Source organism: Kribbella sp. NPDC020701 (genome assembly GCF_055562215.1).
Genome location: NZ_JBVHFT010000015.1, coordinates 167,071 through 268,452, shown reverse-complemented (window position 1 = coordinate 268,452; position 101,382 = coordinate 167,071). Strand labels below are relative to the sequence as shown.

General features: G+C 67.9%; 112 protein-coding genes, 3 tRNA genes, 1 pseudogene and 1 riboswitch. Of the genes and pseudogenes, 71 read left to right on the top strand and 45 right to left on the bottom strand.

Translation table 11 applies throughout. The annotated features are described in order from the left end of the window. The 12 genes from ACZ3HV_RS32260 to ACZ3HV_RS32205 form a co-directional block, all read left to right on the top strand. Positions 1-420, top strand: a 420-nt coding sequence (locus tag ACZ3HV_RS32260) for an ABC transporter ATP-binding protein (RefSeq protein ID WP_465689804.1), incomplete at its 5' end; no start/stop codon positions are given. A 9-nt stretch (positions 421-429) separates the two neighbouring features. Next, positions 430-1,404 (top strand): pyridoxal-phosphate dependent enzyme, encoded by a 975-nt coding sequence (locus ACZ3HV_RS32255; protein WP_465689802.1) that lies wholly within the window; start codon positions 430-432, stop codon positions 1,402-1,404. 164 nt (positions 1,405-1,568) lie between these two features. Further along, positions 1,569-2,369 carry a COG4280 domain-containing protein gene (locus ACZ3HV_RS32250; protein WP_465689800.1) on the top strand — a complete coding sequence of 267 codons (801 nt, stop codon included), beginning with the start codon at positions 1,569-1,571 and terminating at the stop codon, positions 2,367-2,369. Beyond that, positions 2,366-2,584, top strand: coding sequence for a hypothetical protein (locus ACZ3HV_RS32245; protein WP_465689798.1), 219 nt, complete (start codon positions 2,366-2,368; stop codon positions 2,582-2,584). The genes ACZ3HV_RS32250 and ACZ3HV_RS32245 overlap by 4 nt, the downstream gene beginning before the upstream one ends. 211 nt (positions 2,585-2,795) lie before the next feature. Beyond that, positions 2,796-4,247 (top strand): TldD/PmbA family protein, encoded by a 1,452-nt coding sequence (locus tag ACZ3HV_RS32240; protein WP_465689816.1) that lies wholly within the window; start codon positions 2,796-2,798, stop codon positions 4,245-4,247. After that, entirely contained in the window at positions 4,244-5,584 is a 1,341-nt protein-coding gene (locus tag ACZ3HV_RS32235; protein ID WP_465689796.1) for a metallopeptidase TldD-related protein, read from the top strand. The genes ACZ3HV_RS32240 and ACZ3HV_RS32235 overlap by 4 nt, the downstream gene beginning before the upstream one ends. Before the next feature lie 101 nt (positions 5,585-5,685). Further along, complete coding sequence (locus tag ACZ3HV_RS32230) at positions 5,686-6,402, top strand: MBL fold metallo-hydrolase (protein ID WP_465689794.1); 717 nt, start codon at positions 5,686-5,688, stop codon at positions 6,400-6,402. Beyond that, positions 6,399-8,666: an aminotransferase class III-fold pyridoxal phosphate-dependent enzyme gene (locus ACZ3HV_RS32225; protein WP_465689792.1), complete on the top strand. Its 2,268-nt coding sequence runs from the start codon at positions 6,399-6,401 to the stop codon at positions 8,664-8,666. Before ACZ3HV_RS32230 ends, ACZ3HV_RS32225 begins: the two co-directional genes overlap by 4 nt. Positions 8,667-8,680: 14 nt before the next feature. Beyond that, positions 8,681-9,589: a ribonuclease Z gene (locus tag ACZ3HV_RS32220; protein WP_465689790.1), complete on the top strand. Its 909-nt coding sequence runs from the start codon at positions 8,681-8,683 to the stop codon at positions 9,587-9,589. Between the two features lie 104 nt (positions 9,590-9,693). Beyond that, complete coding sequence (locus tag ACZ3HV_RS32215; protein WP_465689788.1) at positions 9,694-10,818, top strand: EfeM/EfeO family lipoprotein; 1,125 nt, start codon at positions 9,694-9,696, stop codon at positions 10,816-10,818. Beyond that, positions 10,815-12,020 (top strand): iron uptake transporter deferrochelatase/peroxidase subunit, encoded by a 1,206-nt coding sequence (gene efeB / locus ACZ3HV_RS32210; RefSeq protein WP_465689786.1) that lies wholly within the window; start codon positions 10,815-10,817, stop codon positions 12,018-12,020. The genes ACZ3HV_RS32215 and efeB overlap by 4 nt, the downstream gene beginning before the upstream one ends. A gap of 20 nt (positions 12,021-12,040) precedes the next feature. Then, a complete protein-coding gene (locus tag ACZ3HV_RS32205; protein WP_465689784.1) occupies positions 12,041-13,651 on the top strand; it encodes a phospholipase C in 1,611 nt (536 codons plus the stop codon). A 3-nt stretch (positions 13,652-13,654) separates the two neighbouring features. Here ACZ3HV_RS32205 and ACZ3HV_RS32200 read toward each other — a convergent pair whose 3' ends face one another. Together ACZ3HV_RS32200 and ACZ3HV_RS32195 are read right to left on the bottom strand one after the other, a co-directional pair. Then, the gene (locus tag ACZ3HV_RS32200) at positions 13,655-14,485 is read right to left on the bottom strand and encodes an alpha/beta fold hydrolase (protein ID WP_465689782.1); all 831 of its coding nucleotides are present in this window, start codon (positions 14,483-14,485) and stop codon (positions 13,655-13,657) included. A 16-nt stretch (positions 14,486-14,501) separates the two neighbouring features. Beyond that, positions 14,502-15,446: a helix-turn-helix transcriptional regulator gene (locus ACZ3HV_RS32195; RefSeq protein WP_465689780.1), complete on the bottom strand. Its 945-nt coding sequence runs from the start codon at positions 15,444-15,446 to the stop codon at positions 14,502-14,504. Positions 15,447-15,508: 62 nt separating this feature from the next. Here ACZ3HV_RS32195 and ACZ3HV_RS32190 point away from each other — a divergent pair, with 62 nt between their 5' ends. After that, entirely contained in the window at positions 15,509-16,651 is a 1,143-nt protein-coding gene (locus ACZ3HV_RS32190) for an epoxide hydrolase family protein (protein WP_465689778.1), read from the top strand. Here ACZ3HV_RS32190 and ACZ3HV_RS32185 read toward each other — a convergent pair. The 3 genes from ACZ3HV_RS32185 to ACZ3HV_RS32175 are packed head-to-tail and all read right to left on the bottom strand — an operon-like array spanning position 16,614 to position 19,018. Continuing rightward, complete coding sequence (locus tag ACZ3HV_RS32185) at positions 16,614-17,261, bottom strand: TetR/AcrR family transcriptional regulator C-terminal domain-containing protein (RefSeq protein ID WP_465689776.1); 648 nt, start codon at positions 17,259-17,261, stop codon at positions 16,614-16,616. The two genes, ACZ3HV_RS32190 and ACZ3HV_RS32185, sit on opposite strands and share 38 nt — an antisense overlap. Continuing rightward, the gene (locus tag ACZ3HV_RS32180) at positions 17,254-18,159 is read right to left on the bottom strand and encodes an alpha/beta fold hydrolase (RefSeq protein ID WP_465689774.1); all 906 of its coding nucleotides are present in this window, start codon (positions 18,157-18,159) and stop codon (positions 17,254-17,256) included. The genes ACZ3HV_RS32185 and ACZ3HV_RS32180 overlap by 8 nt, the downstream gene beginning before the upstream one ends. Positions 18,160-18,187: 28 nt before the next feature. Beyond that, on the bottom strand, positions 18,188-19,018 hold the full coding sequence (locus ACZ3HV_RS32175; RefSeq protein ID WP_465689772.1) for an oxidoreductase: 831 nt from the start codon (positions 19,016-19,018) through the stop codon (positions 18,188-18,190). Positions 19,019-19,113: 95 nt separating this feature from the next. Here ACZ3HV_RS32175 and ACZ3HV_RS32170 point away from each other — a divergent pair, with 95 nt between their 5' ends. Beyond that, a complete protein-coding gene (locus ACZ3HV_RS32170) occupies positions 19,114-19,671 on the top strand; it encodes a TetR family transcriptional regulator (protein WP_465689770.1) in 558 nt (185 codons plus the stop codon). Positions 19,672-19,754: 83 nt separating this feature from the next. Continuing rightward, entirely contained in the window at positions 19,755-21,536 is a 1,782-nt protein-coding gene (locus ACZ3HV_RS32165; RefSeq protein ID WP_465689768.1) for a S1C family serine protease, read from the top strand. 154 nt (positions 21,537-21,690) lie between these two features. On the opposite strand, the gene ACZ3HV_RS32160 is transcribed toward ACZ3HV_RS32165, so the two are convergent. Continuing rightward, complete coding sequence (locus ACZ3HV_RS32160) at positions 21,691-22,533, bottom strand: NAD-dependent epimerase/dehydratase family protein (protein WP_465689766.1); 843 nt, start codon at positions 22,531-22,533, stop codon at positions 21,691-21,693. Between the two features lie 138 nt (positions 22,534-22,671). Here ACZ3HV_RS32160 and ACZ3HV_RS32155 point away from each other — a divergent pair, with 138 nt between their 5' ends. From ACZ3HV_RS32155 to metH, 3 genes are all read left to right on the top strand, one after another. Then, complete coding sequence (locus ACZ3HV_RS32155; RefSeq protein ID WP_465689764.1) at positions 22,672-24,078, top strand: MFS transporter; 1,407 nt, start codon at positions 22,672-22,674, stop codon at positions 24,076-24,078. Beyond that, the gene (locus tag ACZ3HV_RS32150) at positions 24,075-24,608 is read left to right on the top strand and encodes a TetR/AcrR family transcriptional regulator (protein WP_465689762.1); all 534 of its coding nucleotides are present in this window, start codon (positions 24,075-24,077) and stop codon (positions 24,606-24,608) included. The genes ACZ3HV_RS32155 and ACZ3HV_RS32150 overlap by 4 nt, the downstream gene beginning before the upstream one ends. A gap of 82 nt (positions 24,609-24,690) precedes the next feature. Continuing rightward, a riboswitch (S-adenosyl-L-homocysteine riboswitch) is annotated at positions 24,691-24,768 on the top strand. A gap of 23 nt (positions 24,769-24,791) precedes the next feature. Continuing rightward, positions 24,792-28,397, top strand: coding sequence for a methionine synthase (gene metH, locus ACZ3HV_RS32145; RefSeq protein WP_465689761.1), 3,606 nt, complete (start codon positions 24,792-24,794; stop codon positions 28,395-28,397). Here the strand turns inward: metH and ACZ3HV_RS32140 are convergent. Continuing rightward, positions 28,319-28,720 (bottom strand): FAD-dependent monooxygenase, encoded by a 402-nt coding sequence (locus ACZ3HV_RS32140; RefSeq protein WP_465689759.1) that lies wholly within the window; start codon positions 28,718-28,720, stop codon positions 28,319-28,321. The two genes, metH and ACZ3HV_RS32140, sit on opposite strands and share 79 nt — an antisense overlap. A gap of 81 nt (positions 28,721-28,801) precedes the next feature. On the opposite strand from ACZ3HV_RS32140, the gene ACZ3HV_RS32135 reads away from it, so the two are divergent. The 5 genes from ACZ3HV_RS32135 (at position 28,802) to ACZ3HV_RS32115 (ending at position 31,944) form a co-directional block, all read left to right on the top strand. After that, positions 28,802-29,260 (top strand): MarR family winged helix-turn-helix transcriptional regulator, encoded by a 459-nt coding sequence (locus ACZ3HV_RS32135; protein ID WP_465689757.1) that lies wholly within the window; start codon positions 28,802-28,804, stop codon positions 29,258-29,260. Between the two features lie 39 nt (positions 29,261-29,299). Continuing rightward, entirely contained in the window at positions 29,300-30,157 is an 858-nt protein-coding gene (sigJ, locus tag ACZ3HV_RS32130; protein ID WP_465689755.1) for an RNA polymerase sigma factor SigJ, read from the top strand. Between the two features lies 1 nt (position 30,158). Then, complete coding sequence (locus ACZ3HV_RS32125; RefSeq protein WP_465689753.1) at positions 30,159-30,518, top strand: DoxX family protein; 360 nt, start codon at positions 30,159-30,161, stop codon at positions 30,516-30,518. Next, entirely contained in the window at positions 30,515-30,991 is a 477-nt protein-coding gene (locus ACZ3HV_RS32120; protein ID WP_465689751.1) for a GNAT family N-acetyltransferase, read from the top strand. The genes ACZ3HV_RS32125 and ACZ3HV_RS32120 overlap by 4 nt, the downstream gene beginning before the upstream one ends. A 101-nt stretch (positions 30,992-31,092) precedes the next feature. Beyond that, positions 31,093-31,944: an HAD family acid phosphatase gene (locus ACZ3HV_RS32115; protein WP_465689749.1), complete on the top strand. Its 852-nt coding sequence runs from the start codon at positions 31,093-31,095 to the stop codon at positions 31,942-31,944. Between the two features lie 24 nt (positions 31,945-31,968). On the opposite strand, the gene ACZ3HV_RS32110 is transcribed toward ACZ3HV_RS32115, so the two are convergent. Further along, positions 31,969-32,640, bottom strand: coding sequence for a TetR/AcrR family transcriptional regulator (locus ACZ3HV_RS32110; protein ID WP_465689747.1), 672 nt, complete (start codon positions 32,638-32,640; stop codon positions 31,969-31,971). Positions 32,641-32,737: 97 nt separating this feature from the next. Here ACZ3HV_RS32110 and ACZ3HV_RS32105 point away from each other — a divergent pair, with 97 nt between their 5' ends. Then, the gene (locus ACZ3HV_RS32105) at positions 32,738-33,679 is read left to right on the top strand and encodes an SDR family oxidoreductase (protein WP_465689745.1); all 942 of its coding nucleotides are present in this window, start codon (positions 32,738-32,740) and stop codon (positions 33,677-33,679) included. After that, entirely contained in the window at positions 33,676-34,437 is a 762-nt protein-coding gene (locus ACZ3HV_RS32100; protein WP_465689744.1) for a methyltransferase, read from the top strand. Before ACZ3HV_RS32105 ends, ACZ3HV_RS32100 begins: the two co-directional genes overlap by 4 nt. On the opposite strand, the gene ACZ3HV_RS32095 is transcribed toward ACZ3HV_RS32100, so the two are convergent. Beyond that, positions 34,430-34,957: a GNAT family N-acetyltransferase gene (locus ACZ3HV_RS32095; RefSeq protein WP_465689743.1), complete on the bottom strand. Its 528-nt coding sequence runs from the start codon at positions 34,955-34,957 to the stop codon at positions 34,430-34,432. The genes ACZ3HV_RS32100 and ACZ3HV_RS32095 overlap by 8 nt on opposite strands. Positions 34,958-35,017: 60 nt before the next feature. Between ACZ3HV_RS32095 and ACZ3HV_RS32090 the strand changes: the two genes are divergently transcribed. Continuing rightward, positions 35,018-35,314 carry a YciI family protein gene (locus ACZ3HV_RS32090; RefSeq protein WP_465689741.1) on the top strand — a complete coding sequence of 99 codons (297 nt, stop codon included), beginning with the start codon at positions 35,018-35,020 and terminating at the stop codon, positions 35,312-35,314. On the opposite strand, the gene ACZ3HV_RS32085 is transcribed toward ACZ3HV_RS32090, so the two are convergent. Together ACZ3HV_RS32085 and ACZ3HV_RS32080 are read right to left on the bottom strand one after the other, a co-directional pair. Continuing rightward, positions 35,311-35,853, bottom strand: coding sequence for a dihydrofolate reductase family protein (locus tag ACZ3HV_RS32085; protein WP_465689739.1), 543 nt, complete (start codon positions 35,851-35,853; stop codon positions 35,311-35,313). The two genes, ACZ3HV_RS32090 and ACZ3HV_RS32085, sit on opposite strands and share 4 nt — an antisense overlap. Before the next feature lie 61 nt (positions 35,854-35,914). After that, positions 35,915-36,877 (bottom strand): polysaccharide lyase 6 family protein, encoded by a 963-nt coding sequence (locus tag ACZ3HV_RS32080; RefSeq protein ID WP_465689737.1) that lies wholly within the window; start codon positions 36,875-36,877, stop codon positions 35,915-35,917. A gap of 156 nt (positions 36,878-37,033) precedes the next feature. On the opposite strand from ACZ3HV_RS32080, the gene ACZ3HV_RS32075 reads away from it, so the two are divergent. Then, the gene (locus ACZ3HV_RS32075; RefSeq protein WP_465689735.1) at positions 37,034-37,843 is read left to right on the top strand and encodes an SAM-dependent methyltransferase; all 810 of its coding nucleotides are present in this window, start codon (positions 37,034-37,036) and stop codon (positions 37,841-37,843) included. Between the two features lie 163 nt (positions 37,844-38,006). After that, a complete protein-coding gene (locus ACZ3HV_RS32070; RefSeq protein WP_465689733.1) occupies positions 38,007-38,900 on the top strand; it encodes a DUF3800 domain-containing protein in 894 nt (297 codons plus the stop codon). Here ACZ3HV_RS32070 and ACZ3HV_RS32065 read toward each other — a convergent pair. Continuing rightward, the gene (locus ACZ3HV_RS32065) at positions 38,864-39,619 is read right to left on the bottom strand and encodes an SDR family oxidoreductase (protein ID WP_465689731.1); all 756 of its coding nucleotides are present in this window, start codon (positions 39,617-39,619) and stop codon (positions 38,864-38,866) included. The genes ACZ3HV_RS32070 and ACZ3HV_RS32065 overlap by 37 nt on opposite strands. Positions 39,620-39,796: 177 nt before the next feature. Between ACZ3HV_RS32065 and ACZ3HV_RS32060 the strand changes: the two genes are divergently transcribed. The 3 genes from ACZ3HV_RS32060 to ACZ3HV_RS32050 all read left to right on the top strand — a co-directional run bounded on the left by ACZ3HV_RS32060 (position 39,797) and on the right by ACZ3HV_RS32050 (position 41,259). Beyond that, a complete protein-coding gene (locus tag ACZ3HV_RS32060; protein WP_465689729.1) occupies positions 39,797-40,168 on the top strand; it encodes a YciI family protein in 372 nt (123 codons plus the stop codon). 2 nt (positions 40,169-40,170) lie between these two features. Next, entirely contained in the window at positions 40,171-40,548 is a 378-nt protein-coding gene (locus ACZ3HV_RS32055) for a VOC family protein (RefSeq protein ID WP_465689727.1), read from the top strand. A 129-nt stretch (positions 40,549-40,677) separates the two neighbouring features. Continuing rightward, entirely contained in the window at positions 40,678-41,259 is a 582-nt protein-coding gene (locus ACZ3HV_RS32050) for an adenylate kinase (RefSeq protein ID WP_465689725.1), read from the top strand. 16 nt (positions 41,260-41,275) lie between these two features. Here ACZ3HV_RS32050 and ACZ3HV_RS32045 read toward each other — a convergent pair whose 3' ends face one another. After that, positions 41,276-41,908 (bottom strand): hemerythrin domain-containing protein, encoded by a 633-nt coding sequence (locus tag ACZ3HV_RS32045; RefSeq protein ID WP_465689723.1) that lies wholly within the window; start codon positions 41,906-41,908, stop codon positions 41,276-41,278. Positions 41,909-41,958: 50 nt separating this feature from the next. Here ACZ3HV_RS32045 and ACZ3HV_RS32040 point away from each other — a divergent pair, with 50 nt between their 5' ends. Beyond that, the gene (locus tag ACZ3HV_RS32040) at positions 41,959-43,029 is read left to right on the top strand and encodes a lipoate--protein ligase family protein (protein WP_465689721.1); all 1,071 of its coding nucleotides are present in this window, start codon (positions 41,959-41,961) and stop codon (positions 43,027-43,029) included. Here ACZ3HV_RS32040 and ACZ3HV_RS32035 read toward each other — a convergent pair. After that, the gene (locus tag ACZ3HV_RS32035) at positions 43,013-43,828 is read right to left on the bottom strand and encodes a PhzF family phenazine biosynthesis protein (RefSeq protein ID WP_465689719.1); all 816 of its coding nucleotides are present in this window, start codon (positions 43,826-43,828) and stop codon (positions 43,013-43,015) included. The two genes, ACZ3HV_RS32040 and ACZ3HV_RS32035, sit on opposite strands and share 17 nt — an antisense overlap. Positions 43,829-43,844: 16 nt before the next feature. Further along, on the bottom strand, positions 43,845-44,474 hold the full coding sequence (locus ACZ3HV_RS32030; RefSeq protein ID WP_360366945.1) for a dihydrofolate reductase family protein: 630 nt from the start codon (positions 44,472-44,474) through the stop codon (positions 43,845-43,847). 87 nt (positions 44,475-44,561) lie between these two features. On the opposite strand from ACZ3HV_RS32030, the gene ACZ3HV_RS32025 reads away from it, so the two are divergent. Then, on the top strand, positions 44,562-44,951 hold the full coding sequence (locus ACZ3HV_RS32025; protein WP_465689717.1) for a VOC family protein: 390 nt from the start codon (positions 44,562-44,564) through the stop codon (positions 44,949-44,951). 6 nt (positions 44,952-44,957) lie between these two features. On the opposite strand, the gene ACZ3HV_RS32020 is transcribed toward ACZ3HV_RS32025, so the two are convergent. The 8 genes from ACZ3HV_RS32020 to ACZ3HV_RS31985 all read right to left on the bottom strand — a co-directional run bounded on the left by ACZ3HV_RS32020 (position 44,958) and on the right by ACZ3HV_RS31985 (position 52,283). Next, the gene (locus ACZ3HV_RS32020) at positions 44,958-45,587 is read right to left on the bottom strand and encodes a DUF1707 SHOCT-like domain-containing protein (protein WP_465689715.1); all 630 of its coding nucleotides are present in this window, start codon (positions 45,585-45,587) and stop codon (positions 44,958-44,960) included. Continuing rightward, on the bottom strand, positions 45,584-46,270 hold the full coding sequence (locus ACZ3HV_RS32015; RefSeq protein ID WP_465689713.1) for a PadR family transcriptional regulator: 687 nt from the start codon (positions 46,268-46,270) through the stop codon (positions 45,584-45,586). Before ACZ3HV_RS32015 ends, ACZ3HV_RS32020 begins: the two co-directional genes overlap by 4 nt. Before the next feature lie 163 nt (positions 46,271-46,433). Further along, the gene (locus ACZ3HV_RS32010; RefSeq protein ID WP_465689712.1) at positions 46,434-47,399 is read right to left on the bottom strand and encodes an aldo/keto reductase; all 966 of its coding nucleotides are present in this window, start codon (positions 47,397-47,399) and stop codon (positions 46,434-46,436) included. A gap of 79 nt (positions 47,400-47,478) precedes the next feature. Then, complete coding sequence (locus ACZ3HV_RS32005) at positions 47,479-48,201, bottom strand: LmeA family phospholipid-binding protein (protein ID WP_465689710.1); 723 nt, start codon at positions 48,199-48,201, stop codon at positions 47,479-47,481. Between the two features lie 37 nt (positions 48,202-48,238). After that, a complete protein-coding gene (locus tag ACZ3HV_RS32000) occupies positions 48,239-49,138 on the bottom strand; it encodes an NAD-dependent epimerase/dehydratase family protein (protein WP_465689708.1) in 900 nt (299 codons plus the stop codon). 39 nt (positions 49,139-49,177) lie between these two features. After that, on the bottom strand, positions 49,178-49,597 hold the full coding sequence (locus ACZ3HV_RS31995; protein WP_465689706.1) for a hypothetical protein: 420 nt from the start codon (positions 49,595-49,597) through the stop codon (positions 49,178-49,180). Further along, positions 49,597-50,682, bottom strand: a complete 1,086-nt coding sequence (locus ACZ3HV_RS31990) for a flavin-containing monooxygenase (RefSeq protein WP_465689704.1) — start codon at positions 50,680-50,682, stop codon at positions 49,597-49,599. Before ACZ3HV_RS31990 ends, ACZ3HV_RS31995 begins: the two co-directional genes overlap by 1 nt. Continuing rightward, a complete protein-coding gene (locus ACZ3HV_RS31985; RefSeq protein ID WP_465689702.1) occupies positions 50,679-52,283 on the bottom strand; it encodes a multicopper oxidase domain-containing protein in 1,605 nt (534 codons plus the stop codon). Before ACZ3HV_RS31985 ends, ACZ3HV_RS31990 begins: the two co-directional genes overlap by 4 nt. A gap of 292 nt (positions 52,284-52,575) precedes the next feature. On the opposite strand from ACZ3HV_RS31985, the gene ACZ3HV_RS31980 reads away from it, so the two are divergent. Next, complete coding sequence (locus ACZ3HV_RS31980) at positions 52,576-52,731, top strand: hypothetical protein (RefSeq protein ID WP_465689700.1); 156 nt, start codon at positions 52,576-52,578, stop codon at positions 52,729-52,731. A gap of 3 nt (positions 52,732-52,734) precedes the next feature. Here the strand turns inward: ACZ3HV_RS31980 and ACZ3HV_RS31975 are convergent, their stop codons facing one another. Then, complete coding sequence (locus ACZ3HV_RS31975; RefSeq protein WP_465689698.1) at positions 52,735-53,502, bottom strand: CPBP family intramembrane glutamic endopeptidase; 768 nt, start codon at positions 53,500-53,502, stop codon at positions 52,735-52,737. Between the two features lie 188 nt (positions 53,503-53,690). Here ACZ3HV_RS31975 and ACZ3HV_RS31970 point away from each other — a divergent pair, with 188 nt between their 5' ends. From ACZ3HV_RS31970 to ACZ3HV_RS31945, 6 genes are all read left to right on the top strand, one after another. Then, a complete protein-coding gene (locus tag ACZ3HV_RS31970; RefSeq protein WP_465689696.1) occupies positions 53,691-54,860 on the top strand; it encodes a sensor histidine kinase in 1,170 nt (389 codons plus the stop codon). Then, a complete protein-coding gene (locus ACZ3HV_RS31965; protein ID WP_465689695.1) occupies positions 54,857-55,531 on the top strand; it encodes a response regulator in 675 nt (224 codons plus the stop codon). The genes ACZ3HV_RS31970 and ACZ3HV_RS31965 overlap by 4 nt, the downstream gene beginning before the upstream one ends. A 133-nt stretch (positions 55,532-55,664) precedes the next feature. Continuing rightward, positions 55,665-55,961 (top strand): hypothetical protein, encoded by a 297-nt coding sequence (locus ACZ3HV_RS31960; RefSeq protein WP_465689693.1) that lies wholly within the window; start codon positions 55,665-55,667, stop codon positions 55,959-55,961. Positions 55,962-56,033: 72 nt separating this feature from the next. Further along, a complete protein-coding gene (locus ACZ3HV_RS31955; protein ID WP_465689691.1) occupies positions 56,034-57,503 on the top strand; it encodes a DUF2252 domain-containing protein in 1,470 nt (489 codons plus the stop codon). Between the two features lie 52 nt (positions 57,504-57,555). After that, entirely contained in the window at positions 57,556-58,389 is an 834-nt protein-coding gene (locus ACZ3HV_RS31950; RefSeq protein ID WP_465689689.1) for an MIP/aquaporin family protein, read from the top strand. Positions 58,390-58,438: 49 nt separating this feature from the next. Further along, the gene (locus tag ACZ3HV_RS31945) at positions 58,439-59,077 is read left to right on the top strand and encodes a hypothetical protein (protein WP_465689687.1); all 639 of its coding nucleotides are present in this window, start codon (positions 58,439-58,441) and stop codon (positions 59,075-59,077) included. Positions 59,078-59,081: 4 nt separating this feature from the next. Here ACZ3HV_RS31945 and ACZ3HV_RS31940 read toward each other — a convergent pair whose 3' ends face one another. Then, positions 59,082-59,786, bottom strand: a complete 705-nt coding sequence (locus ACZ3HV_RS31940; RefSeq protein ID WP_465689685.1) for a DUF899 family protein — start codon at positions 59,784-59,786, stop codon at positions 59,082-59,084. Positions 59,787-59,920: 134 nt separating this feature from the next. On the opposite strand from ACZ3HV_RS31940, the gene ACZ3HV_RS31935 reads away from it, so the two are divergent. Then, on the top strand, positions 59,921-60,844 hold the full coding sequence (locus tag ACZ3HV_RS31935; protein WP_465689683.1) for an RNA polymerase subunit sigma-70: 924 nt from the start codon (positions 59,921-59,923) through the stop codon (positions 60,842-60,844). 71 nt (positions 60,845-60,915) lie between these two features. Here ACZ3HV_RS31935 and smpB read toward each other — a convergent pair whose 3' ends face one another. Next, positions 60,916-61,395 (bottom strand): SsrA-binding protein SmpB, encoded by a 480-nt coding sequence (gene smpB, locus ACZ3HV_RS31930; protein ID WP_465689681.1) that lies wholly within the window; start codon positions 61,393-61,395, stop codon positions 60,916-60,918. A gap of 386 nt (positions 61,396-61,781) precedes the next feature. Between smpB and ACZ3HV_RS31925 the strand changes: the two genes are divergently transcribed. The 4 genes from ACZ3HV_RS31925 to ACZ3HV_RS31910 all read left to right on the top strand — a co-directional run bounded on the left by ACZ3HV_RS31925 (position 61,782) and on the right by ACZ3HV_RS31910 (position 64,989). Beyond that, entirely contained in the window at positions 61,782-62,210 is a 429-nt protein-coding gene (locus ACZ3HV_RS31925; RefSeq protein WP_465689679.1) for a hypothetical protein, read from the top strand. A 379-nt stretch (positions 62,211-62,589) separates the two neighbouring features. Then, positions 62,590-63,633 (top strand): porin PorA family protein, encoded by a 1,044-nt coding sequence (locus ACZ3HV_RS31920; protein WP_465689677.1) that lies wholly within the window; start codon positions 62,590-62,592, stop codon positions 63,631-63,633. Positions 63,634-63,850: 217 nt separating this feature from the next. Further along, complete coding sequence (locus tag ACZ3HV_RS31915) at positions 63,851-64,354, top strand: helix-turn-helix domain-containing protein (RefSeq protein WP_465689675.1); 504 nt, start codon at positions 63,851-63,853, stop codon at positions 64,352-64,354. Further along, positions 64,330-64,989: a GAP family protein gene (locus ACZ3HV_RS31910; protein WP_465689673.1), complete on the top strand. Its 660-nt coding sequence runs from the start codon at positions 64,330-64,332 to the stop codon at positions 64,987-64,989. The genes ACZ3HV_RS31915 and ACZ3HV_RS31910 overlap by 25 nt, the downstream gene beginning before the upstream one ends. 55 nt (positions 64,990-65,044) lie before the next feature. On the opposite strand, the gene ACZ3HV_RS31905 is transcribed toward ACZ3HV_RS31910, so the two are convergent. After that, entirely contained in the window at positions 65,045-65,509 is a 465-nt protein-coding gene (locus ACZ3HV_RS31905; protein ID WP_465689671.1) for a MarR family winged helix-turn-helix transcriptional regulator, read from the bottom strand. Positions 65,510-65,572: 63 nt separating this feature from the next. Here ACZ3HV_RS31905 and ACZ3HV_RS31900 point away from each other — a divergent pair, with 63 nt between their 5' ends. The 3 genes and pseudogenes from ACZ3HV_RS31900 to ACZ3HV_RS31890 all read left to right on the top strand — a co-directional run bounded on the left by ACZ3HV_RS31900 (position 65,573) and on the right by ACZ3HV_RS31890 (position 66,655). Beyond that, complete coding sequence (locus ACZ3HV_RS31900; protein ID WP_465689669.1) at positions 65,573-65,941, top strand: VOC family protein; 369 nt, start codon at positions 65,573-65,575, stop codon at positions 65,939-65,941. Between the two features lie 60 nt (positions 65,942-66,001). Next, a pseudogene (locus tag ACZ3HV_RS31895) lies at positions 66,002-66,253 on the top strand (ISL3 family transposase); the annotation flags it as partial. A gap of 168 nt (positions 66,254-66,421) precedes the next feature. Beyond that, the gene (locus ACZ3HV_RS31890) at positions 66,422-66,655 is read left to right on the top strand and encodes a hypothetical protein (protein WP_465689668.1); all 234 of its coding nucleotides are present in this window, start codon (positions 66,422-66,424) and stop codon (positions 66,653-66,655) included. Between the two features lie 301 nt (positions 66,656-66,956). Here the strand turns inward: ACZ3HV_RS31890 and ACZ3HV_RS31885 are convergent. Together ACZ3HV_RS31885 and ACZ3HV_RS31880 are read right to left on the bottom strand one after the other, a co-directional pair. Continuing rightward, a tRNA-Arg gene (locus ACZ3HV_RS31885) sits at positions 66,957-67,027 on the bottom strand. Positions 67,028-67,606: 579 nt separating this feature from the next. Continuing rightward, positions 67,607-68,599: a potassium channel family protein gene (locus tag ACZ3HV_RS31880; protein ID WP_465689666.1), complete on the bottom strand. Its 993-nt coding sequence runs from the start codon at positions 68,597-68,599 to the stop codon at positions 67,607-67,609. Positions 68,600-68,757: 158 nt separating this feature from the next. Here ACZ3HV_RS31880 and ACZ3HV_RS31875 point away from each other — a divergent pair, with 158 nt between their 5' ends. Further along, positions 68,758-69,195 (top strand): pyridoxamine 5'-phosphate oxidase family protein, encoded by a 438-nt coding sequence (locus ACZ3HV_RS31875; protein WP_465689664.1) that lies wholly within the window; start codon positions 68,758-68,760, stop codon positions 69,193-69,195. A gap of 208 nt (positions 69,196-69,403) precedes the next feature. On the opposite strand, the gene ACZ3HV_RS31870 is transcribed toward ACZ3HV_RS31875, so the two are convergent. Beyond that, on the bottom strand, positions 69,404-69,991 hold the full coding sequence (locus ACZ3HV_RS31870) for a TetR/AcrR family transcriptional regulator (protein ID WP_465689662.1): 588 nt from the start codon (positions 69,989-69,991) through the stop codon (positions 69,404-69,406). A gap of 185 nt (positions 69,992-70,176) precedes the next feature. Here ACZ3HV_RS31870 and ACZ3HV_RS31865 point away from each other — a divergent pair, with 185 nt between their 5' ends. The 4 genes from ACZ3HV_RS31865 to ACZ3HV_RS31850 all read left to right on the top strand — a co-directional run bounded on the left by ACZ3HV_RS31865 (position 70,177) and on the right by ACZ3HV_RS31850 (position 74,994). Continuing rightward, the gene (locus ACZ3HV_RS31865) at positions 70,177-70,857 is read left to right on the top strand and encodes an NADPH-dependent F420 reductase (protein ID WP_465689660.1); all 681 of its coding nucleotides are present in this window, start codon (positions 70,177-70,179) and stop codon (positions 70,855-70,857) included. A gap of 18 nt (positions 70,858-70,875) precedes the next feature. Next, positions 70,876-71,784, top strand: coding sequence for an SDR family oxidoreductase (locus ACZ3HV_RS31860; protein WP_465689658.1), 909 nt, complete (start codon positions 70,876-70,878; stop codon positions 71,782-71,784). Next, positions 71,781-72,674, top strand: coding sequence for an LLM class F420-dependent oxidoreductase (locus ACZ3HV_RS31855; protein WP_465689656.1), 894 nt, complete (start codon positions 71,781-71,783; stop codon positions 72,672-72,674). The genes ACZ3HV_RS31860 and ACZ3HV_RS31855 overlap by 4 nt, the downstream gene beginning before the upstream one ends. Positions 72,675-73,329: 655 nt before the next feature. Further along, complete coding sequence (locus ACZ3HV_RS31850; RefSeq protein WP_465689654.1) at positions 73,330-74,994, top strand: MFS transporter; 1,665 nt, start codon at positions 73,330-73,332, stop codon at positions 74,992-74,994. 240 nt (positions 74,995-75,234) lie between these two features. Here the strand turns inward: ACZ3HV_RS31850 and ACZ3HV_RS31845 are convergent. From ACZ3HV_RS31845 to ACZ3HV_RS31825, 5 genes are all read right to left on the bottom strand, one after another. Next, positions 75,235-75,307 (bottom strand) — tRNA-Arg (locus tag ACZ3HV_RS31845). A gap of 15 nt (positions 75,308-75,322) precedes the next feature. Continuing rightward, complete coding sequence (locus ACZ3HV_RS31840; RefSeq protein ID WP_465689652.1) at positions 75,323-76,648, bottom strand: chymotrypsin family serine protease; 1,326 nt, start codon at positions 76,646-76,648, stop codon at positions 75,323-75,325. A 93-nt stretch (positions 76,649-76,741) separates the two neighbouring features. Further along, positions 76,742-77,347 (bottom strand): META domain-containing protein, encoded by a 606-nt coding sequence (locus ACZ3HV_RS31835; protein ID WP_360366870.1) that lies wholly within the window; start codon positions 77,345-77,347, stop codon positions 76,742-76,744. Positions 77,348-77,356: 9 nt separating this feature from the next. Then, complete coding sequence (locus ACZ3HV_RS31830; RefSeq protein WP_360366867.1) at positions 77,357-77,839, bottom strand: SigE family RNA polymerase sigma factor; 483 nt, start codon at positions 77,837-77,839, stop codon at positions 77,357-77,359. A 105-nt stretch (positions 77,840-77,944) separates the two neighbouring features. Beyond that, entirely contained in the window at positions 77,945-79,045 is a 1,101-nt protein-coding gene (locus tag ACZ3HV_RS31825; protein WP_465689814.1) for an alpha/beta hydrolase, read from the bottom strand. Positions 79,046-79,344: 299 nt separating this feature from the next. On the opposite strand from ACZ3HV_RS31825, the gene ACZ3HV_RS31820 reads away from it, so the two are divergent. Next, positions 79,345-80,511 carry a hypothetical protein gene (locus ACZ3HV_RS31820; RefSeq protein ID WP_465689650.1) on the top strand — a complete coding sequence of 389 codons (1,167 nt, stop codon included), beginning with the start codon at positions 79,345-79,347 and terminating at the stop codon, positions 80,509-80,511. 112 nt (positions 80,512-80,623) lie between these two features. On the opposite strand, the gene ACZ3HV_RS31815 is transcribed toward ACZ3HV_RS31820, so the two are convergent. Next, positions 80,624-81,229 (bottom strand): hypothetical protein, encoded by a 606-nt coding sequence (locus ACZ3HV_RS31815; RefSeq protein WP_465689648.1) that lies wholly within the window; start codon positions 81,227-81,229, stop codon positions 80,624-80,626. Positions 81,230-81,468: 239 nt separating this feature from the next. On the opposite strand from ACZ3HV_RS31815, the gene ACZ3HV_RS31810 reads away from it, so the two are divergent. Genes ACZ3HV_RS31810 through ACZ3HV_RS31795 form a run of 4 tightly spaced genes read left to right on the top strand, consistent with a single transcriptional unit; the run spans position 81,469 to position 83,138 of the window. Further along, positions 81,469-82,152: a hypothetical protein gene (locus tag ACZ3HV_RS31810; RefSeq protein ID WP_465689646.1), complete on the top strand. Its 684-nt coding sequence runs from the start codon at positions 81,469-81,471 to the stop codon at positions 82,150-82,152. Beyond that, positions 82,149-82,289: a hypothetical protein gene (locus tag ACZ3HV_RS31805; protein WP_355477357.1), complete on the top strand. Its 141-nt coding sequence runs from the start codon at positions 82,149-82,151 to the stop codon at positions 82,287-82,289. Before ACZ3HV_RS31810 ends, ACZ3HV_RS31805 begins: the two co-directional genes overlap by 4 nt. Beyond that, positions 82,286-82,648, top strand: a complete 363-nt coding sequence (locus tag ACZ3HV_RS31800; RefSeq protein ID WP_465689643.1) for a hypothetical protein — start codon at positions 82,286-82,288, stop codon at positions 82,646-82,648. The genes ACZ3HV_RS31805 and ACZ3HV_RS31800 overlap by 4 nt, the downstream gene beginning before the upstream one ends. A 13-nt stretch (positions 82,649-82,661) precedes the next feature. Next, positions 82,662-83,138 (top strand): GNAT family N-acetyltransferase, encoded by a 477-nt coding sequence (locus tag ACZ3HV_RS31795; RefSeq protein WP_465689641.1) that lies wholly within the window; start codon positions 82,662-82,664, stop codon positions 83,136-83,138. Between the two features lie 74 nt (positions 83,139-83,212). On the opposite strand, the gene mscL is transcribed toward ACZ3HV_RS31795, so the two are convergent. The 4 genes from mscL to ACZ3HV_RS31775 all read right to left on the bottom strand — a co-directional run bounded on the left by mscL (position 83,213) and on the right by ACZ3HV_RS31775 (position 85,279). After that, positions 83,213-83,602, bottom strand: a complete 390-nt coding sequence (mscL, locus tag ACZ3HV_RS31790; protein ID WP_465689639.1) for a large conductance mechanosensitive channel protein MscL — start codon at positions 83,600-83,602, stop codon at positions 83,213-83,215. 119 nt (positions 83,603-83,721) lie between these two features. Then, positions 83,722-84,339, bottom strand: coding sequence for a CpaB family protein (locus tag ACZ3HV_RS31785; RefSeq protein WP_465689638.1), 618 nt, complete (start codon positions 84,337-84,339; stop codon positions 83,722-83,724). Between the two features lie 56 nt (positions 84,340-84,395). Then, a complete protein-coding gene (locus ACZ3HV_RS31780; RefSeq protein WP_465689636.1) occupies positions 84,396-84,737 on the bottom strand; it encodes an FmdB family zinc ribbon protein in 342 nt (113 codons plus the stop codon). Between the two features lie 77 nt (positions 84,738-84,814). Further along, the gene (locus tag ACZ3HV_RS31775) at positions 84,815-85,279 is read right to left on the bottom strand and encodes a DUF1203 domain-containing protein (RefSeq protein WP_465689634.1); all 465 of its coding nucleotides are present in this window, start codon (positions 85,277-85,279) and stop codon (positions 84,815-84,817) included. A 79-nt stretch (positions 85,280-85,358) separates the two neighbouring features. Here ACZ3HV_RS31775 and ACZ3HV_RS31770 point away from each other — a divergent pair, with 79 nt between their 5' ends. Then, positions 85,359-87,890, top strand: coding sequence for a penicillin acylase family protein (locus tag ACZ3HV_RS31770; RefSeq protein WP_465689632.1), 2,532 nt, complete (start codon positions 85,359-85,361; stop codon positions 87,888-87,890). On the opposite strand, the gene ACZ3HV_RS31765 is transcribed toward ACZ3HV_RS31770, so the two are convergent. Genes ACZ3HV_RS31765 through ACZ3HV_RS31750 form a run of 4 tightly spaced genes read right to left on the bottom strand, consistent with a single transcriptional unit; the run spans position 87,887 to position 90,258 of the window. Then, positions 87,887-88,804, bottom strand: coding sequence for a serine hydrolase domain-containing protein (locus ACZ3HV_RS31765; RefSeq protein WP_465689630.1), 918 nt, complete (start codon positions 88,802-88,804; stop codon positions 87,887-87,889). The two genes, ACZ3HV_RS31770 and ACZ3HV_RS31765, sit on opposite strands and share 4 nt — an antisense overlap. Further along, positions 88,804-88,935, bottom strand: coding sequence for a hypothetical protein (locus ACZ3HV_RS31760; RefSeq protein ID WP_465689628.1), 132 nt, complete (start codon positions 88,933-88,935; stop codon positions 88,804-88,806). Before ACZ3HV_RS31760 ends, ACZ3HV_RS31765 begins: the two co-directional genes overlap by 1 nt. Continuing rightward, positions 88,935-89,705, bottom strand: coding sequence for a hypothetical protein (locus tag ACZ3HV_RS31755; RefSeq protein WP_465689626.1), 771 nt, complete (start codon positions 89,703-89,705; stop codon positions 88,935-88,937). The genes ACZ3HV_RS31760 and ACZ3HV_RS31755 overlap by 1 nt, the downstream gene beginning before the upstream one ends. Next, positions 89,698-90,258, bottom strand: coding sequence for a 5-formyltetrahydrofolate cyclo-ligase (locus ACZ3HV_RS31750; protein WP_465689625.1), 561 nt, complete (start codon positions 90,256-90,258; stop codon positions 89,698-89,700). The genes ACZ3HV_RS31755 and ACZ3HV_RS31750 overlap by 8 nt, the downstream gene beginning before the upstream one ends. Before the next feature lie 65 nt (positions 90,259-90,323). On the opposite strand from ACZ3HV_RS31750, the gene ACZ3HV_RS31745 reads away from it, so the two are divergent. The 11 genes from ACZ3HV_RS31745 to katG all read left to right on the top strand — a co-directional run bounded on the left by ACZ3HV_RS31745 (position 90,324) and on the right by katG (position 100,261). Next, positions 90,324-91,712: a UTP--glucose-1-phosphate uridylyltransferase gene (locus ACZ3HV_RS31745; protein ID WP_465689623.1), complete on the top strand. Its 1,389-nt coding sequence runs from the start codon at positions 90,324-90,326 to the stop codon at positions 91,710-91,712. Between the two features lie 15 nt (positions 91,713-91,727). Beyond that, the gene (locus ACZ3HV_RS31740) at positions 91,728-92,207 is read left to right on the top strand and encodes a GNAT family N-acetyltransferase (protein ID WP_465689622.1); all 480 of its coding nucleotides are present in this window, start codon (positions 91,728-91,730) and stop codon (positions 92,205-92,207) included. 57 nt (positions 92,208-92,264) lie between these two features. Next, positions 92,265-93,491: a molybdotransferase-like divisome protein Glp gene (gene glp, locus ACZ3HV_RS31735; protein WP_465689620.1), complete on the top strand. Its 1,227-nt coding sequence runs from the start codon at positions 92,265-92,267 to the stop codon at positions 93,489-93,491. Beyond that, positions 93,488-93,991, top strand: coding sequence for a cyclic pyranopterin monophosphate synthase MoaC (gene moaC / locus ACZ3HV_RS31730; protein WP_465689618.1), 504 nt, complete (start codon positions 93,488-93,490; stop codon positions 93,989-93,991). Before glp ends, moaC begins: the two co-directional genes overlap by 4 nt. Continuing rightward, entirely contained in the window at positions 93,988-94,476 is a 489-nt protein-coding gene (locus tag ACZ3HV_RS31725) for a MogA/MoaB family molybdenum cofactor biosynthesis protein (protein WP_465689616.1), read from the top strand. Before moaC ends, ACZ3HV_RS31725 begins: the two co-directional genes overlap by 4 nt. After that, positions 94,476-95,093, top strand: coding sequence for a GNAT family N-acetyltransferase (locus ACZ3HV_RS31720; protein ID WP_465689614.1), 618 nt, complete (start codon positions 94,476-94,478; stop codon positions 95,091-95,093). The genes ACZ3HV_RS31725 and ACZ3HV_RS31720 overlap by 1 nt, the downstream gene beginning before the upstream one ends. Before the next feature lie 98 nt (positions 95,094-95,191). After that, complete coding sequence (gene sepX, locus ACZ3HV_RS31715) at positions 95,192-95,995, top strand: divisome protein SepX/GlpR (RefSeq protein WP_360366805.1); 804 nt, start codon at positions 95,192-95,194, stop codon at positions 95,993-95,995. Between the two features lie 83 nt (positions 95,996-96,078). Then, a tRNA-Ala gene (locus ACZ3HV_RS31710) sits at positions 96,079-96,151 on the top strand. 463 nt (positions 96,152-96,614) lie between these two features. Further along, positions 96,615-97,451 (top strand): helix-turn-helix transcriptional regulator, encoded by an 837-nt coding sequence (locus tag ACZ3HV_RS31705; protein ID WP_465689613.1) that lies wholly within the window; start codon positions 96,615-96,617, stop codon positions 97,449-97,451. Between the two features lie 125 nt (positions 97,452-97,576). After that, positions 97,577-97,993, top strand: a complete 417-nt coding sequence (locus tag ACZ3HV_RS31700; protein WP_465689812.1) for a Fur family transcriptional regulator — start codon at positions 97,577-97,579, stop codon at positions 97,991-97,993. Between the two features lie 36 nt (positions 97,994-98,029). Next, positions 98,030-100,261: a catalase/peroxidase HPI gene (katG, locus tag ACZ3HV_RS31695; protein ID WP_465689611.1), complete on the top strand. Its 2,232-nt coding sequence runs from the start codon at positions 98,030-98,032 to the stop codon at positions 100,259-100,261. Positions 100,262-100,348: 87 nt separating this feature from the next. Here the strand turns inward: katG and ACZ3HV_RS31690 are convergent, their stop codons facing one another. Next, positions 100,349-101,113, bottom strand: coding sequence for a hypothetical protein (locus ACZ3HV_RS31690; protein ID WP_465689609.1), 765 nt, complete (start codon positions 101,111-101,113; stop codon positions 100,349-100,351). Between the two features lie 6 nt (positions 101,114-101,119). On the opposite strand from ACZ3HV_RS31690, the gene ACZ3HV_RS31685 reads away from it, so the two are divergent. Then, positions 101,120-101,371, top strand: a complete 252-nt coding sequence (locus ACZ3HV_RS31685; RefSeq protein ID WP_465689607.1) for a hypothetical protein — start codon at positions 101,120-101,122, stop codon at positions 101,369-101,371. Positions 101,372-101,382: the final 11 nt, after the last annotated feature.

Sequence of the window (101,382 nt, the reverse complement as noted above, 5' to 3'; positions counted from 1 at the left end):
TTGCGCCACCAGCACGTCGATCAGTTGTCCGGCGGCCAGCGGCAGCGGGTCTGGATCGCGTTGTGTCTGGCCCAGGGCACCGACCTGATCCTGCTCGACGAGCCGACGACGTACCTGGACGTGGCCTATCAGCTGGAGGTGCTGGACCTGTTGCACCAGCTGAACCAGGAACAGGGCAAGACCGTCGCGATGGTGCTGCACGACTTCAACATGGCCGCCGAGTACGCCGACCACGTGTTCGTGATGAAGTCTGGCGCCCTGGTCACGCAGGGAACGCCGGAGGACGTGTTCACCTGCGACATCATCCGCGACGTGTTCGGGGTGGAGTCCAAGGTCGTGCCACACCCGGTCAGTGGTAAACCGATGTGTATCCCGCTGCGGGCCGGGCTGCGTGCCCAGCTCTCAGTGGCAACCGGATAGGAGTACTGCATGACGTTGAGCCCCGCGGAAGCCGCCGAGCGGTCGGAACTGGTCGCACCGAAGCTGCGTGAGCACCTGCCGCTGACGCCGCTCGTCCGGTACGGCGCATTCAGTGACGAACTCGGCGCCGAGGTGCTGGTGAAGAGCGAGCACCTGCAGCGCACCGGTTCGTTCAAGGCCCGTGGTTCGATGGCGAAGATCCTCACGCTCACCGACGAGCAGCGCCAGGCCGGGGTGGTGACCGCCTCGACCGGGAACCACGGCCTCGGTGTCGGCAACGCGCTCGCGACGTTGGGCGGGCACGGCATCGTCTACCTGCCGGAGAACGCGTCACCGAGCAAGGTGGCCGCACTGCGCCGGCTCGGCCTGGAGATCCGGGCCGAGGGCAACGATTCCGGCGTCCTCGAGCCGAAGGCGCGGGCGTATGCGGCTGAGTACGACCTGACCTACGTACCGCCGTACAACGACCCGGACATCATCGCCGGGCAGGGCACAGTCGCGGTGGAGATCCTCGAGCAGCTGACCGGCTCGGGGCTCGACGCGGTGGTGGTCGCCGTCGGCGGCGGCGGGCTGATCAGCGGGGTCGCGTCGGTGCTCAAGAAGCACCTGCCCGGGATCCGGGTGTACGGCGCGTCGCCGGTGCGCGACGACGCGATGGCCGCGTCGGTGCGGGCCGGGAAGATCGTCCTGATCGATGCCCAGGAAACGCTCTCCGACGGTACGGCGGGCAGCGTCGAGCCGGGCAGCATCACGTTCGACCTGTGTCGTGAACTGGTCGACGACTGGGTATTGGTGAGTGAGGACGCGATCAGCGCCGCGTTGCGGATGGTGATCGACACCGAACACCAGTTGATCGAAGGATCCGCCGCGATGGCCTTCGCGGCGGCGCGGGCCCGTCGTACGGAACTGGAAGGCAAACGCGTCGCCGTGGTGTCCTGCGGCGGCAACATCTCGTCGAGCACGCTGGCAGCCGCGCTGAGCTGACCCTCCCTGCCGACGCACCCGAGGTGACTCCCTGATCCCCTCGGGTGCTTCGGCATGCCCGGATCCGGCCCCGTCTCACCCACTGCCCGCTCATTGACACCACAAGAACTCTGTAACTATCGTTTCGTGCAGCATATGTTTCATCTGAAAGAGGGAAGTGAGAGATGGACGCGGCAACGTGGGGGCTCATCATCGCGACGTTCGTCGCGTGTTTCGTGGAGATGGTGGAAGCGACCACGATCGTGATGGCGATGGGGTACACCCGGAGCTGGAAGTCGGCGCTGGTCGGCACCTTCGCGGCGCTCGGCGCGCTCGCGGTGGTGACTCTGGCGGCCGGCTACGCGCTGGCGAACTGGCTGCCGGAGTCGGCGCTGCAGCTCGCGATCGGCGGTCTGCTGCTGATCTTCGGTCTGCAGTGGCTCCGTAAGGCGATCCTCAGATCGTCCGGTCGCAAGGCGGTGCACGACGAGGACGCGATCTACAAGGAGGAAGTGGAGGCCGCCAAGGCGGCCGGTCAGAGCAAGAGCGGCCTGGACATGTTCTCCTTCATGGTCTCGTTCAAGGGCGTGTTCCTGGAGGGCATGGAGGTCGTGTTCATCGTGCTGACCTTCGGCCTGAACGCGAACAACATCCCGGCCGCCAGCCTCGGCGCGATCGCCGCCGTGGTGATCGTGCTCGGGATCGCGGTGGCCCTGCGCCGGCCGCTGTCGATGATCAACGAGAACCTGCTCAAGTACGGCGTCGGCCTGCTGCTCGCGTCGTTCGGGACCTACTGGGCGGTCGAGGGCATCGGCATCTTCCGCGACGGCCGGGAGAGCCTCGGCTGGCCGGGTCACGACCTGATGATCCTGGCCCTGATCGCCGCCTGGCTGCTGCTCAGCCGGATCTTCGTCGCCGTGCTGCGCAAGCCGGCCACTCCGGCGCCCGTGGGTGCCGCCGACTTCGCGGTGGAGGTGAAGAAATGAGGTTCCTCAAGTCCTTCGGGCAGTTCTGGTACGACTTCATCATCGGCGACGACTGGAAGATCGCGGTCGCGGTGGTGCTCGCGCTCGTCGTCCTGTACGCCGCGATGACGCTCGACCTGCTCGGTGACACCGGGCTGACCCTGCTGGGCGGCGCGCTGGTCGTCGCCGCGTTCAGCATCAGCCTGGCCATCGACGTCCGGCCGAAGAAGCGCTGAAAACCCAGTCCCTGTTGACGATCGGCCCCGGTTCGCGTCCGCGCGAGGCGGGGCCGATCGCTGTCTGCCCTTCCTGTTCTGTAGCACTCACGACCTCTATTCAGAATCTCGTAGTATCTGCTACGGTGAGACGGAGGCGCCGATCAATCCGTCCCCGAACCGGAGGTCCCACCGTGACTCCCTTCCCACCAGAGCAGGTGAGCGCCCCGTGATGCGCGACACTGCCGAGACCGTGCTGGCCCTGCTGCCCGCGGACGTTCAGTACGGCGACATCCGGGTGGTTCGGCGCACCCACGAGCAGGTCCTGGTCGAGTTCGACGGCCCGGGTGAGGTCGGCTACGACGACTCCCTCGGTCTCGGGCTGCGCGTGCTGATCGGCGGCCACTGGGGTTTCGCCGCCACCCACCGTCTGGACCCGAACGGCCTCGACAGCGTGATCGCGCAAGCGGTCGGCCAGGCTCGCGCCGCTGGTGGCGGCGGCCATGTCGCCCTGGGCGAGCCGGTCACGACGCGGGCGACCTGGTCGTCGCCGCAGCGGATCGACCCCTTCGAGGTTCCGCTGTCCACCAAGCTCGATCTGCTCTCCGCCACCGTGAAGGAGGCGTCGACCGCAGGTCCGCTGGTCCAGCAGATCGAGGCGTCGGTCGACTTCTACCGCGACGAGAAGGTGTTCGCGAACACCGAGGGTGCGCTGATCGAGCAGACGCTGACCGAGAGCGGCGGCGGTCTGATGGTGAACGCCGGCAACGGCGACGACCTGCAGCGCCGGTCGTTCCCGCAGGGCGTCCCGCGACAGATCCGCGGCCAGCGCGGAGACTTCGCGACCGCCGGCTGGGAGCACGTCGAATCGCTCGGCCTGGTGGAGAACGCGGCCCGGGTCGCATCCGAGGCGGTCGCGCTGCTGACCGCGCCGCAGTGCCCCGACGAGATCACCACACTCATTGCCGGCGGCAACCAGTTGGCCATGGTCCTGCACGAGTGCGCCGGCCACCCGATGGAGGCCGACCGGGCGCTCGGGACCGAGGCGAGCCTGGCCGGCGGGACGTACGCGACGCCGGAGCGACGGGGCAACTTCCGCTGGGGTTCGCCGATCGTCTCGGCGTACGCCGACGCCACCATCCCTGGCGGACTCGGCTCGTTCGGGTACGACGACGAGGGTGTGCCGGCCCAGCGCACCCAGTTGATCAAGGACGGCATCTTCCTCGGCTACATGTCCGGCCGCGAGTCGGCGGCGGCGCTCGGCGACCAGCCGACCGGCGCCTCCCGGGCCGACGGCTGGCAGCGGCTGCCGCTGGTGCGGATGACCAACATCTGCCTGGAGCCAGGCGAGTCCTCGCTGGAGGAGATGATCGCGGGTACCAAGCGCGGCATCCTGGTCGACACCAACCGCGGCTTCTCGATCGACGACCAGCGGATGTCGTTCCGCTTCACCACCGAGCTCGGCTGGGAGATCCGCGACGGCAAGCTCGGCCGGCTGCTGAAGAACTGCAGCTACCAGAGCGTCACACCGCAGTTCTGGGCCGGTCTGGACGCGCTGGGTGGTCCGGACGAGTGGAAGGTGCACGGCGTCCCGTCGTGTAACAAGGGTGAGCCGCTGCAGGTGGCTCACGTCGGTCACGGCACCGTGCCGGGACGTTTCCAGAACGTGCAGGTGGGACGATGAGCATCGAGCGGACAGACATCGAGCGCGCGCTGGACATCCTCGGCCCGGGGACCCGGCTGGACGTCCTCGGGGAGAACGCCGAACTGCTCCGGTACGCCGAGTCCGAGATCACCGCCCAGCACAGTGAACGCAGGCTGCGTGTCCGGGTCAAGGTGAACCGCGACGGCCGTACCGCCGGCGGAACTCTGGAGACGCTCGACCCGATCGCCGTACAGGTCCTCGCCGACCGGCTGACCGCGGCCCTCGCCGACCTCCCGGCACCAGCGGATCAGCCGGAAGCGCCCGAGGCCGCCGACACTGGTACGACGCCCGACCTCGAGCAGCTGGTGGTCGAGCCCGCGAAGTCCATCGTGGAGTGCGATCCCGCCGTACGGCACGAGTGGTTCACCACGGTGCGCGACGGCCTCGACCAGTCCGCGCGCCTCGGCGGAGCGATCCGGTACGACGTCCTGGACCGGGTCGTCGCCGACTCGGCCGGCCTGTTCCGTTCCGAGACGTTGACCAAGGCATCGATCCAGGCGATCGCCAAGCAGGACGGGCAGTCCGCGAGCGTCAAGCTGGTGCATCGCGACGCCGACCTGATCCCGATCGGCGACATTCCCGGTCGCCTGCGGGAGGCGTTGCGTCCGCTGCCGGCGCGCGAGCCCTTCCGCGGCACCTGCCGGGTGCTGCTCAAGCCGTCGGCGGTGAACACGCTGATCGCTACCTTCGGCCACTGGGCTCTCGGCGCGCAGCACTACGCGAGCGGCCGGTCGGTGCTGGCCGGCCGGATGGGTCAGCAAGTGGTGAGTGAGAAGCTCACCCTCGTCGACGACGCGACCGACTCCGCCGGGCTGGTCAGCGGTTTCGATGCTGAAGGCAACCTTCGGCGGCGGACTCCGCTGATCGACCGTGGGGTGCTCACCGGCGTGGTCTCCGATCGGCGCCGGGCCGAGCTGACCGGCGGCGTCCCGACCGGTCACGCGGTGCCCGACGGCTGGCGGTTCGGCGGCGACCCGGTGCCGTCGCACCTGCTGCTGGACGCGGGCGACGCCACCGAGGACGAGCTGCTTGCCGAGTGCGGCAGCGGGCTGGTCGTGAACCGGCTCGACTACCTCCGGGTGCTGCACCCGAAGCAGACGCTGGTCACCGGGACCACCCGGGACGCGACCTACTGGGCCGAAGACGGCAAGCTGGTCGCATGGCACCCGCAGCTGCGCTTCACGTTCCGGATGGACGAGGTGCTGAACGCCGTACTGGCGGTCGGTGCGATCCGGGAGATCGGCGATCAGACGTTCATGGACAGCGTGGTCGTCCCGTCGTTGCTGATCGACGCCGGACCGCTCGTCCTCGCCTGAGCCAGCAGCGCCCCGGGCCTTGCGTGCTCATCAACCGGCGCGGGGCGCTGCTGTTCCACTGAGTCGCCCACGGGACACTATCGATCTTCGACGAGGAGCCGATGACACCGACGCTCACCACCCTGCTGAACGGCTATTCGCTGCGCACCGCACAGGGCAGCCCCGCGTTCTGCTCCATCCACCTGGTGGAGAGCGATGCGGGACGCCTGCTGTTCGACTGCGGGCACGCCGGCCGGCGCCGGTGGTTGCTGGAGGCTCTGGCCGCGCGCGGCCTGGAACCGGCCGACATCGGCACGGTCGTGGTGTCGCACGGTCACTGGGACCACATCCAGAACGTCGACTTCTTCCAGGAAGCACGGGTGCTGCTGCACGCCGACGAGCTCCGCAACCTGGCGGACCCGCCAGCCATAGACCTCGGTACGCCGCGGTGGGCCCGGAGGATCCTCGACGACCTGGACGTCCACACGACCGGCGACGGCGACGAGCCGCTGCCCGGTGTGCAGGTGCTGGATCTGCCGGGCCATACTCCGGGATCGATCGGCCTCGCCGTGAGTACCGATGCCGGGACAGCCGTCCTGAGCGCGGACGCCGTGCCCACCGCCGAGGTGCTGCGCGCAGGCGCTGCCTCAGGCCGTCCGTACGACCGGGCCCGGGCGGATGCTTCGGTCAAGCGGGTCGCGCAGCTCGCCGACCTGGTCTACCCAGGGCACGACGCACCGTTGCGGCTCGACGCGAGCGGCGTACCGCAGTACCTCGTCACTCCGGAACCGCTGGCGTTCAGCGGCCGGAGCCGCGTCACCTCGGAACAGGCGTCATGATGCAGACGGGTGGACAGACGGCGAGCATGCTCGAGGATCCGCCGGAGGTCGACGTTCGTACGGCGGCGCAGCTGCTGCGGTCCGAGTACGGTCTCGACGCGGTGGTGACCGAGCTGCGCAGTGAGCGGGACCGGAATTTCCTTGCCGAGGCCGACGGCCGGCGGCTCGTGGTCAAGGTGTCGAACACCGGAGACGACGCGGCTCAGATCGCGATGGAATGCGGCGCGATGGACCACGTCGCCACGGTCGATCCGGACCTGCCGATCCCACGACTGATCCCCAGCACGACCGGCGAACCCGTCACCACGGTCAAAGCCGCGGACGGTCGCACCCATCTGGTGCGGGTGATCACGGTCCTGCCTGGCGAGGTCGCCGACCTGACCGCACTGCCAGGCTGGTTCGCGGCCGACTTCGGCTCGATCAGCGCCCGGTTGACCGTCGCGCTCCAGGGTTTCGGGCACCCGGCGGCGTACCGCAGGCTCGACTGGGACCCGCGCCACGTCGCCGATCTGCGTCCGTACGCCGACCACCTGCCGGACGAACGGCGACGCGCCCCGATGCATCGCCTGCTCGATCGCTTCGCCGGCCTCGACGAAGCCGCCCGCAAGCTCCCGGCGTCCGCGCTGCACGGTGATGTGACGTTGAGCAATCTGCTGTTGCAGGACGACGGGATCACGGGCGTCATCGACTTCGGCGACATGCACCACACCGCTCGTGTCGCCGAGCTCGCGATCAGCCTGACGTCGCTGCTGCGGGAGTCCGACGATCTGTGGGCCGACGCCGGCCGCTTCCTCGACGGCTACCAGCGAGTGCTGCCGCTCGAGCCCGCCGAGGTGGAGCTGATCGGTGAGCTCGTCCTGGCCCGCTCCGCCGCCAGCGTGCTCATCTCGGCGTGGCGCGCGCCGCTCTATCCCGACAACGAGGAGTACCTCACCAGTCTCGTGGTCGGCAGCTGGCGCATCCTCGACGAGCTCGCCGAGCTCGACCGGGCGGAGCTCGCCGGTCGCTTCCACCGCCGCTGCGGCACCTCGCGCGTTGCCACCGCCCCCGACCCGACCTTGCTGGATCGACGGAACTCCGTCCTTGGCGGCGACCTGTCCCCGCTGTTCTACCGTTCACCGTTGCAGGTGGTCCGCGCCCAAGGTCCGTGGGTGTACACGGCCGACGGTCGCCGGTATCTCGATGCCTACAACAACGTTCCCGTGGTCGGGCACGCGCATCCAGCCGTAGTCCAGGCGATCTCGCGGCAGGCCGCCGTACTCAACATCAATTCGCGGTACCTGCACCCTGCCGCGATCGAGCTGGCCGAGCGGCTGACGGCGTCGATGCCCGATGGCCTGGACACCTGCGTCTTCGTCAACTCGGGCAGCGAGGCCAACGACCTGGCCTGGCGGATGGCCCGCGTCGTCACCGGCCGATCCGGTGTCGTGGTCGCGGACCTCGCGTACCACGGTGTCAGTGAGGCCACGGCGGCCTGGTCGACGAACACCTACCCGCCGTCGGCGCGTCCGGCTCATGTGGCCACCTTCGAGGCACCGCGACTCGATGCGGACGGACGGCAGCCGACCGGCGCGGAGGCGGTTCGCCGGGCCCGGTCGGCCGGCGACGAGCTTCGCCGGACCGGTCACGACGTGAACCTGCTCGCGGTCGATTCGGTGTTCAGCAGTGCTGGGATCCTGACCCCGACCGGAGAGTTCATGCGCGGCCTGCAGGACGAGACCCGCGCGCAGGGTGGGCTCTTCCTGGCCGACGAGGTACAGGCGGGCTTCGGGCGGGGTGGGCGGAACCTGTGGCGGTTCCTCGACTTCGGGCTGACACCTGACTTCGTCACGCTCGGGAAGCCGATGGGCAACGGTCATCCGGTCGCCGCGCTGATCACCCGGCGCGAGATTGCCGAGCAGTTCGCGGCCGTCGACGAGTTCTTCAGTACGTTCGCAGGCAACCCGGTGTCCTGTGTCGCCGCGCTGACCGTGCTGGACGTGATCGAGCAGACCGGTCTGGTCGCGCGCTCGGGCGAGGTCGGTGCTCAGTTGCGCGCCGGCTTGGAGTCGCTGGTGCCGGAGTTGCCGGTGCGCGGTCAGGGGCTGATGGTCGGGGTGCAGATGCCGGATGCCGCTGAGTTCGCCGAGCAGTTGCGGGAGAACGGCGTACTGGTCGGGACCACGGGGCCGGGTGGGGGAGTCCTGAAGATCCGCCCGCCGTTGATCTGGACGTCCGCGGAGGTCGAGCAGTTCTTATTCGGGTTCCGGCAAGCGCTGCGTTAGCTACTGTTGGGCGCGTGCGTGAACTGGTTGTGCTGGGCACCGGCAGTCAGGTGCCGTCCCGGGAACGCACGCAGAACGGGTACTTCCTGCGCTGGGACGACGAGGGCTTCCTGTTCGATCCGGGTGAGGGCACCCAGCGGCAGATGCTGTACGCCGGGATCGCGGCCGGTGCGATCACGCGGCTGTGCGTCACGCATTTCCACGGTGACCACTGCCTCGGCGTACCGGGGATCGTGCAGCGGCTGTCGCTGGACGACGTACCGCATCCCGTTCGTGCGCACTACCCGGCGTCCGGGCAGACGTATTTCAGTCGCCTGCGGTACGCAGCGTCCTTCTTCGAGCGTGCCGAGGTGCTGGAGGAGCCGGTCGAGGAGGACGGGTTGCTCTCGGTCGGATCCTTCGGCCAGCTCTGGGCCCGTCGGCTGGAACACCCGATCGAGACCTTCGGCTACCAGTTGATCGAGCCCGACGGCCGCCGGATGCTGCCGGACAAGCTCGCTGCCCTCGGCATCGTTGGGCCGGGCATCGGTCGTCTCCAGCAGGCCGGCGCACTCGAGGTCGACGGCCGGACGGTGCGGATCGAGGACGTCAGCGAACCTCGTCGAGGTCAGCGGTTCGCCTTCGTCATGGATACCCGGCTGTGCGAGAACGTGCTCCGCTTGGCCGATGATGCCGACCTGCTCGTGATCGAGTCCACGTACCTGTCGTCGGAGTCCGAGCTGGCCCGTCGCTTCGGCCACCTCACCGCTCGTCAGGCCGCTCGGGTCGCGGCCGAATGCGGGGTGCGGAAGCTGGTGCTGACGCATTTCTCCCAACGCTATCTGGAGCCTGAGCGCTTCTACGAGGAAGCCGCCGCCGAGTTCTCCGGCGAGGTCGTGGTCGCCTCCGACCTCAGTCGCACGACGGTCCCCTCCCGCCGCTAGACGAACACTGCGTGACGAGTGGGCCAACACTGCCCGACTCCGGTGACCGGCGATTTATATTTCCCACGAATGGAAATTTGGCCGATCATCAGGAGCGACTTCTCGTGCGCAGTCCCCGTCCGCTTCCGGCGGCGATCGCCCTGGTCGGTGTGGCCGCGCTGGTGGCGGTGGCGGTGTGGCGGCCCTGGACGGGCTCCGCTGCAGCGGCCAGCGGCCCGCCCCAGATCACTGTGTCCCGCAGCCAGTGCGGCCAGGGCTGGACCGACCCGAAGAGCGGTCGGCAGACGCTGATCGTGCACAACACCGGCGATGCGGCCGCCGAGGTCGACCTCGTCGAGCTCAGCAGCAACAAGGTGTACGGCGAGGTCGAGGGCCTGGGGCCGAACACGAGCGCGCCGATGGACGTGCAGCTGGGCGCCGGCCGGTACGCGATCCGCTGCCTGATCGAGGACACCGACGCCATCACCGGTCCGAGTGTCACGCTCGGGGGCGACGCCAAGGGTGGCCCGGCCGTGGTGGCCGTCACCAAGAACGACATGTTGCCGCTGGTGAAGCAGTACGAGGCCGCGGTCGCCGCCGGCGTCGCCGGGCTGGCCGTCAGGACCGACAAGCTGCGCAGTGACGTGGACGCCGGCAACCTGGCCGCTGCCCGGGCCGACTGGCTGCCCGCGCACCTGGCGTACAACTCGCTCGGTGCGGCGTACGACGCGTTCGGCGACTTCGCCGACAAGATCGACGGATCCGATGCCGGCTTCCACCCGTTGGAAAGGGGCCTGTGGCAGAACGCGTCCGCCGCCGGCCTGAAGCCGATCGCGGACCAGTTGGCCGCCAACGTCCACAGCTTGCGGGCTGATCTGCCCAACGAGCAGGTGGATCCGAACGATCTCGGGCTGCGCGCCCACGAGATCATGGAGAACGCCCTCCAGTTGGAGCTGACCGGCGAGAACGACCAAGGCAGCGGTACGTCGCTGAACACCGCGCTGGCCAACCTGGACGGTACGGCGAAGGTGCTGGCCATCCTGAACCCGGTGCTCAAGCCCCGCTACCCCGACCTGCCCCAGGTGCAGAAGTGGGAAGCCCGTGTACGCGCGCTGCTGACCGCGTACGAGAACACCCCGGTCGACCGGTTGGACCGGACCACGCGCGAACAGCTCGACGGCGCGGTCGGTGAACTGCTGGAGAAGCTCGCCCCTGTTGCCGCCATCTGCGAAGTCCGGAGAGGTTCATGACCAGCCGTCGATCCTTCCTGCGTGGCGCGCTGGCCGGTGCCGGCGCGGCGGCTGTGACCGGTGCCAGTGCCGCAGCGGTCTCCGGGCTGTCGGCTGATGCGGCGACGACGACCTCTGTGCCGTTTCACGGCGTCCATCAGGCCGGCATCACCACCGATCAACAGAAGCAGGCGATCTTCGCGTCGTTCGACGTGATCGCGGCGGACAAGGGCGAGCTCACCGAGCTGTTCCAGACGCTGACCGAGCGGGCGCGACTGCTCACCACGGGCGGTGCACTGCCGCCGCTGGGTATCACCGCTCCGCCGGCCGATTCCGGCGTACTCGGGCCGGGTATGCCCGGCGACGACCTGACGGTCACCGTCGGCGTCGGAGCATCGCTGTTCGACGACCGGTACGGGCTCAAGGCTCTCAAGCCGGCCAAGCTCAAGCCGATGAAGGAGTTCCCGAACGACAGCCTGGACGAGAGCCAGTGTCACGGGGATCTGAGCCTGCAACTGTGCGCGTCGGAGACCGACACCGTGCTGCACGCGCTGCGGGACATCGCCCGGCACACCCGCGGTGCGATGCAGCTGCGCTGGCGGGTCGACGGCTTCCAGAGCCCGCCACGGCCGTCCGGCACGCAGCGCAACCTGATGGGCTTCAAGGACGGCATCGTCAAGCCGGCGCCGGCCGACCACGACAAGCTTGTGTGGGTGGGACAGGGTAACGGCGAGCCGGCCTGGACCGCGGGCGGCAGCTACCAGGTGCTGCGCCAGATCCGGATGCTGGTCGAGTTCTGGGACCGGGTGCCGGTCGGCGAGCAGGAGAACATGTTCGGCCGGCGGCGGGACTCCGGTGCGCCGCTGGACGGCAACCGCGAGACCGATATCCCCGACTACCCTGCCGATCCGACCGGCAGCGCGATCCCGCTGACCAGCCACATCCGGATGGCCAACCCCCGTACCGCGGGCACCGCGGCCAGCCAGTTCCTGCGCCGCGGCTACAACTACGACAAGGGCACCGACTCGATCGGGGACCTGGACATGGGGCTGCTGTTCTGCTGCTACCAGCAGGACGTCGCCCGGCAGTTCGAGGCCGTGCAGACCCGGCTGATCGACGAGCCCCTCGTCGACTACATCCGGCCGGTCGGCGGCGGCTATTTCTTCGCGCTTCCCGGTGTTCGGGACGGCAACGACCACTTCGGGCGGTCGTTGCTGGCATGAGTAACTCAAGAGGAGAAGGCATGCGTGCAAGACTCCGTGTCGCAGCCACGGCCGCTGTGGCCGCGACTGGACTGTTGCTGGCCGGCTGTAGCAGCGGCGGCGACACCCATCAGGTGACCAACGCCGCCTATTCCTATCGGCCGGCCGACCCGGCCACGCCGATCAAGCATGTGGTGGTGATCTTCGGCGAGAACATCTCGTTCGACCACTACTTCGGCACGTACCCGAACGCCACCAACGAGATCGGCACGCCGTTCACGGCGGACCGGCATACGCCCAAGGTGAACGGGCTGTCCAAGAAGCTGCTGACGAAGAACCCGAACGCCTACGACCCGAAGCGGCTGGCGCCCTCGCAGGCGCTGACCTGCGACCAGAACCATGGCTACGGTCCGGAGCAGAAGGCCGTCAACGGCGGCAAGGACGACAAGTTCGTCGAGAACACCGAGACGGACAAGTGCACCGGCCAGCCGGTGCTGTTCGGCGAGCCGGGCCTGGTGATGGACTACTACGACGGCAACACCGTCACCGCGATGTGGAACTACGCCCAGCACTACGCGCTGAGCGACAACTCGTTCGGCACGGTGTACGGCCCGTCCACCCCGGGTGCGCTGAACCTGATCTCCGGTCAGACCCACGGCGCCCAGGCGATGGACCCGAAGACCGGTCAGCCGACGACCGACGCGTACGCGGTGCAGTCGCCGGACAAGACCGGGATCGGCACCATCACCAACGACCCCGACCCGTTCTACGACGACTGCTCCAACAACAACGGCAAGTCGACGAACAACCTGGCCGCTGTGCATGGCCAGAACATCGGTGACCTGCTGAACCAGAAACACGTCACCTGGGGCTGGTTCCAGGGCGGCTTCAAGCCGACCGGTTCCGCCAACGGCAAGGCAGTCTGCGGCGCCACCCACCCCAACGTCGGCGGCATCGCGGCGCAGGACTACAGCCCGCACCACGAGCCGTTCATGTACTACCAGTCGACGGCGAACCCGAAGCACCTGCCGCCGAGCTCGGTGACGACCATCGGCTACACCGACCAGGCCAACCACCAGTACGACACGTCGGACTTCGACGCGGCGCTGGCGGCGAACAACCTGCCGGCGGTCAGCTTCCTGAAGGCCGGCGAGTACCAGGACGGTCACGCCGGGTACTCCGACCCGCTGGACGAGCAGGCGTTCATCGTCAAGGAGATCAACCAGCTGCAGAAGTCCAAGGAGTGGTCGTCGACCGCGGTCGTCCTGGCCTACGACGACTCCGACGGCTGGTACGACCACGTCACGCCGCCGACCGTCAACGGCTCCAAGGACGCCACGCTGGACCAGTCGGCGCTGTGCGGCAAGGCTCCGGTGTCCGGCGGCTACGCCGACCGGTGCGGCTACGGCCCGCGCCTGCCGCTGCTGGTGGTCTCGCCGTACGCGAAGAGCAATCACGTCGACCACACGCTGACCGACCAGAGCTCGATCCTGAAGTTCATCGAGGACAACTGGCGGACCGGCCAGATCGGCGACCACTCGTTCGACCAGCGCGCCGGCAGCCTGACCGGCATGTTCGACTTCCGGCAGCACCCGAGCAGCAAGAAGCTGATCCTGGACCCGAAGACCGGGGCCGTCGTCAGCAACCACTGACCCTCAGGGATCGCCCTGATCGGCGAGGAAGTCGTCGATCAGGGCGTTCACCTCGGTGGGGGACTCGAGCGCGGCCAGGTGGGCGGACTGTTCCAGTACGACGAACCGCGCGCCGGGGATCGAGTCCGCCATCTCCTCGGTCTCGTCGACTCCGAACGTGGTGTCCTCGGCGCCTGCGACGACCAGGACCGGGGTGCGGATCCTTCGGAAGAGCTCGCGTTGGTCGGGCCGCCGGGGGACCACACTGGTGACGGCGTGCCGCCCGGAGCCGATGTCCACCCGGCCGGCGAGATCGTTGACCGTGGCAACGACCTCCGGCTTCTCGCGTTTGGCGGTCGGCCCGAGGAACGCGTCCCGCACCGGTCCGGTGAGGGGTCCGCGGATCCCGCCGAGGAGCCGCGCCGTCCGCGTGAGTACGCCGTACTCGAGCTTCTGCCGGAGGCCGGCCGGCGAGGCGGTCGCGTTCATCAGTACGGCGATGCCGGTCCGGTCCGGGTGCAGGGCGGCGAACGTGCCGCCGATCATCCCGCCCCAACTGTTGCCGATGACATGCAGTCGCCCGGCCCCGAGGTCGTCGGCGATCGCGAGGATCACGTCGGCGCACTGCTCGAAGGTGAACGGCCCGGTCAATGGTGTGCTGCCACCGTGCCCTGGCGGATCGACGAGCACGACCTGGAAACGATCGATGAAGTGCGCGACCTGCCCGGACCACAGGGTGCCGTCCATCAGCAAGCTCGGCCAGAACAGCATCGCCGGCCCCGAGCCGCCGACCCGCAACCGGATCCGGCCGAGGACTGTCTCGACGTACCGATCCTCCACCCCCGCGAGCAACATGACTGAACGCTACCGCTCAACCCGGCCCGACCGAGGCAGCCAAGCGCGTCGCCAGCGCCTGGACATGGTCGATCAGTTCCGGCGGCGACTGGACCTCGAACGGGTATCCGAGCAACCCGAGGTGGAGGGCGAGTTCGTCGAGCGAGTTGCTTCCGGCCTCGACCAGGGTCGTCGACGCGTCGACCGGAGTCACCGTCGCGACGCTGGCCGCGAAACGATCGGTGAGCTGCTCGGCCGAGGCCTGGACCAGGAAGCGCGCCTGATAGCGGTAGCCGCCGGACGCGATCCCGCGCTCGGTCCGGTCCTGGTCCGGCACCTCGCGGGGAGTGAATCGCGGCCCGGTCGGGATCCGGGGCTCCAGTCGATCCAGCCGGAACGTGCGCCAGTCGTCGCGGTCGAGATCCCAGGCCACCAGGTACCAGCGCCGGCCCATGTGCACGAGTCGATGCGGCTCCGTCGTACGGGTGGTCGCCGTACCGTCGTGGTTGCGGTAGTCGAAGCGCAGGCGCTGGTGATCGCGAGCGGCGGCGGCGACCGCCAGCAGCACGTCCGGCTGCACCGACGGCCCGCCGGCCGGGGTCACGGCGACGTCTTGGAGCAGCTTGACGCGATGCCGCAGCCGGGACGGCAGGACCTGTTCGAGCTTGGTCAGGGCCCGGACCGACGACTCCTCGATGCCGGCCACGCTGCCGGTCGCGGCCGCGCGCAAGCCGATCGCGACCGCCACTGCCTCCTCGTCGTCCAGCAGCAGCGGTGGCAGGGCCGCTCCGGCACCGAGCCGGTAGCCGGCCAGTCCTGGTACGGCGTCGACCGGATAGCCGAGATTGCGCAGCTTCTCGACGTCCCGGCGGACGGTGCGGACTCCGACACCGAGCTCGGCGGCGAGCGCGGCGCCACTCCAGTCTCTCGGCGACTGCAGGAGCGACAGCAGTTTGAGCAGCCTCGCGGACGTTTCCAACATGCTTCTGATTCTGTCACCTGGTTAGGACCGAAGCTGTCCTAACCAGGTGGCAGAGTCGAGACATGATCAAGTCCTTCAGCATCGACATTCCGCAGAGCACCCTCGACGACCTGGCGGCCAAGCTGGCCGGAGCCCGCCTCCCCGCGCCGCTGCCCGGTGACGACTGGGACACCGGCGTACCGGTCTCCTGGTTGACCGAGCTGGTGGACTACTGGCGGACGAAGTACGACTGGCGGGCCGCGGAGGCCGAGCTCAACGCGTATCCGCAGTTCACGACCGAGATCGACGGTCAGCGGATCCACTTCCTGCACGTGAAGTCGCCGGAGCCCGACGCGCTGCCGCTGGTGCTGACGCACGGGTGGCCGGGGTCGATCGTCGAGTTCCTGGATCTGATCGGGCCGCTCACCGACCCGGTCGCGCACGGCGGCGACGCCGCGGACGCGTTCCATCTGGTGATTCCGTCGCTGCCGGGGTTCGGGTTCTCCGGTCCGGTGTCGAAGAGCGGTTGGGGCAGGGAGCGGGTCGGTGAGGTGTGGGCCGTGCTGATGGAGCAGCTCGGCTACGAACGGTACGGCGTGCAAGGTGGTGACATCGGTGGGGCTGTGTCGCCGGCGGTGGCGCGCGCTGCCCGGGACAAGGTCGTCGGGGTCCACACCAACGGCGGGCCTTCGCTGCCGCCGTTCCCGCTGCCGGAGGAGGAGCTGGCGACGCTCACTCCGCTCGAGCAGGACCGGATCGCCCGGATCGGCCGGTTCCTGCAGGAGGAGTTCGGCTACATCTCGATCCAATCGACCAGGCCGCAGACGGTGGCCTACGGACTGGTGGACTCCCCGGTCGGTCAGCTGGCCTGGATCATGGACAAGTTCCGCGCCTGGACGTATCCGCTCGAAACCTTGCCCGAGGCAATCATCAGCAGGGACCGGCTGCTCACCAACGTGATGATCTACTGGCTCACCGGCACCGCGGGCTCAGCGGCGTACGTCGGGTACGCCCAGCAGGCGCCGTGGGGGACCCAGCTCGAGAACTCCGGAGTGCCGACCGCGGTCCTGGCGTTCGCCCACGACGTCTGCATCCGCCGGTACGCCGAGCGGGACAACACGATCACCCGCTGGACCGACGTCGACCACGGCGGCCACTTCGCGGCGCTGGAGGAGCCGGAACTCCTGATCACCGACGTCCGCGAGTTCTTCCGCGAGCTGCGCTGAATCCGTCGAGCATGGCCTGCAGGCCGGGGTGGAAGTGGTCGCCTGGTGTGGCGCCGTCGGCCGCCTCGGCGAGCAGGTTGTAGGCGGGATCGGTGGGCGCCGGCCTGCGGCTGCGGTGCTCGGTGCCGAGGGTGAGGACGGCCATGGTGAGGGCGTGGCCGATGGTGAACTCACGAAGGGATCGGCTGATCCGCAGCGCGCCGGCCGGCGGGAAGCCGTCGGCGGTCAGGGTCTCGATCATGCGGTTGCCGGTGGCAATGGCGGCGGGGGAGCGGACCGGGCGGGAGGCGAACAGCGTGACGGCGTGCGGATGCTCGAGCAGGGTGTCGCGAAGACGTTCGCAGTACGTCGCAGACACCTCCCGCCAACCCTTTGCCCAGGGCAAGGAGTCGGTGTCCAGGCGGTCGAACAGGAGCTCGGCGATGCCGTCGTACAGGTCTTCCTGGTCGGCGTAGTGGCGGTAGGCGGCCATCGGGTCCGCGCCGAGCTCGGCGCCGAGCTTGCGCATCGAGAACTTGGCCAGCCCGATTCGATCGATCAGATCGAGCGCGACCGTGGCGATGTACTCGCGGTTGAGCATGGTCCGCGTCGGCGGGGTGCGATCAGCCATCGATGAAGTCCTCCAACCGGCGGGCGAACTCTGGTGGGTAGCGCTGATAGCCGAGATGACCGCCCGGAAACTCCAGACACGGTATGCCGAGCTCCGCACTCAACTGTCGTGCGGGGCGACTGTAGTACCGGCCTTCGCTGTCCGCACCGACGCCGAACGCCCACCGTACGGGCGTTCGACGCAAGGCGGCGAGGTCCGGTTGGTAGCGGACGAAGGCCGGCATCTCGGACCGCATCAGGATGTCGGCGTTCCCGAACAGCCGGTTCATCTCGTTCTTGGGGGCCAGCCGCTTCGCCAGCCTGACGCCGGCCGCGCCGATCGTGCGGCAGGCTCTTGCGTCGAACAGTTTGGTCGGCTTGTCCATCGTGCCTGCTGCGAACTTCAGCATGGCGGGGAGTGAGCCTTCGCGCTCGGCGATCCGTCCCAGGTCGTCGAAGTACGCCGCACGCTCGGCCGCGTCCGGCAGCACCTGGATGATCGGTGGCTCGTGCACCACGGCGGCGGCGATGCGATCGGCGTGCTCCGTGAGCAGCCCGAGCGTGACGAGCGCGCCGGCGCTGTTCCCGAACACGAACGCCCGCTCGATCCCGGCATCATCCAGCACCGCCACCACATCCCGCCCCTGCGCCACCAGCCCGACGTCAGGCCCGGCCATCACCTGCGTCCCGTCCGGCCGGCCTCGCCCTTCGGGCGCGGCGGGCTGTTGGCCTTTCAAGGTGCTGCGGGAGTTGCCCCGGCGGTCGAAGGTGATGACCGTGAACCGCGGGGCCAACTCCCGCACCAGGTCCCGGTACATCGCGGCGTCTCCGCCTCCACCTGGGACGAGGACGACGGCCGGCCCTTCGCCGGTCCGCTCGACATGCAGCCGGGTCGCTGAGGTGTCTACACTGTAGATCATATCTACAGTGTAGACACAGAATGCCGGATCAGTCGAAGTCGGTCGAGGTGGTGAGGTGGGCCCAGGTCGCGGCTTCTTCGGCGCGGGACTGGGAGGCTCGGTCGGCGTGGGTGAGGGCGTCTTTGCCGAGCAGGAGGCGGAGAGGCGGGTTGTCGAGAGCGACGACGTCGAGGATGGCGCGGGCGGCCTTGGCCGGGTCGCCGGCCTGGGTGCCGTCGGTTTCGAGGCGGTAGCGGTTCATCGCGCCGACGGTCTCGTCGTAGTCGGGGTGCACGGCCGCGATGGTCATCGACGAGCCACCCCAGTCGGTCCGGAACGCTCCCGGCTCGACGATCGTCACCTTCACCCCGAATGGCTTCACCTCGTTGTTCAGCACCTCCGAGAGCCCCTCGACGGCGAACTTCGCGGTCTGGTAGGCACCCATCCCCGGCGTCCCGCCGACCCGGCCACCGATCGACGAGAACTGCAGGAAGTGCCCGGCCCGGTGCTCGCGGAACACCGGGAGCGCGGCCTTGGTGACGTTGACGACGCCGAACAGGTTCGTCTCCAGTTGTGCCCGGAAGTCCGCGTCGGTGGTCTCTTCGATCGGCGGGCTGTTCGCATAGCCGGCGTTGTTCGCGACCACGTCCAGACCGCCGAACGCGTCCAGCGCGGTCTGTACGGCGGCGCGCGCGGCGGCCGCGTCGGTGACGTCGAGGGTGATCGCCCGGATCTGTTCGCCGTACCGCTCGACCAGGTCGTCGAGCTGCTCGGGCTTGCGGGCGGTGGCGACGACCCGGTCCCCGGCAGCCAGGACGGCCTCGGTGAGGGCGCGGCCGAGCCCGCGGGAACTGCCGGTGATCAGCCAGATCTTGCTCATGATCATTCCTAACTAACCAAACGGTTGGATATACCGCTAGTTAACCAACCGGTTGGTTGGAAATCAACTAACCGGTTGGTTGGTACGCTGGGGTCATGCAGCAGCGGAACGCAGATCGGACCAGAACGCGCATCCTCGAGGCCGCCACCGAGGAGTTCGCCGCCCGCGGGATCGCCGGCGCGCGGGTGAGCCGGATCGCCGAGGTGGCCGGCTGTAACAAGGCGATGCTCTATGCGTACTACGGCAACAAGGACGCGCTGTTCGATGCGGTGTTCACGGCGTCCGTTGAGGCGTACCTGGACGAGGTCGGGTTCGATGCCGACGATCTTCCGGCCTATGCCGGGCGGGTGTTCGACTACTTCGAGGCGCATCCGGATCGCCTGCGGTTGTCGATCTGGTACCGGCTCGAGCGGCCGGAGGGCGAGCCGTTGGAGGCGATCCTCGCGGTGAACCAGAGCCGCCTCGATGAGCTGCACCGCAGCCAGCGGCGGCGGGTGGTGCCGCGGCAGTTCACCGCGGTCAGTCTGCTCTCGCTGATCCAGGCGATCGCGACCAGCTGGTCGTCGATGAACCCGGAGTACGGCCTCGATCTGCCGAACGTGATCGTGCGGCGCCGGGCGGTGGTGGTGGCGGTGCAGAAGATTCTCAGCTGATTCATTGGCTGGCCCGATGGAGTTCTCAGCCTCGCGAGCTCTACTCGAAAGCAGAGGGAACTGGGCTGAGGAGGGCAACCGCAATGAACGACGGCACTGGACGGCAGGAAGCTGCACAAGGGCCTACGCAAGAACCGGGACAGAACGCTGCCCCGCAACAAGCAGGTCCGCACCCGCAGAACCTGCGGCAGCCGGTGGGTCCGGGGCAGGCCGGCGCGCAGCAGTCTGGTGCGCAGCCGCAGGCGCCATGGCAAGCGGGAGCTCCGCAGTCCGGCCCCCAGTACGCCGGACCACAGCAGCCGGCCCCCTACACGAGCGGACCGCAGCCGGCGCCGAACCCTGGCGGACCGCAGCAGCCGGCGCCGTACACGAGCGGGCCGCAGCAGTCGGCGCCGTACCAGGGTGCGCCGTACGCCGGACAGCAGGGTGCGGCGTATCACGGTGGGCCGCAGGCGCCGTATTACGGCGGGCAGTTCGGTGGGCAGCCGCCGTACAGTGGGTATCCGCCGCACCCGTTCGGGCCGCCGCCGGCGCCGCGGAAGCGCGGACGGCGGTTGCTGGGTGCGGGAGCGCTCGGGCTCGCCGCAGTGCTCGTGGCCGGATCGCTTGCCTGGGGCATCGACCAGCGCAGTGGCGGGAGTAGCTCGCAGCTCTCCCAGCAGCAGTTCGACGCGGCCTCGGTGGCGGCGAAGGTGTCGCCCGGCCTGGTCGACGTGAACACCGTGCTCGGATACGAAGGCGCGCGGGCGGCGGGTACCGGGATCGTCCTCACCTCCGACGGTGAAGTGCTGACGAACCACCACGTCATCGAAGGTGCGACCTCGATCACCGTGACCGACATCGGCAACGGGAAGACGTACACCGCGGGCGTGGTCGGGTACGACGAGCAGCACGACATCGCCGTACTGAAGCTGAAGGACGCGTCCGGACTCGAGACCGCGAAGACGGGTGACTCCGACGACGTCAAGCTCGGGGACCAGGTGGTCGGGATCGGCAACGCGGGTGGCGTCGGCGGTACGCCGAGCTACGCGGCCGGCAAGGTGACCGGGCTGAACCAGTCGATCACCGCGACCGACGAGAGCGGGCAGGACCCGGAGAACCTCACCGGCCTGATCCAGACCGACGCGAACATCCAGGCCGGCGACTCCGGCGGCCCGCTGGCGAACGCGGCCGGCGAGGTGATCGGCGTCGACACCGCCGGATCCACCGGCAACAACGGCGGCCCCGGTCGTCCGGGCCAGACCGCCGCGACCACCGGCTCCACCGCCACCGCGACCCTGACGGCCTCCGGCGACGGCACCGGCAACGGCGACGGCTTCGGCGACGGCTCCGGGAACGGCAGCGGATTCCCCGGCGACGGCTCCGGCTTCGGCGACGGGTCGGGTAACGGGAACGGCTTCGGCGACGGCTCCGGGAACGGGTCGGGCAACGGCTTCGGCGACGGCTCGGGCAATGGCTCCGGCGAAGGGGACGGCTCCGGAAACGGGAGCGGGACGACGACGGAGGGCTACGCGATCCCGATCAACGAGGCACTCGACATCGCCAAGCAGATCGAGAACGGCAAGGCGTCCGACACCGTGCACATCGGAGCGTCCGCGATGCTCGGCATCTCGGTCGTCACCACAGAAGGCATCAGCGGCGCGGTAGTCGGCGACGTGGTCGCCGACGGCAAGGCGGACGACGCCGGCATCACGGCAGGTGACGTGATCACCTCGTTCGCCGGTCACACCGTTGACTCCCCGGACAGCCTGTCGGCCCTGCTGAACAACCAGCACCCCGGCGACAAGGTAGAGGTCGGCTGGACAGACCAATCCGGCCAGTCCCACAAGGCCGACATCGAGCTGATCACAGGCCCCGTCCGCTGACAACCACCCCAAACCCGGTCCGCCACCTCCAGCGCTACCCCCTCCGCTGAAGCGGACCGAACGATCGGGCCCGACGCTCCTCCCCAAGAGCGCCGGGCCCGATCACCACGTCCAGCCGCAGCCCCAACTCCCCGCCACCCTGCGCGGGTCGGGGTCAGTTGAGGAAGTCGGTGCGCCAGGTTGGGTGGATGGGGGTCCAGCCCAGGTTGGTGCGGGCGTGGGTGTTGGAGGCGCCGCGTGCCCACGGTGTGCGGGTCGCGGCGGGGGTGGGGGACGGTGCGGGGGCTCCGATGGATTCGGTGAATGTTGGGAGCCAGGTGGTGGCGGGGGCTGGGTCGTTGTCGACGATGTTGACTGGGCCGGTCGGCCAGTGGAGGGCGGCTGCGGCGGCGTGGGCTGCGTCTTCGACGTGGAGGAAGCTGGTGATGTCGGGGCCGGTGGGGAGGTTGCCGGTGACGGCGAGGTCGGCCATCAGGCCGCCCTTGGTGTACCAGGTGTTGGGTCCGTAGAGCATGCCGTAGCGGAGGGCTACCCACTCCGGAGCTTCGGCGGTGATGGATTCCAGCTCCGCGACTGCCTCGACTGATGCGCGCCGGCCGCCATTGGCGGCGGACAGGTCGAAGGGTGTGGATTCGATCGCGGGGGTGTCGCCGGGTTCGTAGGCCCAGGCGATGCTTTGCGAGATCACGCGGCGGGCGCCGGCGGCCAATGCGGCGTCGACCAGGTTGCGGGTGCCTTCGCGGCGGATGCGGGTATTGGCGGCGAAGTCGCGCGACGTCAGGTCGGTCAGCTGATGGATGACCACCTCAGGCCGCGCCGCGGCGACCACAGTCCGCAGTGCGGGAGCGTCGTACACATCCGCGACGACGGTCCGCGCGTCTGAACCCACCGCACGCTCCCGGCGGCTGAGGGCGGTCACTTCGTGGCCCTGGGCAACCAAGAGCGGGACGAGCAGCCGGCCGACCACGCCGGACGCGCCGGCGACAAAGATCCTCATGCCATCACCGTAGGGAGCAAACCCACGGCGGCCGTGGTCCAGTTGGTGAGCGGTTTCCTGGGCCACTTCCAGCCGAGGTGAACGGTCGTTTACCCTGAAAGAAAGTAAACAGATGTTCACCGCCGTGAGGAACCCAGCTTGACCGTCCGCCCTGCCGTCCATCCACGCCTGATTCTAGGCGCGCTCGCCTTCTGCGGCGTCCTCGTCTCGATCAGTCAGACCATCGTCGTACCGCTCCTGCCCGAGCTGCCCAAGATCACCAACAGCCCCGCCTCCGACGTCAGCTGGCTGATCACGGTGACGCTGCTCACCGGTGCGGTGTTCACGCCGCTGCTCGGGCGGGCCGGTGACATGTACGGCAAGCGCCGCGTACTGCTGATCGCGTTGTCGTCCATGGTGATCGGCTCGCTGCTCTGCGCCAGCAGTTCCGAGCTGCGGGTGCTGATCGTCGGCCGGGCGTTCCAGGGCGCCGCGATCGCCGTCGTACCGCTCGGCATCAGCATCCTGCGCGACGAGTTGCCCCCGCGCCGGGTGATCCCGTCGATCGCGATCATGAGCTCGACCCTCGGCGTCGGCGCGGCATTCGGGATCCCGGCCGCGACGCTTGTGGTGGAGTACGCGAACTGGCACACGATGTTCTGGATCAACCTCGGCCTCGGCCTGCTCGACATCGTCCTGGTACTGCTGATCGTGCCCGAGTCCGCGGTCCGGACCAGCGGGCGGTTCGACGTTCTCGGCGCGCTCGGGTTGAGTGCGTTCCTGGTCTGCCTGCTGCTCGCCGTCTCCAAGAGCAACACCTGGAGTACGGCGTCCATCGCCGGACTGTCCGTCGTCGCGATCGCGATCATCCCGCTCTGGGTCTGGTACGAACTGCGGACCACCAGCCCACTCGTCGATCTGAGGGTGTCGGTGCGCCCCGCCGTACTCTTCACCAACCTCGGCGCCCTGCTGATCGGGTTCTCGTTCTACGCCAACTCGCTATCGACCGCGCAGCTGGTCCAGGAGCCGACGTGGACCGGGTACGGGCTCGGCGAGTCGATCGTGGTGAGCGGCCTGTGCCTGCTTCCCGGTGGTGTCGCGATGGTCCTACTGTCGCCGGTGTCGGCCCGGATCTCGAACGCGCGCGGGCCGCGGTTCACGCTGGCGATCGCGTCGGTGCTGATGGCCGCCGGGTACGTCGTCCGATTGTTCACCAGCGGCAATGTCGCCGGGATCGTGGCCGGGGCGACCGTGGTGTCGGCCGGAACCGCAGTGGCGTACTCGGCACTCCCGGCCCTGATCATGCATGCTGTGCCGGTGACCGAAACGGCCGCGGCGAACGGCCTCAACACCCTGATGCGCACGATCGGCTCCGCGATCTGCAGCACGATCGTGGCAACGGTGCTGGCCGGAGTCACGATCAACAAGGCCGGTCAGGTCGCGCCAGCGCTGTCGGCGTACCTGATCGTCTTCGTGATCGCCGGCGTCGCCGCCGTGGTCGCGGCCGGTCTGGTGCTGCTGATCCCGGTACGGCGTCCCGCGCCGGTCGAGGTGGGTACGTCGTGACGGACCCGGGCCGGACCGCGATCCTGAGGGCCGCGCGGAAGGCGTTCGCGCGCCAGCCGTACAACGCGGTCACACTGCGCGGGATCGCCGCCGACGCCGGTGTGAGCGCCGCACTGATCGTCAAGCACTTCGGCAACAAGGAATCGCTGTTCGAGCAGGTCGCCGACTTCAGCGACGCCGCCGAGCTCCTGCTGGCCGCGCCGGACCAGGAGCTCGGGCGGCACGCCGTACTCACGCTGGTGAACTACCGCCGCGACAACAACCAGGACCTGCTCGTCCGAGTCATCTTCGCGGCCGGTAGCGGTGACGAACGCGCCTTGATCCGTGAGCATTTTCGCGACCAGGTCATCCGTGCCGTCGCCCTCCGCCTCACCGGCCCGGACGCCGAGCTCCGAGCCGGCCTGATCACCGCCCAACTGCTCGGCCTCGGCGCCGCCATGGCCCTGGACAAAACCGGCCCGATAGCCACCGCGACCCCAGAAGCAATCGCCAACCTCTACGCCCCACCCATCCAAAACCTCATTTACTAGCCCGCTCACGGGTTGGGCAGGGGTCTTAGGATGTGGACAGGGGTGCTTGGTTGAGCGTGTGACGCCGCTAACATGGGGCAACCAGGCCGAGAGGCGCTGCAACGGACCCAGGTCCGCCACGCTCGACCTGGAGCACTGACTGCAAGGGCGCCTCCGGAATCTTTTTTCTGGAGGGGACGGCAGATGAGTGAAACCGCGCTGAGGGAGCTGCTCGATCAGCGAATCGCGGTGCTCGACGGCGCGTGGGGCACGATGCTGCAGGGTGCCAAGCTCAAGCCCGAGGACTTCCTGGGCGACCGCTTCGGCGACCACACCCACGACGTCACCGGTGACCCCGACCTGCTCAACCTGACCCGGCCGGACGTGATTCTCGACGTCCACCGGCAGTACCTCGCGGCCGGCGCCGACATCACCACCACCAACACCTTCACCGCGACGAGCATCGGTCAGGCCGACTACGGCCTGCAGGCGTTCGTGCGGGAGATGAACGTCGCCGGCGCCCGCCTGGCCCGCCAGGCCGCGGACGAGGTCGGCGGCAAGTTCGTGGCCGGTTCGATCGGCCCGCTCAACGTCACGCTGTCACTGTCCCCGCGGGTCGAGGACCCGTCGTACCGGGCGGTGACTTTCGAGCAGGTGCGGGACGCGTACGCCGAGCAGATCTCCGCGCTGGCCGAAGGCGGCGTCGACCTGCTGCTGATCGAGACCATCTTCGACACCCTCAACGCGAAGGCGGCCGTCGCCGCGGCCCGCGAGGTCGCGCCGCACCTGCCGCTGTGGATCTCGGTGACCATCGTCGACCTCAGCGGCCGGACCCTGAGCGGCCAAACGGTCGAGGCGTTCTGGAGCTCGATCGAGCACGCCAAGCCACTCGTCGTCGGCGTCAACTGCTCGCTCGGTGCCGCCGAGATGCGCCCGCACGTGGCCGACCTGGCCCGGTTCGCCGACACGTACGTCGCCTCGCACCCGAACGCCGGCCTCCCGAACGCCTTCGGCGGGTACGACGAAACGCCGGAGCAGACCGCGGGAATGCTCGAGGAATTCGCCGAGTCCGGACTGGTCAACATCGTCGGCGGCTGCTGCGGTACGACGCCGGCCCACATCGCGCGGATCGTCGACGCGGTCAAGGAGCTGACCCCGCGATCCGTCGTACCGGCTGACAACACCACCCGGTTCTCCGGGCTGGAGCCGTTCAAGATCGTGCCGGACACCGGGTTCGTGATGATCGGCGAGCGGACCAACGTGACCGGGTCGGCGCGGTTCCGCCGGCTGATCGAGGGTGACGACCACCAGGCCGCGGTGGACGTGGCACTGGAGCAGGTCCGCGGCGGCGCGAACCTGCTGGACGTGAACATGGACGCCGACCTGCTCGACAGCGAGCAGGCGATGACCACCTTCCTGAACCTGATCGCGACCGAGCCCGAGGTGGCCCGGATCCCGATCATGATCGACAGCTCGAAGTGGTCGGTGCTGGAGACCGGGCTGAAATGCGTGCAGGGCAAGGGCGTGGTCAACTCGATCAGCCTGAAGGAGGGCGAGGAGGAGTTCCTCGAGCGCGCCCGGCGGATCCGCGGCTACGGCGCGGGTGCCGTGGTGATGGCCTTCGACGAGCAGGGCCAGGCCGACACGGTCGAGCGCAAGGTAGCGATCTGCGGCCGGGCCTACGACTTGCTCACGCAGAAGATCGGCTTCCCGCCCGAGGACATTATCTTCGACCCGAACGTGCTGGCCGTCGCCACCGGCATGGCCGAGCACAACGGCTACGCCAAGAACTTCATCGACGCGCTTCCGCTCATCAAGGAACGCTGTCCGGGCGTCCACATCAGCGGCGGCATCTCGAACCTGTCGTTCTCGTTCCGCGGCAACGACATCGTCCGTGAGGCGATGCACTCGGCCTTCCTGTACCACGCGGGCAAGGTCGGCCTGGACATGGGAATCGTCAACGCCGGCCAGCTCGCGGTCTACCAGGACATCCCGGCGGACCTGCTGGAGCTCGTCGAGGACGTGATCTTCGACCGGCGCGACGACGCCACCGACCGCCTGGTCAGCTTCGCCGAGAACGTGAAGGGCAAGGGCACCAAGCGCGAGGTCGACCTGTCCTGGCGTGAAGGCACTGTCGAGGAGCGGCTGTCGCATGCGCTCGTGCACGGCATCGTCGACTACATCGAGGCCGACACCGAGGAGGCCCGGCAGCAGTTGCCGCGGCCGCTCGAGGTGATCGAGGGCCCGCTGATGGACGGGATGAAGATCGTCGGCGACCTGTTCGGCGCCGGCAAGATGTTCCTCCCGCAGGTGGTGAAGAGCGCCCGGGTGATGAAGCGGTCGGTCGCCTACCTGGAACCGTTCATGGAGGCCGAGAAGGAGCAGGCCCGGCTGGAAGGACGCGCCGAAGCGGTCCGCGGCCAGGGCAAGATCGTGATGGCCACGGTCAAGGGCGACGTGCACGACATCGGCAAGAACATCGTCGGCGTCGTGCTCGGCTGCAACAACTACGAGGTGATCGACCTCGGCGTGATGGTGCCGGCGGCAAGGATCCTCGACACGGCCGTTGCCGAGGGCGCCGATGCGATCGGGCTGTCCGGGCTGATCACACCCTCGCTGGACGAGATGGTTGCCGTCGCCTCCGAGATGCAGCGGCGTGGGCTCAAGCTCCCGCTGCTGATCGGCGGCGCGACCACGTCGAAGCAGCACACCGCGGTCCGGATCGCTCCGGCGTACGACCGGACGACGGTGCATGTGCTGGACGCGTCCCGGGTGGTCGGTGTCGTCTCCGACCTGCTCGACGAGGAGCGCGCCGAAGCGCTTGCCAAGAGCAACAGCATCGAGCAGGAGCGGCTGCGCGAGCAGCACGCCAACAAGCAGCGCAGCCCGCTGCTGACGATCGAGCAGGCCCGCGCCAACAAGGAGCCGGTCGAGTACGGCGAACTCCCGGTGCCGGCCTTCACCGGACTGCGCCGTGTTTCTCCGAGCATCGAGACGCTGCGGGCGATGGTCGACTGGCAGTTCCTGTTCCTGGCCTGGGAGCTGAAGGGCAAGTACCCGGCGATCCTCGACCAGCCGGTCGCGCGGGAGCTGTTCGACGACGCGAACACGTTGCTGGACGAGATCATCGCGAACGGCTCGTTCACCGCCGAGGGTGTGTACGGGTTCTGGCCCGCGCACAGTGCGGGCGACGACATCCTGCTGGACGGGCTGGACGTGTCCTTCCCGATGCTGCGGCAGCAGACCGAGAAGCCGGCCGGCCGGCACAACCGCTGCCTGGCCGACTATGTCGCGCCGGCCGGTGATCACCTCGGTGGCTTCGGCGTCGCGATCCACGGTGCCGAGGCGCTGGCCGCGTCGTACGAGGAACGCAACGACGACTATCGGGCGATCATGGTGAAGGCCCTGGCCGACCGGCTGGCGGAGGCCTTCGCCGAGTGGATCCACCTGGAGGCGCGGCGGGGGTGGTTCGAGCCGGACGCCGAACCGGTGCTGGAGGATCTGCACGCGGAGCGGTTCCGCGGGATCCGGCCCGCGCTCGGTTACCCGGCCAGCCCGGATCACACCGAGAAGCAGGAGCTCTTCCACCTCCTGGAGGCGGACAAGCTCGGCCTCGGCCTGACCGAGTCGTTCGCGATGACGCCGGCCGCGGCGGTCAGCGGCCTGATCTTCGCGCACCCCGCGTCCCGCTACTTCAGCGTCGGTCGCGTCGGCCGCGATCAGATCGAGGACTACGCCGTACGGCGTGGCCTGTCGGTCGACGAGGTCGAGCGCTGGCTCCGTCCGAACCTGGCGTACGACCCGGCCTGATACTTCTCGATGGTGTCGAGCGGTCCGCGGGCCGCGACGTAGCCGTCGGGCCGGACCAGCAGTGATTGGTTGCCATCGGCTACCACTGTCCAGTCCGGTCCGCGGTGAACGCCGCCGGGTGCGCGCGTACCGGCGTGGTCGGTCAGGTTGAGGGAGCTGTCCGGGTAGGCGATCGTCAGGCCGGTGGTGAATTCGTCGGTCAGGTTGCGCAGGGCGTGGGAACCGTTGTTGTCCGCCGCCGCTTGCATCATGCCACGGCGGGCGAGGTCACAGGCGAGGGTCAGGCCGGTCGGGCCGGCGCCGACGATGAGGACATCGATCATGGTAGTTACCTAACTTAGGTAGGCTTATGGGGATGCGAGGAACATATACCTAACTTAGGTAACTATTCAAGCGAGGTCTCGATGGAGAACGTGCTGGCCGAACTGCTGCCGCAGCTGACCCGGCTGAGCAACACGCTGGGCCGGGGGCGTTTGTACGAGCGCGCCCGGGCCGGAGCCGGGGTCACGCTGGAGCGGCCGGCGATGACGATCCTGATGATCCTCAACGCGGCCGGCGAACCCCTGCGGATCGGCGAGATCGCGCACCGGATGCAGGTCGAGGGACCACATGTCACCCGGCAGGTCCAGGTGCTCGAGAAGGACGGTTTGGTGGAACGCGTGGTCGACCCGGCCGACGCGCGCGCCCGGTTGATCGCCCTCACCAACCGCGGCCAGGACGCGGTGAGTCAGTACCTGGCCGTCGTCCTCGGCTGGTTCGCCGAGGCCCTGTCCGAGTGGCCCGCCGCCGACCGCCGCGACCTGACGCGTCTCCTCGCCCGCATGGTCGACGACCTCTCCATCCACCTCGCCTCCCTCGACTGATGTCACACTTCCGGGCCCGGACGACTCTTAGCGGGTGTGATGACCAACGATGAGACCGAGGTGTTCCTCGCCCAGCGCGAGTTGCTGTTTTCGATCGTCTACAACATCCTCGGCAGCGTCGCCGACACCGAGGACGTGCTGCAGGAGACCTGGCTGGCGTGGTCCGGACGGTCCGGAGTGGAGAATCCGCGCGCCTATCTGGTCCGGATCGCGGTGAACGCTGCGCTGGCTCGCCGTACGGCGATCAACCGGCGCAAGGAGGAGTACGTCGGGCCGTGGTTGCCCGAGCCCGTGGTCACGCCGGCCGATCCGGCCGAGCGGGCCGAGGCGGTGTCGCTGGCGGTGCTCGTCGTACTCGAGACCCTGACGCCGTTGGAGCGAGCGGTCTTCGTGCTGCACGAGGTGTTCGGGTACGCGCACACCGAGATCGCCGAGATCGTGGATCGCACCCCGGCGGCCGTCCGGCAGTTGGCGCATCGAGCCCGAGAACACGTGCAGGCGCGGCGACCCCGGTTCACTGCGGATCCGCACGTCCGGTTGGAGGTGACCCAGCGGTTCATCGACGCTGTGGTCGGCGGGGATCTGGATGCGTTGATGGAGGTGCTCGCACCGGACGTCACGTTGTGGGCCGACGGTGGCGGCAAGGCCCGAGCGGCCGGCCTTCGACCGATGCTGGGCCGCGACATGATCGCTCCGCTGATCATCGGCGACGGACGGCGGCGGCCGGTCGCGTCACTCGGCGTTCAGTACCGGACGATCAACGGTGATCCGTCGGCGCTGCTGCTGTCGGGTGACACGCCGTTCGCTGTCATCGTGCTGGAGGTCGAGGGCAACCAGGTGACGGGGATCTACGCCGTCACCAACCCGGACAAGCTCGCGCGGCTGGCGGTGGACTGAGATGACCGCTGTCGCCGTTGCCGTTGTCGCCGTGACCGTTGCCTTGAACGCCTTCTCCGGAATCGCGGCCCTCCTGCACTGGCAGGCGATTCTGCCCGGCATGGCGAAGGCCGACGTACCGGAGTCATGGCTGACGTTCCCGATCGGGACGTTGAAGACCGCCGGGGCCGCCGGGCTTCTCGCCGGTTTGATTGCGGGGCTTCCGGTGCTGGTGGCCGCTGCCGCGATCGGGCTGGTGCTGTTCTTCGTGTGCGCCTTGTACACGCATGTGCGAGCCGCGGATTTCACCGCGCAGTTCGGGCTTGCGGTGTTCTTCCTGGTCATGGCGTGTGCCTCGCTGGTGCTTACCCTGACTCCATGACTGTGACCGTGCGCGCCGCCGTACCCGATGACGCTGATGCCGTTGCCGCGATCTGGTACGCCGGGTGGGGGGACGGGCACATCGGGCATGTGCCGGAGGAGTTGGTGGCGATCCGGACCAAGGAGTCGTTCTGGACCCGGGCCGCGGACCGGATCGCCGACACAACGGTCGCGGTCGTCGGCGACGAGGTGGCCGGGTTCGTGATGGTGGTGGGGGATGAGGTCGAGCAGGTGTACGTGTCGCGCGATCATCGTGGATCCGGAGTAGCCGGGACGCTACTCAGTGAAGCCGAGCGGCAGGTGAAAGCCCACGGACACAGGGAAGCGTGGCTCGCGGTCGCCACCGGCAATGCCCGCGCCAGGCGCTTCTACGAGCGCAGTGGCTGGGCCGACGGAGGTGCTTTCGACTACCCGGCCACCGTCGAGACCGGGACGTTGCCGGTGCCGTGCCACCGCTACGTGAAGCAGGTCTGAAACGGAGGATTCCCCTGAAGTTGAGGGTGTGAGCGGGTGTATTGGTGCCGAATGGAGTTAGTTTGCCCTGGCAAGCATCAGCTCGTTTTGGAGAGGTCACCATGGTCATCCGTTCCTGGCGCCGGCCGTCCCGTCGAGTGGTTCTGACCGGCGTCGCCGCTGTCGCGATGGCGTCCGTCGTCGGTGGAGTCGCGTACTCGGCCGGGGCCGCGTCGCCGCAGCCGGCGATTCAGACGTCGACGCCGCGCAGTGAGAAGCAGGTCACCAACATCGACGTCCTGCGTCAGCAGTTGCGCAACTACTACGGCGATCCGCTCGGCAGCGGTACGTTCGCACCGGACAGCAACTACGCCAAGGAAGCGCGCTCGGTCGCCGCCGCGGGCACCCGCTGGATCTCGGCGTCGCATCACACCAAGAAGACCAAGGCGATCCTGCTCGACGTCGACGACACCTCGCTGGCGACCTGGAACTACGAGATCTTCAGCAACTGGGCGTTCAACCCGGCGACCAACGCGGACTTCGTGCTGAACCAGCGGTTCCCCGCCGTACCGGGCATGGTCGACCTGGTGAAGACCGCCGAGCGTGAGGGCTACGCGATCTTCTTCCTGACCGGCCGCGGTGCCGCGCAGGAGCAGGCGACGCTGGGCAACCTGACCGCGGACGGCATCGGTGTCGACGCGGGCTACCCCAAGCCGACCGCCCTGAGCAACGGTGAGGACGGCCTGTTCACCAAGCCGGCCGTCGCCGACTACCCGGACTACCTGAAGCAGGCCTGCGCCGCCGACCCGAACGGCTCGTGTACGACGATCCACTACAAGTCGGCCACGCGCGCGCACATCGAGTCCCTCGGCTACGACATCGTGGCGAACTTCGGCGACCAGTTCTCCGACCTCAAGGGCGGCTTCGCCGACCGCACCTTCAAGCTCCCCAACCCGAACTACTACCTGCCGTAACACCCTCGGGCGCCCCCGCCTCTATTAGGTGAGGCGGGGGAGTGCGCCCTGCAGGAGGAGCCAGAGATTGTCGCGCAGCGCCGGCTCGAACTCCATCTGGACCGTACGGATCAACGGGTCCGCCTCGTACGCGGCGACGATCGCCGGAACGGGATGTGAATGGGTCCAGATCGCGCCGGCGAGCATGCTCGCGGCGGCGATGAAGCGGCCCGCTCCCTCCGCGCCGAGCTCCGGTACGGCGCCGACGACCACCTCGATCATCCGCGCGTACGCGACCGCGGCCGAGCGCTTGAACGTCAGCGCTGTCTCGGTCGAGATGTTCCGCTCCAGCACCGAGGCCTGCGCGCTGATCAGATCGCACAACACCGGCCGCCCGGCCACCGTGCGTACCACAGCCTCCACCAACTGCTCCGCCCGCTCGTCCAGCGGAGTCGTGGCAGGGATGTCCGCCAGCGCGGCCGCAAGTTCTTCTACCCAGCTTGTGATCTCCGTGCTGGAGAGCTCGAGCAGCACAGCCTCGCGGGACTCGAAGTAGTTCAGCACGTTCGACTTCGCCAGGCCGACCCGGCGGCTCAGCTCGTTCAGGCTGAGGTCCGCGACCGGCATCTCGGTCAGCATCGTCGCCGCCGTCGCCAGGATCGCGGTCCGCCGGACCGCCCGCTGCTCCGCGCTCCGCGCGCGCTGGAATGTCGTCACGCTCACATTCTACAGACCGTCGGTCTGTTGTTATCGGACCAGCGGTCTGATAACGTCGATCTCGTAACAGACCACCAGTCTTTTATGAGGAGCGGATATGTACGACGTCCCCGACCAGAGCGGCAAGCTCGTCGTCGTCACCGGCGCCAACAGCGGCACCGGCAAGGAGGCCACCAAGCGCTTGGCCGCTGCCGGCGCGCGGGTGGTGATGGCGGTCCGGACCCCGGCCAAGGGTGAAGCCGCCAAAGCCGAGATCCTGGCCGAGCACCCCGACGCCCGGCTCGAGGTCCGCCGGATCGACCTCGCCGACCTGGCATCGGTCCAGGAGTTCGCCGAGAAGCTCGCCGCCGATGAGTCGCAGCTCGACCTGCTCGTGAACAACGCCGGCGTGATGCACCCGCCGACCCGGATGGCCACCAAGGACGGCTTCGAGCTGCAGTTCGGCTCGAACTTCCTCGGACCGTTCGCGCTGACCGTCCGCCTGCTGCCGCTCGTTCTCGCTGCGCCCGCGCCGCGGATCGCGACGATGGCCAGTGGTGCGGCGAACTTCGGCCGGATCCACTTCGACGACCTGCAGTGGGAACGTCGCTATCGCCGGATGGCGGCGTACTCGCAGTCCAAGCTCGCCAACCTGATGATGAGCAACCACTTGGCCAGGCTGTCCGCCGAGCGCGGTTGGGGCCTGCTGAGCGTTGCCGCACACCCCGGTTTCACCCGCACCAACCTGCAGACCGCCGGTGCGTCGCTCGGCCGGGAGCGGCCCTCGCGCCTCATCCTGCTGAGTGAGCGCTTCAACCCGCTGCCGTCCCAGGGTGTCGAGGTCGGCACCGAGCCGCTCCTGTTCGCCGCGGCCAGCGCGGATGCCCAGCCGGGTGCGTACTACGGCCCGTCCGGCCGGCTCGGCCTGGTCGGCCCGACCAAGCTGGTCACCGCTCCGAAGAACGCCCTGGACCCGGAGTCCAACGCACGGTTGTGGAAGGTCGCGGAGGGGCTGACGGGTGTTTCCCTGCCGTCATCCGGTCCTATCCTGCGCAAATGAATGAGTGGTCGAGCGGGGAGATCTACGAGTCGTACGTCGGCCGCTGGAGCCGGGTGGTCGCCAAGGAGTTCGTCGGCTGGCTGGACCGGCCGACGGGCTTGCGCTGGCTTGATGTCGGCTGCGGTACGGGCGCCCTGACCGGCACGATCCTGCGGACGGCGGACCCGGCGTCGGTGCTCGGGACCGACCCGTCGGCCGGTTTCGTCGAATACGCGCGGGAGTCCGTCCGCGACGAACGGGTGAGCTTCGAGGTTCGCTCGGCCGCCGAGCTCCCCGACGGCCCGTACGACGTGGTCGTCGCCGGGCTGGTGCTCAACTTCATCCCTGAGCGGGTCGAGGCGCTGCGCCGGATGCGGGAGATCGGTTCGACGGTCGCGGTCTACGTGTGGGACTACGCGGACGGCATGCAGTTGATGCGGTACTTCTTCGACGCGATGCTCGAGCTGCGCCCAGAGGATCGCCACCACGACGAGGGCGTCCGCTTCCCGTTCTGTACGGCGGAAGGCCTCGAGGAGCTGTTCCGTGAGGCCGGATTCTCCACGGTCCGCACGCGCGAGATCGTCGTACCCACGGTGTTTTCGTCGTTCGACGACTACTGGCACCCGTTCCTCGGTGGGACCGGCGTGGCGCCGGCCTATCTGCGTTCCCTGGACGAGCCGGACCAGGATGCGCTGCGGGAGGCGGTGCGATCGCGGTTGCCGATCGAGGCGGATGGGTCGATCCGGTTGACCGCGCGGGCGTGGGCGGCGGTCAGCTGAGGTAGTCGCCGCGGAGCAGCCCGAACAGCAGATCGTCGGTCCACTCACCCTTGAACCAGGTGTGCGATCGCCGCAGTCCTTCGCGCTGGAAGCCGACACGCTCGAGCAGCCGGGCCGACGCGGTGTTGCGGGCATCGCACTCGGCCGAGACCCGGTGCAGCTCGCGCTTGACGAAGAGATGATCGAGTAACCCGCGCACGGCCTCGGTCGCGTAGCCCTGGCCTTGGTACTCCGAAGCCAGGGTGAAGCCGAGCTCGGCCTGCTTGAGGTTCTCGTCCAGGTCGAGGCCGAGATCCCCGATCAGTACGCCGTCCAGATCGACGGCGTACTGGAACCAGCCAGGCGCTTCCGGGTCGCCGGTGGCGAACTCGTCGACCTTCCGGATCGCGTCGGACGGCGGCACCGGGGCGTCCCACGACTGGTACCGGGCGACGTCAGGATCCGACCGGTACGCCGCGAACGCCTCGGCGTCGCCATGGGTGAAGCGGCGCAGGGTCAGCCGCTCGGTGCGCACGAACATCGGGCCTTCATGTCAAAACCGCGGCCTCGACTCCGTCTTAGGAGTGAGAGGAGTGCGCCGATGAAATTCCTACTGATCCTGCAGGGTGACGCAGACCCGTGCCTGCGCCGCGACGACTTCGAGCGAGCCGCGTACGACGCCGGCGAACTGGTCGGCGGTGAGGTCCTCGCGCATCCACAACTGGCCGTCCACCTGCCCGATCGGGCAGGACCCGCGCCCATCGACGCCTACTACCTGATCGACGTCGAGACTCATGATCGGGCGCTGGAGCTCGCCCGTCTGCTCCCCGACAGCCGAACTCCGGGCCGATGTGTCGAGATCCGGGCCGTCATGCAGACGACCGCCACGGACTTCTAGCGAGTCACCGTGAACCAGAGGTTGGTCGCCGAGGGGTTCTCGGTGCAGCTGATCCGGTCGAGGCGGACGGTTCGGCCGCCGGGGTGGTCGAAGAGGCGGGTGCCGTCGCCGAGCATGACCGGGGCATAGATCAGCAGGACCTCGTCGAGTTCGCCGGCTTCGATGCACTGCTTGGCGATGCCGGCGCCGATCACGTTGACGTACTTGTCGCCGGCCGCCTCCTTGGCGAGGGCGAGTGCTTTCGGGAACTGGTCGACGTACGTGATCTCGGGCTCGGGTAGGGCCGGAGGGCGGTGGGTGACGACGAACATCGGTCCGCTCCACCCACCGCCGAATGCCTGCCCTTCGCCGGTTTCGCCCTTGTGCGGGTCGTCGCCGTCGTGTGAACGGCGGCCGATCAGCAGTGAACCGATCCGGGGGACCAGTTCGTCGACCTCGGGGTTGGGGCCGAGGTACGGGCGCATCCACTGCATGTCGCCGTCCGGTCCGGTGATGAAACCGTCGACCGACATCGTCACCGAATACAAAACCTTCGCCATCGAGACCTCCAGGGCTCGCTCATCGGGTGTTGGTTGTTGAGACGAGCGAGCCGGAGAAAACTCATCGCGAGGCAGGACCTACGTCTGCCGGGGTGAGGGGGCGGTTGCGGGCAGCAGCCTGGCTGTACTCGTCGGCGCCGACATCGGCTCGGCCGGTGCGGGGCTGGTCGTCGAGGTCGCGGGTCACGGTTGGATAGGTCTTGCCGGCGGCGTTGATCGCAGGACTGCCCGGGGTGAGCCGGCGGATCCCGTCGGAGCCGGTGGCGAGTTTCGGATCCTTGCGGCTGAAGCCCGACGCCGGGATGTTGCCGTCGGCCGCGGCGCCCCAGCACAGGTTGCCGGACCAGCTGATGCCCTCCTGGTACGGCATCGACACCAACTGCTCACCCTCATTGCCGACAAGAAGATTGTCGGCAATCGTGCAGCCCAAGGGTGGCAGGGTGCGCTGGGATTCGCCGCTGATCGCCGTACCGCAGGACTGGATGGTGTTGAGGGCGATGGTCACCCGGTCCGGTGCGTCGTTGCCGCGGCGGCTCTCCGGCGAGTCCTCCGGCTTGTGGTCGCGGACGCTGCCGCTGCCCAGCACGATGCCGGATCCGCCGATCTGCTCGGTGTAGTTGTTCACCACCAGGTGGTCGTTGCCGTAGATCCGGATTCCGTTGCTTCCGGCAAGGATGAAGTTGCCGTCGATCCGGGTCTTGTTGCCGTGCCGCAGCACGATCCCGCCGAGGCTGTCCCGGATCGTGTTGTGCCGGATCGTGTTCGCGGACGACTTGACCGAGATCGCCTCCGGATCGCCGTCGCACCGCTCGAACAGATTCTCCTCGACCACCGCACTGGCATCGCTCAGCGACCGTCCGCTCAGTCCGAGGCGGATCGGCTCACCACCGTTGTCCCCGGCGAAGGTGTGGTCGGAGAAGTAGTTGCGGACGATGTGTACGCCACGGGCCATGCCGTCGGAGCCCGGTCCCTCGACCCCGAGGAACACGCCGAGGGTCGACTTCCCGCGCGCAGATCTTGGCAAGCGCTTGCCAGGGAACTGGTCCGGATCTCCCGTGGGGTGGGACGGGCCGGGCCGGGGTTCCGCGACGCAGCCCTGGCGCGACCGTGGTACGGGCTGGCGGTAGCCTTCCGGACAAATCGACGTTTTCGGATTCGGGAAACGAGGTGGATCGAGGCGATGCCGGACCGGGACCAGGTGATCGACCTCGAGCGGCCGTCCGAGGCGCGGCTGTACGACCTGTTCCTCGGCGGCAAGAACAACTTCGAGGTGGAACGCCGGCTGTTCCAGGACCTGGTCAAGATCGCGCCCGAGGCGCCGGAGCTGGCCCGGGAGAACCGGCGCTGGCTGACGGAGGTGATCGGCCGGCTGAGCACCGACGGGGTCCACCAGTTCCTCGACCTCGGCGCCGGCCTGCCGACCCGGCAGAACACCCACGAGATCGCCGTCCGGGCGAACCCGAGAGCGGCCGTCGTGTACGTCGACAACGACCTGACCGCGATCTCCCACGGTCGAGCGTTGCTCGCCGACGACCGCACCAGCTACTTCGTCGGCGCCGACCTGACCGATCCGGGCGCCGTTCTCAAGGACCCGGCCGTCACCGGCGGACTCGACCTGACCAAGCCGGTCGGGATCATCCTCGGGCTGGTGCTGCACTCCATCTCGGACACGGACCGGATCGAGCGGGTGATCGCGGAGTACCTGGCCGCCGTACCGTCCGGGTCGTACCTGGCGCTCTCCCATCCGCTCAACCCACGCGACGGCAGCCGGCTGGCCGAGTTCTCGACCGCGATGGAGGAGAAGCTGCAGGAAGCCTTCCCGCAGGTACGGTTCCGCACCTGGCACGAGGTGGCGGGCTTCTTCGCGGGCCTCGACCTGGTGGAGCCGGGGCTGGTCGACCTGACCGCCTGGTGGCCGAAGGCCGACCAGAACCTCAGCCCGGCCGGCGCGGGCCAACTCATGCTGGTCGGACTCGCCCGCAAGCCCTGAGCCTGGAAATCACTGGTGCGGTCAGCCCTTCGCGGCCGATGATGGGTCGCATGTCCACCAAGGCCGCTGCCGCTCACTGATCAAGCGTTCCTTCGCCTGATCAAGCCCGTCGTGACGACGGGCCCCGCAGCGTGCAGTCTCTCAGCCTTGGAGTCCTATCCTGATGACCATCTTGTCGTCATGGGTCGAGATCGCGTGTGACGAGTCCGGATTCTCCGGGACCAACCTCCTGGACCCCGCCTCGCCCGTGATCACCCATGCCAGCGTCGATCTCGCCGTACCCGCGGCCGCCGAAGTGGTCGCCGTACTGCGATCCCGCTTCCGCAGCCGATCCGAGTACAAGTCCAACCAACTGCTGCGCCCCGAGCAGCGGTCCGCGCTCGAGTGGTTCCTCACCACCCTGCGTGGGCATGCGCACGTCCACGTCATCGACAAGACCCGGTACGTCGCCGCCCGGGTCCTCGAGCTGTTCACCGGCGAACCGTCGTACGGCGATGGCACCAGCCTGGCCCGGGATCACTCCGACGCCATACTCGCTCTGCAGCGGCGGACCGGATTCCTGGCGGCGTTCGTCGACCTGACGCGGACGAAGCGGGTGCGGTTGATCGACCATGTGGCGATCGAGCGGTTCTTCACGACCATGCCCTCCGACGTACCCGAGTTGCGTGCGGTGACGCGGGCTCAGGTGGAAGACGTGGTGCTGCGGCTGATCGACGACGATCCGGCGATCCCGCCGCCGCTCGAGCCGCTGGTGCCCGCGCTCGCCGAGACCGTGCTTTTCTGGAGCGCCGGGCAGCGGTCGGTCGCCGTGGTGCACGACGAGCAGAGTGCCCTGACGCCAGGTCGCATGGCTCGGTTGGCGACGTACCTCGCCGAGGCAGTGGCTCCTGCGCCGCCGCCACTGCTCTCGGTCACACAGGTCGACTCGAAGCACGACCCGCGAGTACAGGTGGCGGATCTCCTGGCCGGAATCGCCCGCCGCCGATCTCCGGAGCTGGTCGAGTTGCTGGAGCCGTACCTTCAGATCTGCGCGGACAGGAAGTCTTCCCAGGTGTGAGTGCCGACATCGGCGCCGGACAGGGTGAGGTTTCCGCCGGCCCGGTAGACCTTGCCGACCTTGCCAGGCACGTGGATCGGCAGCGAGAGGCGGTGCTTGCCCTTGGCCCGCAAGTAGTCGCGGGCAAGCTCGCCCAGGCCGTAGACCTTGGGTCCCACCAGGTCAGGGACGAGTCCGGCCGGCTCGCCGAGCGCCAGCCCGACCAGACGCTCCGCCACGTCCCGCGCATCCACCGGCTGGAACCGCACTCCACCAGGAACGGGCAGCACCGGCAGCTTCGCCATCGCCTGTACCGCCTTCAGCACGAAGTCGTGGAACTGCGCTGCCCGCAGCACTGTCCACGGCACCGACGACTCCCGTACTGCCTGCTCCGCACCCAGCTTCGACTTGAAGTACGTCAACGGCAGCTGATCCACCGCCGTCACCGAGATGTGCACCAGATGCCGCACCCCGGCCCGCTCCGCCGCCCGCACCAGATTCCGCGTCCCGACGTCGTCCCCCTTCGGCCCACCCGCCAGATGAACCACAACGTCGATCCCGCCCAGCGCGTCGTCGATCCCCTCATCCTTCAGCAGATCCGCCGCCACATACTCGACGCCGTCACCACCATCCCGCGCGTGCCGACTCAACACCCGCACCTTCCACCCCGCCGCCTGCACCAACGGCACTACCTGCCGCCCCAACGTGCCGGTCCCACCAGTCACCAAAATCGTGCTCATGACGTTTTCTCCACTCGTCGCTCCGGTTCTGACACGCTGACGAATCCCGGCCGGGTGAGTGTGACTGGATGTGAGCCGTGATACACCCGGGAGAAATGTCGAGCCTCCGGCGGGGTCTCCGACGTCACGGTTGCCGGGCGCAGTACGGCGTACCGGTTGAGCGCAGTGGAGGTTGTCATGAAGTACGTGGTCCTGATCCACTCCAACCCGCAGCCGTGGGGGCACCCGACGATCGACTTCACCGAGGTGGGCCGGGCGATCCCCGCGGACGAGCGGGAGGCGATGGGCAAGGAGTTCGACGCGCTGCTGGCCGAGCTGTCCGCGTCCGGTGAGCTGGTCAGCGGGCTGGCGCTGGATGCGCCGGGGTCGGCGCGGATCTACCGGTGGGAGGGGAAGAAGCCGGTCAGCACGGACGGGCCGTACGCCGAGGCGAAGGAGCACCTGGCCGGGTTCTTCATCCTCGACTGCGCCACCCGGGAGCGTGCCGAGGAGGTCGCGGCCCAGTTCGCCGGCCCCGGCGACACCGTCGAGCTTCGCCCGGAGATGTGACGGTGGCCGGCGGGATCAGGCTCAGTTCGCCGACGATCAACTGCCCGGACGCGGTCGCGCTGGCCGGTTTCTACGCGCAGATCACGGGTGGTCGCGTCGTGTACACGGACCCGGTCTGGGCGACTATGGACGGGGCGGGCGGCCGGATCGATTTCCAGACGGATCCGGCGTACGTTCCGCCGACCTGGCCGGAGCCGACGGTCCCGATCCAGTTCCACCTCGACTTCTCCGTCGAGGACCTCGCCGCAGGCGAGGCGACGGTGCTCGCGGCCGGCGCGACCAGGTACGCGCACCAGCCGAACGCCGATCACTGCCTGGTCTTCGCCGATCCCGCCGGCCATCCGTTCTGCCTGTCCACCTGGGATTTGCTCGAGAATTAGCGTTTTCGGCCTGCTCGGGACACTTCCGCGCGGTGTGACGCGTCTGTGCGGGACGGAGTGACGTACGCCGTACCGCACAGACGAGGTCTCCCCTACCCTGTTGGACTTACCGAGAGTAAGGGGGTTGCCGTGACCACTATTGTCCTGATGGGACCGCCAGGGGCCGGCAAGGGAACGCATGCCATTCACCTCGCCGGACGGCTCGGTGTGCCCGTCATCTCCACCGGCGACATCTTCCGCGCCCACGTCGCGGAGGGGACCGAGCTCGGCCGGACCGCGCAGGGCTACCTCGACGCCGGTGAGTACGTCCCCGACGAGGTCACCAACACGATGGTCCGCGACCGGCTCGCCGCGGCCGACGCCCGGGCGGGGTTCGTCCTCGACGGCTACCCGCGGACGCTCGACCAGGCCGGCGTACTGAAGGAGATCCTCGCCGGACAGGCCCGCCGGCTCGACGCGGCCGTCGTACTGCGGGTCGATCCCGAAGCCCTGGTCCACCGGCTGCTCCGGCGCGCCGAGATCGAGCACCGGTCCGACGACACCGAGGACGTCATCCGTCGGCGTTTCCAGGTGTACGAAGCTCAGACCGCGCCGCTCATCAGCTTGTACACCAGTCACGGGATCACGTACGAGGTCGACGCCTCAGCCGACATCGACACCGTCCGCAGCCTCGTCCACCAGGTAGCCGACCGCCTAAAACCCGCAGCCTGACCGGTTCAGGCACCCATCAGGTACGCCAGACCGGGGCTACTGATTTGCGGTAGGAGCGGCCGAAGACGCCGGTGATGAGGACGAGGACTGGTTTGGGGATGGTTCCGGTGATGGCTGCGGTCTCTTCGGAGGCTGCGCCGTCGAGGGCCCAGGCGAAGAAGGTGCCGCCTTGGACCGGGCCGACCTTGGCGAACTCGCGGCCCATCGCCTTGATCTCCGGCGAGTCCTTCTTCGCCAGGTAGACCGGCTCGATCTCCGCCTCTTCGTGCTCTAGGTGCTGGACCGTGACCCGCTGCAGCTCCTGCATCGCGGCCAGTGCGGCCGCCGCGTCCTCGGCACTCGCAGACCCGCGCAGCGCTGCCATCGCGGTCCGCGTGCCGGCCAGTGCGGTAGCCATCGTGTCGTGCTCCGCGTCCATCTGCTTCAGTACGTCGTGACTCACCCCGACCGCTTCCAGCGCCGGCCAGGCGATCTCGTGCTCACCCTCGTGATGCCGCGTCAGCTGGTCGTCGAAGTTCGCCCACGCGGTCGCCAACTGTTCGGCCCGCTGCCGATTCCCGGCCGGAAACCGCCCCAGTGCGTCAATGAAGCGCCCCAGATCCCGTCGGAACGCCGCGTGAATCGCCTTGTTCATGCTCATCTCCGCCATAACCGGGAGTGTAGGACCGAACCGGTGCGGGGCGCGGAACATTCACCGGCGTGATCAGGTTGCTGGTGGATATGCATGGTGAGTACAAAGTGCCGGGCGGGAAACTTGTCGTCGCCGATCTGGAGGTCGTCGACGAGCACGTACGGCGGGCGCAGATCAGTGGGGACTTCTTCCTGGAGCCCGATGACGCGCTGGAGCGGATCAACGGGGCGCTCGCCGCTCTGCCGGTCGCCACTCCGGCTGCTCAGATCGCGGCTCGCGTTCGCGCCGTACTGGGTGATGGTGTCGAGATGCTCGGGTTCTCACCGGATGCCGTAGCCGTCGTCGTACGGCGTGCGCTGAGCGGGGCGACCGGGTGGCGGGATCACGAGTGGGAGTTCGTGCACGACGTACCGCGGGAGCCCGCGTTGCAGATGGCGCTCGACGAGGTGCTGACCGAGCAGGTCGGTTCCGGTGAGCGCGCGCCCACGCTGCGGGTGTGGGAGTGGGCGTCGAACGCGGTCATCATCGGCAGCTTCCAGTCGCTGCGCAACGAGGTCGATCTGGAGGGCGCGGCCAAGCACGACGTGACAGTCGTACGGCGGATCAGCGGCGGCGGGGCCATGTTCGTCGAACCTGGCAACACGATCACGTACTCGCTCTACGTCCCTGAGTCCCTGGTGTCCGGGCTGTCGTTCGTCGAGTCGTACGCGTTCCTCGACGACTGGGTGATCGGCGCGCTCAACGATCTCGGGATCGCGGCGACCTACCAGCCGATCAACGACATCACGTCGCCGGCCGGGAAGATCGCCGGCGCCGCGCAGAAGCGGTTCGCGGGTGGCGCCGTACTGCATCACGTCACGATGGCGTACGACATGGATGCCGCGAAAATGCTGGAGGTCCTGCGGATCGGCCGCGAGAAGCTGTCCGACAAGGGGGCTACGAGCGCGAACAAGCGGGTCGATCCGCTGCGTAGCCAGACGGGTCTCGAGCGCGCGGACGTGATCGACCGGATGGTCGACTCGTTCCGGAATCGCTACGGCCTTCGCCCGGGCACGATCGACTCCGGCACCGTGGAGGTCGCCGAGGACCGCGTCACCGGGAAGTTCGGCACCGAGGAGTGGCTTACGCGGGTTCCGTGATCGGTACGGCGTTGCCGCTCACGCGGACCCTGGTGTCGTCGGCACGCAGCTCGACCTGGATCAAGCTGGGGCGACCGAGATCGTCGCCCTGGTGGAGAGTCAGCGTCGTCGGCGGCTCGACCACGCCGAGCTCCCGCAGGTAGGCCCCGAACGCAGCCGCCGCGGCACCTGTCGCCGGGTCCTCGACCACACCGCCCACCGGGAACGGATCCCGGACGTGAAAGGTGGTGGGGGATTCGCGCCACACCAACTGCAGTGTCGTCAGGTCGCGCTCGAGCATGTAGGCGAGCAGCCGGTCGAACTCGTAGTCGAGGTCGGCCAGTCGTTGCCGGGTCGACGCACTCACGACGAGGTGGCGCGCTCCGGCGTACGCGACGTACGGCGGCAGCTCCGGGTCCATCTCAGCCGCCTGCCAGCCGAGGATCTGAAGTACCTCATTGACGTCGTCCAGCGCTTCGACGTACGGCTCGACACTGGTCAGAGTCGCTCGGAGGTTGTCGTCCACTGTGACCGGGACGATGCCGGCGGGGGTGGAGAAGACGAGCTCACCCGGACCGATGCGTTCGGCGAGGGCGACCGCGGTGGCGACGGTCGCGTGTCCGCAGAACGGGACCTCCGCCTTGGGGGAGAAGTACCGCACCGATCTGTCCGTGAGGAAGGCCGTCTCGGAGTAGCCGATCTCGGTCGCGATCGCCTGCATCGCCTGATCGTCCAGACCGCTCGCATCGAGGACCACCCCGGCCGGGTTGCCGCCGGATGGATCCGTGGTGAAGGCCGCATAGCGCAGAACCGTCGTCATACGGCCATTCAACCAATCACCGCCGGATGATCTCGATGTGCGTTGCGTTCGGGGAGGTGACTGTCTTGGTGACCTTGTAGTTGCCGAGGGCTTCGGCGACGTTGTCGAACAGGCGTACGCCGGCGCCGGCCAGGATCGGCGCGACGACGATGTGCAGCTCGTCGATGAGCCCGGCGTTGAGGTACTGCTGGACCGTCGACGCGCCGCCCGCGATGATCACGTCCTGCCCGTTCGCCGCGGTGAGCGCGCGCTCCAGTACGACGTCGATCGGGTCGTCGGTGAAGTGGAACGTCGTACCGCCCTCCATCGGCACCGACGGACGGGCGTGATGGGTGAGCACGAAGGTGTCGTGGTGGTACGGCGGGTTGTCACCCCACCAACCGGTCCACGACTCGTCCTCCCACGGCCCGCGGATCGGCCCGAACATGTTGCGCCCCATGATCGTGGCGCCGATCCCTTCCTCGAACCGGCCGACCTGCTCCGCGTCGATCCCGCCCCGCCCCGCCGCCTTGTCCTCCTGAGCCGCGAACATCCAGTCGTGCAGCCCCTCCACCCCATCCCCGAACGGCGCCTCCAACCGCTGATTCACCCCGGTCCCAAACCCATCCACCGAAACCGTGAAGTTCTCCACCCGAACCTTCGCCATGACCTCTCCTCAGCTTGTGCCTGCTCTCACCCCCAGGTCGGAGCGGCCGGGGGAGCTTTGACATCCGCCAGAGACCTACTGTTGCGCATGGGCTGGATCGGTTACGTGATCTTGTACGTCGAGGATCTTGAGGCCTCGGTGGGGTTTTATCGGGATGTGGTCGGGCTCGAGTACAAGTTCACGGATGCGGGGTATGCGGAGTTCGGGGCGGGTGGGGTGCGGTTCGGGTTGTATGAGCGGCGGCGGGCGGAGTGGTTGACGGGGCGGGCGGTGTCGCCGGGGGCGGGTGGGGAGATCGTGGTGATGGTCGACGACGTGGACGCGTGGGCCGAGCGGCTCAAGGGGCTGGGCGTGCCGGTACTGAGCGGGCCGGCCGACCGTCCGTGGGGACATCGGACGGTGCATGTGGCCGACCCGGACGGGTTCGTGGTCGAGTTCGCGACGGAGATCCCGCGGGCACGGGGCCGTCGTACCTAGTTGTGCCTAGCGGTTTTGGTGGTACCAGCGGCGGCGGCTCGCGCCGCTGATCAGCATGATCCAGAACATGCCCCACAGCAGCCACGGCGCGGTCAGGGTGATCGCCGTGATGACGAGGCCGATCATCAAGAACGGCGCGAGCATCACGAATGGCGGCGGTGGACCCGTACGGCGACGGGACCGGACCGTCTGCGGCGACCACGGGCCCTGCGCGAGCTGCAGCTCGGCCGAACTCGGGAGGTCGTCGAAGAGCGGCGCCAGGTCGTCGACGTACCGGGCTCGCGTCGCCTGCTCGCTGCGCTCCTCGAACTCGGTCTGCGTCAGCCGCCCGGCGACGAAGTGATCGCTCAGCAGCGAGACGGCCTGGTCGCGTTCGGCGTCACCGATCCGGACCGGGCCCTGGCGGCGCTCGGTCGTACGGCGTTCCGCGTCGGATCCGGGGCCGGCCCAAGCACCACGAGCCCAATCCGCACGAGCCCGCTCAGCACCGGACTCATCGGCACCGCCCCAGTCACCGCCGCGCCAGTCAGATCCGGCCCAGTCTCGGCCGGCCCAGTCTCGTCCGCGCCGGTCGCGTCCGGCCCGGTTACGTCCGTGTCGGTCACGGCCGTGCCAGTCAGGGGAGGGCGAGCTCATGTCCGGTCCCGCTCGTCGTCCTGACCTTCGTCGGCGAGGATGCCGTACAGCTTGCGGCGCAGTTCGCTGACCGCTTCCCGTGCCTTCGCCTGCTGCTCCGGCGTACCGGTCGCGAGTATCTGCCACATCGCGGTCGCCACCTGCCCGAGCATCGGCTTCAGACCGTTCTCGTCGTCGGCGGCGGGCGCACTCATCGCCTCCCACGGCGCGGACACCTCGTCCTGGTGCTCAGCGACGTACGCGCGTCCTTCGTCGGTCAGCGTGAACGTCCGGCGACCGACCTCGGCGTCCGCGGTGACGAGTCCCTCGTCCTCGAGTTGCTGCAGGGTCGGGTAGATCGAACCCGGGCTCGGCTTCCACACCCCGCCGCTGCGCTCGGCGATCTCCTGGATGATCTGGTAGCCGTTCATCGGCTGCTCCGCGAGTACGGCGAGGATCGCGGCCCGCACGTCACCCCGCCGGGCCTTCGGTCCACGCCAGCGCGGCGGCGGACCCCATGGTGGCCCGAACATCTGCCCGCCGAACATCCCCCACTGCGGCCCGAACCCCTGGTGCCCGTGGTGCTGGTGCCCACGCCGCCCGGTCATCGCGGCGCGCAACTCGTCCTTGATGTCGTCGAAGGTTGAACAGTGCCGCGCAAAGTGCGCCCAGGGCCACCCAGCGGCGTACGTCGATCCGGTCATCCCGACCACCGTCCCTCATGAAGAGATTGCGATAGTTCGACGATATATCGCGAACCATCGCAACCCAAGAGCTTCACCAAGTCGGATAGCCGGCCTTTCAAGCACCCAGCGAGGCGCGCGGCCTGCTGCTGAGTGATCTTCGTCCATCTTTCGAGGCTAGCGCTCAGTACCAGTTGCGCGGCCGTTCGACGTAGGGCTCCTCCAGTTGGTTGAGCTCTGCCTCGGTGAGCTCGAGCTCCAGCGCCGCGGCGGCATCTGTTAGGTGATGTGGCTTCGTGGCACCGACTATGGGTGCGGAGACGACCGGTCTGGTCAGTAGCCAGGCCAGTGCGACCTGTGCCATCGGTACACCGCGCTTCGCGGCCACTGACTCGAGTGCATCGACGCTCTGACGGTCGCTGTCGCGGGCGAGAGCCCGGGCAACCCGATCGGTGTCCGCACGCAGCGACTGCGTGCCCCATGGCTTGCCGAGCTTGCCTTTGGCCACTGGTGAGTAGGGGATGGAGCCGACGCCCTGGTCCGCGCAGAGTGGCAGCAGTTCCTGCTCGTCATCGCGCCGGATCAGGTTGTACTGGTTCTGCATCGACACGAACCGCGTCCACCCACCGGCATCCGCGGCGTACTGCATCTTCCCGAACTGCCAAGCCCACATCGACGACGCACCGAGGTAGCGGACCTTCCCCGCCCGTACGACGTCGTGCAGCGCCTCCATGGTCTCCTCGACCGGCGTGCCCGGGTCGAACCGGTGGATCTGGTACAGGTCGACGTACTCCTTGCCCAGTCTGGTCAGCGAGGCGTCGATCTGCTCCAGAATCGCCTTGCGCGACAACCCCGATCCGCCCGGACCGTCGTGCATCTTGCCCCACACCTTGGTGGCCAGTACGACGTGCTCACGCCGGGTGTACTGCTTGATCGCGCGACCGACGAACTCCTCCGAGCTACCACCGCCGTACGTGTTCGCAGTGTCCCAGAAGGTGATCCCGAGCTCGACCGCCTGCCGGAAGTACGGCTGCGAACTCTCCTCGTCCAGCGTCCACTGGTGGAACTCGTTGCGCTCACCGAAACTCATACAGCCCAACGCAATCCGGCTGACCTCGAGCCCGGTCCGCCCTAACCGCTGATACTTCACATCGAACCCTTTCGCTGGTGTGGTTCGACGCTAGGCGGAGTCGGGCGGGTGAGGGAGGCTCTGTCAGTACCGGTATCGCTCAGGTGGCGAACTTCAAGTCGGTTGCGGTGGCATTGAGGGTGATGGAGTTGCCTTCGACGGTGACCTGTTCGAGGGTGGCGCCGTAGGGGAGTTTGGGCAGGGCGATGCCGCGGGAGAGTTGGTTCTTCACCGCGTTCCGGATGAAGGACGGGATCGCGTCGGAGAGCTCCTCGACGGCGAGGACGATGCGGCCCTTCTCGACCTGCGGGCGGACGATCACGTCGGCCTCGACGCCGCGTAGGGACAGCTTCGCGTGGAGCTTGCCGTCGACGGCGCTCATCGTCAGCCCGCTCAGTCCGGTGCTGCGGGCGGCGAGTTTGGCCAGCTCGGCCGGCGACAGCTGCAGGCGTACGTCGGTGGTGTCGATGGTGACCGCCGTACCCGGCTCCCGCGTCAGCAGACCACGCGGCACGTGGACGCCGGTCATCTCGACCTTGAGATCCTCGGCCGGGATCGAGTCGAACGTCGGATCCTTCATGGTCAGCGTGACCTTCGAGAACTTCTCCCTGGCCAGCTGCGGCAGGAACCCGAACCCGCCGATGTCGACGGACGTGTCAGCCGCCTGTACGTCGTACTGCGCCGCCTCCCTCTCCGCCATCGACGCGAGCTGATTCTCGGCCACCCACGCCGCCGCGCGATCCACGGCAACCGCCAGAATCCCCAGCACCACCAGCGTGACAACCAACCGCCGCAACCAGCGACGCGGTCTCCTGGAACTCATCCCTGCCCTTCCGTCGATCCGCACAGCCTAGACGCGGTCACAAAGCGATCATTTCCCGGAGGGCTTCGTCGGTCGGCGTGGGTTTGATGCCAAAGGCAACGGTTGCGGCGGTGGAGTCGAGGACGAAGGGACGTTGCCACTGGTACTGCGTTTCGAGCATCTCGCGCGCGTCCGGGTTGAAGAGGCCGGCCAAGCGCAGCGCGATCGTGGGCATTTTGGCGACGCGGGCCGGTGGTGCGCCGGCGAGTTCGGCCGCGCGGGTGGCGAGGGCCCGGATCGACAGCGGCTCCGGCGTGGGCACGTGCCATGCGCGACCCCAGGCGCTCTCGTCGGCTGCTACCGCGATCAACGTGCGCGCGACGTCACCGACGTACGTCCAACTGTGCGGCGCGTCCAGGTCGGCCGGCGCCGTACCGCGACTTCCTTTGATCACCTTGGGCAGCACCATCACGCTGAACGGCGAGACCGCGCCGGCACCGAGGTAGTCCGATCCACGAACCTCCGCGGTCCGGATCCTCTTCGCCTCATGCGCGGCCAGTGCATCAGTCCACAGCTTGGCCCGCACCCGTCCCTTCACCGAGTTGGGCAGCAGCGGCGTGTCCTCGGTCATCGGCCCGTCCACAGCGCCGTACCCGTAGAGATTGCCGGTGGTAACCAGTACGGCGCCTGTCGTTTCAGCCGCCCGGATGAGCGCTGCCCCCAGCGGAGGCCAGTCCGTCGTCCACCGGTGGTAGGCCGGTCCCGCACACGAGTAGATCGCCTGAGCGCCCTCGGCGTACCGCGAGAGCTGGGCCGCATCACTCGCATCCGCCGCCACCCGCTCGACTCCATCTGGCCCACTCCCGGAGCGAGTGATCACGCGAACCCGTTCCCCTTGAGCAGCGAGCAACCGCGCAGTGGTCGAGCCGACCGGACCAGCACCTACGACGACATGCATACGCACACACTACGGTCAGCCGTCGACCGTGATTTGTGGCTAGTGGAGTTGGTGGCCGGTGGCGATCACGACGGCGATGATCGCGGCGGCGAGCCAGTCGACGGCGAGGCAGAACGGAGGCCACCACCGGGTGTTCGCCACGTAGTGAGTGCGGTGTTGCCAGAGGTCCTTGAACCCGTGGGCGACGAGGCCGAGAACGAGCAGCCACGCCGATCCGGTGACGCCCGCAGCCGCGAGTACGACGAATGCTCCGGCGACGGTGCACTCCACGGCGATGACGGCCGGTCGTCCGTCGGCCACCGCGAACCCGATGTAGACCGCTGCGATCAGCGCCAACGAGAGGGCATAGACGGTTGCCGCATCGAGCCACCAGAAGCCGAGTGGCGATGCTGCCTGGAGCCCGCCCCAGACGAGTCCCCACCCGAGCGGGGCACGTTCGTCGGCGAACAATCTGGGCATCAGGTGGGTGGTGACTGCGAGGTCTGGACGGCGTGACCTGCGTGCCTGGTTGCGATCTGGTCCGCGAGGTAGGACGCGTCGGAGCCGACCCAGCCGAGCAGGGCGGAGGTCCTGGTGTGCTGCCACGTCATGCCGAGCAGGTACAGACCGGGGGATGGGGTGACGCCGCGTCGGTGCAGGATGCGTCCGCGTGCGTCCTGTACGCCGGGGACGTCGATCCAGGCGTGGTCCGCGGTGAACCCGGTCGCCCACACGACGGCGTCGTACTCGGCCACAGCGCCGTCGGCGAAGGTCACGGTCCGACCGGTCGCCCTGGTCGCACGGGGGCGGACCCGGATGCCGTGTCGCTTGGCGAGCTGACGCGGGCCGTCGCCGATCACCTGGTCACGCCCGGCCAGACGTTGTCCCAGCCGGGAGCCGACAGTGACACGATCCAGTCCGATCCCGCTCGCCCACCACCACACGTCGCGGCCCAACGGCCGCTGGGGGATCGTGGGGAGCCGTTGGCCGGCAGCCAGTTCCACCGTGTGGGTGGCGCTGAGCTCCAGGGCAATCTGGCAGCCCGAGTTCGCGGCCCCGACCACCAGGACCCGTCCCGCCGGGATGTCTTGCGGTCGCCGGTACTCCGCGCTGTGGAGCTGGGTCACCTCTGGGCCGAGGTCGTTCGCGATCGGTGGCACCGACGGGATGTGGAAGGGGCCGGTGGCAACGACCACCTGCCGTGCCTGCAAGGTGTCTCGCGCCGTCGTCACGACGTACCCGTCGGCAGTCCTGGTCAGCGATTCGGCGGTCGTGTTCAGCCGCACCGGCAGCCGGAATCGTGCCACATAGGCCTGCAGGAAGTCCGCGACGTCGTCCTTGCCGGGATAGGTGTCCTTCGCAGCGGGGAAGGTCATTCCGGGCAGGTTGTCGAACTGGGCGGGTGTGAACAGTTGCAGGGAATCCCACCGTGAGCGCCACGCGTGGCCGATCTCCGCGTTGGCGTCCACGATCAGGAAGCGCAGCCCGCGGTCAGCCAGGTGGTAGCCCATCACCAGACCGGCCTGGCCGCCGCCGATGACCAGCACGTCCAGGATGTTCGTCATGACGGCACCGCCTCGGGACGTCGCGCGACGTTGAAGCTGAACATCATCCCGCTCTCGGTGTGTTCGGCGATGTGGCAGTGCGCCATCCACAACCCGGGATTGGAGACGTCCAGCAGGATGTCCACCGTTTCACCGGCCCGCACCAGGACGGTGTCCTTCCAGACGAGGTTGGACTCCGGCACGTCGTCCCTGGACAGGATGAGGAAGCGACCGGCGCCATGAATGTGGAACGGGTGGTGCATCGGGTGGTCGGAGTCCATCTCGTTGACCAGCCGGATCTTCACTCGGTCGCCAACGGTGAAAGACCACGTGATGGCCGCGTTCTCGGCGCCGGTCTCCCGGTCGACGAGTTGCCAGATCATGTTGCTCGGATCCGATGCCCGGTTGATCTCCGGCATCAGGTCCTCCCACTCCAGGCCATCGCCGTGATCGTGGGCGCCGTGCGCCGCACCCTCCTGCGGCGCCGCGGTGGACGGGACCAGCTTCATGCCGCACTGCGGGCACTTCGACGGCTCGGTGGCGGTGACTTCGGGGTGCATCGGGCATACGTAGCTGGACGCCAGTACGTCGTCTTCGCCGTACAGAAGCGGCATGCGGGAGAGGAAGGCGAGGACCTTGTCGGGCGGCCGGTCGAGGTCGGGCCGGATCGACTGGTGGACGGCGGTGAGGTCGGGGTCGGTGCGCAGCGTCTCGAACGCCGCAGCGGTACCGCCGCCCGCGCCGGCCGTGACCGTGAATCCGCCGAGGTCGTACACCCGATCAGGGGTGCGATGCTCCAGTCGTACGTCGCCGGGGGTGTCGAACAGTACGTCGAGGACCGCGCGTTCGGAGGGGGACAGCAGTACTGCCTCGACGAACGTCTCACGCTCGTACCGGCCGCTGTCCCCGCCGACCAACTTCGCCCGGGCACCGCGGACGGCGACATTGAAGATCCGCGTGTTGGCGGTGTTGACGAGATACAGGCGTACGACCTCGCCCTGCGCCGCTTGACCGGAGAACTGGGCCTCCCCGTTGATCAGCATGACGTTGCCGAACCGGCCCATCGCGGTGAAGGTCGGCCCGGAGCGGTTGAAGGACGCGATGTGTCCGTCTTCGACCAGGAGGTCGTCCACGGTGACAGTGAACTGCCGGTCGACGGCCGGCCAGTACGAGGAGTCCGAAGGCTCGACGACGATCGCGCCGTACAGGCCCATCTCCTGGGCGAAGTCCTCCCGCATGTGCGGGTGGTACCAGTACAAGCCGGCGTCGGGGAACTGCAACGTGTAGGTGAATGAGCCACCGATCTCGATCGGCCTCTGAGTCTCGTGCGGGACCCCGTCGTACCGGTTCTCCAACCGCAGGCCGTGCCAGTGCACGGTCGTCTCTATGTCACCTTCGTTCCTGACCCGCACCGTGATCTCCGACCCCTGATCGACGTGCAGGGTCGGACCCGGGATCGAACCGCTGTAGGCGAGCATGCGCAGGTCGGCGCCCTCGATGCGCTTGCGCACTGCGCCGATGCCGAGCTCGAGCAGGTCTCCGTCCCGCAGCCGCACCATGCTCGTGGGCGCCGCAGCAGGCAGTCCGGCGGTTTCCGTACTGAATACGTCGTGGGAGTCCATGCGCTTCTACTTTCACGGTGTCGGCAATGGTTCGCCGGGGTGACGCAGAGCGGGGTCCGGGCAGAGGAGATCCTCGGCATCGCCAACGTACGCCGAGAACCTGCCAACAAAATAGGGGAACCGAAAACTGTCCTGCTGAGGCCCGAACCCCAAGCTGCAAACGACTTTCGCTCTGGTGGGGTTGGGTGGTGTGAACCTTCCCCGCGTGCGGCATGGTCGGCGTTAACCTGACGCAGAACTTCACCCTGCCGGGATGAGGCGATCGCCGTGCGTTAACGAGACTGTTCGGCCCATGGGACTCTCCGCGAAGCAGGCAGCGCAGTCATTCGTACCGGCACACACCGATCTTCCGTATTCGCGTGGAGTGGCGCCCGCCGGCCCGAAGAACCACACCGGCGGGCTGCGCGACTACATGGGGCCGTCCCAGCGCTGGGTCATCACGAACTAGCGGTCACCGCAGGACGAGGGCGAGCCCGATCACGAAGAAGAAGACGCTTTGCGAACTGTGGACCGCGATGGCGATGAGGGAACTGCGCCAGCGCCGCGCGGGCAGGGCCTCGGCGAACGTGTCGACCAGGAGCGTTTGCGGGATGACCCACGGCTCATGCAGGTGGTAGCAGGCGAACAGCACTCCGTTGACCACCCAGTCGGCGCGACCGAACGTTCCCATCCGGGGCAGCAGCAGGCCACGGAACAACAACTCTTCGCCGAGAGCGGTGTTGAAGATGAACACGATGACGAGGATGGCGAACCACATCCAGTTGCCGGACATCCACGTCTGCCCGCTGTCAGACCCGAAGATCAGACCGAGGTCACGGGCCACCGGAGTAGGAGGTGACGGCAACATTTCTTCGAGGGCAAGCAACGCCGCCAGCGGCAGAACCATCCACCAGAGCCGCTTGCTGCGCTTGCCGGTGCGTGGGCTGACCGGGGTGTTGAGCCACAGTGCGCCCTTCACGACTGACCAGCGCAAGTTGCCCTGCTCGCGTCGTACGACGATCAGTACGAGGACGAACTGCCAGATCAGTCCAGCTGCGAGGCACAGGATGAGTGCTTGGGGAAGGGCCATCGGCCCCGAGAAGGCGTGCGCCAGCGCCGGCGCGACTACCCAGGCGAGTACACCGATCGGGAGTGCGGCGGCTGCCCACACCGTCAGTACAGTGCCGCGGGTCCAGGTCGGGATGTGGACTGCCCGGGTAGCGGTGTCAGATGTCGTCATGTCGTCCACTTCCGTCAGTTCCAGCGCTGAGACTGGTTCTCAGCGGCTTTTGTGGTGTTCACGACGCTATGGACGTGGACGCGCGAGCGCGTCGTCGGAAGGCCGTGTTCACACCGGCACCAAACGACGAGTTCCTGTCCGACTTTGGTAGGACGCAGGCGACGATGGTGGAGACGTACGTTGACCAGGTGAGCCGAGTGCGGCTGTTCTTCGCGAAGTACGGTCTCGACCTGCTGATTGTGATCGCGGCGGTCGAGAGTGCGATCAGTACGGCGTTGCGCGGCGACCCGGGTCACCCGACCGGCCCGAAGCTGTGGTTCGAAGTGCTCGCGGTCACCGCCGTCGTACTCACGCTGCTCTGGCGACGACGCTTTCCGTTCGCCGCACCGGCGAGCACCTGGCTGGCGAGTGCGGGGCTGTCCTTCGTGGACGGCCTACTCATCGTCGATGAAGCCGGACTCTCCGTCGCCGGTATCGGTGCTGCCCTGCTGCTCGGCAACCTGCGCCGCGACACGCAGGCACGGGTCGGCTTGGCGATCGTGCTCTGCAGTGCGGCGATCGTCATCTACAACGACCCGGCTCACACGAGCGGCGACGTCATCTTCACGCCCCTGGTGTTCGGGATCGGATGGCTCCTGGGCTTCGCGCTACGGGACCGGACCGAGCAGACCGAGGCCGCTGAGGAGCGCGCGACCCGGGCCGAGCGAGAACGGGAGGCGGCGGCTCGCATTGCGGTCGCCGAGGAGCGCGCCCGGATCGCCCGAGAGCTCCATGACGTCGTCGCGCACGCTGTCAGCGTGATGGTGCTCCAGGTGGGGGCTGTGCGCCACCGGATGCCCGAGACCGACACGCAGGATCGGGAGACGCTCAAGAACGTCGAGCAGGCTGGACGCACGGCACTCGCGGAGATGCGCCGCCTTCTCAACGCGATGCGGCACGACGGTGACGAACTCGAGCTCCTGCCACACCCGGGACTCGACAACCTCGACTCGCTCGTGGACGACGTACGAGCTGCGGGGTTGCCCGTGCGGCTCGAGATCCGCGGTACGCCGGTCGCGCTGCCGCCGGGCCTCGACCTGTCCGCCTACCGCATCCTGCAGGAGGGGCTCACGAACGCCCTCAAGCACGCCCGTGCGAGTCAGGCGGAGGTCGAGGTGCAGTACTCCGCAACGGAGCTTCGACTCGAGGTTCGTGACGACGGCCCCGGTGGCCCTTCCACCGACGCGGGTGTCGGCCATGGACTCGTTGGGATCCGCGAGCGCGTCAGGATCTTCGGCGGGGGCATGACCGCGGGCACCGTGCGTACCGGCGGGTTCGTGCTCCGCGCGCAGCTTCCGTTGGACGGAGGTGCCAGATGACGATCCGTGTCCTGGTAGTGGACGACCAGTCGATGGTACGAGCGGGGTTCCGGCTGCTGCTCGCCGACGAACCCGACGTGGAGGTCGTGGCCGAGGCGAGCAACGGTCTCGAGGCGGTGGCTCAGGCAGCCCGCTTCCATCCGCACGTCATCTTGATGGACATCCGGATGCCGGAGCTCGACGGGCTCGAGGCGACCCGGCGGATCATGGCGACCGATGCGTCCGCGCGGATCCTGATCCTGACCACCTTCGACCTCGACGACTACGTCTTCCAAGCACTCCAAGCAGGCGCGAGCGGTTTCGTCCTCAAGGACGACCCTCCCGAGCAGCTGATCGCCGCCGTACGAACGGTTGCCGCCGGAGACGCCCTCCTGTCACCCGCCATCACCAAACGAGTGATCCAGCACTTCACCCGCCTCCACCGCCAGCCTCCGCCGAAGGCCGTGGACACCTTGACGACCCGCGAACTGGAGGTGTTCCGCCTGATCACCCGCGGCCTGTCCAACGCCGAGATCGGCCACGAACTCTTCATCAGCGACACGACCGTCAAAACCCACATCACCCGCCTCCTCCAAAAACTCAACCTCCGCGACCGAGCCCAAGCCATAGTCCTCGCCTACCAGACGAACCTCTTCGACCCCTCCGACCCGCAACCCAACAGCCCACGCTGAGCTCCTCTTCAGCGCGAGCGTGCCGTGGTTGAATGCGCGGATGGGGATCGCGGTGCACCCGGTTGATCAAGCGCGGTGGGACGACCTGACCGAGTTGTTCGGGCCCAGCCGGGGGACGCGGGGGTGTTGGTGCATGGCTCGGCGACTGCCTGGTTCGGTGGTCGCCGTGAATGGCAGCGCGGAGAATCGGGCGGCCTTGGAGGACTTTGTCCGGGCGGGTACGCCGGTTGGACTCATCGGATACGTGGACGAGCGGCCGGCCGCGTGGTGTGCGGTCGCCCCGCGGCCGGAGTACTACGCAATCCTCCACTCGCGGACCCTGCCGATCGACGAGCCGGACGATGAGTCGATCTGGGCGATCAATTGTCTGTTTGTGAAGAGCTGCCACGCAGTGCGACCGGCGCACCCTCTCGTCACCCAGCAGGGGTGATGCCGGGCTGCCCCTCTCGGTATCAGGGTAGGGAGCGTGGTCCAGGGAACGATGCTGTTCTCAGGGGGAGCTATGACTGTGACGACTCGGGGTGGCAGATCGGCGAGCCCTGCCGCGCGGTCGTTCCGGAGAGATTCGAAGCAGGCCGGGGCGCACGGGCAGTTGAGCCGTGCGGACCGGGTCGCCTTGGGGAAGGACGCCCGGAGGGTCACTCCGCGGGAGTCGCACGCGGAGTTCCAGCCCAGCGGGTCGCGGGATCCGGTGGGGCTGCTGCTGGAGCAGTCGAAGTCGCGGGTGCCGGAGCTGGTGCCGATCCGGCACGGGCGGATGCTGGTGTCGCCGTTCACGTTCTATCGGGGGGCTGCGCTGCCGATGGCGGCTGACCTGGCCACGACGCCCACGTCGGGGCTGCGGGTGCAGCTGTGCGGAGATGCACATCTGTCCAACTTCGGCGCGTACGCCTCACCGGAGCGGGAGCTGGTCTTCGACGTCAACGACTTCGACGAGACGCTGCCCGGGCCGTTCGAATGGGACGTCAAGCGGCTGGCGGCGAGCCTGGCCGTGGCGGGACGGGAGAACGGATTCAAGGGCAAGCACCGCCGCAAGATCGTCCTCGCCGCGGCGAAGGGGTACCGGAAGGCGATGCTCGGGTTCGCGGACCAGACGTTCCTGGACGTTTGGTACACGCACCTGGATATCGAACAGGTCATGGGGGATTTCCGGTCCCGGATGAAGCCGAAGAGGTTCGCGGCGACCGAGAAGATGGTGGTCAAGGCCCATACCCGCGACAGCACCCAGGCATTGCGCAAGCTGACCACGGTCGTCGAGGGCCGTCGGCAGATCATCAGTGACCCCCCGATGGTCGTCCCCATCGAGCAGGTCTTCGCCGACGAGCGGGCCGGTGAGGTGTATGAGCAGATCCGCGTGGTGCTGGGTAAGTACCGGCGTACCCTGCAGTCCGACCGGCGGCACATGCTCGAGCAGTTCACACTGGTCCAGGCGGCCCGCAAGGTCGTCGGCGTGGGCAGCGTCGGCACCCGCGCCTGGATCGTGCTGATGGACAGCGGAGACGGCGTCGAGCCGGTGTTCCTGCAGGCCAAGGAAGCGCAGCCGTCGGTACTGGCGAACTACTGCGGGCGCAGCCAGTACACCAACCAGGGCGAGCGCGTGGTCGCCGGACAGCACCTGATGCAGGCCGAGAGCGACATCTTCCTCGGCTGGACCCACACGCCGGGCCCGGACGGGGTGGACCGCGACTATTACGTCCGCCAGCTCAAGGACTGGAAGTTCTCCCTCGACATCGAGCGGATGCGGCCCTCGGGCATGGTGGTCTACGCCCGCCTGTGCGGATCGACCTTGGCCCGCGCCCACGCTCGCTCCGGCGACCGCGTAGCCCTGGCCGCCTACCTCGGCGGCTCGGACACCTTCGACCAGGCAATTGCCGACTTCGCCGAAACCTACGCCGACCAGAACGAAGCCGACTACGCCGCGCTCCAGAGCGCCGTCAAAGCCGGCCGGGTCGAAGCGACCACCGATATCTGAATCCGAATCCGGGCGGTCCGGCCCGGACGGCCGAGCAGGAAAGGGATGCGCCATGGCAGACCCCGCGCTAGATCCCGTTGCCGAGAACACCTCGTCACTCGGGCGTCGGTACTTCATCCGGCTCGAGGAAGACACCCTGCGGCAACGGCCGCTGTGGATCCGGCTGATCATCGAGTTCCTGGGCACCTTCGTCCTGGTGACGGTGGCGGCCGGATCGGGGGTGATCAACCATTACGTGGGCAACGAACCAATCAGCAGGACCGCGGCGGTGATCGCGCCCGGCGCGGTGGTCATGGCGATGATCTACGCCTGGGGTCCGCTATCGGGACTCCACATCAACCCGGCCGTGACATTCGCCTTCGCCGCCCGGGGTGTGTTTCCCACCAAATGGATAGTGCCGTACTGGGTCGTCCAGCTCGCCGGCGCCATCTGTGCCGCACTGTTCCTGGAGGTGATGTTCGGCGACGTCAGCACGGGCGGGAACTACCCGATCAACACTCCCGGCGGGGAGTGGAAGTCGATGGTGATGGAACTCGTGCTGACCGCGATCCTCGTCAGCGTCATCCTCAACACTGCGACCGGCGGCCGCAGCATCGGCCACAACGCGGCGATCGCGGTCGGCTCGACGGTCGCGCTGCTCGGCTTGTTCGCCAGCCCGATCAGCGGCGCGTCCATGAACCCGGCCCGCACCCTCGGGCCCGACATCGTCGGCAACGACTACACGGGCTGGTGGCTCTATATCGTGGGCCCGCTGGTCGGGGCCGCCATCGCCGTGGCGATCATCGGAGCCGTGCGCGGACTGCCCGACAAGGACGAGCTCGAGGCCGCCGAGGGCGGGGCCTTGCCGATGACCGGTACTCCCACTCCCGAGAAAGCCACTGAGTAAGCAGGCCACAGACATGTTGGTATCCGGCCGGCGTCAGGAGCGTGTGGCGATGACGGGTGAACCGCCTCAAGGCGCGGCGGGCGAGGAGGTCCGCAGCCTGGAGGTGCGCTGGATCTTCCCGGGCCGGCTGGAGACCGCAGTGACCGGTTGGTTCGGGCGGTTCCCGATCGAGACGGAGTCACGCGAGGACAGCTACCTGCTGGATCCGCGGCTGCCTGGCCTTTCGGTGAAGGTCCGTGGAAGCAGGGCCTTCGAGGTCAAGATGTACCACGGGAGCCCAGGAATCTTGGAGGTGGCGGGCCGCACCCGCGGACGCCTGGAGTCCTGGCAGAAGTGGTCCTTTCCGGTCAGCCTGCCCGGCCAGGACAGCGCCTACCCGGGCGGCTGGCAGCCGGTACGCAAAAGGCGACGCATCAGCCGTTTCGCACTGGCCGGCGGACAGATCGTGACGCGCGCCTCGCAGTTGGACCAGGAGCCACAGTGCGACGTGGAACTCACCGAGGTCAGCACCATCGGCCAGAACTGGTGGACCCTGGGCTTCGAAGCCAGCGGTCCCGCCGATCTGCTCCGAAGCGCACTAGAAGCCACCGCGAGGCTCGTCTTCAACAGCCCCCTGCCCGGCGGTCCTGAACCCGGTCTCGAAGAATCCAAGTCCTACCAACAATGGCTGTCCCAGCGGCGGTCTTGAGACATCACACAGCGCCCGGCCTGGTCCACTGCGGGACGGGGCGGCCGTCTTTCATCCACCAGGAGTGGGTCGGATCCTGAGGCCAACCCTCTGGCGAGTCCTCCCAGTCTTCTTGACGGCCGTAGACCGTCAGATCGAGCAGTTGGGCCTGCACCATGGCTGCCTCGACGCCGCGACCGATCGTCTCGTTGGTGAGGAACACACGGTCACCGTCGCGCAGGTAGCAGGCGAAGTAGCCCGGTTCGTCCAGGAGCCCGGCGCCGACGCCGCGATCCTCGACTCCGAGCATCGAGTACCACGGCAACGTGTAGCCCATGAATTCGCGGAACGGCGCGATCTCCTCCCACGGCCCTTCACAGAAGACCGCGAAGGACACCCCGCGATGGTTCAGGTAACTGGCGTCGTGGACGTCGAAGATGCTCGCCGTACAGCCCTCACACTGGCCTTCGATGCCTGCGCCGCGGTGCCACATGTGCTTGTACGCGAGGAGTTGGTCGCGGCCGTCGAAGACGTCCAGGAATGACACCGGCCCGTTCCGGCCGACCAGTGTGGCCGTGGCGTCGACCTCGGTCATCGGCAGCCGGCGCCGGGCCGCCGCGATCGCGTCTCCCTCACGGGTGTGGGCCTTCTCGCGGACGAGGAGGCTGTGGCGCTCACGGCTCCAGGTCTCACGGTCGACGATCGGGGGTGATGCGGTCGCTCCGGTCATGGGGGTTCTCCTCGTCGAGTGCGGGCCGGTTTGGTGTTATGAATATCGACGAGCGACCCGGTGATGCGTCATCGCACTTTCCTTGCGACGGCGTCCGTACGGAGCGGTCACGACCAGCATGTTTCTGGAGGCGTATGACGAGTACGGCGGACGAGATCTGGTTCCGGGCGGCGTTCGAGGAACACCGGCGCCCGTTGCATGCGCACTGCTACCGACTCGCCGGGAACGTCGCCGATGCGGACGATCTGGTCCAGGAGACGTTCCTGCGTGGCTGGCGCTCCCGCACGCAGTACGAGGGGAGGGCGTCGATCCGGACCTGGCTCTACCGGATCGCCACCAATGTCTACCTCGATCACCGCAAGGCCGCCGCGCGGCGAACCGTGCCGGTCGGCGACCCGATGGAGTGGTGCACCGATATCGGTCCCTATCCCGACTCGCTGCTGGGCGAGGATCCGCCATCAGATGTGGTGGCACGAGAGACCGTCGAACTCGCGCTGATCGCCGCGCTGATGTATCTGCCCCCACGGCAACGGGCGGCGTTCGTACTGCGTGACGTTTCGGGCTGGACGCCGGCCGAGATCGCCGACGGTCTCGGCCTTGCCGTGCCAGCGGTGAACAGTCTGATCCAGCGGGCCCGGAAGACCTTACGTCACTATGCGCCAGGTGATTCCCGAGACTGGCGCAGGCCGGTGCTGACCAGCGAGGACGAGGACATCTTGCGTCGCTATGCCGCGGCGACCGATCCCGCGAGCTTCGGGGTGTTGCTGGCCGAAGACGTGCGCATCACCATGCCGCCGGACCCACCTGTCGTCGGAAGCGATGCAGCGGCCGAGTTCCTGGGCAGGCCCCTGGATTGGCTCACGTTCCCGTCGGCTGCCAACGGACGGCCGGCCCTGATCTGCTATCTCCGCCGCCCGGGCAGCGATCGGTACGAGGCGATGGTCGTCGACGTTCTGACCATCGAGAAAGGAAGGATCGTCGAGAGCAACGCCTTCGTCGGAGCCCACCACGTCGCCGCGTTCGGTATGCCCACGAGCATCGAAGACCACGAAGCCTGATCTGAAGCCGTCTCCCGCTGTACCGAGCTGGGCTTGCTTCCCTCGTTCATGAGGCCCTGTGCACCGCTGAATCAGTCCGGGCGACCCTTCAGCCGGCGGCTGACCGCACGCTCGACCTCCCGGCTCGCCTCGCGCTCGGCGAGCGTCTGTCGCTTGTCCCAGGTCTTCTTGCCGCGGGCCAGGGCGATCTCCACCTTCGCGCGACCGTCCTTGAAGTAGAGGGTCACCGGGACGATCGTCAGCCCGCTCTCGTTGACCTTGCGCTCGATCTTGTCGATCTGGGCACGATGCAGCAGCAGCTTTCGCTTGCGGCGTGAGCCGTCGTTGAACCAGCGGGCCTGGGAGTACTGCGGGATGTGCACGCCGTGCAGCCAGATCTCCCGGTTCTCGACCTGCGCGAAGCCGCCGACCAGAGACGCCCGCCCAGCACGGAGCGCCTTCACCTCCATACCCTGCAGCACGATCCCCGCCTCCCAGGACTCGCCCAGCTGGTAGTCATGCGCAGCCTTCCGGTTACGCGCGACCACAGGGTCGACCTCGGGTTTCTTCACACGCCAATTCTGCCCCGACCCCCCGACAGCCCGACCTCCAGGATCGGACCATTCGACGCCCAGGGAGTCTCCGCTCTCGACCCCGGGGACACCACCCGGACCTGCCCCCAAAAGAAGCAGGTGAACCCACGAAACGTGGGTTCACCTGTCCGGGATGTCTTGAGACTCCATCGGCCGTCCCGCCCAGGACAACGACCGAAGGCCAGCCTCGTGCGCTGATCTCCTCGGTCCAGAGTCGAGGTGACTTTCGGCCCTGGTTGCCCGGCGGGGCCGGTGCCAGCGTGAGTCTCGTGAGAAGTCATAGAAACGTTGGTGAGGCGCAGCGCCTCCACCGGTTCGACCGCTGGCTGTACCGTGGCGGGCACCCGAACCGACTGGCGCGAACGATGAACCGAGTCTCGGCCATCCACTTCGCGACCGGTCTACTCGCGCGGAGCACCTGGGTCACCTTGGACGTGCCCGGACGGCGCTCCGGCCGCATCATCTCCTTCCCGCTGGTCGTCGCGGACTACCAGGGCGAGCGCTATCTGGTATCGATGCTCGGAGAGAACGCGAACTGGGTGCGCAACGTCCACGCGGCCGGCGGGCGGGTGATCCTGCGCCACGGCCTGCGCGAGGCTGTCTACCTGGAGGACGTCGAGGTCGGCGCCCGCGCGCCCATTCTGCGCCGCTACCTGGACTGCGCCCCGGGAGCACGGGCCCATGTGCCGGTCGATCGGCACGCCCCGCTGGCGGAGTTCGACCGGATCGCCGGCCAATTCCCAGTCTTCCGTATCAGCGTCGCTCCGTCAGAACTGCCCGACCTCCGCGGGTAGGCGACCTGCGACACCGCCTGCACTGATCGACTTGGCGACGCGCGGCACCCACACATTGCCTGAACCAGCCACCACCGCCGCCGACAACCCCTGCAGAACAATGGTCCCGGCGCGCGCCGGCAATTGAGAGTCGCCCACACTGGTGGATTCCAGGAGAGAGGCCGAATTCTGGTAGAGGATTGTAAGGTCTCTGAACTCAATTCTCTTTGTTGCCCGGATCGGCTACCACTCGGCCGCCGCAGAGGGCTTCGTAGTACTCATCCGATTAAGTCGAGCCCCGATTCCAAGGAGTCACCCAGAGGGGATGAACCGGCTTTCTCGTAGCACGACCACCATGGGATTCACGACGGGCATATCTGTCGAAGTCTGGAGGTTCGAGATGCGCCGCTCAGGGTGGCTTCTCATCGGGGTCGGGGCGCTGCTGATCCTCAGTGCGGCCCTGCTCAGGTTCGTCGTCGCGCCGAGCGTGACGAAACTGCCCGCTGACACCGACATCAGTACGGCGTACAGCGGCAAGGGCACCGTGCTGAACGCCGCGGCACTGCAGTCGGGAGACGTGGCCAACGCGCTCGCGCGAGACATCCCGGTCACCCTCGACCGGCACGTCTACGTCAGCGAGGCGGACAGCGACACGGCGATCGTCCACGACGACCTCACTTTGAAGGCCGGAACGACGTCATCGAAGGACAACCACACGTATGCTGTCGACCGGAAGGACCTCACCGAAACCGCGTCCATCAACGGCGTCGAGGTCGAAAAGCACCAGGGACTGACGGTCAGCCTGCCGGTCGATCCGGAACCGAAGTCCGGCGTGTACACGTACTGGGACACCCCGACGCGGACCGCCGTACCAGTGACGTACGTCGGCACCGAGACGCGTGAAGGTCGCGACACCTACCACTATCGGGCCACCGCGTCAGGTGCATTGGCCAATCCCGCGTTACTGCAGCAATTGCCGTCCTCGCTTCCGAGGACGCTCGCTCCGAAACTGCTCGCTCTGCTGCCCGCCGAGACTCAGCAGAGGTTGCTCCCGCTCGTGTCGGCGCTGCCGGACCAGGTACCGCTCAGCTACACGGCCACCAGTACCTACGACGTCTGGGCAGACGCCGCGTTGGGTGCTCCCCTGGATACGAAGATCAACCGCTCGGTGGTCGCCAACGTGGGGACCGGGGCGGCATCGATTCCGCTGCTCCCGGTACTGACGATCGACGTCGCCGAAGACCAGGCGTCGGTGCAGGATGCGGCGGACAGGGTGGCGAACTCCGACCAGTTGCTCAGCTGGATCGAGGTGTGGGGTCCGATCGTGCTGTTGATCCTCGGCCTCGTTCTGGTGGGGCTCGGACTGTGGCTGGGCAGGCGCAGACCCGCACAGCCCGGCGCTGAGGATCCTCGGACAGGCGTGGACTCGCCCACACCAAGCTGACGCGGCAAACCTCGGCCGGCTCGGACGGCCCCGCCCCAAACACCTCAAATGACAACACCCGAACCCACGATTCGTGGGGTTCGGGTGTTGCCGATGTCTTGAGACATCACTGCGTGCCCCCGGCAGTGTTGTGGCTCAACACATCGGAATGGGGTGTCTCAAGACATCGGAATAGATGTGGGAGCGTGATGTTTCGGGGGCGTCGAAGCGGCGGTTGGTGATTACGGCGGTGTTGGCGGGGCGGTCGCAGTCGGAGGTGGCGCGGGCATACGGGGTGTTGCAGTGGTGGATCAGCCGGCTGCTGGCCCGGTACGCGGTCGAGGGGGAGGCGGGGTTCGAGCCGCGGTCCAGGCGGCCGAAGACCTCACCGCGAGCCACACCCGCGGCGACGGTGGAGCTGGTGCTGGGACTGCGCAAACAGCTGACCGAGCAGGGACTGGACGCCGGCGCGGACACGATCGGCTGGCACCTGCAACATCACCACGCCACGGTGGTGTCGCGGGCCACCATCCACCGGATCCTCACCCGCGCCGGCACCGTCGTTTCCGACCCGGGCAAGCGGCCCGGAGCTACCGGCGCGCCGGCCGCGGCCTTCACCGCTGGGGCATCGGGTGCGGGGTGCGCGATACTTCGGGTGACGGGACGGCTTGTCCGCGAATCCGGATGCCTGGTCGTCGGGTCGAGATCGGAGACGCGATGGGGCAGGCGCTGCTTCAGCTGATACCGCTGGCCCTCGCGGCGGCGCTGAGCAGCGTCCCCATCACCGCCACCATCTTCATCCTGCTGTCGGAGAGCCGCAACCGCTCCGGCCTGGGCTTCTTGACCGGCACGGTGCTCGGCACCTTCGCCACCGTCGCGTTGGCGGCTGCGGTCGGCCAGGCGCTTCCCGGACGACCGCGCGAACTTGACGCGCTCATCGCGAAGGTGGAGGTGGTGGTCGGCATTGCCCTCGTGCTGCTGGGCGTGGTGACCCTCGCGCGTCGGTCCCACGCAGGGAGAGGAAGTGGACCGGGCTGGCTGGACAGCATCGGCACGTTCGGCATCCTGCCGGTGTTCGGCATCGGCCTGGCGCTGAACCTTCGTCCGAAGGCGCTGCTCCTGGCGGCGGCGGCCGGCCTGGCGATCGTCGGAGTGAACCTGGTGTTCCACGACGACCTCGGCCTGGTGGTCTTCTACACCGTGATCGCCACCTGCACAGTAGGCGTTCCCATCGTCGCGACGATCCTGTTTCCGCGGCGGATGGAACCCCGCCTCCGCTCGGCGAAGGGGTTGATCGCCGCGCACTCCGGTACGGTCGGTGCCACGATGATGATCGTGATCGGCGGCTTCGTCATCGGCGTCGGGCTGAGCGGCTGAGCTCGGTCCCACACCACCCGCTGCTCTGTGTCGTGCTGCCTCGAGCGGACGACGGTCATCCGCTCGGGGTATGCCTGTCGTTGCCGTCGCGCAGGGAATGGATCATGCTCTGCAGGATCCGGAACGCGCCTGACTGCTCGGTCTCGGTGAGGCCGGCCAGCATTCTGACCTCGACGGACCGGACCGCTACGGTCGCCTTCTCGAGGCTCCGTCGGCCGCGAGGCGTGAGCCGCGTGGGAAGAACCTTCCCGACGGGTGCCTCCGCAGGCCTGGTCACGTAGCCGTCTCGTTCTAGGGCCTGGAGCAGCACGTTCATCGACTGCCGTGTCACGAACGCGCCCCGGGCGAGCTCGGAGTTCGACAAGCCCGGTCGTTGAGCCAGCAGCTCGAGGCAGGAGTAGTGCGTCACGCTCATCCCGAGCGGCCTTAGCACCTCCTCCATGGCTGCGCGGAGGACGCTCGACGCCTCTTTCAGCAGGTAGCCCAGTGACGTCTCCAGGTCGACACCGTCTTGATTCATGTCAGAATTCTGACATAGATTGACCTGTGTCAGAAAGCTGACACGAAAAGAAGGAGCATCATCATGCCCGCCACCGGTCCCGACTTCATCTCGCTCCAAGCGCGCGACCTCGACGCTTCGCAGGCGTTCTACGAGCAGTACCTCGGCCTCGTCCGCTCGCCGGCCGGACCTCCTCACGCCGTCGTCTTCGAGACGAAGCCGATCGCGTTCGCACTCCGCGACGTCGTTCCCGGCACCGATCTCGCATCCGTTGCTCAGCCCGGCATCGGTGCCGCGATCTGGCTCCACGCCACAGACGTCCAAGCCATTCACGATGCGCTCGTCGCCGACGGTCGCACCATCGTCTCCGCACCGATCGACGGCCCCTTCGGTCGGACATTCACCTTCGCCGACCCCGACGGCTACCAGGTCACTCTCCACGACCGCGCCTGATAGGCCAAACGCCACCGGACGATCATCGTTCCCCTAAGACCGCGGTTGCGCCCGAGGCTCGTGCGTGACGCTACCTTCTGCCCTCCTGACCTGACGACGTTCTGCCGGCTAGATGACCTCGGCTTGGAAGTGGTCGGACAACAGCTGCATCCCGACCACGCCGTGTTGCTCTATCGAGTGGTCGAGCCTGATGACTGGTGCCATGCCTGCGGCTGTCTGAGGGTGCCACGCGACAGCGTGCTGCGCCGACTGGCGCACGTCCCGCTCGGCTGGCGGGCAACGATCCTGCGCGTCCGCATCCGCCGCTACCGGGGTCGAGGAGGATCGGAACAGGATTGAACGCTAGGACCTGGGCTCGGGCGGCGGCGCGAGGGTTAGCTCGCGACGGTCCGGGTGGTTCGGAAGGTTGCCCGGTTGCCGGACATACGACGTTACGCGGGCTTCTCACCCGAACAATCCGTCCATGCCCTGTGATCACTCGTGGCCTACGTGATCGGCACCCTGCTCCGCGAGGTCTCCTCCGGCCCGACCTTCAGCGGCGAAAACCTCGGCGGCGTCGACCACCGCCTCACCGAACTCCGCGGGTCAGAACTACCCCACGTGGTCGAAGCAGCCACCCACCTGGCCGTCTGCAACCACCAACAGGAATTCGAGTACGGGCTCGACCTCCTGATCACAGCCCTCGAACTGCAGCCTCGCTGTGTTCCTGAGTGACTCATCGATCCAACGGGCGGCCGCGTCGGCTTGACCGTTGTCAATGGCAATCGCCTGTACGTCGACCGGGAGGCCCGCGCCGGTAGTGGGACGGTGATCGCGGGGATGCCCGGTGAGTTGGCGAGACGAGTGTTCCTCAGTAGTTGTGCCCGTACGTCTGGTCCGAGGAGCAGGGGGGGTGACGTCGCAGAGCACTTCGATCGACTTATGTCGCCAGGAGTTCGCACCACGTGTAGCCCCACGCGGACGCCGGCGCAAGAGCCTGACTCTCGACGCTAAGCGTCTGACCAGCGCATTTGTATGGTGCCCCCGGCAGGATTCGAACCTGCGACGCACGGTTTAGGAAACCGACGCACCCCACCGGTATACGCCCCTCCAGGTGTATCTAGCCCACACCAGTTCGGCTGGCCTCGACTCCAGTTGACCCTGCTCGACGCCTCTTTGTTCCCACGGTGTTCCCCCGCTGAACTGATGAGCGTGGCGTCCCCATCCGGGTCAGCCGAGGACTGAACTGAGCCCCGTTGTCGGGCTGGCGTACGAACGCCCTAGATCCGGCGGCCATCCGGGCCATATCAGCTGCGGGCGCACTGTGCATCGGTGTCCGGCGGAGGTCACTTCGCCGGTCGCAGCGTCCTCGATGATCTGCCCCGCCGGGAGCAGCCGAATGAGCGATTGTGGCGTCCTCATGGGACAACCTCTTTGGATGCGCCGTCAGCAATGGGGCGACCCGACGCACGGCCGCAGCGGGGCGGAGGCCGTGGGCGTCCTACTGGATTTCGAGGTCGGCCGCGACCCGCCTGGGCCTGCTGTTCTGTGACGTACTGGCGCAGAGTTCTCGTTCCTAACCAGTCCCATGCCCCGTGCCTTTCGTTCCTGGGTCGCGTCCTGGACCTGCCCGAAGCCAAGCCTCGTGTGGACAGGGCGGGTGACTGTTGGCCTTGGGCGACGGATTCACGCTGCACGGCAGTGGAGGCGCAGCGCGTCGATCTGGGTGGGGGTACCGAACGCGATCAGGATGGTCTGGGGCTCGAGCCGAGTATCGGGAGTCGGGTTGGGCAGGAACATGCCGGTGCTGCTGGGCCGGACGGCGAGCAGTAGGGCTCCAGTGGTCTCCAACAGGGCCGCGTCGCGTAAGGAGCGGCCGGCTAGCCGCGACGCGGAGGGAATCTCAACCTCCTCGATCCGGAAATCGAGGGCCTCATCGTGCATGACCACGTCGAGAAATTCAGCGACGTGCGGCTGCTGTGCAAAGGCCGCCATTCGCCGACCGCCGATCAGTTGCGGGTTGACGGCCCGATTGGCGCCCGCGCGGACGAGCTTAGCCTTGGAGGCCTCGGTGCGGGCACGAGCGATGATGACCAACTCAGGCCGCATGGCGCGGCTGGACAGTGTGACGTAAACGTTGTCGGCGTCGGTGTCGACTGCAGCGATGAGCGCGCGGGCGCGGGCGATACCGGCGGCTGCGAGAACGTCGTCATCTGTGACGTCGCCGAGCACAGTCGCGTGCTCAAGCCCTTCCAGTCGGTCAGGGTTGCGATCGATGACGACGATTTGCTGTCCAGTGGCGGTGAGGTAGTGTGCGCTCGCGCGTCCGACGCGGCCCCACCCGCAGATTATGAAGTGGTCGGTCATTCGGCTGATGTCACGGTCCATTCGACGCCTTTCCAGGTGCTGCTGCAGGTGTCCTTCGATCAGGGCCTCGAGCAGGACGCCCAACGTGTACAGCGCGGTTCCGACTCCCGCCAGGATGAGCACAATCGTGAACAGCTTGCCGGCGGCGTTGAACGGATGTACCTCGCGGAAACCAACGGTCGTTACGGTGGTGACTGTCTGGTACAGCGCATCGAGGACGCCGAACCCGAGGATGACGTACCCGAGCGTGCCAGCGCCGACCACGACCCCAAGGGCGAGCAGCGCGAGGCGGATCCGTCGAAGTATCCCCACGAGTCGGATTATCCCTTCCTGCCGGAGTCCAGCCTCGGTCTCCTCGGCTGCAAGCAGGGACCGACACCGGCCGTTCGCCACTAAAGGGGACTGCGTTTCCACCGCTTCGGGGACCTACGGCCGGTCCGCCGACAGGAGGATCGCGGTATATCTGAGAGATGAACAGGAACGACAGCAGCAACCGATGGTTCGAGCCGGCGCTCTTCCAGCACCTGCCGCCCGAGGAGTGCCGAGAGCTCCTAGCCGCCAAGTCCGTGGGACGGGTGGGCTTCAACGGCCCGGAAGGTGTTCAGGTGCTGCCCGTCAACTACGTCGTCCACCGGCGCAGCATCTTCTTTCGGACAGCAGCCGACAGCGCACTGGCCAACGCGATGCGCCACAGCCGCGTCGCCTTCGAGATCGACGACATCGACGAGTTCCTGCAGCGCGGGTGGAGCGTCGTGGCCGTCGGCGACGCAGAGCTCGTCGACGACCAGGACACCCTCGTGGAGCTATGGGGAGAACAGGGGCCCAAGCCATGGGCGGTCGGCCTGCGCACCCAGTTCGTGCGGATCACACCGATCCGTCTGACCGGCCGCCGCGTCCTCCAGCAATAGCCCACAATCAGTCGGCGGCAAGAACCGATGTTCCGTGAGCCCGCGTCCGCGAGCAGCTGCCGGCGCCGAGGCGCGAACGCGTTTCCGTGCCAACGGCCGGTGTTTCGGCCGACCCACTCCCTGCTGTCGGTGGTGCGGTTGTGATTGCAGAGCCGTTCCCGCCGAACTGTGGGGCAGGCTGCTCGTCAAGCGCCGCAGGGTGTCGGTCCTACGGTGTGTCGGGTGGGCAGGCGGTGTCGACAAGAACCCGGGCGGCGGCCTTCGCGGCATCCGGGGTGGCGGGGTCGGCGTCGAGGACGCCGCCCGAGAGCCCGCCGTCGATCAGCAGGGTCAGCTGCCGGGCGAGGAGGTCGGGGTCGGCGGCACCGGCTCGGCGGGCCAGGTCAGTGACCCAGGCGCGGACGACGTTCTTGTGCTCGACGGTGCGCCCGTGCACGTCGGTGCCGGCCTCGGACTCTGCCGCGGCGTTGATGAATGCGCAGCCGTGGTAGCCCTCGCGCCGGCAGGCCGAGCTCAGGCCGTCGAACATCCCGACCAGCTGATCGCGCGGGTCCTCGCCGGCGGTCCGGGCCGCGGCGCGAAGCTGGCCGAACCAGGCCTGGTCGACCTTGTCGAGATAGGCCAGCACGAGGTCGTCCTTGCGCGGGAAGTGCTTGTACAGGGTGGCCTTCGCCACGCCCGACTCGGCGATCACTGTGTCTACCCCGACGCCGCGCGGACCGTGCGCGTAGAACAGCCGGAACGCGGTGTCCAGGATGCGCTCGCGCGCCGGCTTCGCGTTCATGGCCCCGCTCATGTGGTGCACCTTTCGACGTGATCCTGAGCCCAGAGTATAGACAGATCTGTCTCCTCATGGCTCCGCATTCATAGATCGACCGATCTCAATGGCCATCATATAGGGAGATTTTGTCGCGAGTTGCGGGTAGACAGCTCTGTCTGTTAACTTTCGCTGCAACGATCGATACGCAGGGAGCACCAATCATGAGAATCGCAGTTCTGGGCACCGGGATGGTCGGCCGCGCCTTCGCGGCACGGCTGACCGAGCTGGGTCACGAGGTCACCGTCGGCACCCGTGACGTGGCCGCCACGATGGCGCGCACCGATACAGACGCGATGGGCAACTCGCCGTTCCCGGATTGGGCGGCCGAGCACACCGCGGTCACGCTGGCCACCTTCGCCGACGCCGCGGCACCAGCCGAGCTCGTCGTGAACGCCACCACGGGATCCGCGTCGATCGCCGTACTGGAGGCCGCCGACGCCGCCGGCCTGGCCGGAAAGATCATCCTCGACATCGCGAACCCGCTCGACCACTCGGCCGGCATGCCGCCGACCCTGTTCGTCAAAGACACCGACTCCCTCGGTGAGCAGATCCAGCGCACCTTCCCCGACGCCAGGGTGGTCAAGGCGCTCAACACCATGAACGCTCATCTGATGGTCGATCCGCGGCAGCTCGCCGATGCTGACTTCTCGGCCTTCGTCTCCGGCAACGACCCCGATGCCAAAAAGACCGTCACCGTGCTGCTGGAGTCCTTCGGTCACACCGACGTGATCGACCTGGGCGACATCACCACGGCACGCGGCACCGAGATGATCCTGCCGATCTGGCTGCGCCTGTGGGGCGCGCTGGGTACGCCGATGTTCAACTTCAAGATCGTCCGCTGAACCGCTCCGGAGACGGCGATGGCTGACCAGGCATCCCGGCCGATGGCCGGCAAGACAGTACTGGTGACGGGCGGCACCGGCGGTATCGGCGAGGCCACAGCCGCCGGCCTCGCCGCTCTGGGCGCCCGAGTCGGGATCACCGGCCGGGACCGCGGCCGGGCCGAGGCGGCCGCGGCACAGATCACCGACCAGACCGGCAACCCCGCCGTGGATGTGTTCGTCGCGGACCTGTCGGCCCAGGCCGAGGTACGCCGGCTGGCGGCCGAGGTCCTCGCGTCGTACCCGAGACTGGACGTGCTGATCAACAACGTCGGCGGGATCTGGGCCAACCGGCACGTCACGCCCGACGGGCTGGAGCACACCTTCGCCCTGAACCATCTGGCGCCGTTCCTGCTGACCAACCTGCTGTTGCAACGGCTCCAGGCCAGCGCACCCGCGCGGGTGGTCACGGTCTCGTCCGGCGCCCAGGCGATGGGCCGGATCGACTTCGACGACCTGCAGAGCGAGCGCCGGTACTCGGGCCAGCGTGCGTACAACGCCTCGAAGCTGGCCAATGTCATGTTCACCTACGAGCTGGCCCGCCGGCTGGAGGGCACCGGGGTTACCGCGACCGTGCTGCACCCCGGCGTGGTGCGGACGTCGTTCGGTGCCGAAGATCCGTCGCCGTTGTACAGAGTGCTGTTGCCGCTGGCGCGCTTGTTCATGAAGACCCCGGAGCAGGGGGCGGCCACCTCCGTCTACCTGGCGTCATCGCCGGAGGCGGAGGGCGTCACAGGCCGGTACTTCGCCAACCGCAGACCCAAGCGATCCAGCAAGGCGTCGTACGACGCGCAGGCTGCGGTCCAGCTGTGGCACGTCAGCGCTGACCTCGTCGGCCCCGGCTTCACCTGGCCACAACAGCAGGACGGAAGAGGCGAGCGCGGATGAAGCTCGGCGTACATGTGGTCAGCTTCGACGTCGACGGCGGGGCCGCGGCGATCGGCCCGACGCTGGCAGGGGTCGGACGAGCCAGCGAGGACGCGGGCGTCTACAACCTGTCGGTGATGGACCACTACCTGCAGCTGGACATGGCCGGCGGCGCCGGGCGGCCGATGATGGAGGGCTACACGACCCTCGGCTTCCTGGCCGCCCACACCAACACCGTCGAGCTACAACTACTTGTAACCGGCGTCACCTACCGGTATCCGGGTCTGCTCGCCAAGATCGTTTCGACCCTGGACGTGCTGTCAGGCGGCCGCGCCATGCTCGGGATCGGCGCAGCGTGGTACGAGCGTGAGCACGCCGCTCTCGGCGTGCCGTTCCCGCCGCTCAGGGAACGGTTCGAACGGCTCGAGGAGACGCTGCAGATCGTGCACCAGATGTGGAGCGAGGACAACGGCCCCTATCACGGCCTGCACTACCGGCTCGCCGAGACCATCAACTCGCCCCAACCGCTGCGCGTACCCCGTCCGCCGATCATGATCGGCGGGGGTGGGGAGAAGAAGACCCTGCGGCTGGTCGCGCAGTACGCCGACGCCTGCAACCTGTTCGCCGGCCGCCCGGGCGCCGGGCCTGACGAGGTCGGCGCGAAGCTCAAGGTTCTGCGAGCGCACTGCGCGCGGTTGGGCACCGACTTCGACTCCATCCGCAAGTCGATCCTGTGGACCGGTCCGCTGGAGGTCACAGCCGCCGGCGGTACGGCGTTCGCCGAGGCACTCCGCCCGTACGCCGAAGTCGGCGTCGACGAGGTTCACGTGATGCCGTTCACCGGCGATCCCGTTGCCTTCGTGAACGGTCTCGGCGAGCACATCGTCGGCCGGCTCGAGGACGTGCTGTGACTGAGCTGTCAGGACCTGCAGCGCCCCCGGCAGGATTCGAACCTGCGACGCACGGTTTAGGAACCGACGCGCCACACCGACATACGCCCCACCAAGTGTCTGGCCCAGACTAATTCGCCCGATCTTGACCCCAGTTGACCGGTGGCCGCCGGCGTGTCGGACGATGTCCTCAGGTCGAAGTCGGTTTCGCCTGACCCGGGTGCTTCCCGCCTTCTGCGATGCGGGCCGGCCGATACCAGGACCCTGTCGGCCGATATGGACCGGCGCGCGTTGGAGCGACCTTTCGAGCGCAGATTCTGGCCGGTTCTGAACGAATCGGTGACCTGACCCGTCCACTCGCCGCCCGTGCCGCTCGTGCCTCGATTGGTTCGTGACGTTCCGTCACTGATTCCGGACATTGCCGCGGCTCCGTTGGGGTGGAACATCCCCTTCGGATGATGTCCGCCCGGCCGGTCGCGAGGAGCATCGTTCGTGAGAGTTGGCGGCGATCGCGCTCACCCATTGCGTCGCGGAGGCTACGTATGAGGCAACGAGAGATTGCCCCCACCCCTGCGGGATTGGCTAGGTCGCCTCGCGTCGGTGCTGGGGGCGCGCCGACGTCCCTGCAAGAGCGGCGGAATCGGGCAAGCCTTCCGCACCGTGGAGAGGAGCAACCGTGACTGCCGATGAATCCCAGGACACACAGACAGACCCACCGCCGAAGACGCACTGGCTGCCGTTGGTTGCCTTGGCCACCGCCCAGTTCGTCATGGTACTGGACCAGTCGGCGATGAATGTCTCGATCAGCGCGTTGGTGGCCGACTTCGACACGACGGTCACGACGATTCAGGCGGTGATCACGCTCTACTGCCTTGTGATGGCGATGTTCATGCTCACCGGCGGCAAGATCGGCGACATCATCGGCCGGCGGCGGGCGTTCGTCATCGGGCTCGTCATCTACGCCTGCGGTTCGGCACTGACGGCGCTGGCGCCGTCAGTGCTGATTCTGGCCCTCGGCTGGTCGGTTCTGGAAGGGCTCGGCGCCGCGCTGGTTCTGCCAGCGATGGTGGCGCTGATCGCGGGCAACTTCGAGGGCGCCTCGCGCAAGGTGGCGTACGCCGTGATCGGCGGGGTCGCCGGGGCGGGGATCGCCGTCGGGCCGATCCTGGGCGGCTGGGCAACCACAGAGTACTCGTGGCGGATCATCTTCGCTGGCGAGGTGCTGTTGGTGGCATTGATCCTGGTGATGACCCCGAAAGTCGCCGACGCGGTGAGGACCGGCCCGGCACTGAAACTCGACGTCGTTGGCACCGTGCTGTCGGCCACAGGCTTGGGCCTGGTCGTTCTCGGGGTGCTGCAGTCGAGCACCTGGGGCTGGCTCAGGCCCAAGGAAGACTCCCCGGTGACGCCGTTCGGCTTCTCACTGACGGTCTTCGTCATCGGTTTCGGGGCGGTCCTGCTGTGGGCGTTCACGGCGTGGCAGGGTCGCCGAGAGAGCCGCGGGCGCGACCCATTGGTGCACTTGGCGCTGCTGAAGATCGCCCCGCTGCGCGCCGGCCTTATCGGCCTGTTCAGCCAGAACCTGATCCTGATGGGCGTCTTCTTCACGATTCCGCTGTACCTGCAGCTGGTGATCGGGCTCGATGCCTTGGATACCGGCCTCAAGATGCTCCCGGTCTCCATTGCCATGTTCCTGTCCTCCGCGGCAGGGTCACGCCTGTCCGGCCGCTACCCCATCCGGTCGATCGTGCGGGCCGGCCTGGCGACCACCTTGGTCGCGACCGTGCTGCTCTTGGCCGCGGTCGAGCCGGAGCTGGACAACTCGAGCTTCGCCTGGTCGATGGCGCTGCTCGGCGTGGGGATGGGGCTGATGGCCTCCCAGCTCGGCAACGTTGTGCAGTCGTCGGTCGACGCCTCGGGCCGGGGAGAGGCTGGAGGGCTGCAGTTCACCGGCCAGCAGCTCGGCTCGTCACTGGGTGTCGCCCTGCTGGGGGCGATCGTGCTGTCCGGGCTCACCTCCGCGTTCGTGTCCAACGTCTCCTCCGATGAGCGGATCAGCAGTGCAGTCTCCGAGCAGGTCGGTGTGGCCGTCGGATCCGGAATCGATTTCGTGTCCGCCGACCAGATCGGAGCCGCTGCCCAGGAGGCGGGGCTGGACGAGCCGACCACAGCGGCGCTCGTCGACGACTACGAGTCCGCACAGATACAAGCGCTCAAGACTGGGCTGCTTGCGGCGGCCTTCCTGGCCCTTTTCTCCTTGGCCTTCACGAGGGATCTGCCGCATGAGGTTGCCCAAGAAGGAAGAGGAGCCGACGAGACTGAGGCGGGAAGTCACGCCTGAAGCGAGGGTGTTGGCGGTGACGGGCGCCCGGGGGCCAGAACCGTGGGGTGTAGATCGTTGGAGATCGGTGCAGTGGAGACGCACCCTTATCCCCGCCCACGCGACCGCGACACGCCGGCCAGCCACGAGGAAGCCCGCATAACAAGATCATCCCCAACCCCCGGCGACGATCCACATCACCGGGAGCCAAGACCCCACGTGCCCTTGACACACCCGGCCCCAATGCGTGCCGTTGTGTTGTGCCCCCGGCAGGATTCGAACCTGCGACGCACGGTTTAGGAAACCGACGCTCTATCCCCTGAGCTACGGGGGCGCACGCGGGGACAGCTTAGCGGAGGGGTGGGGGGTAGCCGGTGAGGGCGTAGACGCCCAGGTGGCCGGCTATGGAGGCGTAGCGCTCGGCGTAGAGGGTGGTGCAGCGGGAGGAGGCGCAGCCGGCGCCGGCGAAGGTGATGCCGCGGATGGTGGCGGTGGAGGAGCCGGGGCGGGTGTAGACGGGGCCGCCGGAGTCGCCGCCGATGATCGCGATCTGGCCGCCGCGGGTGGCGCGGATGACGTACGTCGTGCAGCCCTCGGTGTCGCAGTACTTCGCTGACGTCGAACGGACCGTGATGCCGCAGAGCGATGTACTGAAGCTGCCGGACTGGCAGACGACCGTGCCGACGCCGGGGTCGGCGCCGCCGGTGACGGTGCGGGTGTTGGCCGTGTCGCCGGGGCCATCGGTCCAGATCTTCGGGCCATAGGCGCTGCCGGTCAGCAGGGACTGGTCGTAGTCGGGGTAATTCGTCCGGACCGAGGTCGTGCCGTAGTAGTTGGTGCCGGACCTCCACACCGTCCCAGGGGCACCGCAGTGGCCGGCCGTGACGGAGCCACGTTGTCCGTTGGAACGGCGTACGACGGAGAAGCCGGCCGTGCAGTTCTTCAAGGTCGAGGTGATCCGGGCGCCACCCCAGTGACCGCCCTTCGCGGTGTCGCTGAGCCGGGACGTCCGTGCGAGCGAGCTGGCAACGAGTTGTACGCCGGACAGTCCGCGAAGGCCCTCGAGTGACGCGGGGGAGGTGCTGGCCTGGTCGTACTCGACCACGACGTTCTCGCTGACCGGATCGAGGTCCGCGGCGAAAGTGGTCTTCCCTGCATCGGCCCATGAGCGTGCGCCGACCGAGTTCCAGGCGTCGGCGATCGACTGGGCCGAACGGCAACTGCGCTCGACGCGGACCATCTGCTTGCCGGCGGCCGGGACGTTGCCGGCCAGCGCGGACTGGTACTTCTTCTCGTCCAGCTTGGCGCTGTCCACCACGACCTTGTAGCCGGTCGAGGCGGAGCCGACCACGCCGATCACGCCCTGGCTCAACCCGTACGGCAGTCCGGACTTCGGCCGACCGGTGGCGTCCAGCGGCTCGAGTGAGCGGACGGCGGCGGTGATCCCGTCGCCGAGCGTCTCGCCGAGCGGTCGCGGGTCCTTGGCTGACGTCGGCTGCGCTAGGCGGGTGGCCTCGGTCGAGCTCGTACTCGGCTCAGCATGCGAGCACGCGGCCACCCCGGTCGGAGCGGTCGCCCCGGCCGGGGGGCCAGGTGTTGCGGTCGCCGTGAGGCCGACTGCGAAGAGTGAGACTGAGCCGAGGGTGAGCAGCGGGACGGTGGCTGAGAGTCGCACGTAGCTCCCCAAATCGGTGGACGGCCTCGCTACATCGTCCGGTCAGGGACTCCGCTCAGTCAATAGCCGATCACCGTCCGCTAACAGATTCGACTACCCTGCGCGAGCGTACTTCGCAAGTTCACGCCCGTCGGCGCCGAAGAACTGGAGCGTGTCACCGTCGGCCGAGACCCGCTTGGCGGCCTGCAGTACGCCGGTGTGCGGCACGTTGTCGCAGCCGACCAGGCGCTGCGGCCCGACCGTCGCACTGAACTCGCCCCGCTGGCCGATCGCAAACGTCCCCTGCAACGCATTGCAGCCATCCGAGCCGCCCCAGGTCCCGTCCGGACGGAGGATGAGCACCGGATCGTCCGGCCGGGAAGCCTCCAGCGCCTTGAGGCCGGCCATCTGGACCGGCCGCCACGTCCCGGCCACGGTCTGCGCCGTGGGCGGCTCTGGCGCCGCAGTGGTGGCCGCCGGTGTCTGCCCACCCGCGACCGGCGGCTGCGACGGCTTGTTGCTCGAGCCGGCCAGGCCGAAGCCCACGACCGCAATGGCGGCCACCGCGACAGCGGCCGCTCCGGTGATGATCCAGGTACGGCGCTGGGCCTGGCGCGCGCCTGTGGTCGCCCGCTCGGTCAGGCCGGTGGCCTGCGGTACCGAGGCCGCGGCACGGTCGAAGGTTCCCCGCAGTTCATCCTCGAGATCGGTGTTGCTCACGACAACCTCTCATCCAACACGGTTGGCTTGCCTGGTCTTCCGCAACGTGGCGAGCGCTCTACTGGCGGTCGCGCGGACGGAGGACGGTTTGATGCCGAGCACATCGGCGATCGTGCGGTCGTCCAGGTCCTGGTAGTAGCGCAGGACCAGCACGACCCGCTCTCGCGCCGACAACGCCGCGAGGGCGCGCCAGAGATCGTCGGAGTTCACGACGTCGGCGGCGTGGTCCGGCACCGTGCGCTCGGTGTCGACGTCGGCCGTCGGCGCCTCGCTGAACGAACGCCGCCGCGTCATCGACAGGTACGAGTTGATCAGGATCCGCCGGACGTAATGGTGCGGATCGTCCGCCTTCCGCACCTTCCGCCAGGACCGGAACGCCTGCATCAACGCGATCTGAGCCAGATCCTCCGCTCGCTGATAGTCCCCGGAGACGGTGAACCCGAGCCGCACCAGTTCCTGTCCACGGGCGGATACGTACTCCTCGAACTCCACTCGCCACTCCCTGGCTGGGCGTACAACACCTCACACCTATTAGACGCACTGAGTCCCTCAGGGTGCTGCAACCGTTCACACACAGTTGGATCTCACCATACCGGACTAGACCAGCAAGAACGCGCGTACCACCTCCTGACCGCGCGGATCGCGCTGCACACTGTGCCCGCTCCCCGGTACGACGACCAACCGGCCCGACCGCGCATGCGCCTGCTCCCAGCGAGCCCACTCGAGCGGACAGAACAGATCGTTGCTCCCGTGCAGAATCAGTGTGCGCGGCAACAGCTCCTGACCGGCCGGGTACGTCGACACTCGCGCGGCCGGCCACCTCAGGCAGCCCTGGATCATCAGCTGCTCGCGTGCGGTCGCGACGTCGTACGGATACAGCCGCTTCGGGTCCAGACGTCGTACGGCGGTGTCCAAGGCGCCAGTGCGGTTGGTTGTGCCGGACCAGGGGAAGCGGAGGTCCGAGCACAGCGTGGCCATGTGCAGTCCGGCCGACAGAGTGTCGTAGCTCAGGCCTTTGCTGGTGGTCTGCTGGAAGAGCTCCTTCAGACCCGCGTCATCGCCGTTGCGAGCGGCATGCAGGATCGCTGGGATCCCTTGCAGGGAAGGGTTGACCGAGTTCAGGCTCGCGACCGACAGGCTCTCCATCAGGTCCGTGCCGCTGACCCCATGCTGCACCAACCAAGCGAGGTCCGCGACGGGATCCGTCGTACACGCGGGATCCTGCCGGCACGCAGCCGTGAGCACTCCGCCGGTCGCAGCCATCAGATCCACACCCGTTGGGTCGAAGCCCTTGTGCGGCACCACCGAGTCCAGCACCAGAGCCTGGACGTGGTCGGGATACTTCAGCCCGTACTGCGCCGCCGTGAAGCTGCCGTACGACGTCCCGTCGAGCGTCAGCCGATCCACCTTGAGGTACTGCCGCAGCAGCTCGATGTCCTCGACGGTGTCCGGAGTGCCGTAGTACCCGAGCCCAGAGCCGATTCGCTGCGCGCACTCAGCCACAGCCTCACCAGGCGGCGTCAGGAAGTCCGAACCACCCACAGTCCCTTGCAAGGCGGGACAATCGATCCCCTTCGGCCCAGTGCCACGCTGATCGAACATAACCACCCTGTACTCGCGCAACACGTCGGGGTGGATGTTGTTCCGGATGCGAGGCAGTAGTGAGACGCCTGGTTGGCCAGGGCCGCCCGCAAGCATCAACAGCACGCCACGTGGTGCATCCACGTTGTCGGACGCGATCACTGCGAGGTCCAGCGACGGACCGTCCGTCCGCTGATGGTCGAGTGGCACGCGCAACGTCGTACAGGTGAAGCCGTCGGTGCAGGTGGACGGTTGGGGGGGTGTGCACGCGGTGCAAACAAGGAGAAGCGCGCACAGCAAGTGAATCAGTCGCATGTACTCCTCCCAGAGTGCTCAGGGTGCAGCCAAGTGCGACTGGCTGGCAAGACGCTGGGAGTCGGCGCAGACTGAGCAACAAGAGGGGGAGGAGTACCGCCATGGTTGGGAGGAATGGACTCAAACGCTTGTCGGCAATCGTGGCTGTCGTCGCGCTGGTTGCCGGCTGCGGGGCGCAGCGGGATCGCGCGACCGAGACCCGGACGAGCCCGTCGATTCCGGCGCCACCCGACCTCGTCCGGATCGTCTATCCGGGAACCGAGTCGGATCCCGGGAACATCGAGATCTTTGCCGATGGCAACCGTCGATACCGGATCACTGCCGTGAGCGGGCCGAACGCGGGGTACTACCAGGTGTGGGACGGCAAGGTGATGCTGATCTACACGCCGGGCGAGGGCTACCAGCGTGACGACCATCCGGGTGACGACATGCGCGGCGTGGCCTTCTTCGTCAAGCCGGAGACGGACGAGTTCGAGAAGACCTGCCCGAAGGGTCGCCGGCTGGGTGCGAAGACGCTGTACGGCCGGAACGCGGTGCGCTACGCGTGCGACGCCCGGCCCATGGACGAGCAGACGGGCGAGGAGGCAGCTCCCGCCCGCGAGATCAGCCTTGACGAGCAGACCGGCCTGATCCTGGTGGACGGACCCTACAAGCCGACCGAGGTGACCTTCGGTCCGGCGATCAAGGCGGACACGTTCTCGACGGACATTCCACCAGGTGCCGAGCCGACGACAGTTCCTCCCGATGAGCCGACAGAAGTTCCGCCGGATGAGGGCGAGACGACGACGCCGGCCGGACTCGGCGCGTTCCGCCTTCCTGCAGTCGGCGGTGGGTTCGTCAGCGACACGTCGTACCGCGGGAAGCCGCTGGTGCTTGTGGTCGGGTCGCCGAGTTCGCTGCGGGTGGCGCTGGCGCGGGTGTTGCCGATGACTGGCGGTGGTGAGAAGCCGGTGGTCGTCGGGGTGTTGATCGCAGTACCGCCGGCCGACTGGAAGGGGTCGTTGCTGAATCCGGCGGACGAGAAGAAGTACGTCGATTCCGTGGCGAGGACGGCGGGACCGTTCGCGGTGCCGGTCGGGATCGACGTGAAAGGTGCGGCGGTCGGTTCGATCGTCGCGGGTCTTCCGGAGCTCATTCCGCCGGAGGGCAGTACCGAGACGGAGTCGGCCGTCGCGCTGGTGGGGTCGGACGGTCTGGTCGCGCACGTCTTGCCGCCTGAAGATCCCAGTGAGGCGGAGCTGCGTACCTGGCTGGGGGCGCTTTCCTGATCGCGCCCGGCAGCCGCAACCTGCCCTGCGGGTCGACCTCGGAAGGGACCCGCAAGGCAGGCGCGGGGTTACCCCGGTCCGGACGGCTTCGGGGGGCGCGTCCGGCGCAGGGTCAGCGCAGGCCGAGCGACTTGATCAGCTCGGGGGTCACCTGTCGTGGCGCCGGCAGCGTGCCGGGCTTGCCCTGTCCCTCCAGGGAGGTCGCCACCAACCGACGGCAGCCGAAGGCCTCCACGGTGTAGGACAGCACGCCGCGATCGTTGTCGGTGAACCGCAGCACGTACGTCGGGCCGAGCTCCTTGGTGCAGAACGCCGGCTTCTTGGCAACGGGCTTCGGTGCGTTCACCAGTGCGAACAGGTCGGTTGCCTGCTGCGCGTTCCGTTTGGTCGTCAGGGTCGCGTAATCCTGCCCGGACGCCTGCGTGTCGAACTGGCAGATGGTCACGCTGACCGGCTGGAACAACGAGGTCGCCGCGCCCTGGCCCCAGACCGCCTTGTCGGTGGCGGCGCGGACGGCCGCGATGGTGTCGGGACAGTCCATGCTCGGGGTGCCGCTGGGGGTGGGCGACTGGCTGGGGGTGCCGGGGGTGGTCGGCGTATCAGTGGGCTGGGCGGCGGGCGGGGACGTGGCGTTCTCGTTACCGCAGGCGGCGGTAAGTCCGAGCACAGCCACGACGAGCGTCGCACCGATCAGGCCCCGTGTCCGTAATGCACTCACGACTCGGTCCTTCCGGGTTGGGCAAGGTCACCCATGATGGTCGACCGGGGTCACGTCGCGCGTGCCAGAACATCACGGCGGCGCGTCGTTCCGGTCACGTCGCCGGATCGTGTGGCAACCGAGGCCGACCTGTAACGTGCACGCACTGGCCGGCCCGACAAGCGCGCCCCGAAGCGTTGACGTACGGGCGACCCGCGCGGAGCGGCCGTGGGCCGGGTGGCCGATTACGATGCTGTGCCGTGGGCCGGAAGAAGGATGAGGCTGCCGCGACGCAGCAGCGCGAGCGCGACGAGTGGCAGCTCGGCATCGACTGGGCGCGCTGGCTGATCGCCGGCAACGCTCCACAGCCGCTGACGATCTACGGTCTCGTCCTCGAGCCGGGCGAGGTCGCGTACGTGAACACCCCCACGCAGTACGCGCGCCTGTACGGCGGCAGCGGCCGCTACACCCAGAGCGGTGGCCTGTTCATCGGCAAGCCGGCATTGGTGCTGGGGATGATGGCCGCCAACGCCGCGGTGAACGCGAGCCGGAAGGCCGCGGCGAAGCGGAACATGGAGCTGATGTGGCGTGACCTCCAGGAGGTCCCGACGGTCGCGACCAACTACCGCCTGCTGTGTCACCTGCCGAGGCGCGGCTGGATGAGCTTCTACTACAGCGCCGTGCAGGAGTTCTACCCCGATCCGGCGAACTGGATGATCACCTTCGCCTTCCAGAACGCGGAGCCGCTGCGCCTGGCCGGACTGGCCACACCGACACTGTCCGTACTGACCTCCTGGTGTGTGCTCGGAAACGACCGCTGGCAAGGCGAACCCGGAATCGCTCCTCTGATGGAGGCCGCGATCGGGCCGCAACTGCCGCCCGGCGTGGTCCGGGGCGAAATCGGTCCCGGAGAGCCTCGGCGACTCGGTAGCCTGGAACCATGACGAGCCCGTACGAAGACGACGAGCCGCTACTGCCCGAGCAGACCCGCGACGACGACCCGCGGACCTGGGGCGATAACGACTTCGGCACCGACGACGACGATCGCATCCTCAACGAGGTCCCTCCCCACCACGGATGAGCGCGTCCGTGCTCCTCGTCCACGGCGGCCGGCGACCGGTGACCGACGGCGCCGTCAACGCGCGAACCCGGGCCGGTCTGATCCAGCGTGACTGCCCACCGGAGGTCGCCGATCGGTTACTCGCAGGTGGGACATTGCGGGGCGTCCTCGATGCCGCTCTGCCCGTGCTGGCACGAATTCCGGTGGCGATCGTGCCGTCGGTCCCGGAGAATCCAGCTCACCAGCGGAAGACGGTCGACGCGCTGTTGCGGTCGATCCGGGGGAGTCGGGAGCTGGCCGGGTGTCCGGAACCGCCGACGCCCGGCTTCCCGGCGTACCTGGATCAGTTGGCGCGAACGGTCGTCGAGTTCGTGAACTGAGGGGGATGTGGTCGTGGAGCTCCGGGGGTTTTCCGACGAGTACGCCGTCCTGGTCGCAGGATGGGCCGTGGACGCGGAGGAAGTGGCATTGCTGTCCGGGCGGGTCGCGTACCCGTTCCCGGAGGAACTGAAGGCGACGTGGCGCAAGGTCGAGTCGGACATCCACTCCTATCTGCTGTTCGACGGTGATCGGGCGGTCGGGTACGGCGAGGTGTGGCTGGACGACGAGGAGGACGAGGTCGAGCTGGCCCGGATCATCGTGGATCCGAAGGTCCGCGGCCGAGGGATCGGCCTGGAGTTGGTCCGCGCCTTGCTCGGGCCGGCGTTGGCCGCCGGGTACTCAGAGGTCTTCCTGCGGGTCCGGCCGGAGAATGCGGTCGCGATCCGCACCTACCACCGCACTGGGTTCGTCGACGTCCCGGCCGGCCTGATGGACGAGTGGAACGAGGGCCAGCCCGTCGCCTACCGCTGGCTTCGCTTCGCGGGGTGAACAGTCCGAACGGGAGTAGGCAGGCGCTTGGCGAGCTCAGGGGCTGAGGTTGGTGCGCCTACCCACCCTTCGAATCAGACCTGACGGGTACGGAGCAGGTCGCGGATCTCGGTCAGCAGTTCCTGGTCGGTGGTCAGCGGGTCCGGCTCCGGCTCCTGGCCGCGGGCCCGGCGCTCGGCGAGCTTGTTCAGCGGCATCACGATCAGGAAGTAGATGGCGGCCGCGACGCAGAGGAAGTTCAGCGCCGCGTCCAGGATCAGGCCGATCGAGAAGACCGCGTTGTTGATCTCGAACGACCAGACCTTGCTGAGGTCGGTCTTGCCGAAGATGGCCGCGATCAGCGGGTTGATCAGGCCGTCCACGAGTGCGGTGACGATCTTGCCGAACGCAGCGCCGATGACGACGGCGACCGCGAGGTCGACGACGTTGCCGCGCATGATGAATTCCTTGAAGCCCTTGAGCATGTGGGGTCCTTCACGAAGCGGGTGGTAATTACCCGAGTCAAGGTAGGACCGCAGGACTGCCAGAGCGAGGGACCGCGCCGCAGGGCCACCCATCGTGTTGCCGGATGTCCGGTGAGTGATCAGCTCGTGTCCGGTGTCAATGCCACCGTGATTCTGGAGTTCGTTGTGGCCTGGGCCAGTCTGCTCGCGACCTCGGGGGTCGTCGCGACCACGATCAGGGCGCCGGCGGCCGACGTACGTGGGGTTGGGAGGGCGACGACGCGGACGGCTCGGGCGAGCAGAGTCCCGGTGTCGGTCGGCGTACTGGTCGCGGCGTACAGGTTGATGTGGTCGCCGACGCGGAGGAGTGCGCTGATATCGGCATCGTCGATCCGGAACGGATAGGCGAGCGACCCCGCCGGCACCGCGGCCGGGGCCAGGAATCGGGCGTCGGTGAGTGGCTCGCCGGATCTGACGGGACCGCTGAGCACACGCGCGGTCAGGTCCGCGCCAGGTCTGAGCGCACCGTCGGGCACAGAGCCGGGAGGCAGGCCGATGGTCCGTAGATCGCCGCCTGCGGGCACGGCACCGCCCGCGAGGTCGCGCGCAGCGGCCAGCACGGCGACGGTCGGTGGAGGAGCCGGGGACAGGGCGACGAGCCCGAAGTACACGGCGGCCGCAGCGGCGATGCCGGCCAGGAGCCGACGATGCCAGCGAGCGGCGCGGAGCAGGTCTCGAAACACGGAAGGGGTTCTCATGCCAGAGAAAGTACGAGCTTCTCCGGCACCCACCCCTCAGTTATCCACAGGGGCGGTCAGGCAGCGCTGGTGCTGGTCCCCGAAGTCGACGAAGAACCGCTCGAGGACGAGCCGCTGGAAGACTTCGACGAGGCCGAAGACGAGGAAGAGTCCGACGAAGAAGTGCTCGAGGAAGACGACGAGGACGACTCGGCCTTCGCCGGCACCGAGCTCGTGCCCGTCGACCGGCTGTCGTTGCGGTAGAAACCGGAACCCTTGAACACGACGCCCACGGCGTTGAAGACCTTGCGCAGGCTGCCCTGGCAGTTCGGGCACACGGTCAGTGCGTCGTCGGTGAAGCTCTGGCGCACCTCGAGGGCTTCGCCACAGTCAGTGCACTGGTACTGGTACGTCGGCACGGTTGGGTCCCTTCAGGCCGCTGGCACTCCTACTACTCGACTGCTAATAATGCGCCAGCGGCCCGAAGTATTCCAACTCAGCCGTGGCGGCGCACTGTGAAGTTCCAGCACCCGGCGACCACATTGCGCACCTGGACCGTGTCCACAGCCGGGTCCTCGAACAGTCGTTTGAGCTCTGTCTCGCTCGTCCCAGGCTCTGCGACAACTCCGTCCAGCATCTGGCCAGAGGCGTCGTACGGGCGCAGTACGGCCCGCCGGTCCCGGAAGTCCATCGGGAAGACGTCCGGCGCCGGCACCGGGCACTCGGACGTGTGCACGAACACCGGACCGATCTCGGCGTACGGGCCGCCGACAGTCATCGGCCGGTGCGACACCAGTGCGATCTGGTCACCGGCCGGTGCGATCGTCAGGCAGCACCGCAGCGGCTCACCGCCGCCGGCGACAAGGGAAACGACAGCGTTCCCGAAATCGTCGTGGCCGTTGCAGCGAATCCGGTCCAGCTCGGCACCCGGTACAGGGAGGTACTCCAACTCTGCGTTCATGCTTCTGGAACGCAGAGCAACGCAAAGTTGTGAGGGACCCCATTTGGGGCATCCAGGGTGATTCTCTACGGTTGGGTCCGTGCGTCGCCTGCTTCGAGTCGTCATCATCAGCGGAATCGCCCTCGCCACGGTCCTCCTGGTGATCGCGGGAACCGTCGTTTTCGTCGTCCGCCACTCGTTCCCGACGTACGACGGAACGATCGAGCTGACCGGTCTGGACGGCGATGTCAACGTCGTCCGGGACGCGAACGGCATCCCGCAGATTTACGCGGACACACCGTCGGACCTGTTCGCGGCGCAGGGCTACGTGGCCGCACAGGACCGGTTCTTCGAGATGGACTTCCGCCGGCACGTCACCGCGGGCCGGCTGAGCGAGCTGTTCGGCGCGGACGCACTGGAGACGGACAAGTTCGTCCGCACGCTCGGCTGGCGCCGGGTCGCGGAGAAGGAGCTGGGCCTGCTCAGCCCGTCCACCCGGCAGTATCTGGACGACTACGCCCGCGGTGTGAACGAATACCTGTCCAACCACAGCGGATCCGGTCTCAGCCTTGAGTACGCCGTGCTGTCACTCAAGGGCACCGACTACCGCCCGGAGCCGTGGACGGCGGCGGACTCACTGGCCTGGCTGAAGGCGATGGCGTGGGACCTCGGCGGCAACATGGACGAGGAGATCACCCGGACCAAGCTGCTCGCGGCGTTCCCGTCCCGCAACATCGAGAGCCTCTACCCGCAGTACCCGTACGACCGGAACGACCCGATCATGTCCTCCGGCTCGGTCGGTCAGGACGGCAAGTTCAGCACCTCGCCGATCGCCCCCGAGGCCCGTCGCGGGATGCTGACGCAGGACTTCCTGAAGTCCCTCGACTCCGTCCAGAAGGTGGCCAAGGGCCTGCCTGAGCTGCTCGGCCAGGGGGATGGCATCGGCTCGAACTCCTGGGTCGTCTCGGGCGACCACACCACCACCGGCAAGCCCCTGCTGGCCAACGACCCGCACCTCGGCGCCACCATGCCGGGTATCTGGACCCAGGTCGGCCTGCACTGCAACAACCTCAGCAAGAGCTGCCCGTTCGACGTGTCCGGCTTCAGCTTCTCCGGCCTGCCCGGTGTGGTGATCGGCCACAACAATGCGATCTCCTGGGGCTTCACCAACCTGGATCCGGATGTCCAGGACCTGTACTTGGAGCGGATCGACGGCGACAAGGTCCTCTACAGCAACAAGTGGCGCGCGATGGCGACGCGCGAGGAGACGTTCAAGGTGGCCGGCCAGGACAAGCCGGTGAAGATCACCGTTCGCGAGACCCGGCACGGTCCGCTCATCTCCGATGTCGGCGAGGACCAGCGCGAAATCGGCGAGATCGCCGCCAAGCAGGGCAAGTACCCCCAGGCGTACGGCGTGGCGCTGCAATGGACCGCACTGACTCCTGGCCGGACCGCTGACGCGCTCTTCGCGATCAACCGGGCCCAGAACTGGACCCAGTTCCGCGCCGCCGCGTCGCAGTTCGAGGTCCCTTCGCAGAACCTCGTGTACGCCGACACCGACGGGCACATCGGCTATCAGTCGCCCGGACTGATCCCGATCCGCCGGAAGGGCCGGGGTGACTGGCCCGTGCCTGGCTGGGATCCGATGTACCGCTGGACCGGCTACATCCCGTTCGATGCGTTACCCAGTGAGTTCGATCCACCGGACGGGATCATCGTCACCGCGAACCAGGCCGTGGTGCCGGGCACGTACAAGTACTACCTGACCAACGACTGGGACTACGGCTACCGGTCGCAGCAGATCCTGGACCGGATCAGGGCCGCCGGGAAGCTGGATGCGAACGCGATGGCGTCGATCCAGTTGGACACCAAGAACCGGGCTGCCGAGATGCTGGTGCCGTACCTGCTCCAGATCGGCATCGACGACGCGTTCGACAAGCAGGGCCAGGACACGCTGCGGAACTGGGACTTCACTCAGCCGCCGGACTCCGCGGCCGCGGCGTACTTCAACGTCGTGTGGCGCAACCTGCTCGCGTTGACCTTCCACGATCAGCTCCCCGAGGGCACCTGGCCGGATGGCGGCTCGCGCTGGTTCGAGGTGATCCACACGCTGCTCAGCCAGCCGAACAGTGGCTGGTGGGACAACATCCGTACGCCGCAGAAGGAGAACCGGGACGACATCCTGCGGGAGGCCCTGGTCAACGCGCGGACCGAGATCACCCAGAAGATGGCGCGTGAACCCGAGAACTGGCAGTGGGGCAAGCTGCACAAGCTGACGCTGACCAACCAGACGCTGGGCAAGTCCGGGATCGGTCTGGTGGACCGGCTGTTCAACCGCGGTCCCTACGAGCTCGGCGGCGGTACGTCGATCGTCGACGCGACCGCGTGGGACGCGTCCGAGGGCTACACGGTCACGGCGACACCGTCGATGCGGATGGTGGTCGACCTGTCCGACTTCGACAAGTCCCGCTGGGTGAATCTGACCGGTGTATCCGGACACGCGTTCTCGTCCAACTACACCGACCAGACCGAGCTGTGGCTCAAGGGCGAGACGCTGCCATGGGCCTATACCAGGGGAGCGGTCGAGGCGGCTCGCAAGCACGCGCTGACGTTCACCAAGCCGGAGAACTAGCCTCGGCGAACAGCTCCTCGGGCCAAGTCCACAATGCACGCTGCGTCAGCAGAAGCCCGTTGCGCCGGCGTCAGCTGGTCTCTCGTCATCTCCGCCACCGCGGCCGGCGACAGCAGTCGATCTCCACCGGCCAGCAGCATCCGTGCGAACGCGTGGAAGTCATCGACCGTCGAGATCAACCCACCACTCGCATCCGGGAACGACGGCGGCACCAGCCACTGGCTGTCGGACGCCGTGTCCATGACGTCGTCACCGACGTACGCCGTCGTCAGCCGGGCCGGATCCGATGCGGTGAACCCGGTGTCGCGCATCCCCAGCGGTTCGAAGATCCGCTCCCGCAGGAAGTCCTCCAGCGGTTGACCGGTCGCTCGGGCGATCAGTACGCCGAGCACATGCGAGCCGGTTGAGTACAGCCACCGCTCACCCGGCTGGAACTGCAGCGGCAGCATCCCCAGCCGCCGCATCCACTCGTCTGGCTCCAGCGAAGTCCGCGGCACGGGCGGACCGAACGTCCGCAGCTCCAGCTCCGCCTCGCGTTGCCGAAGAGCCGGGTTGTCGGACTCACCGAGCCCGAGTCTGAACGTGAGGAGATCCCGCAGAGTGATCGGCCGCCCCGCCGGGACAGTGTCGTCGAGTGGTCCGTCCGGTTGCCGCAGTACGACCGGATGCGCCAGTTCCGGCAGCAGGTCAGCGACAGGGGAGTCCATGGATAGCCGGAGCTCGTCGACCAGGATCATCGCCGCGGCCGCGACGATCGGCTTGGTGAACGATGCCACCCGGAACAGGGTGTCCCGCTGCATCTCCGCACCGTCGAACTCGACTTGGCCGAGCACCTCGACCCGAGTCGAGCCCTCCCGGCTCACCAGCGAGACCAGCCCGGACAGGACTCCGTTGTCGACGTACGTGCCCAGCATCAGCCCAGTCCACCAGCGAACGGCGTGGTCCGCCACTGCCCGACGAACATCCGGATGCCGTCCGCGAGAGCCGGCATCCGCGGCACCAGTGGCGTGCACGCCATGATCTGGAACGCGCGTGCCGTGTCCATCACCTGCTGCACGCGTTGGTCCAGCTGTGGACGTCCGAGTGCTGCCGCGGCCTCGTCGTACACCTTGCCGAGGTCCGGTCCGAACCCAGCCATGTCCCACTCGATCGGACCGAGGGTCGTGTCCTCGAAGTCGGCCCACAGGACCCGTCGGCCGTGGGGATCACGTTGTACGACGGTGCGTCGCCGTGGATCGTCTGGATGGTCGCCGACGGGAAGACCGCCTCGAAGCCGGCCAGGCTCGTCAGGAGCGGCTTCAGTACCTTCCACTCGGCATGGGCTCGGTCCACGTCTTCCTGCTCGAGCAATCCGGGTACGGCCTGCAGAGCGGCTAGTCCCGACGGCACTCCGAGCAGTGGCGTGAGCCAGGGCAGTTCCTTCGGGTAGCCCGCGAGTATGGCGTGCAGTTCGGCGGCCCGGGTCGTGCTGGCGAGGTAGTCGACCTCACCGGACTGGTCGACGTACTGCCAGAACGTCATGGAGAACCCGTCCCGCTCCACCGGCTCCAACGGCACTAGTGGGCTCGGGGCAACCACCGGATGGCCGTACGAGACCAGCCACGCAGCCACGTCCAACTCGCGCTGCTGGCGGTGGGCGCCGCCCTCCAGGTCCATCAGGTAGTCCGGGAGGTTCATCGGCACGCGGGCGACCACGGGCGACGGCTTGAGGTGCACCACCACGGAGAACGCGTCGTACAGGACTGTCGGGTCCGTCACGGTCAGGCCGAGGTCACGCGCGGCCGCTGCCGCGGCGTCGATCGCCGTCTCAGTCATCCACCGATCTTCTCAGCGGGATCAACCGGTTTGGGGTGAGCGCAGCGTCCACCAGGTGGTCGTGGGCGTCGCTCGGAAGCGCTTCGACGACCTCCGTGTCGTACACCGCGGCCCAGATCGGCGTACCCGGTCGTACGCGGGCGAGTGCTCGGTCGTACGAGCCTCCGCCGCGTCCCAGCCGGACACCGTCGCGGGCGACGGCCAGAGCTGGGCAGATGACCAGAGCGGCCGTGGCGATAGCGTCTGAGCCCAGATCGACCGGTGGCTCGGACAGGCCGAGGCGGCCGGGCACCAGGTCCGCCGCTCCTGGTGCAATACCCCAGCCCAGGTCGTTGTCGGCGTACAGGATCGGCAGGAGCACCTCATGGTCGGTTGCCAGCAGCCAATCGATCAGTGCGCCCGTCTGCGGCTCCGGACCCCTCGACACGTACAAAGCCAGTCGGTGCACGTCCGGCAGTTCGTGCCGCGCACCGCTCAGGAGGTCGCCCGCATGCGGCCGGGCTCTGCGGGCACTGAGGAAGTACTGCCGCGCCGCGGCCTTCGAGGGGAACACCCCTTGATCGTAAGAGCGTGACGCGGTTAACACAGGGATTACCCGGCGTCCCCTAGGGTTGGTGCATGAGTGAGGCAGGTCTGAGACAAGCGCAGGAGAAGATGCGCGCGGCCGGCGCTGCCGACGTCGCGATCCGCGTCTTCACGCACTACTACCAGCTGCTCGAGTCGGGTCAGCAGGGGACGATCCGCGAGGACGACATCGAGCCGGTCGGCGACCTCCCACACCTGGACCACCTGGACACCGACCCCGAGGCGCTGCGGGCCGCGCTGGCCGAGACGGTGGTGATCAAGCTCAACGGCGGCCTCGGTACGTCGATGGGTGTGACCGGTCCGAAGTCCGCACTGCAGGTCAAGGACGGACTGAGCTTCCTCGACATCATCGCCCGCCAGATCCTGAGCACCCGGCGCAAGTACGACGTACCGCTGCCGCTGGTGCTGATGAACTCCTTCCGCACCAAGGAGGAGTCCCTGCAGATCCTGAGCGAGTACGACGGCCTCGCGGTGGACGGCCTGCCCCTGGACTTCCTGCAGAACATGGAGCCGAAGCTGCTCGCCGACGACCTGACCCCGGCCGAGTGGGAGCCGGACCCGGAGCTGGCCTGGTGCCCACCGGGTCATGGTGACCTGTTCACCGCATTGGTTGCCTCCGGCGCCCTCGACGCATTGAGGGAACACGGCTTCCGGCATGCGTTCATCTCCAACGCGGACAACCTCGGTGCGACCGCGGACCCGCGGATCGCGGCCTGGATGGCCGAGCACGACGTACCGTTCGGCATGGAGGTGTGCCGGCGTACCCGGTCCGACCGCAAGGGCGGGCACGTGGCGGTCCGCAAGTCCGACGGCCGCCTGATCCTGCGGGACAGCGCGCAGGTCGCCGAAGAGGAGACCAAGTACTTCCAGGACATCACCCGGCACAAGACGTTCAACACCAACAACCTGTGGATCGACCTGGACCAGCTGGCCGAGCTGATGGACGGCCACGACGGGATCCTGGGCCTGCCGATCATGGTCAACCGCAAGACCGTCGATCCGGCCGATCCGACGTCGCCCAAGGTGATCCAGCTCGAGACCGGGATGGGGACCGCGATCGAGACCTTCGAGGGCTCCCAGGCGGTGCTGGTGGACCGCAGCAGGTTCAAGCCGGTGAAGACGACCAACGACCTGCTCGTACTGCGGTCGGATGTGTACGAGCTGGACGAGTCCGGCGATCTGAGCACGACCCACGAAGGCGACGAGCCGTACGTCGAGCTCGACCCGGAGTTCTTCAAGATCCTGGCCGACTTCGACACGCGGTTCGCGGCCGGGCCGCCGTCGCTGGTGCGCGCCGACCGGCTCGAGGTGCGCGGTGACGTTGCCTTCGGCAAGGATGTGGTAGTGGTCGGCGACGTGGAGCTCCAGGCGCCGGCCGGTGCGCGCCGGGAGATCCCGGACGGCGCCGTACTCGAGGGCTGACGGAGGTTCGGGGGGATGGACGACCTGCTGATCAGGCCGCTGGAGCCGTACGACACGGACGAGGCCGCCGCGGTGTGGTGGCGGTCGCGGCACGCGGAGGGCTCGCTGCTGCCTGCGGCGATCCATACTGCCGAGCAGGTGGCGACCTGGTTCGCCGAGGTGCTGCTGCCGGACGCACAGACCTGGGTCGCGCTCGACGACGGCCGGATCGTCGCGGTGCTGACGCTGGACGGCGATGACCTCGACCAGTTGTACGTCGATCCGGACGTGGCCGGCCGTGGCGTCGGGTCGACCCTGGTGGACCTCGCGAAGGACCTCCGGCCGGGCGGTCTCGCCTTGTGGACCTTCCAGACCAACCTCCGTGCGCAGGCCTTCTACCAAGCACATGGCTTCGTCGAGGTACGTCGTACCGACGGCGCGGCGAACGAGGAGCGCGCCCCCGACGTCCGCATGACCTGGGGCAACCACCCTGAGGCCCTCACCCGGCATTCTTGACGCATCCTTCCGGAACTGAGCGCGGGATCACCGGATCCGTGGATTAGGGTCGGGCTCGTGAGACGGACTGTGGATGAGCATCTCGAGGTCGTGCTGGGGCGGGTGAAGGCGCTGCCGGCGTTCGACCAGCCGCTGATGGAGGCGTTGGGGCTGGTGCTCTGCGAGGACGTCGTGTCCGGCGTCAGTCTGCCGGGGTTCGACAACTCGGCCATGGATGGGTATGCCGTGCAGGCCGCGGATCTTGCCGGAGCGACGCAGGACAACCCCCTCAGCCTGCCGGTGGTCGGAGAGTTCCGGGCCGGCCGGAGTGAGCCGATCGTGGTGACGTCCGGTACGTGCGTGCGGATCATGACCGGTGCGGAGATGCCCCGCGGCGCGGACAGCGTCGTACCGGTCGAGTGGACCGACGGTGGCACCGTGAACGTGCGGATCGCCCAGCAGCCGCCGCTCGGTGCGTCGGTGCGGCGGGCCGGTGAGGATGTGCAGGCGGGGGATCAGGTGCTGGAGCGCGACACCGTGCTCGGGCCGCGCCAGATCGCCGTGCTCGCCGCTGTCGGCCGGGCGCGGGTCAAGGCCCGTCCGCGACCCAGAGTGGTCGTGGTGTCGACCGGAGCTGAGTTGCGGGAGCCCGGGAGCCGGCTGGGCCAGGGACAGATCTACGACTCGAACAGCTACACGATGGCCGCGGCCGCGCGGGACGCCGGTGCGGTGGTCTATCGCGTCGGCATCGTCGACGACGACCCGAAACGGATCATGGACACCCTGTCCGACCAGCTCGTCCGCGCCGACCTGGTGATCACCACCGGTGGCGTGAGCATGGGCGCGTACGACGTGGTCAAGGAGGAGCTGTCCAAGCTCGGTACGGTCGACTTCCCGCAGGTCGCGATGCAGCCGGGCAAGCCGCAGGGGTTCGGTGTGCTCGGTGATGACGAGGTGCCGATCTTCACGCTGCCCGGCAACCCGGTGTCGGCGTACGTGTCCTTCGAGGTGTTCGTGCGGCCGGCGCTGCGCAAGCTGATGGGCCAGATGCCGTATCGGCGATCGACGGTCCACGGCGTGACGCTCGACGGGTTCAGCTCACCCGCCGGGCGGCGCCAGTACGTCCGCGCCGCGGCCAGATCCGGCGACGAGGGCTGGATGGCCAGTACAGTCGGCGGGCACGGCTCACACCTGCTCGGCGGGCTGAGTCGTGCGAACGCATTGATCGTGGTGCCCGAGGACGTGACGGCGGTCCGGGCCGGCGATCAGGTCGAGCTCTTGCTGCTGGACGAGGAGACCGGATGACGCAGGACCCTGGCGCTGGTACGCCGGCTACGCCCGGGCTGACCCATGTCGACGAGACCGGGGCGGCGCGGATGGTCGACGTGTCGGACAAGGACACCTCCGTCCGGCGAGCTGTTGCCAGCGGCAAGGTTTTCGTCTCGGCCGAGGTGGTGGCCGCGCTGCGCGGCGACGGCGTACCGAAGGGCGACGCGCTCGGCGTTGCCCGGATCGCCGGCATCATGGGCGCCAAGCGGACGCCTGACCTGGTCCCGCTGTGTCACCCGATCGCGATCACCGGCGCCAAGGTCGACCTCGAGGTCGCGGACGACGCAGTGCTGATCCAGGCTCAGGTGAAGACCACCGACCGCACCGGTGTCGAGATGGAGGCGCTCACCGCCGTCGCGGTCGCCGGGCTCGCGGTCATCGACATGGTGAAGGCACTCGACCCGGCCGCCGTGCTGTCCGACGTCCGCGTCGAGCTCAAAGAGGGCGGCAAGACCGGGCACTGGGAGCGGCCGTGAGAGCCCTTGTCGTCAGCGTCTCGAACCGCGCGGCCGCCGGCGTCTACACCGACACCACTGGTCCGTTGATCGCCGAGCGCCTGTCTGGTTGGGGTTTCGAGGTGTCCGGTCCGCAGGTCGTCCCGGATGGTCCGCCTGTCGGTGATGCGTTGCGTGCTGCGGTCGAGGCGTCGTACGACGTGGTGCTGACGACTGGAGGCACGGGCATCTCTCCGACCGATGCAACGCCAGAGCAAACGGCTGCGGTCCTGGAGCGCGTCATCCCTGGCATTGCTGAAGCTATCCGGTCTTATGGCGTGGCAAACGGCGTACCGACGGCCGCTCTGTCGCGTGGCGTCGCCGGAGTCGCGCGTACGACGGTCATCGTGAACCTGCCCGGTTCGCGAGGCGGCGTGAAGGACGGTCTCGCCGTGCTGGAGCCGTTGCTGCGACATGCGGTCGAGCAGGTGCACGGCGGTGACCACGTCCGGACGGACACCGACTGATGGCGATCGTGCACTGGCCCGTGGAGCTGCAGCACGGGCTGGTCGCGCTCAGACCGCTGCGCGCCGGCGACGGCGGTGAATGGGCGGCCGCACGCCAGCGCAACGTCAGCTGGCTGCGCCCGTGGGACGCGACCCAGCCGCCCGGTGCGGAGGACGGTGCGCGGACATTCCGCGCCATGGCACGTGACTGGAACCGGCAGGCACGCTACGGCCGCATGCTGCCATTCGTCATCACGTACGGCGGTGCCGCGGGCGCAGGTGCGCGGGCGAAGTGGCCGCTGGTCGGGCAGCTGACGGTGTCCGGCATCACCTACGGCTCGGCGCGCTGGGCCAACCTTGGCTACTGGGTCGACGAGCAGTACGCCGGTCGCGGCATCGTGCCGACCGCGGTCGCGATGGCCGCGGACCACTGCTGGTTCACCCTCGGGCTGCACAGGATCGAAGTGGCGATCCGCCCGGAGAACAAGGCAAGTCTCCGAGTGGTCGAGAAGCTCGGCTTTCGGTACGAGGGTGAGCGGCCGCGGTTCCTGCACATCGACGGGGACTGGCGCGACCACCGCATCTTCGCGCTGAACGTCGAAGAGGTCGGGCCTGGTCTCGTAGCGCGACTGGTTTGATCACCCTGCGTCGCTATTCACATCAGTCACACGAGTCTTCTTGCGACACACCGGCTCACGTACCTGATCATGAGCTCGCCGCACCTTAGCGTCGTCGCATGGGGACGACAGGGCTGATCTATGTGGCGATCGTCGCCGCGTGGGCCGCCTACCTCGTCCCGATGCTGCTGAAGCGCAACGACGAGGCGCGGCGCCGCCCGGTGTCGACGTCGGCCGACGCGCGGGTGCTGTCGCGTGACCCGTCGCGGCCTCGGTACGTCGTACGTCCTCCGGGTGCCGCTCCTGTTGCTTCCGGTGCTGCTGGTGGTGCTCTGGATGGGGCGACCGATCTGCCGCCGCCGCAGCGGTACGTTCCGAACCGAGCCCGCCGGGTGGCCGCTATGCGCCGCCGGCGGGTGCTGTCGATCCTGACCCTTTCGCTGTTGTCGGTCGTCGCACTGGCCGGTCTGCAGATGCTGCTGTGGTGGACCGTTGCGATCCCCGGTTCGCTGATCGTGGCGTTCGTCGTACTCACCCGGGTGCAGCTGCGGCGCCAGGCCCGGTCGCGTGCTCGGCAGGCCGCGAAGCGTCGGGCGCTACAGCAGGCTCGCCACGATCGAGGCCCGGCCGGCAAGCCCGCGCCGTCTCCGGACGAGGAGATGACCATCGAGGTCAAGCTGCCCGAACCTCAGGTGGAGAAGCCCGCGGTTCCGGCAGAAGGCCTATGGGATCCGGTGCCTGTGACGCTGCCGACGTACGTGATGAAGGAGAAGGCACCGGACCGCACCGTCCGCACCATCTCGCTGTCCGACGACGAGGTCTTCTCCTCCGCGCGTACGACGGATCCCGCCGAAAGATCACCGCTCCCGGAGCCTGCCCAGCAGCCCGAGGAGCCCGAGGTCAAGCGCGCCGTCGGCGACTGAAACCCGCTCGACAACCTCGGTTTTATCGCGCGACCATAGCCGTGTTAGAGTTTCGCGGTCGCCGGGAAACCAGCGATCAGCTCGGGGCTGTGGCGCAGTTGGTAGCGCGCTTCGTTCGCAACGAAGAGGCCAGGGGTTCGAATCCCCTCAGCTCCACCCAACACGAAGGCCGGTCCAACGGACCGGCCTTTCGCATGCAGAGACCAACCCCCGCGCCACCACGCTCACTACCGCTCGCCCGCACCGCTCCCACCCACCCGAAGCACGCGAGCTCAAGGCCGATCAGGCGCGGTGGCCAGACTTGGGCCTTGCCTGGCCACGGCGCTTTCTCGTCGGACATCTGAGCCCCCATGGTTGACGCGATCGCTCACGGCGAGGGGTGACAGCCGGTAGCCACGGCGTCCGGTGCGAGGCGAAGCTCGGCTCGGATTGTTACGTTGAGCGATTACTGGGCATAGTCATGGGGGGACTCGGGGAGGGGGCTGGGGTGGCTGTTCGGGTTGATGCGGGGACGGCTTTGGTTTTGCGGGAGGCCTATCACAAGATTCAGGCTTTGCCGCGGGGGAATCACTACGCGCTTTATGACTATGTGCGTGGGGTGGCGGCGAAGGTGGCGCCGGTGGATACGTTCTTTGTGGGGTTTCTGCAGGGGTCGGACCGGGTGCGGTACCCGTATGGGTACGAGGACGGGAAGTACGACGACCCGTCGAGTCATACGTTCGGGCCGAGTGGGCCGACCGCGTGGTTGTTGCGGAAGCAGCAGACGTATCGGTTCGGGTATGACAACGGGGCCGTGCTCAATGCGGGGATTCCGTGTGGCGACGTGACCAGGCAGTCCCAGGACGCGGTTCTCGTGCCGATGTTCCGGCGTACGAAGGATGGTCGCGATCAACTGTTCGGGATGATGGCGACGTACAGCTACCAGGCTGAGGTGTACGACGACAACGCCGTACGAGCGTTTGAGTGGCTCGCCGGTGCTCTCGCCAAGGTGTTGACCCGGGAAGTCGAGGACCGCGAGGCGCTCCGGCTGTTGCCGGCCGGGGACGATACGCCGAACCTGCTGACGTCCGATCACGTGATGGAGTACCTGTCCAACCGGATCGCCGTACTGCGGGGTCTCGCGGACCAGGCCCTGGACGAACCGGCGGCCGCGGACGAACCGCTGCGCGGGTATCTCGAGGGCATCGTCCGTACGGCGGAGCAGACGCAGTCGGAGCTGATCGAGATGATGCTCGAGGTCGACGAAGGACCTGAACGACGGTTCCTGTCGCTCACCGACGCTCAGCAGCGTGTGGCCCTGCTCCTCGTTCAGGGTCTCGACAACGAGGCGCTGGCGACGGAGCTCGGCGTACGGCTGCCGACCGTGAAGTCGCACCTCGGCGTGATCCTGCGCAAGTATGCGATGGAGAGCCGGATCCAGGTCGCCCACGACGTACGCCGGTACCTGGCCCGCTGATCGAGGCCCGCGGTAGGTGCCTGAGGCAAGCATCAACCGGGGCCGAGGCTGTCGCAAAATGAGAATCGCGGAAGCTATTCTTGACTCATTCCAGAATACGCGGCAGACTGCTCGACGTGCCGACGGTGGATGAGCTCCAGGAGCTGTTGCGCGGGGCCGCGCTGCGGGTGACCCGGCCGCGGGTGGCCGTGCTCACCGCGGTGTACGCGCATCCGCACGCCGACACGGACTCGCTGATAGGTGCCGTACGCAACGATCTTCCCGATGTCTCGCATCAGGCCGTGTACGACTCGCTGCACACGCTGACGGCGGCGGGCCTGGTCCGCCGGATCCAGCCGTTGGGCTCGGTGGCCCGGTACGAGTCGCGCGTGGGGGACAACCATCACCATGCTGTCTGCCGCTCGTGCGGCGCCATCACCGATGTCGACTGTGCGGTCGGGCACGCGCCCTGCCTGACCGCGTCCGAGGACCACGGGTTCGTCATCGACGAGGCCGAGGTCATCTATTGGGGGCTCTGCGCCGACTGCGCACGCCGTACCTGAATTCCTTTGAAAACGTCCAGTCCTGGAAGGAATCCGATGTCCGAGATCCATGAGCCACTGCCCGGTGAAGGTAGCGAAGAGAGCCGCGGCGAGGAAGACGCGCAGGCGGCAGGCGGCTGCCCGGTCGCACACGGTCAGGGCGCGCACCCGACCCGCGGCAACGCGAACCGTGGCTGGTGGCCGAACCAGCTGAACCTGAAGATCCTGGCCAAGAACCCGGCCGTGGCGAACCCGCTGGGCGAGACCTTCGACTACGCCGCGGAGTTCAAGACCCTCGACCTGGCCGCGGTCAAGGCGGACATCGCCGAGGTGCTGACCACGTCGCAGGACTGGTGGCCGGCCGACTTCGGGCACTACGGCCCGTTCATGATCCGGATGGCCTGGCACAGCGCCGGGACGTACCGGATCAGCGACGGCCGCGGTGGCGCCGGTGCCGGGCAGCAGCGGTTCGCGCCGCTGAACAGCTGGCCCGACAACGCGAACCTGGACAAGGCCCGCCGGCTGCTCTGGCCGGTCAAGAAGAAGTACGGCCAGAAGCTGTCCTGGGCCGACCTGCTGATCCTGACCGGCAACGTGGCGCTGGAGACCATGGGCTTCAAGACCTTCGGGTACGCCGGTGGCCGCCCGGACGTGTGGGAGCCGGAGGATGACGTGTACTGGGGTCCCGAGACCACCTGGCTCGGCGACGAGCGGTACAGCGGTGACCGCGACCTCGAGAAGCCGCTCGGCGCGGTGCAGATGGGTCTCATCTACGTGAACCCGGAAGGCCCGAACGGCAACCCGGACCCGATCGCCTCGGCCCGCGACATCCGCGAGACCTTCGGCCGGATGGCGATGAACGACGAGGAGACCGTCGCCCTGATCGCCGGCGGTCACACGTTCGGCAAGACCCACGGTGCGGCCGACCCGGAGAAGTACGTCGGTGCCGAGCCGGAGGGCGCGCCGCTGGACCACCAGGGCCTCGGCTGGCGGAACACGTACAACACCGGCAAGGGCCCGGACACGATCACCAGCGGCCTCGAGGTCACCTGGACCAGGACGCCGGCGAAGTGGGGCAACGACTTCTTCGAGATCCTGTTCGGCTACGAGTGGGAGCTGACCAAGAGCCCGGCCGGTGCGAACCAGTGGGTGGCCAAGGGCGCCGAGGAGATCATCCCCGACGCGTACGACGCGGCCAAGAAGCAGAAGCCGACCATGCTGACCACCGACCTGGCGCTGCGGTTCGACCCGATCTACGAGCCCATCTCGCGGCGCTTCAAGGACAACCCGGACGAGTTCGCGGACGCGTTCGCCCGGGCCTGGTTCAAGCTGACCCACCGTGACATGGGCCCGATCGTGCGCTACCTCGGCTCGGAGGTTCCGTCCGAGACGCTGATCTGGCAGGACCCGGTCCCGGCGGTCGACCACGAGCTGGTCGGCGCGGACGACATCACCGCGCTGAAGGCGCAGATCGCGGCCTCCGGCCTGTCGGTGGCGCAGCTGGTCTCGACCGCGTGGGCGTCGGCGTCCAGCTTCCGGGGCAGCGACAAGCGCGGTGGCGCGAACGGCGCGCGAGTCCGGCTCCAGCCGCAGAGCGGCTGGGAGGTCAACAATCCCGACGAGCTGGCTCAGGTGCTGCGCACGCTCGAAGGGATCCAGCAGTCGTTCGGGAAGCCGGTCTCGCTGGCTGACCTGATCGTGCTGGCCGGCGGTGTCGGTGTCGAGGTCGCGGCGAAGAACGCCGGCCAGGACATCGTCGTACCGTTCACCCCGGGCCGTACGGACGCGTCGCTGGAGCAGACCGACGTCGACTCGTTCGCCGCGCTGGAGCCGTCCGCGGACGGTTTCCGGAACTACTACGGCAAGGGCAACCGGTACCCGGCCGAGTACCTGCTGCTCGACAAGGCGAACCTGCTCACCCTGAGCGCGCCGGAGCTGACCGTCCTGGTCGGCGGTCTGCGCGTACTGGGCGCGAACTACGACGGCTCGAAGTACGGCGTACTCACCGAGAACCCGGGCACGCTGACCAACGACTTCTTCGTGAACCTGCTCGACCTGGGCACGGAGTGGAAGTCGACGGACGACAGCCAGGAGACGTTCGAGGCCCGTGACGCGAGTGGTGAGGTCAGGTGGACCGGCACCCGCGCCGACCTGGTCTTCGGCTCGAACTCCGAGCTCCGCGCCGTCGCCGAGGTCTACGCGAGTGACGACGCCAAGGCGAAGTTCGTGTCCGACTTCGTCGCCGCCTGGACCAAGGTCATGGAGCTCGACCGCTTCGACCTGCGCTGATCCATAAGAGCTCAACCGGCTCCCCTTCTGCGAGGGGAGCCGGTTCGCTCAGCCGTGGCCCCGGGCGTGTCTCGGCGTGGCCGCTCTTCAACGTTCCAGGGTCGGTCCCCGGCCAACGGCGGACGGCTGGCCCGCCGCGCGGTCTCCGTCTCTCAGCATGGGGCGGGCTTGCGTTGCCGAGTCTGCCATGTGCTGCGTCTGCAGAAGCCGCATGGCAGCTAGACCTTCGGCGAGCGCTGTGGCCTTGCGGTCGTTGGTCTGATGCTCTGGAAGTCCGGCCAGTGACGGAGTGACCATGGCGCTCGCTCGGCGGACCGCCTCTGGATTCGGCGCAGCGGCATCGAACGGCCGGTTCGGGGTGAAGTGGTAGTGCCGCCGAATCGCCTCGACCTTGGCATCGAGAGTCTCGCGCATCTCACCCGCGACCTTGACCCCGGTCGGGGTTTGCATCTCGGGGAGCGTCGGCCAGTGGGCGTGGCCCATCGCCCTGATCAGCGCCGACCGGACCGCGAGCTGATCGTCCGGCCGCTGCGGCACCACCCGGCGCAGCCGGTTCGCCATCACGGCTTGCGCGAACTGGTCGAAGTGCATCACACCGGGTCTCTGAACAGCCGTGTCGATAAGAGCGTCCTGATCGAACGTGGGCCCGGTGACCTGTTCCAGAAGGTCGTAGGTCGCCGCGAACGCGCCAGGGTACTTCGGCTCGGTGAAATGGAGTGTGCGTGGGTAACCGGCTGCGTCTCGGAACGCATCGAAGTCGTACCAGGCCCGCACTTCGGCCAAGCCTTCGACGATGCCTCGGGAGTGGGCGGATCGCACCGCGGTGGGCTCATCGGGTGCGTCCAGTTCCATGCCGCCATGCGTCGCTTCATGCAGAACGGTCGCCAGAGCCTGGCCCTGCTCGTACGGATCGCTCACCCGCCGACCAGGAACAAGGTGATGGAGGACCTTCCGCTCGGACAGGCGCAGGACGCCGGTTTGCGGATGCATCCCGCCCAAGGTGTCGGCCTCGGTCGCCAGAAGGACTCTGTTCCACCGATCGGCGCTCGTGGGTCGCAGCCCGAGGGCGATCCGGTACAGCCTGGCACGCAGAGCGCCTCGACGCCGTAACCCCACGCAGG

What these genes read in the sequence shown, in the direction of transcription:
- ACZ3HV_RS32255 (WP_465689802.1), top strand. Translation starts at nt 430, where the DNA reads ATGACGTTGAGCCCCGCGGAAGCCGCCGAGCGGTCGGAACTGGTCGCA.
- ACZ3HV_RS32250 (WP_465689800.1), top strand. Translation starts at nt 1,569, where the DNA reads ATGGACGCGGCAACGTGGGGGCTCATCATCGCGACGTTCGTCGCGTGT.
- ACZ3HV_RS32245 (WP_465689798.1), top strand. Translation starts at nt 2,366, where the DNA reads ATGAGGTTCCTCAAGTCCTTCGGGCAGTTCTGGTACGACTTCATCATC.
- ACZ3HV_RS32240 (WP_465689816.1), top strand. Translation starts at nt 2,796, where the DNA reads ATGCGCGACACTGCCGAGACCGTGCTGGCCCTGCTGCCCGCGGACGTT.
- ACZ3HV_RS32235 (WP_465689796.1), top strand. Translation starts at nt 4,244, where the DNA reads ATGAGCATCGAGCGGACAGACATCGAGCGCGCGCTGGACATCCTCGGC.
- ACZ3HV_RS32230 (WP_465689794.1), top strand. Translation starts at nt 5,686, where the DNA reads ATGACACCGACGCTCACCACCCTGCTGAACGGCTATTCGCTGCGCACC.
- ACZ3HV_RS32225 (WP_465689792.1), top strand. Translation starts at nt 6,399, where the DNA reads ATGATGCAGACGGGTGGACAGACGGCGAGCATGCTCGAGGATCCGCCG.
- efeB (WP_465689786.1), top strand. Translation starts at nt 10,815, where the DNA reads ATGACCAGCCGTCGATCCTTCCTGCGTGGCGCGCTGGCCGGTGCCGGC.
- ACZ3HV_RS32205 (WP_465689784.1), top strand. Translation starts at nt 12,041, where the DNA reads ATGCGTGCAAGACTCCGTGTCGCAGCCACGGCCGCTGTGGCCGCGACT.
- ACZ3HV_RS32200 (WP_465689782.1), bottom strand. Translation starts at nt 14,485, where the DNA reads ATGTTGCTCGCGGGGGTGGAGGATCGGTACGTCGAGACAGTCCTCGGC.
- ACZ3HV_RS32195 (WP_465689780.1), bottom strand. Translation starts at nt 15,446, where the DNA reads ATGTTGGAAACGTCCGCGAGGCTGCTCAAACTGCTGTCGCTCCTGCAG.
- ACZ3HV_RS32190 (WP_465689778.1), top strand. Translation starts at nt 15,509, where the DNA reads ATGATCAAGTCCTTCAGCATCGACATTCCGCAGAGCACCCTCGACGAC.
- ACZ3HV_RS32185 (WP_465689776.1), bottom strand. Translation starts at nt 17,261, where the DNA reads ATGGCTGATCGCACCCCGCCGACGCGGACCATGCTCAACCGCGAGTAC.
- ACZ3HV_RS32180 (WP_465689774.1), bottom strand. Translation starts at nt 18,159, where the DNA reads ATGATCTACAGTGTAGACACCTCAGCGACCCGGCTGCATGTCGAGCGG.
- ACZ3HV_RS32175 (WP_465689772.1), bottom strand. Translation starts at nt 19,018, where the DNA reads ATGAGCAAGATCTGGCTGATCACCGGCAGTTCCCGCGGGCTCGGCCGC.
- ACZ3HV_RS32170 (WP_465689770.1), top strand. Translation starts at nt 19,114, where the DNA reads ATGCAGCAGCGGAACGCAGATCGGACCAGAACGCGCATCCTCGAGGCC.
- ACZ3HV_RS32165 (WP_465689768.1), top strand. Translation starts at nt 19,755, where the DNA reads ATGAACGACGGCACTGGACGGCAGGAAGCTGCACAAGGGCCTACGCAA.
- ACZ3HV_RS32160 (WP_465689766.1), bottom strand. Translation starts at nt 22,533, where the DNA reads ATGAGGATCTTTGTCGCCGGCGCGTCCGGCGTGGTCGGCCGGCTGCTC.
- metH (WP_465689761.1), top strand. Translation starts at nt 24,792, where the DNA reads ATGAGTGAAACCGCGCTGAGGGAGCTGCTCGATCAGCGAATCGCGGTG.
- ACZ3HV_RS32140 (WP_465689759.1), bottom strand. Translation starts at nt 28,720, where the DNA reads ATGATCGATGTCCTCATCGTCGGCGCCGGCCCGACCGGCCTGACCCTC.
- ACZ3HV_RS32135 (WP_465689757.1), top strand. Translation starts at nt 28,802, where the DNA reads ATGGAGAACGTGCTGGCCGAACTGCTGCCGCAGCTGACCCGGCTGAGC.
- sigJ (WP_465689755.1), top strand. Translation starts at nt 29,300, where the DNA reads ATGACCAACGATGAGACCGAGGTGTTCCTCGCCCAGCGCGAGTTGCTG.
- ACZ3HV_RS32125 (WP_465689753.1), top strand. Translation starts at nt 30,159, where the DNA reads ATGACCGCTGTCGCCGTTGCCGTTGTCGCCGTGACCGTTGCCTTGAAC.
- ACZ3HV_RS32120 (WP_465689751.1), top strand. Translation starts at nt 30,515, where the DNA reads ATGACTGTGACCGTGCGCGCCGCCGTACCCGATGACGCTGATGCCGTT.
- ACZ3HV_RS32115 (WP_465689749.1), top strand. Translation starts at nt 31,093, where the DNA reads ATGGTCATCCGTTCCTGGCGCCGGCCGTCCCGTCGAGTGGTTCTGACC.
- ACZ3HV_RS32105 (WP_465689745.1), top strand. Translation starts at nt 32,738, where the DNA reads ATGTACGACGTCCCCGACCAGAGCGGCAAGCTCGTCGTCGTCACCGGC.
- ACZ3HV_RS32100 (WP_465689744.1), top strand. Translation starts at nt 33,676, where the DNA reads ATGAATGAGTGGTCGAGCGGGGAGATCTACGAGTCGTACGTCGGCCGC.
- ACZ3HV_RS32095 (WP_465689743.1), bottom strand. Translation starts at nt 34,957, where the DNA reads ATGTTCGTGCGCACCGAGCGGCTGACCCTGCGCCGCTTCACCCATGGC.
- ACZ3HV_RS32090 (WP_465689741.1), top strand. Translation starts at nt 35,018, where the DNA reads ATGAAATTCCTACTGATCCTGCAGGGTGACGCAGACCCGTGCCTGCGC.
- ACZ3HV_RS32085 (WP_465689739.1), bottom strand. Translation starts at nt 35,853, where the DNA reads ATGGCGAAGGTTTTGTATTCGGTGACGATGTCGGTCGACGGTTTCATC.
- ACZ3HV_RS32075 (WP_465689735.1), top strand. Translation starts at nt 37,034, where the DNA reads ATGCCGGACCGGGACCAGGTGATCGACCTCGAGCGGCCGTCCGAGGCG.
- ACZ3HV_RS32070 (WP_465689733.1), top strand. Translation starts at nt 38,007, where the DNA reads ATGACCATCTTGTCGTCATGGGTCGAGATCGCGTGTGACGAGTCCGGA.
- ACZ3HV_RS32065 (WP_465689731.1), bottom strand. Translation starts at nt 39,619, where the DNA reads ATGAGCACGATTTTGGTGACTGGTGGGACCGGCACGTTGGGGCGGCAG.
- ACZ3HV_RS32060 (WP_465689729.1), top strand. Translation starts at nt 39,797, where the DNA reads ATGAAGTACGTGGTCCTGATCCACTCCAACCCGCAGCCGTGGGGGCAC.
- ACZ3HV_RS32045 (WP_465689723.1), bottom strand. Translation starts at nt 41,908, where the DNA reads ATGGCGGAGATGAGCATGAACAAGGCGATTCACGCGGCGTTCCGACGG.
- ACZ3HV_RS32035 (WP_465689719.1), bottom strand. Translation starts at nt 43,828, where the DNA reads ATGACGACGGTTCTGCGCTATGCGGCCTTCACCACGGATCCATCCGGC.
- ACZ3HV_RS32030 (WP_360366945.1), bottom strand. Translation starts at nt 44,474, where the DNA reads ATGGCGAAGGTTCGGGTGGAGAACTTCACGGTTTCGGTGGATGGGTTT.
- ACZ3HV_RS32025 (WP_465689717.1), top strand. Translation starts at nt 44,562, where the DNA reads ATGGGCTGGATCGGTTACGTGATCTTGTACGTCGAGGATCTTGAGGCC.
- ACZ3HV_RS32020 (WP_465689715.1), bottom strand. Translation starts at nt 45,587, where the DNA reads ATGAGCTCGCCCTCCCCTGACTGGCACGGCCGTGACCGACACGGACGT.
- ACZ3HV_RS32015 (WP_465689713.1), bottom strand. Translation starts at nt 46,270, where the DNA reads ATGACCGGATCGACGTACGCCGCTGGGTGGCCCTGGGCGCACTTTGCG.
- ACZ3HV_RS32005 (WP_465689710.1), bottom strand. Translation starts at nt 48,201, where the DNA reads ATGAGTTCCAGGAGACCGCGTCGCTGGTTGCGGCGGTTGGTTGTCACG.
- ACZ3HV_RS32000 (WP_465689708.1), bottom strand. Translation starts at nt 49,138, where the DNA reads ATGCATGTCGTCGTAGGTGCTGGTCCGGTCGGCTCGACCACTGCGCGG.
- ACZ3HV_RS31995 (WP_465689706.1), bottom strand. Translation starts at nt 49,597, where the DNA reads ATGCCCAGATTGTTCGCCGACGAACGTGCCCCGCTCGGGTGGGGACTC.
- ACZ3HV_RS31990 (WP_465689704.1), bottom strand. Translation starts at nt 50,682, where the DNA reads ATGACGAACATCCTGGACGTGCTGGTCATCGGCGGCGGCCAGGCCGGT.
- ACZ3HV_RS31985 (WP_465689702.1), bottom strand. Translation starts at nt 52,283, where the DNA reads ATGGACTCCCACGACGTATTCAGTACGGAAACCGCCGGACTGCCTGCT.
- ACZ3HV_RS31980 (WP_465689700.1), top strand. Translation starts at nt 52,576, where the DNA reads ATGGGACTCTCCGCGAAGCAGGCAGCGCAGTCATTCGTACCGGCACAC.
- ACZ3HV_RS31975 (WP_465689698.1), bottom strand. Translation starts at nt 53,502, where the DNA reads ATGACGACATCTGACACCGCTACCCGGGCAGTCCACATCCCGACCTGG.
- ACZ3HV_RS31965 (WP_465689695.1), top strand. Translation starts at nt 54,857, where the DNA reads ATGACGATCCGTGTCCTGGTAGTGGACGACCAGTCGATGGTACGAGCG.
- ACZ3HV_RS31960 (WP_465689693.1), top strand. Translation starts at nt 55,665, where the DNA reads ATGGCTCGGCGACTGCCTGGTTCGGTGGTCGCCGTGAATGGCAGCGCG.
- ACZ3HV_RS31955 (WP_465689691.1), top strand. Translation starts at nt 56,034, where the DNA reads ATGACTGTGACGACTCGGGGTGGCAGATCGGCGAGCCCTGCCGCGCGG.
- ACZ3HV_RS31950 (WP_465689689.1), top strand. Translation starts at nt 57,556, where the DNA reads ATGGCAGACCCCGCGCTAGATCCCGTTGCCGAGAACACCTCGTCACTC.
- ACZ3HV_RS31945 (WP_465689687.1), top strand. Translation starts at nt 58,439, where the DNA reads ATGACGGGTGAACCGCCTCAAGGCGCGGCGGGCGAGGAGGTCCGCAGC.
- ACZ3HV_RS31940 (WP_465689685.1), bottom strand. Translation starts at nt 59,786, where the DNA reads ATGACCGGAGCGACCGCATCACCCCCGATCGTCGACCGTGAGACCTGG.
- ACZ3HV_RS31935 (WP_465689683.1), top strand. Translation starts at nt 59,921, where the DNA reads ATGACGAGTACGGCGGACGAGATCTGGTTCCGGGCGGCGTTCGAGGAA.
- ACZ3HV_RS31925 (WP_465689679.1), top strand. Translation starts at nt 61,782, where the DNA reads ATGAACCGAGTCTCGGCCATCCACTTCGCGACCGGTCTACTCGCGCGG.
- ACZ3HV_RS31920 (WP_465689677.1), top strand. Translation starts at nt 62,590, where the DNA reads ATGCGCCGCTCAGGGTGGCTTCTCATCGGGGTCGGGGCGCTGCTGATC.
- ACZ3HV_RS31910 (WP_465689673.1), top strand. Translation starts at nt 64,330, where the DNA reads ATGGGGCAGGCGCTGCTTCAGCTGATACCGCTGGCCCTCGCGGCGGCG.
- ACZ3HV_RS31905 (WP_465689671.1), bottom strand. Translation starts at nt 65,509, where the DNA reads ATGAATCAAGACGGTGTCGACCTGGAGACGTCACTGGGCTACCTGCTG.
- ACZ3HV_RS31900 (WP_465689669.1), top strand. Translation starts at nt 65,573, where the DNA reads ATGCCCGCCACCGGTCCCGACTTCATCTCGCTCCAAGCGCGCGACCTC.
- ACZ3HV_RS31875 (WP_465689664.1), top strand. Translation starts at nt 68,758, where the DNA reads ATGAACAGGAACGACAGCAGCAACCGATGGTTCGAGCCGGCGCTCTTC.
- ACZ3HV_RS31870 (WP_465689662.1), bottom strand. Translation starts at nt 69,991, where the DNA reads ATGAGCGGGGCCATGAACGCGAAGCCGGCGCGCGAGCGCATCCTGGAC.
- ACZ3HV_RS31865 (WP_465689660.1), top strand. Translation starts at nt 70,177, where the DNA reads ATGAGAATCGCAGTTCTGGGCACCGGGATGGTCGGCCGCGCCTTCGCG.
- ACZ3HV_RS31860 (WP_465689658.1), top strand. Translation starts at nt 70,876, where the DNA reads ATGGCTGACCAGGCATCCCGGCCGATGGCCGGCAAGACAGTACTGGTG.
- ACZ3HV_RS31855 (WP_465689656.1), top strand. Translation starts at nt 71,781, where the DNA reads ATGAAGCTCGGCGTACATGTGGTCAGCTTCGACGTCGACGGCGGGGCC.
- ACZ3HV_RS31825 (WP_465689814.1), bottom strand. Translation starts at nt 79,045, where the DNA reads ATGCTTGCGGGCGGCCCTGGCCAACCAGGCGTCTCACTACTGCCTCGC.
- ACZ3HV_RS31820 (WP_465689650.1), top strand. Translation starts at nt 79,345, where the DNA reads ATGGTTGGGAGGAATGGACTCAAACGCTTGTCGGCAATCGTGGCTGTC.
- ACZ3HV_RS31805 (WP_355477357.1), top strand. Translation starts at nt 82,149, where the DNA reads ATGACGAGCCCGTACGAAGACGACGAGCCGCTACTGCCCGAGCAGACC.
- ACZ3HV_RS31800 (WP_465689643.1), top strand. Translation starts at nt 82,286, where the DNA reads ATGAGCGCGTCCGTGCTCCTCGTCCACGGCGGCCGGCGACCGGTGACC.
- mscL (WP_465689639.1), bottom strand. Translation starts at nt 83,602, where the DNA reads ATGCTCAAGGGCTTCAAGGAATTCATCATGCGCGGCAACGTCGTCGAC.
- ACZ3HV_RS31785 (WP_465689638.1), bottom strand. Translation starts at nt 84,339, where the DNA reads ATGAGAACCCCTTCCGTGTTTCGAGACCTGCTCCGCGCCGCTCGCTGG.
- ACZ3HV_RS31775 (WP_465689634.1), bottom strand. Translation starts at nt 85,279, where the DNA reads ATGAACGCAGAGTTGGAGTACCTCCCTGTACCGGGTGCCGAGCTGGAC.
- ACZ3HV_RS31765 (WP_465689630.1), bottom strand. Translation starts at nt 88,804, where the DNA reads ATGCTGGGCACGTACGTCGACAACGGAGTCCTGTCCGGGCTGGTCTCG.
- ACZ3HV_RS31760 (WP_465689628.1), bottom strand. Translation starts at nt 88,935, where the DNA reads ATGGACACGGCACGCGCGTTCCAGATCATGGCGTGCACGCCACTGGTG.
- ACZ3HV_RS31755 (WP_465689626.1), bottom strand. Translation starts at nt 89,705, where the DNA reads ATGACTGAGACGGCGATCGACGCCGCGGCAGCGGCCGCGCGTGACCTC.
- ACZ3HV_RS31745 (WP_465689623.1), top strand. Translation starts at nt 90,324, where the DNA reads ATGAGTGAGGCAGGTCTGAGACAAGCGCAGGAGAAGATGCGCGCGGCC.
- ACZ3HV_RS31740 (WP_465689622.1), top strand. Translation starts at nt 91,728, where the DNA reads ATGGACGACCTGCTGATCAGGCCGCTGGAGCCGTACGACACGGACGAG.
- moaC (WP_465689618.1), top strand. Translation starts at nt 93,488, where the DNA reads ATGACGCAGGACCCTGGCGCTGGTACGCCGGCTACGCCCGGGCTGACC.
- ACZ3HV_RS31720 (WP_465689614.1), top strand. Translation starts at nt 94,476, where the DNA reads ATGGCGATCGTGCACTGGCCCGTGGAGCTGCAGCACGGGCTGGTCGCG.
- sepX (WP_360366805.1), top strand. Translation starts at nt 95,192, where the DNA reads ATGGGGACGACAGGGCTGATCTATGTGGCGATCGTCGCCGCGTGGGCC.
- katG (WP_465689611.1), top strand. Translation starts at nt 98,030, where the DNA reads ATGTCCGAGATCCATGAGCCACTGCCCGGTGAAGGTAGCGAAGAGAGC.
- ACZ3HV_RS31690 (WP_465689609.1), bottom strand. Translation starts at nt 101,113, where the DNA reads ATGGAACTGGACGCACCCGATGAGCCCACCGCGGTGCGATCCGCCCAC.
- ACZ3HV_RS31685 (WP_465689607.1), top strand. Translation starts at nt 101,120, where the DNA reads ATGCGTCGCTTCATGCAGAACGGTCGCCAGAGCCTGGCCCTGCTCGTA.